Source organism: Streptomyces ortus (genome assembly GCF_026341275.1).
Taxonomy (GTDB): domain Bacteria; phylum Actinomycetota; class Actinomycetes; order Streptomycetales; family Streptomycetaceae; genus Streptomyces; species Streptomyces ortus.
The window spans coordinates 7,055,922-7,171,264 of sequence record NZ_JAIFZO010000002.1 but is presented as its reverse complement, the minus strand read 5'-3'; the positions used below and the strand labels follow the sequence as shown (position 1 = coordinate 7,171,264).

The 115,343-nt window shown below is 71.0% G+C and carries 83 protein-coding genes, 1 tRNA gene, 6 pseudogenes and 1 riboswitch (1 of these 91 only partly in view); of the genes and pseudogenes, 17 read left to right on the top strand and 73 right to left on the bottom strand.

All coding sequences use genetic code 11. From position 1 onward, the window contains the following. From K3769_RS34475 to K3769_RS34335, 30 genes and pseudogenes are all read right to left on the bottom strand, one after another. A protein-coding gene (locus K3769_RS34475; protein WP_267030154.1) for a type I polyketide synthase crosses the window boundary here: on the bottom strand, nt 1–3,094 show its start. Its footprint begins 11,042 nt before the window's first position; 3,094 of the gene's 14,136 nt are visible here — the first part of the coding sequence; the start codon lies at nt 3,092–3,094; its stop codon lies off the left edge, out of view. Nucleotides 3,095–3,241: 147 nt separating this feature from the next. Next, entirely contained in the window at nt 3,242–3,979 is a 738-nt protein-coding gene (locus K3769_RS34470; protein ID WP_267030153.1) for a thioesterase II family protein, read from the bottom strand. Further along, complete coding sequence (locus K3769_RS34465) at nt 3,976–5,226, bottom strand: cytochrome P450 (RefSeq protein ID WP_267030152.1); 1,251 nt, start codon at nt 5,224–5,226, stop codon at nt 3,976–3,978. Before K3769_RS34465 ends, K3769_RS34470 begins: the two co-directional genes overlap by 4 nt. Next, nucleotides 5,223–5,492 carry a phosphopantetheine-binding protein gene (locus tag K3769_RS34460; protein WP_267030151.1) on the bottom strand — a complete coding sequence of 90 codons (270 nt, stop codon included), beginning with the start codon at nt 5,490–5,492 and terminating at the stop codon, nt 5,223–5,225. The genes K3769_RS34465 and K3769_RS34460 overlap by 4 nt, the downstream gene beginning before the upstream one ends. 496 nt (nt 5,493–5,988) lie before the next feature. Beyond that, complete coding sequence (locus K3769_RS41225; protein ID WP_372515098.1) at nt 5,989–6,618, bottom strand: ATP-binding cassette domain-containing protein; 630 nt, start codon at nt 6,616–6,618, stop codon at nt 5,989–5,991. Nucleotides 6,619–6,796: 178 nt separating this feature from the next. After that, nucleotides 6,797–8,773, bottom strand: coding sequence for a B12-binding domain-containing radical SAM protein (locus tag K3769_RS34450; protein ID WP_267030150.1), 1,977 nt, complete (start codon nt 8,771–8,773; stop codon nt 6,797–6,799). Nucleotides 8,774–8,786: 13 nt separating this feature from the next. Continuing rightward, on the bottom strand, nt 8,787–9,845 hold the full coding sequence (locus tag K3769_RS34445) for a thioesterase II family protein (RefSeq protein ID WP_267030149.1): 1,059 nt from the start codon (nt 9,843–9,845) through the stop codon (nt 8,787–8,789). 68 nt (nt 9,846–9,913) lie between these two features. Continuing rightward, complete coding sequence (locus K3769_RS34440; protein WP_267031666.1) at nt 9,914–11,482, bottom strand: AMP-binding protein; 1,569 nt, start codon at nt 11,480–11,482, stop codon at nt 9,914–9,916. Between the two features lie 382 nt (nt 11,483–11,864). Next, nucleotides 11,865–12,713: a PhzF family phenazine biosynthesis protein gene (locus tag K3769_RS34435; RefSeq protein WP_267030148.1), complete on the bottom strand. Its 849-nt coding sequence runs from the start codon at nt 12,711–12,713 to the stop codon at nt 11,865–11,867. Continuing rightward, nucleotides 12,710–13,003 carry a DUF1330 domain-containing protein gene (locus K3769_RS34430; protein WP_267030147.1) on the bottom strand — a complete coding sequence of 98 codons (294 nt, stop codon included), beginning with the start codon at nt 13,001–13,003 and terminating at the stop codon, nt 12,710–12,712. Before K3769_RS34430 ends, K3769_RS34435 begins: the two co-directional genes overlap by 4 nt. Before the next feature lie 21 nt (nt 13,004–13,024). Then, the gene (locus K3769_RS34425; protein WP_267030146.1) at nt 13,025–14,014 is read right to left on the bottom strand and encodes an ornithine cyclodeaminase family protein; all 990 of its coding nucleotides are present in this window, start codon (nt 14,012–14,014) and stop codon (nt 13,025–13,027) included. After that, nucleotides 14,002–14,628 carry a prephenate dehydratase domain-containing protein gene (locus tag K3769_RS34420; protein ID WP_267030145.1) on the bottom strand — a complete coding sequence of 209 codons (627 nt, stop codon included), beginning with the start codon at nt 14,626–14,628 and terminating at the stop codon, nt 14,002–14,004. Before K3769_RS34420 ends, K3769_RS34425 begins: the two co-directional genes overlap by 13 nt. After that, nucleotides 14,615–15,730 (bottom strand): aminotransferase class IV, encoded by a 1,116-nt coding sequence (locus K3769_RS34415; RefSeq protein WP_267030144.1) that lies wholly within the window; start codon nt 15,728–15,730, stop codon nt 14,615–14,617. The genes K3769_RS34420 and K3769_RS34415 overlap by 14 nt, the downstream gene beginning before the upstream one ends. Further along, nucleotides 15,730–17,157 (bottom strand): phenylacetate--CoA ligase family protein, encoded by a 1,428-nt coding sequence (locus K3769_RS34410; RefSeq protein ID WP_267030143.1) that lies wholly within the window; start codon nt 17,155–17,157, stop codon nt 15,730–15,732. Before K3769_RS34410 ends, K3769_RS34415 begins: the two co-directional genes overlap by 1 nt. 11 nt (nt 17,158–17,168) lie before the next feature. Beyond that, nucleotides 17,169–17,465: a Dabb family protein gene (locus K3769_RS34405; RefSeq protein ID WP_267030142.1), complete on the bottom strand. Its 297-nt coding sequence runs from the start codon at nt 17,463–17,465 to the stop codon at nt 17,169–17,171. A gap of 219 nt (nt 17,466–17,684) precedes the next feature. Continuing rightward, nucleotides 17,685–18,407, bottom strand: a complete 723-nt coding sequence (locus K3769_RS34400) for a thioesterase II family protein (protein WP_267030141.1) — start codon at nt 18,405–18,407, stop codon at nt 17,685–17,687. A 168-nt stretch (nt 18,408–18,575) separates the two neighbouring features. Beyond that, a complete protein-coding gene (locus K3769_RS34395; protein WP_267030140.1) occupies nt 18,576–19,334 on the bottom strand; it encodes an AMP-binding protein in 759 nt (252 codons plus the stop codon). Nucleotides 19,335–19,473: 139 nt separating this feature from the next. Further along, nucleotides 19,474–20,571, bottom strand: a pseudogene (locus K3769_RS34390) (condensation domain-containing protein); the annotation flags it as partial. 62 nt (nt 20,572–20,633) lie between these two features. Further along, nucleotides 20,634–25,622, bottom strand: a complete 4,989-nt coding sequence (locus tag K3769_RS34385) for a non-ribosomal peptide synthetase (protein WP_435369376.1) — start codon at nt 25,620–25,622, stop codon at nt 20,634–20,636. Nucleotides 25,623–26,309: 687 nt separating this feature from the next. Then, nucleotides 26,310–29,587: pseudogene (locus K3769_RS34380) on the bottom strand (non-ribosomal peptide synthetase); the annotation flags it as partial. Further along, a complete protein-coding gene (locus K3769_RS34375; protein ID WP_267030138.1) occupies nt 29,584–37,368 on the bottom strand; it encodes a non-ribosomal peptide synthetase in 7,785 nt (2,594 codons plus the stop codon). The pseudogene K3769_RS34380 and the gene K3769_RS34375, both read right to left, overlap by 4 nt. Before the next feature lie 43 nt (nt 37,369–37,411). Next, nucleotides 37,412–38,599: an NAD(P)/FAD-dependent oxidoreductase gene (locus K3769_RS34370; RefSeq protein WP_267030137.1), complete on the bottom strand. Its 1,188-nt coding sequence runs from the start codon at nt 38,597–38,599 to the stop codon at nt 37,412–37,414. A gap of 94 nt (nt 38,600–38,693) precedes the next feature. Beyond that, on the bottom strand, nt 38,694–38,924 hold the full coding sequence (locus K3769_RS34365; protein ID WP_267030136.1) for a phosphopantetheine-binding protein: 231 nt from the start codon (nt 38,922–38,924) through the stop codon (nt 38,694–38,696). Nucleotides 38,925–38,958: 34 nt separating this feature from the next. Then, nucleotides 38,959–40,545 carry an amino acid adenylation domain-containing protein gene (locus K3769_RS34360; RefSeq protein ID WP_267030135.1) on the bottom strand — a complete coding sequence of 529 codons (1,587 nt, stop codon included), beginning with the start codon at nt 40,543–40,545 and terminating at the stop codon, nt 38,959–38,961. 330 nt (nt 40,546–40,875) lie between these two features. Then, nucleotides 40,876–41,091, bottom strand: coding sequence for an MbtH family protein (locus K3769_RS34355; RefSeq protein ID WP_267030134.1), 216 nt, complete (start codon nt 41,089–41,091; stop codon nt 40,876–40,878). 497 nt (nt 41,092–41,588) lie between these two features. Beyond that, nucleotides 41,589–41,771 (bottom strand): annotated as a pseudogene (locus K3769_RS41295) (hypothetical protein); the annotation flags it as partial. A 258-nt stretch (nt 41,772–42,029) separates the two neighbouring features. Next, entirely contained in the window at nt 42,030–42,386 is a 357-nt protein-coding gene (locus tag K3769_RS34350) for a MerR family transcriptional regulator (protein ID WP_267031665.1), read from the bottom strand. 940 nt (nt 42,387–43,326) lie between these two features. Beyond that, nucleotides 43,327–44,571: pseudogene (locus K3769_RS34345) on the bottom strand (ISAs1 family transposase); the annotation flags it as partial. A gap of 214 nt (nt 44,572–44,785) precedes the next feature. After that, nucleotides 44,786–48,607: a non-ribosomal peptide synthetase gene (locus K3769_RS34340; protein ID WP_267030133.1), complete on the bottom strand. Its 3,822-nt coding sequence runs from the start codon at nt 48,605–48,607 to the stop codon at nt 44,786–44,788. Nucleotides 48,608–49,085: 478 nt separating this feature from the next. After that, entirely contained in the window at nt 49,086–49,301 is a 216-nt protein-coding gene (locus tag K3769_RS34335) for an MbtH family protein (protein ID WP_267030132.1), read from the bottom strand. 569 nt (nt 49,302–49,870) lie between these two features. Between K3769_RS34335 and K3769_RS34330 the strand changes: the two genes are divergently transcribed. The 4 genes and pseudogenes from K3769_RS34330 to K3769_RS40985 form a co-directional block, all read left to right on the top strand. Next, nucleotides 49,871–50,632 carry a thioesterase II family protein gene (locus K3769_RS34330; RefSeq protein ID WP_308216419.1) on the top strand — a complete coding sequence of 254 codons (762 nt, stop codon included), beginning with the start codon at nt 49,871–49,873 and terminating at the stop codon, nt 50,630–50,632. After that, the gene (locus K3769_RS34325; protein WP_267030131.1) at nt 50,619–51,443 is read left to right on the top strand and encodes an SDR family NAD(P)-dependent oxidoreductase; all 825 of its coding nucleotides are present in this window, start codon (nt 50,619–50,621) and stop codon (nt 51,441–51,443) included. The genes K3769_RS34330 and K3769_RS34325 overlap by 14 nt, the downstream gene beginning before the upstream one ends. Before the next feature lie 31 nt (nt 51,444–51,474). Beyond that, the gene (locus tag K3769_RS34320) at nt 51,475–54,354 is read left to right on the top strand and encodes a non-ribosomal peptide synthetase (protein ID WP_267030130.1); all 2,880 of its coding nucleotides are present in this window, start codon (nt 51,475–51,477) and stop codon (nt 54,352–54,354) included. A 428-nt stretch (nt 54,355–54,782) separates the two neighbouring features. Next, nucleotides 54,783–55,102 (top strand): annotated as a pseudogene (locus K3769_RS40985) (tyrosine-type recombinase/integrase); the annotation flags it as partial. 127 nt (nt 55,103–55,229) lie between these two features. On the opposite strand, the gene K3769_RS34310 reads toward K3769_RS40985, so the two are convergent. After that, a tRNA-Pro gene (locus K3769_RS34310) sits at nt 55,230–55,303 on the bottom strand. Nucleotides 55,304–55,455: 152 nt separating this feature from the next. On the opposite strand from K3769_RS34310, the gene K3769_RS34305 reads away from it, so the two are divergent. Then, nucleotides 55,456–56,154, top strand: a complete 699-nt coding sequence (locus tag K3769_RS34305) for a thiamine pyrophosphate-binding protein (RefSeq protein WP_267030129.1) — start codon at nt 55,456–55,458, stop codon at nt 56,152–56,154. Between the two features lie 50 nt (nt 56,155–56,204). Next, nucleotides 56,205–57,116 carry a transketolase family protein gene (locus K3769_RS34300; RefSeq protein WP_267030128.1) on the top strand — a complete coding sequence of 304 codons (912 nt, stop codon included), beginning with the start codon at nt 56,205–56,207 and terminating at the stop codon, nt 57,114–57,116. A 15-nt stretch (nt 57,117–57,131) separates the two neighbouring features. Here the strand turns inward: K3769_RS34300 and K3769_RS34295 are convergent, their stop codons facing one another. Continuing rightward, complete coding sequence (locus K3769_RS34295; RefSeq protein WP_267030127.1) at nt 57,132–57,491, bottom strand: MmcQ/YjbR family DNA-binding protein; 360 nt, start codon at nt 57,489–57,491, stop codon at nt 57,132–57,134. A gap of 227 nt (nt 57,492–57,718) precedes the next feature. On the opposite strand from K3769_RS34295, the gene K3769_RS34290 reads away from it, so the two are divergent. After that, nucleotides 57,719–58,993 (top strand): RICIN domain-containing protein, encoded by a 1,275-nt coding sequence (locus K3769_RS34290; protein WP_267030126.1) that lies wholly within the window; start codon nt 57,719–57,721, stop codon nt 58,991–58,993. A 49-nt stretch (nt 58,994–59,042) separates the two neighbouring features. Here the strand turns inward: K3769_RS34290 and K3769_RS34285 are convergent, their stop codons facing one another. From K3769_RS34285 to tdh, 5 genes are all read right to left on the bottom strand, one after another. After that, nucleotides 59,043–59,540, bottom strand: a complete 498-nt coding sequence (locus K3769_RS34285; protein WP_267030125.1) for a GNAT family N-acetyltransferase — start codon at nt 59,538–59,540, stop codon at nt 59,043–59,045. A 44-nt stretch (nt 59,541–59,584) separates the two neighbouring features. Next, nucleotides 59,585–60,139: a helix-turn-helix domain-containing protein gene (locus tag K3769_RS34280; protein ID WP_267031663.1), complete on the bottom strand. Its 555-nt coding sequence runs from the start codon at nt 60,137–60,139 to the stop codon at nt 59,585–59,587. 88 nt (nt 60,140–60,227) lie between these two features. After that, nucleotides 60,228–61,154 carry a LysR family transcriptional regulator gene (locus tag K3769_RS34275; protein ID WP_267030124.1) on the bottom strand — a complete coding sequence of 309 codons (927 nt, stop codon included), beginning with the start codon at nt 61,152–61,154 and terminating at the stop codon, nt 60,228–60,230. Nucleotides 61,155–61,192: 38 nt separating this feature from the next. Next, the gene (locus tag K3769_RS34270; RefSeq protein WP_267030123.1) at nt 61,193–62,395 is read right to left on the bottom strand and encodes a glycine C-acetyltransferase; all 1,203 of its coding nucleotides are present in this window, start codon (nt 62,393–62,395) and stop codon (nt 61,193–61,195) included. 54 nt (nt 62,396–62,449) lie between these two features. After that, a complete protein-coding gene (tdh, locus tag K3769_RS34265; RefSeq protein WP_267031662.1) occupies nt 62,450–63,478 on the bottom strand; it encodes an L-threonine 3-dehydrogenase in 1,029 nt (342 codons plus the stop codon). Between the two features lie 293 nt (nt 63,479–63,771). Here tdh and K3769_RS34260 point away from each other — a divergent pair, with 293 nt between their 5' ends. Further along, entirely contained in the window at nt 63,772–65,715 is a 1,944-nt protein-coding gene (locus K3769_RS34260) for a DUF2264 domain-containing protein (protein ID WP_267030122.1), read from the top strand. 11 nt (nt 65,716–65,726) lie between these two features. Here K3769_RS34260 and K3769_RS34255 read toward each other — a convergent pair whose 3' ends face one another. The 6 genes from K3769_RS34255 to K3769_RS34230 all read right to left on the bottom strand — a co-directional run bounded on the left by K3769_RS34255 (nt 65,727) and on the right by K3769_RS34230 (nt 71,500). Next, on the bottom strand, nt 65,727–66,440 hold the full coding sequence (locus tag K3769_RS34255; RefSeq protein ID WP_267030121.1) for a GAF domain-containing protein: 714 nt from the start codon (nt 66,438–66,440) through the stop codon (nt 65,727–65,729). Beyond that, entirely contained in the window at nt 66,437–67,036 is a 600-nt protein-coding gene (locus K3769_RS34250) for a GTP-binding protein (protein WP_267030120.1), read from the bottom strand. The genes K3769_RS34255 and K3769_RS34250 overlap by 4 nt, the downstream gene beginning before the upstream one ends. Further along, a complete protein-coding gene (locus K3769_RS34245; RefSeq protein WP_267030119.1) occupies nt 67,014–67,385 on the bottom strand; it encodes a DUF742 domain-containing protein in 372 nt (123 codons plus the stop codon). The genes K3769_RS34250 and K3769_RS34245 overlap by 23 nt, the downstream gene beginning before the upstream one ends. Nucleotides 67,386–67,387: 2 nt before the next feature. After that, nucleotides 67,388–67,822, bottom strand: coding sequence for a roadblock/LC7 domain-containing protein (locus tag K3769_RS34240; RefSeq protein ID WP_267030118.1), 435 nt, complete (start codon nt 67,820–67,822; stop codon nt 67,388–67,390). After that, a complete protein-coding gene (locus tag K3769_RS34235; RefSeq protein ID WP_267030117.1) occupies nt 67,716–69,902 on the bottom strand; it encodes an ATP-binding protein in 2,187 nt (728 codons plus the stop codon). The genes K3769_RS34240 and K3769_RS34235 overlap by 107 nt, the downstream gene beginning before the upstream one ends. A 320-nt stretch (nt 69,903–70,222) precedes the next feature. Next, nucleotides 70,223–71,500: an MBL fold metallo-hydrolase gene (locus K3769_RS34230; protein ID WP_267030116.1), complete on the bottom strand. Its 1,278-nt coding sequence runs from the start codon at nt 71,498–71,500 to the stop codon at nt 70,223–70,225. A gap of 340 nt (nt 71,501–71,840) precedes the next feature. Between K3769_RS34230 and K3769_RS34225 the strand changes: the two genes are divergently transcribed. Next, on the top strand, nt 71,841–73,004 hold the full coding sequence (locus tag K3769_RS34225) for a Glu/Leu/Phe/Val dehydrogenase dimerization domain-containing protein (RefSeq protein WP_267031661.1): 1,164 nt from the start codon (nt 71,841–71,843) through the stop codon (nt 73,002–73,004). A gap of 327 nt (nt 73,005–73,331) precedes the next feature. Next, entirely contained in the window at nt 73,332–73,997 is a 666-nt protein-coding gene (locus K3769_RS34220; protein WP_267030115.1) for a TetR/AcrR family transcriptional regulator, read from the top strand. 122 nt (nt 73,998–74,119) lie between these two features. Here the strand turns inward: K3769_RS34220 and K3769_RS34215 are convergent, their stop codons facing one another. From K3769_RS34215 to K3769_RS34205, 3 genes are all read right to left on the bottom strand, one after another. Then, nucleotides 74,120–74,905 carry an SGNH/GDSL hydrolase family protein gene (locus K3769_RS34215; RefSeq protein WP_267031660.1) on the bottom strand — a complete coding sequence of 262 codons (786 nt, stop codon included), beginning with the start codon at nt 74,903–74,905 and terminating at the stop codon, nt 74,120–74,122. A gap of 165 nt (nt 74,906–75,070) precedes the next feature. After that, entirely contained in the window at nt 75,071–75,736 is a 666-nt protein-coding gene (locus tag K3769_RS34210; RefSeq protein WP_267030114.1) for an O-methyltransferase, read from the bottom strand. A gap of 91 nt (nt 75,737–75,827) precedes the next feature. Next, the gene (locus K3769_RS34205; protein WP_267030113.1) at nt 75,828–76,721 is read right to left on the bottom strand and encodes an SDR family oxidoreductase; all 894 of its coding nucleotides are present in this window, start codon (nt 76,719–76,721) and stop codon (nt 75,828–75,830) included. Between the two features lie 146 nt (nt 76,722–76,867). Between K3769_RS34205 and K3769_RS34200 the strand changes: the two genes are divergently transcribed. Then, nucleotides 76,868–77,446, top strand: a complete 579-nt coding sequence (locus K3769_RS34200) for a TetR/AcrR family transcriptional regulator (protein WP_267030112.1) — start codon at nt 76,868–76,870, stop codon at nt 77,444–77,446. A gap of 101 nt (nt 77,447–77,547) precedes the next feature. On the opposite strand, the gene K3769_RS34195 is transcribed toward K3769_RS34200, so the two are convergent. After that, complete coding sequence (locus K3769_RS34195; protein WP_267030111.1) at nt 77,548–78,477, bottom strand: M23 family metallopeptidase; 930 nt, start codon at nt 78,475–78,477, stop codon at nt 77,548–77,550. 2 nt (nt 78,478–78,479) lie between these two features. After that, nucleotides 78,480–78,644: riboswitch (cyclic di-AMP (ydaO/yuaA leader) on the bottom strand. 294 nt (nt 78,645–78,938) lie between these two features. Continuing rightward, a complete protein-coding gene (locus K3769_RS34190) occupies nt 78,939–81,038 on the bottom strand; it encodes an alpha-galactosidase (RefSeq protein WP_267031659.1) in 2,100 nt (699 codons plus the stop codon). Between the two features lie 167 nt (nt 81,039–81,205). Between K3769_RS34190 and K3769_RS34185 the strand changes: the two genes are divergently transcribed. Next, entirely contained in the window at nt 81,206–82,003 is a 798-nt protein-coding gene (locus K3769_RS34185) for a tyrosine-protein phosphatase (RefSeq protein ID WP_267030110.1), read from the top strand. Nucleotides 82,004–82,027: 24 nt separating this feature from the next. Here the strand turns inward: K3769_RS34185 and K3769_RS34180 are convergent, their stop codons facing one another. The 20 genes and pseudogenes from K3769_RS34180 to K3769_RS34090 form a co-directional block, all read right to left on the bottom strand. Continuing rightward, nucleotides 82,028–82,153, bottom strand: a complete 126-nt coding sequence (locus K3769_RS34180; RefSeq protein WP_267030109.1) for a DUF6126 family protein — start codon at nt 82,151–82,153, stop codon at nt 82,028–82,030. Continuing rightward, nucleotides 82,150–82,788, bottom strand: a complete 639-nt coding sequence (locus tag K3769_RS34175; RefSeq protein ID WP_267030108.1) for a helix-turn-helix domain-containing protein — start codon at nt 82,786–82,788, stop codon at nt 82,150–82,152. The genes K3769_RS34180 and K3769_RS34175 overlap by 4 nt, the downstream gene beginning before the upstream one ends. Nucleotides 82,789–82,954: 166 nt before the next feature. Next, nucleotides 82,955–84,352: an aspartate aminotransferase family protein gene (locus K3769_RS34170; RefSeq protein WP_267030107.1), complete on the bottom strand. Its 1,398-nt coding sequence runs from the start codon at nt 84,350–84,352 to the stop codon at nt 82,955–82,957. A 266-nt stretch (nt 84,353–84,618) separates the two neighbouring features. Further along, nucleotides 84,619–86,484, bottom strand: a pseudogene (gene dxs, locus K3769_RS34165) (1-deoxy-D-xylulose-5-phosphate synthase); the annotation flags it as partial. A 29-nt stretch (nt 86,485–86,513) separates the two neighbouring features. After that, nucleotides 86,514–87,695, bottom strand: coding sequence for a flavodoxin-dependent (E)-4-hydroxy-3-methylbut-2-enyl-diphosphate synthase (ispG, locus tag K3769_RS34160; protein WP_267030106.1), 1,182 nt, complete (start codon nt 87,693–87,695; stop codon nt 86,514–86,516). A gap of 4 nt (nt 87,696–87,699) precedes the next feature. Beyond that, nucleotides 87,700–88,722, bottom strand: coding sequence for an adenosyl-hopene transferase HpnH (hpnH, locus tag K3769_RS34155; RefSeq protein WP_267030105.1), 1,023 nt, complete (start codon nt 88,720–88,722; stop codon nt 87,700–87,702). Nucleotides 88,723–88,727: 5 nt separating this feature from the next. Beyond that, nucleotides 88,728–89,372 carry a phosphorylase family protein gene (locus tag K3769_RS34150; RefSeq protein WP_267030104.1) on the bottom strand — a complete coding sequence of 215 codons (645 nt, stop codon included), beginning with the start codon at nt 89,370–89,372 and terminating at the stop codon, nt 88,728–88,730. Beyond that, nucleotides 89,372–91,402, bottom strand: a complete 2,031-nt coding sequence (gene shc, locus K3769_RS34145; protein WP_267030103.1) for a squalene--hopene cyclase — start codon at nt 91,400–91,402, stop codon at nt 89,372–89,374. Before shc ends, K3769_RS34150 begins: the two co-directional genes overlap by 1 nt. 113 nt (nt 91,403–91,515) lie before the next feature. Continuing rightward, on the bottom strand, nt 91,516–92,583 hold the full coding sequence (locus K3769_RS34140; protein WP_267030102.1) for a polyprenyl synthetase family protein: 1,068 nt from the start codon (nt 92,581–92,583) through the stop codon (nt 91,516–91,518). Between the two features lie 83 nt (nt 92,584–92,666). Further along, on the bottom strand, nt 92,667–94,091 hold the full coding sequence (gene hpnE, locus K3769_RS34135) for a hydroxysqualene dehydroxylase HpnE (RefSeq protein ID WP_267030101.1): 1,425 nt from the start codon (nt 94,089–94,091) through the stop codon (nt 92,667–92,669). Beyond that, a complete protein-coding gene (locus tag K3769_RS41220) occupies nt 94,088–94,228 on the bottom strand; it encodes a DUF6380 family protein (protein WP_372515097.1) in 141 nt (46 codons plus the stop codon). Before K3769_RS41220 ends, hpnE begins: the two co-directional genes overlap by 4 nt. Beyond that, nucleotides 94,228–95,178 carry a presqualene diphosphate synthase HpnD gene (hpnD, locus tag K3769_RS34130; protein ID WP_267030100.1) on the bottom strand — a complete coding sequence of 317 codons (951 nt, stop codon included), beginning with the start codon at nt 95,176–95,178 and terminating at the stop codon, nt 94,228–94,230. Before hpnD ends, K3769_RS41220 begins: the two co-directional genes overlap by 1 nt. Continuing rightward, a complete protein-coding gene (gene hpnC, locus K3769_RS34125; protein WP_267030099.1) occupies nt 95,175–96,077 on the bottom strand; it encodes a squalene synthase HpnC in 903 nt (300 codons plus the stop codon). Before hpnC ends, hpnD begins: the two co-directional genes overlap by 4 nt. Before the next feature lie 386 nt (nt 96,078–96,463). Then, a complete protein-coding gene (locus tag K3769_RS34120; RefSeq protein WP_267030098.1) occupies nt 96,464–97,243 on the bottom strand; it encodes an ABC transporter ATP-binding protein in 780 nt (259 codons plus the stop codon). After that, nucleotides 97,236–98,165: an ABC transporter permease gene (locus K3769_RS34115; protein ID WP_267030097.1), complete on the bottom strand. Its 930-nt coding sequence runs from the start codon at nt 98,163–98,165 to the stop codon at nt 97,236–97,238. The genes K3769_RS34120 and K3769_RS34115 overlap by 8 nt, the downstream gene beginning before the upstream one ends. Before the next feature lie 96 nt (nt 98,166–98,261). Then, nucleotides 98,262–99,116, bottom strand: coding sequence for a glycosyltransferase family 2 protein (locus K3769_RS34110; RefSeq protein WP_267031658.1), 855 nt, complete (start codon nt 99,114–99,116; stop codon nt 98,262–98,264). Between the two features lie 35 nt (nt 99,117–99,151). Then, nucleotides 99,152–99,931, bottom strand: coding sequence for a CDP-alcohol phosphatidyltransferase family protein (locus K3769_RS34105; RefSeq protein WP_107019959.1), 780 nt, complete (start codon nt 99,929–99,931; stop codon nt 99,152–99,154). Then, entirely contained in the window at nt 99,909–100,970 is a 1,062-nt protein-coding gene (locus tag K3769_RS34100) for an iron-containing alcohol dehydrogenase family protein (protein ID WP_267030096.1), read from the bottom strand. Before K3769_RS34100 ends, K3769_RS34105 begins: the two co-directional genes overlap by 23 nt. Beyond that, the gene (locus K3769_RS34095; RefSeq protein ID WP_267030095.1) at nt 100,958–101,710 is read right to left on the bottom strand and encodes a phosphocholine cytidylyltransferase family protein; all 753 of its coding nucleotides are present in this window, start codon (nt 101,708–101,710) and stop codon (nt 100,958–100,960) included. Before K3769_RS34095 ends, K3769_RS34100 begins: the two co-directional genes overlap by 13 nt. Continuing rightward, nucleotides 101,707–103,509: a DUF5941 domain-containing protein gene (locus tag K3769_RS34090; protein ID WP_267031657.1), complete on the bottom strand. Its 1,803-nt coding sequence runs from the start codon at nt 103,507–103,509 to the stop codon at nt 101,707–101,709. The genes K3769_RS34095 and K3769_RS34090 overlap by 4 nt, the downstream gene beginning before the upstream one ends. A gap of 307 nt (nt 103,510–103,816) precedes the next feature. Between K3769_RS34090 and galE the strand changes: the two genes are divergently transcribed. Further along, nucleotides 103,817–104,803: a UDP-glucose 4-epimerase GalE gene (gene galE / locus K3769_RS34085; RefSeq protein WP_267030094.1), complete on the top strand. Its 987-nt coding sequence runs from the start codon at nt 103,817–103,819 to the stop codon at nt 104,801–104,803. Nucleotides 104,804–105,126: 323 nt separating this feature from the next. After that, nucleotides 105,127–105,720, top strand: a complete 594-nt coding sequence (idi, locus tag K3769_RS34080; RefSeq protein ID WP_267030093.1) for an isopentenyl-diphosphate Delta-isomerase — start codon at nt 105,127–105,129, stop codon at nt 105,718–105,720. A gap of 3 nt (nt 105,721–105,723) precedes the next feature. On the opposite strand, the gene K3769_RS34075 is transcribed toward idi, so the two are convergent. Then, complete coding sequence (locus K3769_RS34075; protein WP_267031656.1) at nt 105,724–106,233, bottom strand: ATP-binding protein; 510 nt, start codon at nt 106,231–106,233, stop codon at nt 105,724–105,726. A 230-nt stretch (nt 106,234–106,463) separates the two neighbouring features. On the opposite strand from K3769_RS34075, the gene K3769_RS34070 reads away from it, so the two are divergent. Beyond that, a complete protein-coding gene (locus tag K3769_RS34070; RefSeq protein WP_267030092.1) occupies nt 106,464–107,243 on the top strand; it encodes an enoyl-CoA hydratase/isomerase family protein in 780 nt (259 codons plus the stop codon). Here the strand turns inward: K3769_RS34070 and K3769_RS34065 are convergent. Next, nucleotides 107,240–107,875 carry a DJ-1/PfpI family protein gene (locus K3769_RS34065; RefSeq protein ID WP_267030091.1) on the bottom strand — a complete coding sequence of 212 codons (636 nt, stop codon included), beginning with the start codon at nt 107,873–107,875 and terminating at the stop codon, nt 107,240–107,242. The genes K3769_RS34070 and K3769_RS34065 overlap by 4 nt on opposite strands. A gap of 44 nt (nt 107,876–107,919) precedes the next feature. After that, nucleotides 107,920–108,891, bottom strand: a complete 972-nt coding sequence (locus K3769_RS34060; RefSeq protein ID WP_267030090.1) for a GlxA family transcriptional regulator — start codon at nt 108,889–108,891, stop codon at nt 107,920–107,922. Nucleotides 108,892–109,026: 135 nt separating this feature from the next. Between K3769_RS34060 and K3769_RS34055 the strand changes: the two genes are divergently transcribed. Then, on the top strand, nt 109,027–109,893 hold the full coding sequence (locus K3769_RS34055) for an SCO6745 family protein (RefSeq protein WP_267030089.1): 867 nt from the start codon (nt 109,027–109,029) through the stop codon (nt 109,891–109,893). Between the two features lie 123 nt (nt 109,894–110,016). Then, complete coding sequence (locus K3769_RS34050) at nt 110,017–112,413, top strand: Tex family protein (RefSeq protein WP_267030088.1); 2,397 nt, start codon at nt 110,017–110,019, stop codon at nt 112,411–112,413. Between the two features lie 97 nt (nt 112,414–112,510). Here the strand turns inward: K3769_RS34050 and K3769_RS34045 are convergent, their stop codons facing one another. Further along, nucleotides 112,511–114,151, bottom strand: a complete 1,641-nt coding sequence (locus tag K3769_RS34045) for an ABC-F family ATP-binding cassette domain-containing protein (protein ID WP_267030087.1) — start codon at nt 114,149–114,151, stop codon at nt 112,511–112,513. Nucleotides 114,152–114,242: 91 nt separating this feature from the next. Continuing rightward, entirely contained in the window at nt 114,243–115,265 is a 1,023-nt protein-coding gene (locus tag K3769_RS34040; RefSeq protein WP_267030086.1) for an oxidoreductase, read from the bottom strand. Nucleotides 115,266–115,343 lie beyond the last annotated feature (78 nt).

The window sequence follows — 115,343 nt, the reverse complement described above, 5'->3', positions numbered from 1 at the left end:
TGAACAGCAGCGTCGACGGGAGCTCCAGGCCGGTGAGGGCACTGAGGCGGTTACGCAGTTCGACGGAGGCGAAGGAGTCGAACCCGAAGTCCTTGAACGTGCGGTCGCCGTCCACCGTCTGCGGGGTGACCCGTCCGGTGATGAGGGCGACCTCGGCACGGATCCGGTCGGTGAGGATCTGTTCCTGCTGGGTCCGGGAGACCTTGGTGAGGCGGTCGAGCAAAGGCGACGACGCACCGGCCTCGGCGGGAGCAATGCCCTCGGGCTGGTCCGCGGTCGGCTCGGAGCCCGTGTCGGTGTCGGTGTCGGCGAGGCCGGCCGTCGGCAGGTCGATCCAGTGGCGCTGTCGTTGGAAGGGGTAGGTGGGCAGGTCGAGGCGGGTGGGCCGGGTGGCGGGGAAGAAGGCCGACCAGTCGACGGCGGCGTGGGTGTGGACGGTGGCCAGCGAAGTCAGCATGCGCTGCCACGTGTCGTCGTCGCGGCGCAGAGTGCCGGTGACGACGACCTCACCGGCGCCAGTACGGTCCCCGGCGGTCTCCTGGAGGGCGTGGGTGAGCACCGGGTGGGGGCTGACCTCGACGAACAGGGTGTGCCCATCGTCCAGCAGCGCGTCCGTGGCACTCTGGAAATGGACAGCGGTGGCCAGGTTGTCGTACCAGTACTCCGCACCCATCACCGTGGTGTCGGCCACCGGCCCGCCAAGATGACCCTCCACCGTGGAATAGAACGCGACAGTCGCCGACCGCGCCTCCACCGGAGCCAGCAATTCAAGCAACCGCTCACGCAACGGGTGCACATGAGACGTGTGCGAGGCGTAATCGATGGGAACGCGGCGAGCACGCACACCCTCGACCACGCAGTGCGCCAACAACTCCTCGACAGCGCCGATGTCACCGGCCACCACCGTCGCCGACGGCCCGTTGACCGTCGCCACCACCAACCGCCCCCGCCACCCCGCGATCAGCTCCGAAGCCTCAGCCACAGGAAGCGGCAAAGAAACCATGCCACTCCCACCCGCAATACCCACCAAAGCCCGCGAACGCAACGCCACCACACGCGCCGCATCCTCCAACGACAACACCCCCGCAATATGCGCCGCGGCGATCTCACCCTGAGAATGACCCACCACCGCATCCGGAATGACCCCCAGGTCCTCCCACAGCCGGGCCAGCGACACCATCACCGCCCACAACGCAGGCTGGACAACACCATCGCCCTCCAGAACAGGAGCACCCCCGGCCCGACGAAGGACATCAACCAGGTTCCAGCCGGTGAACGGCTCCAACGCCGCCGCACACGCCGCAAGATGCCCGGCAAAAACCGGACTCACAGCCATCAACTCCACACCCATACCGACCCACTGCGAACCCTGACCGGGAAACACGAACACCGTCCCACCCGGCCGGACCGCAGCAGCACCGGTAACCACCCGGGCAGAAGGCTCACCCGCCGACAGCGCACCCAACGCCGCCCGGAAGTCACCCGGCTCACGACCGATCAACACCGCCCGGTGATCAAACAGGGAGCGGTTCGTCGCCAGCGCGCGGCCGACCTCGGCCGGTGTCACCCCGGGAGCACGGTCGAGATACTCCAACAAACGCCGCGCCTGCTCCGCCAACGCCACCGAGGACTTCGCCGACACCGGCCACGGCAACGCCCCCTCCCCCACCACCACCGGTCCCGGAACACCCACATCCGGGACACCCACATCCCGCGTCCACTCGCGCAGGACGACATGGCAGTTGGTGCCGCCCATGCCGAAGGAGCTGGTGCCGGCGATCAAGGGACGGTCGGGTTGGGGCCAGGGCGTGAGGTCCTGCTGGACGCGCAGTCTGAGGTCGTCGAAGGGGATGTCGGGGTTGGGCGTCTCGAAGTTGAGGCTGGGGGGCAGCTCGCGGTGCCAGATGCTGAGGACCGTCTTCAGCAGGCCGACCACCCCGGCCGCGCCTTCCAGGTGGCCGACGTTGGTCTTCGCGGACCCCACGTGCAGGGGGGAGCCGGCGGAGCGGCCGGTGCCGAGGGCGGCACCGAGGGCGGCCGCCTCGATGGGGTCGCCCACGCGGGTGCCGGTGCCGTGCAGCTCGACGTACTGGACGTCCCCCGGGCGGGTGTCGGCGCGCGCGTGCGCGTGGCGGACGACCTCCTCCTGGGCTCGTGCGCTGGGTACGGTCAGGCCGGGCGTGGAGCCGTCGTTGTTGACGGCGCTGCCCTCGATGACGCAGTAGATCCGGTCGCCGTCCGTCACCGCCCGGGACAGTGTCTTCAGTGCCAGGTAGGCGCCGCCTTCGCCGCGGACGTAGCCGTTGGCCCGGGCGTCGAAGGTCCTGCACAGTCCGTCCGGTGACAGGCCGCCGAACTTGGTCGAGCCGATCGTGCTCTCCGGGGTGATCGCGAGGTTCACGCCGCCCGCGAGCGCCAGCGTGCACTCCCCGGCGCGCAGGCTCTCCGCGGCCAGGTGCACGGCCACCAGAGACGAGGACTGGGCCGTGTCGACGGCGAGGCTGGGGCCGTTGAGGTCGAGCGTGTAGGAGAGGCGGTTGGCGATGATGCTGCGGTGCAGCCCCGTCATGGAGTGGCGGTCGATGCGACGGGTTCCGTGCTTGTAGAGCCGGATGGCGTAGTCGTCCCAGATGGTTCCCACGAAGACGCCGGTCCGTGTTCCCGCGAGGTCTCCGGGGACGATGCCGGCGTCCTCCAGCGCCTCCCAGCCGAGTTCCAGCGTCAGCCGCTGCTGGGGATCCATCATCGCGGCCTCGTTGGGGGCGACCCCGAAGAAGTCGGCGTCGAATCCCGCGATGTCGTCCAGGTAGCCGCCGCGTGCGGTGGTGATCCTGCCGGGGGCCGTGGCGTCCTCGTCGAGGAGCCGGTGCGCGTCCCAGCGGTCGGCCGGCACATCGGTGATGCCGCTCCTGCCGTCGCGCAGCAGGGCCCAGAAGGCGCGGGGGTCCGGGGCTTCGGGCAAGCGGCATGACACACCCACGACGGCGATGGGCTCGCGAGCGGTCTCCTCCGCCTCGTGCTCCGCTTCGCGTGGCGTCGGCGCGTCGTCGTCGGCGCGTGGCGCGCGGGACCGGAAGTTGTCGACGTCCTTCACCAGGACCTCCCCCAACAGTTGCTGAGAAGAACAGACAGGGCTACGGGTACCGGCGGTCGATCCCCTGCGTGAAAACCGTGGTCACGGCGTCTCTCCGGGCTGTTTCCGGCGCTCCTCACCGAGCGTGGGACGCCGCTGGCGGTGCGCTCACCGCCAGCGGGCCAGCCGCTTCAGGAGCTCGTCCGGCGCGTTCATGAAGTCGTAGTGGCCGCCGTCGATCACCTGAATGTCGACCGCGTCCGCGTACCGACGCCATCCCGCGAGACCGTCGAGGCTCACGTCGGGGTCGTCCTTCCAGTGCAGTACGACGACGGGGCACCGCAGAGCCACCGGTTCCGTACGCCGGTAGGCACGTGCGGCGGAGTGATCGCGCAGCAGCACCGTCATGCCCAGATCGATCATGTCCGGCCGCGGCTCGATGCCCCGGCCGCGCAGGAACGTCTGCAGCTCGGCGCGCAGTTCGGGTTCCGTCATGCCGAGCATCCGGTCGCGTGCGGCGTCGTGCGGTGCGGGCTGGCCCGACACGAAGAGGCACTGCGGCCCCGGCAGGCCCAGCTCGGCGAGCCGGACCGCGGTCTCGAAGGCGGGCAGCACGCCGGCGCAGTGCCCGAAGAACGCGAACGGCCGGTCCAGCAGTGGCGCCAGGGGGGCGACGAGGTCGGCGGCGAGATTCTCGTACGTACCGTAGTGGGGGTCGGCGAGACGGTTCTCCCGGCCGGGGAACTGCACCGGGCAGACCTCGGCGTCCCCGATCACGGCCGGCCAGGCGCTGAAGGCGGAGGCCCCGCCGCCGGAGAAGGGGAAACAGAACAGGCGGGCGGGGTGGTCGGTGGACGGCGGGCGGACGAACCACGGCGAGGTGGCGGTGGTGGAGCCGGATGTCATGACGTCTTTCGTTTCCGGGCGACGATGGGCAGGTGGGTCATGCCAGCGATGAAGTACGAGCGCAGGTGCTGCGGTTCGCCGTCCAGTTCGATCGATCCGAACCGCTGGAGCAGTTCCTCGAAGAAGACCCGCAGGGTCAGCCGGGCCAGCGGTGCGCCGATGCAGAAATGGGGTCCGAAGCCGAAGGCGACCTGGCGTTTCGCGCCCTCCCGCGTGATGTCGAAGGTGTGCGGGTCGGGGAAGTGGGACTCGTCCCGGTTGGCCGACCCGATCCACGCGACGACCGCACCTCGGGCGGGGATCGTGCCGCCGGCGATCTCGACGTCGTCGACCGCGTACCGCATGAAGTTGCAGGCGGCCGAAGTCCAGCGCAGCCCTTCCTCGACCAGGTTCGGGACCAGCGACGGGTCGGCCTGCGCCTTCTCGAACTGCTCGGGCCGCTCGATGAGCGCGTGCACCGTGCCCGAGACGGTGTGCGGCGTCGTCACGTTGGCGCCGAGCAGGATGCTGTAGCCGTCGAGGGCGATCTCCTCGTCGGTCAGCGGGGTGCCGCCCGCGCGGACGCTCATGAGGTGGTGGAGCAGGCTGTCGTCCTCGGTGCCTGCCGCCCGTCGGCGCCGGACCCACTCCTTGACGTAGGTGACGAGTTCGTGGTGGGAGATGGCCAGGGTCGCGGCTTCGCTGCCGTGCTGGAAGTGCGGGTCCGAAGGAGCCGTCACCATCGCGGTCAGCTGGACGAGTTCCTCCCAGTCCTTCTCGGGGAGTCCGAGGAGCGGACCGGTGACCATCGCCGGCAGGAGCAGGGCCTTTTCGGCCAGGTCGAAGCGGTCCCCGTCGAGCGCCGGTTCGAGGAAGCGCGCCACCGTGCCCCGGATCGAGTCCTCCCAGGACCTCACCGCCCGCGCGGTGAGTTTGGTGCCGATCGGCCTGCGGACCTCGGTGTGCCGCGGCGGGTCGGTGGACGTCAGCAGTACTCCGGCCGCGACGTCGTCCGTGCCGAGATGGGTGGGCACCGTACCTCGCTCCGAGGTGAACTGCCGGTGGTCACCGAGCACCCTGCAGACGTCGTCGTAGCGCGTAACCGACCAGAACTCCCTTCCGTCGGGCAGCACTTGGTGGTGCAGAGGAGCCTTCGCCCGCATCACGTCCCAGACCGGGTGCGGGTTACCCGAGGTGTACAGGTCCAGGTCGAACAGGTCGACGCGGTCGAGGTCGACGTCACTCGCGGGCCCCGGCGTCAGCCTCACGTCCGCGTCCTTCCCCGCTCGACGAGATCGGCGACCCGGGCCGGGGTCTGGGCCAGGTAGAAGTCGCGTACGGACAACTCGACGTCGTAGTCCCGGGCGACCCGGTCGATGATCTTGATGCCGATCAGGGAATTCCCGCCCAGCTCGAAGAAGTCGTCGTCCGCCCCGATTTCGGCGGAGGGAAGGTATTCCCCCCACAGGGCCGAGATCTCCCGCACGAGTGACTCCGATGCACCCGTGGGCGCGGCTTCTGATTCTGACTGCATTGCGAGCCTTTCCTTATCTCCGCCGAACGGGAGTATCCGGCCAAGCAGTGAACTGCTTGGCCGGGCCGACGTCCCCGAGATCGGGCCGCAGTCGGGTCCCGGCCTGGTACGGGCCGGTGGGGCGACGGCTCCCGGACATGGGGAGGGCGCCTGCGTGGTCGTCGACGCCTGCAGCACGGGGCGCCGTCAGCCGAGGAGGCCGCCGCTTCGGCAGCTCGTCCGGAGTCCATCGCGACGCCAACGTAAATGGCCGGGGAAAGCCAGTGCAAGGGACAACAGGCAGCGCATCCCGCCGGGCACCCGCTGTCCCGCCGACGGGACAGTGGGACGGATATCCGAGCCCTGTGCGGGAATCGGGAAAAGGTCGGCCCAAGCCGCCCGGGCATCCTCTTCGTCGTTCGGGGATGCCCCCGCAGAAGCCGAATTCCGGTGACCGCTCGGCGCTTGTTGTGCCCGTGGATCCTCCGTACAGTCGGCGAGAGCGACCGTGAATTCGCTATTGGATGCGGATCGCGATGCCGGGTCCCTTCGAGGTATGCGCGGACGACAGCGGTCGGGTCGACGAGCCGGGCGCCCTCGCACTCAGGCCGGGCCAGGTGCTCCCGAAGGCGTCGCCGCGGACGCCGTTCGCTTCGAGCGCCTCGCCGTCGCGCCGGGCCCACACCTCCAGCGCAGCGCTCCGTTCGACACGCGACTCAGCCTCGGGTACGGCGCCGAGCTGGTCCGGGACCTCACCCGATCCGGTACCGGCGCACCCGCTGCGGGAACGGCTCGTCGCGGCGCTGGTGCGCGCCCTGGTCGCGGCCTGCGGCGACAGCGAGGCATCCTCGTCCACCAGCGCGCGAAGAAGGCCCTCGCCGACCGCTGGGCGTCGGTCCCTCGCCGGAACTGGCCGCGTTGGACCTCGCGCTGCTGCGGGGTGAGCGGGGACGCGCGAGCAGGGCCTCAGGACCAACCTCCGTGCCGAGCCCATCTGCCGGTTCTCCCGGCCGAGGAGCAGCTCGTTCAGCGTCGTCGTCCTGCCCGCCCCGTTCGGCCGGGCAGGGAGCAGGCCGATGCCGTCGAGCACGGTCTTGTCCCCACATGCCTTGCGCAGCCCGGGCACCGCGATCGCGGAACTTGCCATGCGCCCACGGTCGCGGGCGCCCCTGTCGCCCCGCTGTCGCGACCGCTGACACGGGCTCCCGCCCCGTCAGCCCTGGTGCGCCGGGACAGCGCGGGCCCATGCGGAAAGGTGCGCACCTCGAACGGTCCGGAGGGGGCCGTTCGAGGTGCGCACCTTTCACCGCGGTCCGCGCCGCGGCTCAGACCGTGGAGGCGAGGGCTTCCATCGAGGCGACCTTGATCGTGGGGAGGATCTCCCGGAAGCGCAGCACCATGCCCTGGCAGTAGTTCGCATTGTGCTCCAGGCTCCGCTGCGGCTGGTACGGCATTTTCTGCCGGCCGCGGTGGTCGATGTGCAGGGTGATCCGCCCCGACTCCTCATCGACGTCCGGCAGCAGCTCCCGTGCCACCAACAGGCGGGCGAGTTCCGGGGAGACCTCGACCAGGAAGCCCTTCGGGTCGGGCTGGCCGCGGAGGACGACCTCCTCGAACGCGTAGTCGGGCGTCCGCACCGGCTCGCGGTAGATGTAGGCCCGGGCCAGCAGGTCCATCTCGAACGCCTGACGCGCCATCGGGTCTGCCCACCAGTCCTGGGCCTTGACGAAGTCGGCCAGCAACCGGTCGAACTCCTCGCGATGCGAGCTGAGGATCAGGTGCGCCGTCTTGCCGGTGTTCAGCAGGTCGTAGTTGGCCAGGTCCTTCGTCGACTGGATGAAGAACTGGCACACCTCCGAGTCGGTCCTGCTGCGGAAGTACCGCGACACCTCGGCGAACAGCTCGCCGTAGGAGATGATCCCCTTCTCGTCGAGATAGCCCGAGACCATGAACAGGGCACGCATGTTGTACAGCGTGTACAGCGCGTGGTTCACCCAGTAGCCCTCGTTGCAGTCCTCCTCGGTCACCCACTTGGTGGCCAGGACCACTTCCGCCTCGGACACGTCGCTGGCCGCCTCCGCGGTCAGGATGCCGAGGGTCTCCCGCTGCGCGTACATGGGCGTGTTGTGCAGGAACAGCTGCGGGTAGACGATGATCGTGTCGGCGTACGACCGGCACAGCCTGGTCAGCCCGTCCTTGAACGACTCCAGGGTCTCGCCGGGCAGCGGCCAGATCATCTCCACGTAGGAGCTGATCTGCTTCTCCCGCAGCAGGCGCTGCAGCCCGATGTAGGTCTCCTCGCGGATGTTCTTCCGGTCCACCATCTCCAGCGCCGACTCGTTCATCGTCTGCAGCGAGATGGGCTGGCTGACCATCAGCCCACCGCGCACGAAGATCTCGGTGATCTCCGCCATGCGCTCGGGCCTGTTCTTGGCGGCGGCCATGTGGACGATCAGTGGGTAGCCGTTCTCCTCGCTGCACTCCACGATGTACTCGCTCAGCGTCACGTCGCGGGGTGACAGGCCCCAGTTCGCGTCGGCGATCATGAGCGCGGAGTACCCGTGCTCGCTGATCCACTTGATCTCGTCCTTGATCCGGTCCTCTTCGTACTTCTTGACCTTCGAGTTCGTGGCCGCGCCCCAGTAGCAGAAGGTGCAGCGGAACGGGCATCCGCGGTTGGTCTCCATGATGGCGAAGCTGAACTCGTGTCCCTCGAAGACGCCGTTGAGGAACGGCGAGGGGATGTCCATCAGGTCCTGGATACGGGGCGCCGCCTCGGTGGTGACGAGTTCGCCCGAGGACCAGAAACTGAGCCCTGGCACCTGGTGCATGTCGGGCGCCGGGGAGCTGAGCTGACGGATGAACTCCAGGGAGGTGAGCTCCCCCTCGCCGTTGCACAGGTAGACGTTATCCGCGCCGTCGCTGAGATACGTCGAAGCGTGGTTCATCACCTGCGGCCCACCCAGCAGGTAGTGCGCGTCGGGACGCAGTGCGCGCAGTTCCCTCAGCAGCCAGCGCACCAGCTTCATGTTCCAGATGTAGCAGCTGAACGTGTAGAGGTAGGCGTCCCGGTCGGCGAGCTGCCGGAGCAGGTCCTCGCGCTCGCCGGACACCGGCAGGGACACGATCTCGAAGGTGTGGCCGGCCGCGACGGCTTCGTCGCCCTGGGCGTAGGCCTGTATGTAGCCCGAGGCGAGCGGCAGAATGTTCTCGTAGGTGGGAAGTTCCACCAGCACGATCTTTCGGCGCTCCGCTGTGGCCGTCCCGGCATCCACGGTCCCGGAGAACTCTTGGGTGGACATGTTCACGGTCTCCTTAATCCTTCTGCCCGTCGTGAACACTCACGAGATGCTTGGCCACGGCGGCCGTGACGGTGGCCATGTTGTCGAGGTAGTAGAAGTGCCCGCCCGGCAGGAAGTGCGTGACGCACTCCGCCGCGCCCAGCTCGCTCCAGCGCTCCACCTCGGAGGTGGGCACGAGGTCGTCGCGGTCTCCGCCGAACGCCACGATCGGGATCTCCAGGGTGCGTCGCCGGTCGCCGTACGCGTAGTCCCTGAACACCACCACGTCGGACCGCAGCGTGCTCAGAGCCTGGCTGATGACGTCCGGATGCGCCGCGAGGTCGTCGGGGACGCCGTTGTACATGTCCAGCAGGCCCATGAGCCATTCGTCCGTGATCTCCACCCCGACCGGCGGGTTCGGCCGGTGCCGGTGGGGCGGAACGGCCCCCGAGGTGAAGAGGACTTCGGCCGGGTGTCCCGCCAGTTGCCGTCGCCAGCACAGCTCGTACCCGATGTAGGCGCCCATGCTGTGGCCGAAGACGTAGAGCGGCCCCTCGGAGTCGGTCAGGGCGTCGAGGATCTCGTCCACGAGGTGCGTCAGGTCCGCCGCGGCCGGCTCGGCGGCGCGCGATGCCCGGGCGGGGTACTGGGCCGCGACGATACGGAGGTCCCCGGAGAACCAGTTCGCCCACGTGGCGAAGTTCTGCGCCGACCCTCCCGCGTGGGGCAGCACGAGCAGCGTCGCCTGCCCGGACGCTCCCGTTCCCGGCCGCATCTCCCACAGGCACGCTCCCACCCGGCTCCCGCGGGCCGGCTGGGCGGGCGAACTCGCCTGCGGCCGGACGGACTTCGCCACCCGCTGGTCGATGCGTTCGGCCAGGTCGCCCAGGACCGGGGCATCGTTGAGGACTCTGACCGTGAACTTCATGTCCCATTCCCGGCACACCCGTAGGACGACCTTCGTGGCCAGCAGGGAGTCCCCGCCGACCTCGAAGAAGTCCTGGTCACGCTTGACCTTGTCCAGCCGCAGGACGTCGGCCCAGATCTCCGCGAGCCGCCGCTCGGTCGGCGTGTTGAAGTCGTTGTCTTCCATGCGCAACCCCTCTTCGGATCAGTTCCGTTGGTCGGGCTTCCAGCCCCCGGTCGTCGGCTCGTGCGACGTCATGACGGTGCCGGGGCGACGGCGGTGGCGATGGCGTCCCGGTCGGCCTTTCCGCTGGGGGTGTGCGGCAGTTCCGGCAGAACGGTGATCGAGACCGGTATGAACTGCTCGGGCAGCAGCTCGGTGAGCGCCTTGAGCGCCGTCGAGGGATCGAACTCGTCCTGGTCGACGTCCAGCGTCACCGCGGCGCGCAACTGCCGGGAGCCCTCGACCATCTCGACCACCACGGTGACCGCCTCGACGATCCCCGGCTGCTCCAGCAGACAGGCGTCCACCTCCAGCGGGTTCACCCGCACGCCGCGGATCTTCACCTCGCGGTCGATGCGGCTGAGAAGGTGCACGGTGTCGCCCTCGACACGCACGAGGTCCCCGGTGCGGAAGGCACGGCGATGCCCGTGCGGGGAGGGTTCGTCGAGGCTGATGTAGCGCTCGGCGTTCAGGGCGGGCTGGTTCAGGTACCCCGACGACAGCGGTGCGCCGGCGACCAGGAGTTCACCCACCGACGGTTCGCCCGGGTCGGTGGGTGCGATGAGGATCTCGCAGCCCGGCAGCGGACGTCCGATCGGCGGGAGCACCGGCCAGCCGTCGCTGGGGCCCGTGAGCGTGTGCACCGTCACCATGGCGGACTCGCTCTGTCCGTAGTGGTTGTTCAGCCTGCAGTCCTGCACGCGGCGGAAGAGTTCACGGACCGCCGGGGTGCACACGAGCTGTTCGCCCGCGGTGTTCACCTCCGCCAGGGCGAGATGCTCCAGCGTGTCGGTGGCCTCCGCGACCACGGCGAGCATGTGCAGGGCGACATAGGGGAGGAACAGGCGCTCGATGCGGTGGTCGGCGAGCCAGTCCAGGAGGGCGATGGGATCGCGCCGCAGGGACTCGGGCATGATGACCAGCGTCCCTCCGCCGCACAGCGTTCCGAGGACCTCCTGGAACCACACGTCGAAGTTGAGCGGCGCGAACTGGGCCGTGCGCAGGTCCGGGCGCACGGAGTGACGCCACTGCCAGGCAGCCATGGTGTCGACGCAGCGGTGGGGCAGGGCGACGCCCTTGGGCAGGCCGGTCGAGCCGGAGGTGTAGATGACGTACACCGGGAGGTCCGGCCGGCAGGGCGGTCGCGGCAGCGACGCGGCGGCCTCCTCGTCGCCCACGTCCGGCGCGTCCGGGATGCGCACCGCCCGGGCGCCGAGGTCCAGCACCGGTTCGGGGCCGCAGAACAGCAGCAATTGCGCCTCGCTGTCGGCGGCCATGTGCTCCAGGCGCCGTGCCGGGTACTCGACGTCGAGGGGCACATACGTCGCTCCCACGCTCACCGTCGCCAGCATCGCCGCGACGATGGCGGCACTGCGCGGTCCGGTCACCGTCACCCGGTCGCCCGGCTGGATGCCGTGACGGACGAGGAGCCCGGCGACGCGGCCGGCCCACGCCATGAGCTGACCATAGGTCAGTTCATGGCCCTCGTCCTGGACCGCGATCTCGTCCGCTCGCATACGCGCGATCTCGGCGACCGAATCCAGCAGGCACGGCGCATTCGCGCCGCCGCCCCAGAGCGAGTGAATTCCCCGGGTCTGCATCGGCACCTCTGATTCCTTTTCCATCACTGCCCCCAGGGCATATTCGAGTATGACGGCCTTGTCACCGCCGGACTCAATGATTTCGTCACGGTAGCCCGGTGACGACGACCAAGAAAGGTGCCGAAAATGCCGCTCAAAAGAAATTCCGCGGGCAGTCGGTATGTGCGGGCCACGTGCCGTCAGTGTGCCATCGCCGGGTGTCCGCTGTCCTGCTGACGGGACAACCATGGGCACGGTCCGGCACCGTCGCATCGAATCCGACCCGCGCACGGTCGTTTCGGGTGAATGGGCCGGAGAAAAGGTGGGTATTGCCTTCCGTCGCCGCGAGGGAAAGGGTTCGAATCCGGCGATCACTCCGAGGAGAAGGCGCGGCCGACCGGCCTCACGCCCTGACCGTGCCGCGCAGGCAGGTCACACTCGCGCCGCCGACCCATATGTCCTGTCCCTCCGCCTGCACGGTGAGTACACCCTGCCGTCCCAGGCGCGCCCCCTGGCCGACCCGGAATCCGCGCGGAGCCAGCCCCCGGCCGATGAGCCACTGGGCGATCCCCGCGGTGAGGCTGCCGGTCACGGGGTCCTCGCGCACGCCCTGGGGCAACGCGAAGGCCCGCACCTCGAACTGGACGGGCGACCCCTCGGGGTGGGCGCCGACCACGCCGAGAGTCAGGTCGCCCATGTGCTGCTCATCCGGCTCCAGGGCCAGCACCTCCGCGGCGGAGGCGAGTCGTACGGCGGCCCAGCCGGGACCGTTGTCGACCCACTGGTGGCCGACGATCCGTGCGCGATCCACACACAGCCCGCGGGCGATGCGCTCCACGTGCTCGTCGTCCAGGGGGCCGCTGCGCCGCAGGGCGGGGGCGAGGAAGCCCAGCCCGTCGTCGGCGAGCCGCACCTGTACGAGCCCGAGGCCGCACTCCTGCGTGATCCGACCCGGTTCCTTCGGAGTGCCTCCGGCCTCCAGCCAGGCGTGCGCCGAACCCAGGGTGGGATGACCCGCGAACGGGATCTCACCGCCCGGCGTGAAGATCCGTAACCCGTAGTCGGCGTCGTCCGAGGCCGGTGGGACGACGAAGGTCGTCTCCGACAGGTTCGTCCACCGTGCCAGCCGCGCCATGTCACCGTCGGTGATCCCGGCACCGTCCAGGACGACGGCCACCGGATTGCCGAGGTAGGGCACCTCGGTGAACACGTCCACCTGTGCGAAGGGACGCCAGGGGCGGGCCGGCGTCATTCGCCCTCCCCCTCGACCAGGACCAGGTCCATGTGCGTGCCGTCGCGCAGCGGGACGATGGCGCGGTACTCGGGCGAGGTGTACCACCGGCGGGCGTGCTCGGCCGTGGGGAACCCCATCACCGACAGGTGCTCGGGCTGCCAGTCGCCCTCCAGCGCCTCGGACTCACCACCCCGGATCACGAATCCTCCGCCGTAGAGCCGCAGCGTGTGCAGCACCTTCGCGCGGTACTCCGCCATGCGCCGCTCGTCGCCGACGACTCCGACGTTGCCGATCAACAGTGCCGTCATTCGGTGTCCCCTCCCGGGGTCTCAGCAGGTGAAGTCAGCCTCGGTGCCGATGCCGAGACGCCGGGCGGCCCGGACGACGGCGAACCCGGAGGCGACGTCCTGCGCGGCCATGCCCAGGGACTTGTAGAGGGTGCGCTCGGCGGGACCGCAGCGGCCCGGGTGCTTGCCCAGCAACACCTCGCCGATCTCGGTCAACGGCCGGTCGGCGGGCACCAGTCCTTCCTCGACGGGCGCCGCGATCTCGGAGGACTCGCGAAGGGCCCCCTCCCTGCTGTCCACGAAGACCGAGCAGGAAGCCACCGCACCCGCGTCGAGTTCGCGCTTGCCCGGCACGGAGGAACCGACGGCGTTCACGTGCACGCCCGCCGCCAGGTCCTCGGCATGTACGACGGGTTCGACGGTGTCGACCGTGGTGCACACCAGGTCGGCGTCCCGCAGCGCCTGCGCGGGCGTGGCGACCGGCTCGACGTCGACGCCGGCCTCCGCGCGCGCCCAGGCCACGAACGCATCGGCCCGCGCGCGTCCCCGGTTCCACAGCCGCACCCTGCGCAGCGGCCGGACGTCCCGAAGCGCGAGCAGATGGCTGCGGGCTTGCGCGCCCGCACCGATGAGGGCCAGGTCGCCGGCGTCCGGGGCCGCCAGGGCCCCGGTCGCCACCGCGGAGGCCGCGGCCGTGCGCAGCGCGGTGACGGCCGCACCGTCCATCAGGGCCAGGGGCTGTGCGGTCTCCGGGTCGAACACCACCACCATGCCCACATGCGTCGGCAGACCGCGGGCGGCGTTGCCGGGCGCGTGCAGCACCGCCTTCATGCCGTAGCCCGCGTCCGACTCGCCGCCGACATGGCACGGCATGGCCGCGAACAGGGAGGCGTCCCGGCCTGATCCGAGCACGGTGCGCACCGGCTGGACGACGTCGCCCGCGCTGTAGCGCCGCATCACCTCGGCCACCACCCGGTGCGCCTCGGCCACCGGCAGGGCCTGTCGTACCTGGTCTCCGTTCAGCAGGAGCACGGGCTCGTCTCCTTCCTGGCCGGGCGCGCCACAGGGCTGAAAACCGACCAGACCATGCGGATGGGCCGGGTCCCGGAGATGAACTCCAGGCCGTGCAGCTTCGCGGCCGGCACGGTGGTCAGCGCGAGATCGGCGGTGCCGTCCACCACGGCGCGGGCGGCAGCGCTGGTGGAGGCGTGGTGGATCGTCTTGTACGTCGCGTACCGGTCCGGCAGGAGCTGGGCGATGATCGGCTCGGGCGAGGGGTGGCTCGCGATGGTCGGGGCGTCCGGCACGGGTCCGCCCCCTCGGCACGCGGCGATGCCGTACAGCGGGGTGTCCATCACGAACACCCCGGTCAGCTCGATGGCCGGGTCCATGTAGAAGGAGTTGATGCCCTTGTAGGCGTTGGCGACGACGACGTGGGTCACCTCGCGGGAGTTCAGTGCCTCGCCCGCCTGCTCGTAGGTGTCGAACAGCCGGACGGCGACGGGGGGGCCGTCGGGCGGGGACATCTGGAAGGCGTACCGCTTCGCCGCCACCTCGCTGCTCGTGCCGGGCGGGCCGAGGGTGCTGACCGCCGAAGGCCGATCGGAGCCGGGGCGCAGGAGTGAGATGAAGTCAGGCAGCGTCATCCGTATTTTCCTTGGCTTGGCGTAGATGTGTGGTGGGGAGGGCGGAGCTCCGGGGTGTCGGCGGGACGTGGGTCCGCGTGCCGACGTGCTCGGCCGGTGTGACGGCCGTGAGCCACGCCGGACGATCCGCGTCCGCGGCTCGGCCCCGGGTGTCGGGTGGCCGGGTGACCGTGCGGTACAGCGCGGCGACGCGGGCCGTGACCGGTCCCACGCTGCCGCTTCCGACGTCCCGGCCGGACAGGGTGACCACGGCGGCCACCTCCTTGCCGGTCGAGGTGAGGAACACCTCGTCGGCGATGTGCAGGTCCGTGGGGCTGAGGGGGCGTTCCAGGACCGTCATCCCGGCCTCGCGGCACAAGGTGATCACGGTGTCCCGGGTGATGCCGGCCAGTAGGTCTCCCGTGTCCGGCGGGGTGGCGAGGATGCCGTCCCGCACCGCGAACACGTTCGCCGTGGTCGCTTCGGCGACGTTGCCCGCCCGGTCCAGGAGGATGGCGTCGTCGTATCCGGCCGCGCGGGCCTCGTCGCAGGCGAGGGCGCTGGTCACATAGCCGCCGGCGATCTTCGCCTGGGCGGGGAACGCGTCGCGGGACGGGCGCCGCCAGGTGCTGAGGAGGCAGCTCACCTCCTGCACGTCACCGGCGGTCGGATAGCCGAACGTGGTGATCGACAGCGCGTCGGACACCCCGGCCAACGACACCCCGGGAGGCGTGCCCGGCAGCAGGGAGAGCTTGTGCGCCAGCGGGCGCACGTAGACGTCCGAGTCGTACGCGTTCCGCCGCAGCAGTTCGACGGTGATGTCGATGAGTTCCGGGACCGACCGGGGGATGTCCGTGATCCGCAGCAGCCGGCAGGCGCGCAGCATGCGCGCGTAGTGCTCGTGCGCCCGGAACAGGCGCAGCCGTCCGCCCGAGCGGTAGGCGCGGATTCCTTCGAACACGGCGGTCCCGTAGTGCAGGCCCTGTGTGGACAGCGACAGCCGCGGGGCGCGCGCGGGAACGAACTCGCCGCGGTCCCAGGCCCACTCCCCGAGGCCGAGCCGCGGCGGTGACGCGGGGGGCACGGTGTCGGAGGGCGCGGTGGCAGGGGTCTGGTCGGCCATCATGCCCTCGCCGCGGCGATCCGCTCGGCCGAGCGGGTCTCGACCGAGGTCCCGGCGCCGGGGTCGCGGAGGTCCACCACACGCGCGGCCTTCCAACTGACCATGGCTCCGGTGCTGGTGATGGGGCCGGGGTCGCCGAAACCCACGCTCAGCGTGGTGCCCAGCTCCTCGCGGCAGTCCGTGACGGCCCCTTGGGTGTCCTCGTCCCGGAGCCGGTCCGCTTCGGCGTTCAGGGTCAAGGACAGCAGGTCCACGCCCGTGTCGTCACGGGTGACGGTGATCTGGTAGTCGAGGTAGCCGCGGAAGCGGCGCAGCAGCAGGTTCTCCAGGTCGTAGCCGATGACGACCTGCCCGTTGAGCCGCAGCCGGTCACGGACCCGTCCCACGGGTTCCAGGGCCGGCGCCGGGACGGCGGCGCCCGGGCCGGCCTCCGTCATCCGCACCAGGTCTCCGGTGCGGTAGCGGATCAGGGGCTTGGCACCGGTGTAGAGGTTGGTGACGACGAGTTCGCCGTGGCGCACCCCGTCGCGGTCGGGCGCCACGGGCTCGCCGGTGTGGGGGTCGATCACCTCGTAGTGGTTGATCAGTGGTGCGGTGCGCAGGGTTCCGTCGGCGGTGGCCGCGGCGAGGACGGAGGCTTCCTGGGACGCGTAGAGGCAGTTGTGCACCTCGGCCCCCCACAGCGTGCCGATGTTGTCGCGCAGGCTGGGCGAGAGCAGTTCACCGGTGAGCATGAGCAGGTCGAGGGAGAAGTCCCGTCGGAGGTCCAGCCCGGCCTCGACGGCTTTCTGCGCCAGGCGCAGGGCCATGCCCGGGGTGCAGAACAGGCCGGTCACCGGCAGCAGCCGCATGACCTCCAGAGCACGGTCGAACCCGATCACCGGCGAGTGCGGCCACATCTTGGCGACCGTGTGTCCGAGGTTGCGGCAGACGTCCCCGAAGGTGTCCCCGGTGGCGTGCAGCTCGGTGGGGCCGGACACCCCGATGACCTGGCGGTCCCCGTGTGCGGCGAAGATGCCCCGGTAGTAGGCGGTGAGGACGGTGTTGTTGTGGATGCTGTCCCCGTTGGTGCGGGGGCACGGGGTGGGCTGTCCGGTGGTGCCGGTGGTCTCGTAGACCGTCCAGGCCTCGGAGAGCGGCAGCGACAGCATGTCGAACTGGGCCTGCTGCAGATCCGCCTTGGTGGTGAAGGGCAGCTTCCGCAGGTCACGGATGTGCAGTCCGGACAGTGTCTCGTCGCCGAACCCCGCCAGCCTGTCGCGGTAGAACGGGGATCCGGCGCGGACGTGGGCGAGCACCTCGCGCAGTCTGGCGGTCTGATGGGCGTCGAGGTCGTCGGCCGTCCACTTTCCCGTGCCGTACTCGTCGAACAATCCGCGCAGCTCGTCCGTGAGCGCCGCAGATTCCGGGTCGTATTGCGTGAACACCCAATCCTCCTTCAGCTGTCCGCGAGGTCGACGACGACCCAGTCGGATATCGCTCGCCACTTCTGCACTGACTCCTGGTGGTACGCGTTCACCTGGTACTTCTCCAGCGCAGCGCGATCCGGCAGCACTCCGATCGCGGCGAAGTCGTAGGAGATGTCGCGGTCTACGGTGTTCCAGCCCACCCGCCAGTCGACGAGTTCCGGAACGTGGTCGCCGACCGCCCTGGCGAATTTCTCGGCCTCGGCCACGGACGGAGCGGAGCGCTCAATGCCGTCCTTGAGTTTGAAAAGAACGATGTGCGTGATCACGATTGCCTTTCGGGCAGAAAATCGGCCGACTGCTTCCAGGCGCATCGAGGAGCATGCCACCGTCGCCGACGCCGTTCAACCGACGCATTTCGATGGACGTGGCGTTTCCCGATATTTCGAGACGCCTTGCGCAGGCTTTATCGAATTCTCGGCCCGCGATCTTCTTTTGTGTCCCGCCGACGGGACACACGTGCGCACAAATGAGAGCCCGCTCACCCGCTAAGGGTGGTGAGTGGATCGGGACTCGATCACATCCAGCACCTCGGCGGCGCGGTCGACGAGATACATGTGATCGCCCGGAAATTCCTTATAGGTGAATTCGCCCGCCGTGGTCGCGTCCCGCCACTGCCGGGCCTCTTCCGCGGTGACCAGGCCGTCGGACTCGCCGCGCAGTGAACAGATCGGCACCGACACCGGCTCGTCGGTGCTCGGGACGTAGTTCTCGTGCATCTCGCAGTCGGCCTGGAGCACGGGGAGGATCAGTTCACGCATCTCCGGGTGGTCCAGGGCCTCGTGCCGGAACCCCGCGAACTCCTCGACCCGGCTCAGGAACTCCTCGTCCGGCAGACCCGTCGCCCGCCGCTCGCGCCGGGTCCACGGCCCCGGCGAGCCGCTGACGACCAGCAGCTCGACCTGCACGTCGCGCGTACTCAGCAGGTGCACCAGTTCGTACGCGAGCACCGCGCCCAGGCTGTGCCCGAACAGCACGGTGCGGGTCCCGGCGCCGAGTTCCGCGACGATGTCGTCGACCGAGTTCTTGGCGGCCTCGACGACATTGCGGTACGGCGTTTCAAGGAACCGCTTCTCCCTGCCGGGCAGGGCGACCGGGACCACCCGCCACCGGTCGCCGGCCGGCTCCCGCCACGGGTGGAAGAACGAGGGACCCGCTCCCGCGAACGGCACGCACAGCAACGCGGCCCCTTCGCGGCGGTCCGTGGACATGCCGGGTCCTGTCGTGCCGGGTCCTGTCATCCGGACCAACTCCCCTCGTCGGTAAGGCGGCAACGGTTCGTCGAACCGGTTCTGTGGCAGCGTCGTCCGCTCATGTCGCCGGCTCCGCCGGCTTGCGGTCGACGACACCCATGACGTCGGCCACGGCGGCCGGCATGTTCATCTCGTGGTGCGTGGCGCGCACGTGTTTCCGACCGGGCGGCCGATCGGCGCGCCCTCCCCCGCCTTGACGCGCGCCTCGGTGCACCACGTCACCGTCTCGGTCGGGCCGTACATGTCGAACACCTCGGCGGCCTGCTTCGCCGGGGTCTCGGCCAGGCGTACCGGCACGGCCTCCGCGCCGATGATGATCCGCAGATCCTTCGCGGTGTCCGGATCGTGCATCAGCAGCATCTGCCAGAAGGCCGGCGTGGCCTGCACCGCGGTGACTCCCTGGCGGCGTATCAGATCCAGCGCGGCGGACGGGTCGGCGACGGTGTCCTTGCCGGCCACCACCATGGCCGCTCCACTGGTGAACGGCAGGTACGGCTCGGTGTTGGCCATGTCGAAGGACACCGTCGTGCTGAACAGCATCCGGTCCGCGGACGACAGCGGGAACCGCCGCCGCGTCGTGGCCAGGTAGTTCGCCACGGCGCCGCGCGGGATCGCCACGCCCTGCGGCTGCCCCGTCGAGCCCGACGCGTAGATCACGTACTGGGTGTTCTCCGGCCGGACGACCACGTCCGGTGCCGTGTCCGGACAGGCTGCCCGGTCCACGCCCGCCAGTGCCTCGGTGTCGAGCACCAGCAGCGGATCGGCGTGCCGGAGGATGGAGTCGAGGCGGGAGCGCGGGTGGTCCGGATCGATCGGGACGTAGGCTCCGCCCGCCTTGATCACCGCCAGCAGCGCCACCACGAGGTTCACGGTCGGGGCAGGCACACGGCGACCCGCGACTCCGCCCGCACCCCGCGTCCGGCGAGCCAGTGCGCCAGTGCGCCAGGAGGCGCACCGCCTCCACCAGGAGCTGCCGCCGTTCCGCCGCGCTCAGCACGTCGACGTCCCCGACGCACATCCCCGGGTCGGCGACCAACTGCTCCAGGACGCACGCGAACCGCACGCCGACGGCCCGCACCGTCTCCCGGTCGAACACGTCGGTCGCGTAGGAGAGGTCGCCGCGCAGCGCTCCCGTGCCGTCCATGGCCATGTTGAAGGACAGGTCGACCTTGGACGTCGTCGGGACGGTCTGTTCGACATCCGGGGTGAGACCGGCGAGTTCGAGCTGCGGTGGCGCGTAGTCCTGCAGACCGAGCATCACCTGGAACAGCGGCTGGTAGGCGGCGGAGCGTTCGGGGTTGATCGCCTCGACCAGCATGCCGAACGGCAGGTCCTGGTGCTCGTAGGCCGCCGGCGACTTGTCCCGCACCTGGGCGAGCGGGTCGGTGAACGACGGCTCACCGGTGAGGTCCACCCGCAGCACCTGGGTGTTGACGAAGAAGCCGACCAGGTCGGCCAGTGCCTCGTCGGTACGGCCTGCGATGGAGCTGCCGATCGTCACGTCGTCCCCACCGCCGAGTTTGCGAAGCAGCACCGCCATCGCGGCGTGCAGGAGCATCGACAGGGTCGTGCTCCGCTCGTCGGCCAGCTTCTGCAGCCCCGTCGCCACGGTCGGCTCCACGGTGGAGCCGACCGTGGCGCCGCGACCGCCGGCCTGGGCGGGCCGGGGCCGGTGCAACGGCAGGTTCAGCGGCTGCGGGACGCCGGCCAGTTCCCCGCGCCGGTACGCGACCTGCCGCGCGGCGAGACTGTCCGGGTCGGTGACGTCGCCGAGCAGCCCGCGCTGCCACATCGTGCAGTCCTCGTACTGCACGGGCAGCGGTTCCCACGCCGGCGCCCGGCCGTCCCGGCGGGCGTTGTAGGCCTCGGCCGGATCCCGCAGCGGCGGCGCTCCCGAGCTGCCGTCGGTGGCGATGTGGTGGATGACCAGGGCCAGCACGTGTTCGTCGGGCGAGCAGCGGAACGGGCGTACCTGGAGCGGGGGTTCGGCCGCCAGGTCCAACCGGTGGGCGAAGGCCTCCTCGACCGCGCCGGACACCTGCTCCGGCGCCGCGGTGAGCGCGGCCCGGTCCAGGGATCCGGTCAGCCGGAAGGCCGCCGGCATGTTCCAGTTCTGCGACCCGCCCTCCAACTCGTGGAGGATCCACATACGCCGTTGTGCGAATGACAGCGGAATCACTGCCTTCACTCCTCTACGAACATCTTGCGCAGGCCGGGACGACGGGGAGCGGCCGATTCCTCCGACCACGCGGCGAGCGCGGCCACCGTCGGCAGGTCGAAGATCTTGCGGATGGGTATCTCGATGCCCATCTCGGCGCGGACGCGGCTGATCAGCCGGGTGGCGAGCAGGGAGTGCCCGCCGAGGTCGAAGAAACCGTCGTCGATCCCGACCTGGTCCACACCGAGCACCTCGGCGAACAGCTCGGCCAGACTCTTCTCGCGGGTGGTACGGGGGGCGCGGTAGGCGGCGCCGAGGTACTCCGGCTCGGGCAGCGCGTTGCGGTCCAGCTTGCCGTTCGGGTTGAGCGGCAGCCGGTCCAGGAGCACGAAGGCGGACGGCACCATGAAGTCCGGCAGCCGGCTCGCGACGAAGGCGTGAAGTTCCTTGGTCTCCGGGCCGCCGACGTCACCGCTCGCCCCGGGGTCGCCGGTGAGGGCGGGTACGACATAGGCGACCAGTTGTCTGCCGGAGCCGCTGCCCCGCCCGTCGCGGGCGATGACGGCGGCGTGCGCCACGCCGGGGTGCGCGGTGAGCGCGGCCTCGACCTCCGCGGGTTCGACGCGGAAGCCCCGCACCTTGACCTGCGCGTCGCCGCGGCCGACGTATTCGAGCCGGCCCTCGGGGCTCCACCGGCCCAGGTCTCCGGTGCGGTACATGCGCGAACCGGCGGGACCGTACGGGTCGGGGACGAAGCGCTCGGCGGTCAGGGAGGGGCGGCAGTGGTAGCCGCGGGCCACGTTCCCGGCGACGTACAGCTCGCCGACCGCGCCCGGCGGCACCGGGGTCAGACCGTGGCCGAGGAGGTAGGCCCGCATGTTGCCGATCGGGGCGCCGACGGGCGCGCTGCCCGTCAGGTCGCGGGTGTCGTCGTCGGCGGTGAACATGGTGGCGTAGAACGACTCGGTCTGCCCGTAGGCGTTGAGGACCCGGACCCCCGGGAAGGCCTCCTGTGTCCTGTCGACGAGCGACATCGGCAGGGCCTCGCCGGCGAAGACAACCGCCGTCAGCCTGGTGCGGGCCGCGATGTCGTCGAGGAGTTCGGCGAACGCGGACGGCACGGCGGCGATGATCCCGTCGCCCCGCGCACTGCCTTCGCCGAGGGCCAGGATGTCCTGGACGACTTCGAGGACACCGCCGTTGGCCAGGGGTGTGAAGATCTCGAAGGCCGAGGCGTCGAAGTTGATCGACGTGGTGGCGAGGATCCGCCCGCCCGGTTCCAGCCCGACGAGGGAGGGCAGCCGCAGCACGCCGTTCACCACTGCTTTCTGGCTGTAGGCGACGCCCTTGGGCTTGCCCGTGGAGCCGGAGGTGTACATCACGTACGCCAACTGCCCGGCATGCAAAGGTAGTTGGAGGCCGGTGGCGTCCCCGGACAGGTCGAGCGCGTCCATGAAGAAGTCCGGGGCGTCGTGCTCCGGAAGCACGCCGACCGTCGCCCGGTCGGTCAGCACGAGACGCGGCCGGGCCTCCTCGAAGATCGCCGCGAGGCGGTGGCTGGGGTACTTGGGGTCGACCGGCAGGTAGGCGCCGCCTGCCTTCAGGACCGCGAGCAGGGCGACCACCAGGTTCACCGACCGCGGCAGCGACACCGCGACCAGCGACTCCGGGCCCACGCCCCGTTCGACGAGTTGGTGCGCCAGGCGGTCGGCCCGGGCGTTCAGCTCGCGGTAGGTGAGCGAGCCGTCCTCGGCGACCACCGCCGTCTCGTCGGGCGTGCGCGCCACCTGCGCCTCGACGAGTCCTGCGAGCGTGAGGTCCGGAGTAGGAGCGGCCGTGTCGTTGAACCCGACGAGGAACCGGTCGCGTTCGGTCTGCCGCAGAACGTCGAGCTGCGCGATCTTCAGGTCCGGGGTGGCCGCCAGCTGTTCCAGGACCCGCACGAACCGGGCCGCGTACGTCTCCACCGTGTCCCTGGCGAAGACGCCGGTCGCGTACTGGAGGAGGAACGTCAGGTGCGTGTCGACGGCCGCCATGAGGGCCAGGGGGTAGTGGGTACCGTTGGAGGGCCGCAGACCGGTGATGGCGATGCCGTCCGCGGCGTCGGCGGCGGAGTTCAGTCCGTCCCGGTCGACCGGGTACGACTCGAAGACGATCAGCGTGTCGAAGAGGTTCTGCAGCCCCACGGACTGCTGGATCTCCGTGAGCCCGTGGTGGTGGTGCTCGACCAGGCGGGCCTGCCGGCTCTGCAGCCGGGTGAGGACCTCGGCGAGGGTGTCGCCGGGCTCGTACCGGACGCGTACCGGCAGGGTGTTGATGAACATTCCGACCATCGTCTCGACGTCCGGTACGGCGGGCGGACGGCCGGAGACGGTGGCGCCGAACACCAGGTCGCGGCGGCCGGTGAGCTGGCCGAGCAGCAGTGCCCAGGCGCCCTGCACCAGGGTGTTGACGGTGACGCCCAGGTCGGACGCCACCCGGTTCAGGCGGTTCTCCACGTCTCGGGGCAGCTCGAACGCGACCTGGTCGAGTCCGTCGCCGCCCGTGGCTCCGGGAGCGAGCAGGGTCGGTTCCTCGACCCCGTCGAGCTCGGCCGCCCATGCCCGTGCCGCCTCGTCCTGGTCCTGCCGGGCACGCCAGGCCAGGTACTCGCCGTAGCTCCGTGTCCTCGGCAGGCCGGTGGTGTCGCCGTGGGAGCCGTAGAGCAGCAGCAGGTCCCGCATCAGCAGGGGCGAGGACCAGCCGTCGGCCAGTGAGTGGTGGACGGTCATCACCAGTTCGGCCCGGCCGGGTTCGAGGGCGACGAGTGCCAGCCGCAGCAACGGCGGGGTGCGTACGTCGAAGTGGGCGGCCTGGTCCTCGGTGAGGAAGCGCTCGAACCTCTCGATGCGCTCCGCCTCGCCGTACCCCGTCAGGTCGAGGTGCTGCCAGGGCAGGGTCACCCCTCGTGCCGGAACCACCTGCGCGAGGTCGCCGTCGGCCCGGTCGACGAAGGCCGCGCGCAGGCTGGCATGGCGTTCGAGCAGCACCTGCCCGGCCCGGCGCGTCCGCTCCGGATCGACGTCGCCGGAGACATGGAACACGAGTTGCACGTGGTAGGCGTCGAACGAGGAGCCGGCCAGCATCGAGTGGAAGATGATCCCCGACTGCGCCGAGGTCACCGGCCACACCTCGGTGAGGGGGCCGTACACGGCCTCCCAGGCGTCGATCTCCTGCTGGCTCACGGGGACCAGCGGGGCGTCCGTCGGAGTCAGGCCCCCGGCGTCGGGGGTCGCGGCGTGCCGGGCCAGGGCGGTGAGCGCCCGCACCCACAGCTCGGCCAGCTCGGTGACCTCCTCGGCGGAGAGCAGGCCGGTCGGGAAGCCGAAGTAGGCGGTCAGTTCTTCACCGGCTCCGGTGTCGGTGGCCACCGCGTTGATCTCCAGTGCCGACAGCACCGGCATGTCCGCGTCCGGGGCGGCGATCAGGTCCTGCCGGGTGGTGTCCGGGGTCCAGCCCTGACCCCGCAGCTCCTCGGGGAGGTCGGCGCCGGACGTGCGACCGAGGTAGTTGAACCCGATCTGCGGTTCACGGCCGGCGGACAGCGCGGTGGAGGTCTCCGGGTTGAGGTGGCGCAGCAGACCGAAGCCGATGCCGTCACCCGGAACCGCCCGCAGTTGTTCCTTGACGGCCTTGACCGCCCGTCCGGCGGCCGGGCCGCCGGCGAACGCGTCGGCCAGGTCGACACCGGTCACGTCCAACCGCACCGGATACATCGCGGTGAACCAGCCCACCGTGCGTGACAGGTCGGCTCCGGGCACCGCCTCCTCTTCCCTGCCGTGCCCTTCCAGGCGGACCAGCGCCGAGGGCCCGTCCACGCCCCGCGTCCGGTGCCAGCGGGCCAGCGCCAGGGCCAGGGCCGCCAGCAGCACGTCGTCGGCACCGCCCCGGAAGAGCGCGGGCGCCTTGGTCAGCACGGTCTCGGTGACGTCCACCGGCACCTGCACGCGTACCGTCTCCACGGTCGCGGCGGTGTCCCGCGCCGGGTCCCGCTCCCGCGCTCCGAGGAGCGGCTCGTCCTCGCTCAGGATTCGCTGCCACACGGGCAGTTCCGCGACCCGCTCGGGACGCGCCGCCTCGTCGACGAGGGCGTGTGCCCAGCGGCGCATCGAGGTTCCGCCCGCTGCCGGTCGCGGGGTGCGGCCGGCGCGGACCTCCTTCCAGGCGGCGACCAGGTCCGGCACGAGGAGCCGCCACGACACCCCGTCGACGACCAGGTGGTGCAGCACGATCAGCAGCCGGTCGGCGTCCGTGTCGGAGGTGAACCACACGAACTGCGCCATGACGCCCGCGTCGGGGTCCAGCCGGTCGGCGGCCGCGTCCAGCTCGGCCTGGGCGTCGGCGTCGGTGTGGGTGACCTGGGTCAGCAGCGCGTCGGCGGCCACGCTGCCGGCCGGTTCCGCCCAGAGCCCCTGCTGCTTCCGGTCCAGCCGGGAACGCAGCGCATCGTTTCGGTCCAGCACGGCCTGTACCGTCGCCACCAGCCCGGCGCGGTCGATGTCCTCGGGCAGCGTCAGCATCATGGACATGCAGAGCCGGCCGAGGCCGCCGCCGAGCCCGAGCACGTGCTTCGCCGTCGGCGGCAGCGGAACCCAGCCCACACCGCCGCCCGGCAGCTCCGCCAGAACGACCCGCTCCTGGGCGCGGCCCGCGACCAGTTCCGCGAGCTGCGCGACCGTGGGGTGCTCGAAGATCTCCCGCGTGCTCACCTCGATGCCACGGGCCCGGGCCCGGGCGACGACCTGGATGGAGCGGATGCTGTCGCCGCCGCTGGCGAAGAAGTCGCTGTCGATGCCGACGTTGTCCACGCCGAGCACTTCGGCGAACAGCGAGCCGAGGGTCTCCTCGACCTGGTCGCGCGGGGCTCTGCCGGTCGACGTCTGCCCGTGGTCCGGCACGGGCAGCGCCCGCTGGTTCAGTTTCCCGCTGGGGGTCAGCGGGAGCTCGCCGAGCGGTACCAGCGCGGGGGGAACCATGTAGTCGGGCAGACGCCCGCGCAGGTACTCGGGCAGTTCGAGGAGGAGCGCGCCGAGCGACCTGGCCAGGGCGGGGTTGTTCGCCCGCTCCCGCCCGCCCGCGCCGCCGCCGGGGACGAACGAGCCCGAGACGTCCCGCCGCCCGCCGGGCCGCGCCGGGAGCAGCACCGCGTCGAAACACCGCACGTCCCTGCCCGACCAGGTGAGGACGACCTCGCGGCCGTGCTCGTCGGCCCACCGGAGCACCTCGTGCGGATCGACCGGTCCACCGGGCGGGGACGCCTGGTCGAGGAGGCCCGTCGCCACGGTCAGGGCGACCTCCTCGACCAGACGCGCGTTGGGTATCCCGGTCACCCGCACCGGTCCGCGCGCCCGGTCCGCGTGATGGCCGAGGTCGGCGAGGCCGTGTACATCCCTGCCCCATGGCAGCACCGGGGCGCCGGCCACGTCGAGCAGGTCGGCCGGCCGCTTGTGCAGGACCACCTCGTAGCGGTGCCGGGTCAGTTCGTTGTGCGCCTGCCCGGGCTTCAACCGGATGTCGACCGCGACCGAACCGTCCTGCGACCACTCGGTGAACCACTCCGGGGCGACGGTCAGTTCCCGCTCGGCCAGCAGCTCCCTGGTCACCAGCGTCCGCAGTTCCTCGGGCGAGGCGTGCGGATGGGCCGCCCGCTGCACGGCGGTCAGCATCAGGCGGCGTGTCGCCGCGTTGCGGATGTCACCGACGACGACCCGGCCGCCCGGCACGAGGAGGTCCATCACCTGGCGCAGCACCTGGTCGAGGTACTCGACGCTCGGGAAGTACTGCACCACCGAGTTGAGCACCACCGTGTCGAACCGGGCACGGGGCAGACCGGAGACGTCGTCGGCCGCCTGGGCGCTCACCCGGACCCGGTCGCCGTGTCCGGCCTGCGCGCTCTGGGCCCGGACGCGGTCCACCACTGTGGCCGAGATGTCGGTGCCCCAGTACTCCTCGACCTCTCCGACGATCTTCGCCAGCAGCAGGCCGGACCCCACACCGATCTCCAGCACCCGCCGCGGCGCGAACTGCAACACCTGCGCGACCGCCGCGTCCTGCCACGCGAGCATCTGCTCGCGTGGGATCGGCTCACCGGTGTAACTGGAGTTCCAGCCCTGGAAGTCCTCGCCCAGCGCCTCGTCGCCGGAACCGGCGTAGCTGTCGTCGTAGAGGTCACGCCACTCGTCCACCTGGGAGTCGGCGTCGGCCACCGCGGCAGCGTACGGCTGGGGCACCACGTACCCCACCAACTGCCGGTCGCCCAGCTGGTTCTCCCGCACCACGACCGCGGCCTGCGACACGCCGGGGTGGCTCGTGAGCGCGTGCTCGATCTCCCCCAGCTCGATGCGGAAGCCGCGGATCTTGACCTGGGAGTCGGTTCTCCCGAGGTATTCGAGCTGGCCGTCCCTGCTCCACCGCACCAGGTCCCGGAGCGGTACATCCGCGTTCCCGGCGTTCCGAAGGGGCAGGCCACGAACCGGCTCGCGGTCAGGCCCGGCCGCCCCAGGTAACCCCGGGCGAGCCCGGGGCCGGCGATGTAGAGCTCGCCGGCGACTCCGGGCGCGACCGGGCGCAGGGCGGTGTCCAGCACGTACGCCTGAGTGTTGGCGATCGGCCGTCCGATGGGCGGGACACGGCCGTCACCCACCATCGGCGCGCTCATCGCGGCGCACACGGTGATCTCGGTCGGCCCGTAGCCGTTGATCATCCGTCGTCCGGGCGACCACTGCGCCACCAGTTCCGGTGTGGAGGCCGAGCCGCCGACCACCAGGGTCTCCACCGTCGGCAGCGACCCCGTGGGCAGGGCCGCCAGCACCGCCGGCGGCAAGGTCGCGTGGGTCACCCGGTGGGCGGCGATCGTCTCGATCAACGGTTCGCCCGCGGCCAGTTCGTCCGGGCCGGCCAGCACCAGCGTCGCTCCGGCCAGCAGGGACATGCCCCACTCCCACAGCGAGGCGTCGAAGCTCGGCGAGGCGAACTGCAGCACCCGGCTGGCCGGCGTGACCTGGAGCCGCTCGGCCTCGGTGGCGACCAGGCCGGCCAGTCCCGAGTGAGTGACCGCCACTCCCTTCGGGGTCCCGGTCGAACCCGACGTGTAGATCACGTACGCCGTGCTGGCCAGGGCGCCCGGGGCGCGGCGGTCCGTGTCGGTCACCGGTCCCGCGTCGGCGGCGGCCAGTGCCGCGGCGACGCCCGGGTCGTCCAGCCGGAGCACGGGGACGGACAGCCGCGGCATCTGCTCCCCCGACGCGGCGTCCTCGATCACCAGGACGGCCCCGGAGTCGGCCACCATGAACGCCACACGCTCCGCCGGGTAGGCCGGGTCCACCGGCAGGTACGCCCCGCCTGCCTTCAGCACTCCCAGGATCGCCACGGTCCACTCGACCGAGCGGGACAGCGCCACCGCCACCACCGACTCGGGGCCCACACCGCGCTCGGCCAGTACCCGTGCCAGCCGGTTGGCCCGCTCCTCGATCTCCCGGTAGCTGAGTTCCAGGTCTCCGCGGACCACCGCCACGGCGTCCGGCGTGGCGGCGGCCCGTTCGGTGAAAAGCGCGTCGAAGGTCCGCGCCGGGACGTCCGCCGCCGTGTCGTTGGCCTCGCGCAGCAGCCAGTGGCGTTCCTCCTGCGAGAGCACGTCGATGCTGCCGATCGGCACGGCCGGGTTGCCCAGCACCTGCTCCAGCACGCGTACGAATCTGTCGACGACGCCCTCGGCCGTGGTGTGGTCGAAGAGGTCGGTCGCGTACTCCAGCAGCCCGTGCGTGCCGCCGGACGCGTTCGGGACGATGTTGAAGAGCAGGTCGAACTTGGCCGTGCCGGTGCCCACGGGCAGGGGGGTGACCCGGAGCCCCGGGATCTCGATCTCGCCCCACACGAACTGCCAGCCCAGCGCCGTCTGGAACAGGGGCATGTACGCGGTGGTGCGGTCCGGGTTGAGCAGCTCGACCAGCCGCTCGAACGGCACGTCCTGGTTGTCGTACGCGGCGAGGGCCTTGTCCCGCACCTGCTCCAGGACGTCGGTGAACGACGGGTTCCCCGACAGGTCCGCGCGCAGTACCCAGGTGTTGACGAAGAAGCCGATCAGGTCGTCGAGTTGCTCGTCGCCTCGCCCCTCGATCGGGCTGCCGATCGGCACGTCCTCGCCCGCGCCCAGCTTGTTCAGCAGCACCACCAGCACGGCCTGGGCCACCATCGGTGGCGTGGCGCCGTGGTCGGCCGCCAGCTTCTGCACGCCCGACAGCAGTTCGGGTGCCAGTACGAAGGGGACCTCGCCGCCGCGGTGGCTGGCCGTCGTCGGCCTCGGCCGGTCCAGCGGCAGTTGCAACGGTTGCGGAATCTCGGCCAACTCCTTTTTCCAGTAGGCCAATTGCTCCGCGATGGTGCTCTTTGGGTCGGCTTCGTCACCCAGCAGCTGCCGCTGCCACAGCGTGTAGTCCTTGTACTGCACGGACAGCGGCGTCCACTGCGGCGCACTCCCCCCGTGGCGGGCCGTGTACGCCGACACCAGGTCCCTGACGAACGGCGCTATCGACGCCCCGTCCGCGGCGATGTGGTGGAAGACGAACACCAGGACGTGCTCCTGCGGAGCGAGCCGCAGCACGGTCGTGCGCAGCGGAAGCTCCGTGTCCAGGTCGAACGGCTCGCAGGTGACCTCGTGCAGGGCGGTGTCCACGGCGTCCGCGGCCACGTCGACCACGTGGAAGGGGTGCACCGCCTCCTCGGGAGGCAGGATCCGCTGCTCCGGTGTGCCGTCCGTGTTCTCGACGATCAGGGTGCGCAGACTCTCGTGCCGGTTCGTGACGTCCGTCACCGCGGCGGCCAGGGCCGTCGTGTCCAGCGTCCCCTCCAGGCGCAGCACGAACGGGACGTTGTAGGTCGCGGACGGGCCTTCCAGCTTGTGCAGGATCCACATCCGGCTCTGGGCGAAGGACAACGGGATCATCGACGGTTCTCCTGTACGTTCATCGGACGCAGCTGGGGACGTTTCGACGTGGCGAGCTTCTCGATCTGCTCGGCCAGCTGGGCGACGGTCGGGTTGCGGAACACCGTTGTGACCTTCACGTCGGTGCCGAGTTCGCTGCGGATGCGGCCGATCAGCCGGGTGGCCAGCAGCGAATGTCCTCCGTGGTCGAAGAAGTCGATGTCGATGCCGACCTCCTCCACGCCGAGCAGCTCGGCGAACAGCCGGCAGAGGACTTCCTCTCGGTGGTTGCGCGGCCCTCGTCCGGACACCGCTTCCGCGTGGTCGGGGGCGGGGAGCGCGTTGCGGTCGAGCTTCCCGCTCGCCGTCGTGGGGAACGCGTCGAGCGACACGATCGCCGAGGGCACCATGTACTCCGGCAGCCGCCCCCGCACCAGCTCCGTCAGGGCGGTCGGATCCAGCTCCGAGGAGTCCGCCGTACGGTCGCCCGGCACCACGTAGGCGACCAGCCGCTGGTCGTCGGCGCGGTCCTCGCGCACCACGACGACGGCGTTGTCGACGTCCGGGTGCGCGGTCAGCGCCGACTCCACCTCGCTCAGCTCGATCCGGAAGCCGCGGACCTTGACCTGGAAGTCGGTACGGCCGAGGTACTCGACCTGGCCGTCCCGGCTCCAGCGCACCAGGTCTCCGGTGCGGTACATCCGCGCGCCGGCGGCACCGAAGGGGCAGGCCACGAAGCGGTGCGCGGTCAGCGCGCTCTGCCCTAGGTAGCCGCGGGCGAGGCCGGCCCCCGCGAGGTAGAGCTCACCGGCCACTCCCGGCGCGACCGGACGCAGCGCCGCGTCCAGCACGTACACCTGGGTGTTCCACACCGGGGTGCCGATCGGCACCCGGTCCGCCCCTGGCACGTGCTGCCACGCCGTGACCTCGACGGCCGCCTCGGTGGGCCCGTAGAGGTTGTGCACACCGCAGTCGGGCAGCAGGCCGACCACCTTGTTCGCCAGGGTCGCCGGGAACGCCTCACCCGCGACCTCCATCCAGCGCAGGCTGTCGCACTGCTTCGCCGCGGGCTCGGCGACGAACGCCTCCAGCAGGGAGGGCACGAAGTCCGCCCCCGTCACCCGCTCCCGCTGGATCAGCTCGGCCAGGTAGGCCGGGTCCCGCCGCCCGGCCGGGCGGGCGATCACCACGGCCGCGCCCACCTGCAACGGCGCGAACAGCTCCGGCACCGACACGTCGAAGCTCGTCGACGTGCTCAGCAGCACCCGGTCCTGGTGGTTGACGTCGAAGTGCGCCAGGCCCCACGCCAGCCGGTTCATGATCGACCGGTGTGACACCTGCACGCCCTTGGGGCCGCCGGTGGAACCGGAGGTGAAGATGACGTACGCGGCGTTGTCCGGTGACAGTCGCCGCTCGGGCGTCGTGGCCGGGTACGCGGACACGTCCGGCAGCGCCGCGTCGAGCACCAGCAGCGGCCTGGCGCCGTCCAGCACGTGCCGCACCCGGTCCTCGGGCAACTCGGTGTCGATGGGCACGTAGGCCGCGCCCGCCTTGACCACCGCGTAGATCGCGACCATCAGATCCACCGAGCGGGGCAGGCGCACGGCGACCAGCCGCTCGGGTCCCGCGCCCTGCTCGACCAGCCAGTGCGCCAGCCGGTTCGCGCGCCGGTCGAACTCCCGGTAGGTCAGCCTTTCCCGCTCTCCGATCAGCGCGACGAGGTCCGGCGTGCGCTCCACCTGGGCCTCGAACGCGCCCGGCAGGGTGTCCGGTGGCACCGGGTGGGCGGTGTCGTTGATCCGCCGCACCAGCCGGTCGCGCTCCTCCTCGGCCAGTACCTCGACCGAGCCGACCGGCACCGTCGGGTCGTCGAGTATGTGGTCCAGGACCCGGACGAGCCGGGCGGCGATCACCTCGGCCGCCTGCCGGTCGTACAGGTTGTTCTGGTAGTCCAGCGAGGTCCGCAGGTAGGGGTCGGAGGCGTTGAGCGTGAGCGGGTAGTGCGAGCCCGCGTAGGGCCGGATGCCGTCGATCGTGAATCCCGCGGCGGCGTTGGCGTCGACGATGCCGGCCCGGTCGATCGGGTAGTTCTCGAACACGACGATGGTGTCGAAGAGGGCGGGCAGGCCGACGTCGCGCTGGATGTCGGCGAGCCCGTAGTGGTGGTGGTCGAGCAGCGCGGTCTGCCGGTTCTGCAGGTCGGTGACGACCTGCGCGACGCTGTGGTCGGGACGGCAGTACGCCCTGGTGGGGAGCGTGTTGATGAACAGGCCGACCATCTCGTCGGAACCGGCCAGTTCGGCCGGACGGCCGTTGACTGCGGCTCCGAACACCACGTCCTGCTGCCCGGTCAGCTTCGACAGCAGGATGCCCCACGCGCCCTGGAGGAGGGTGTTCAGCGTGACACCGAGTTCCGCGGCCCGCCGGGCCAGGGCACGGCCCTTGTCGATCGACAGCGGTACCTCGACCCGTCCGAGGGCGGACGCCGTCTCCTGGACGGGGGCGTTGGGGGCCACCAGCGTGGGCCGGTCGAACCCGCTGAGCTCGTCGGCCCAGCGGGCGGCCGACGCCTGCCGGTCCCGGGTGGACAGCCAGGTCAGGTAGTCGCCGTAGCCGCGGACCGGGCCGAGCCCGTCGGTCCTGGAGTACAGCCGGATCAGATCCTTGATCACCACCGGTGACGACCAGCCGTCGAACAGGGTGTGGTGCGCCGTGATGACGAGCTTCGCCTGCCGCGGCCCGCAGGTGAGCAGGGCCAGGCGCAGCAGCGGCGGCCTGGTGGGATCGAGCCGGTCGGCCCGGTCGTCGGCGAGGGCCCGGTCCAGCGCCGCCTCCTGCTCGGCCGTCGTGCGACCGGTCAGGTCCAGGTGGAGCCAGGGCAGTACGACGTGGTCGGCCACGACCTGCACCGGATCTCCGTCGGCCGCGGTGAGGAACGCCGAGCGCAGGTTGGGGTACCGGTCCACGAGCGCCTGTCCGGCGGCCCGCATGCGGGCCGGGTCCACGTGCCCGGACAGGTGCAGCACGAACTGCATGTGGTAGACGTCGAAGGAGCCGTCGGCGAGGGCGGCCTCGAACTGGATCCCGGACTGGCCCGGCGCCTGCGGCCACACCTCGGTCAGCGGGCCGTAACGCCGCTCCCAGGCCTCGATCTCGTCCTGCCGCACCGAGACCAGCGAGGCGTCCGAGGGCGTGAGCCCGCCGGTCCCGGGCTGTGCGGCGTGCGCGGCCATGCCGTGCAGCACCTCCAGCCACAGCTCGGCCAGTTCACCGGTCCGCTCGCGGGACAGCAGGCCGGTGGGAAACATGAAGGCCGTCTGCAACCGGGTGCCGTCGGAGGTGTCCACGGCGACGGAGTTGACTTCGAGCGCGGACAGCGCGGGCAGATCCGGATCGGGCATCGCGAGCAGCTCGGCGGACCAGGACGCCGGTCCCCACCCGTCGGCGCGCAGGTGCTCGGGCACATCGGCGGCCGAGATCCGGCCGAGGTAGTTGAATCCGATCTGGGGATCCGGGTACTGGGCGAGCTGTGCGGCGGTCTCCGGATTGAGGTGGCGCAGCAGGCCGTACCCGACGCCCTTGTCCGGGACCTGGCGCAACTGCTCCTTGACCAGCTTGATCGCCCTGCCGGCCGCGGGACCGCCCGCCAGAACGTCGGCCGGCTCGACCTCTCGGACGTCGATCCGCACCGGGTACATGCTCGTGAACCACCCGACGGTGCGGGTGAGGTCGGCCCCGGGGACGATGTCCTCCTCGCGCCCGTGTCCCTCCAGGCGGACCAGGGTCGAGCGGTCCGCACCGCGCCACCGGTCGACCGCCAGGACGAGCGCGGCGAGCAGCACATCGGTCGCGGTCGCCCGGAACACTGCGGGGAGCCTGCCCAGGACGGCCTCGGTGACATCGGCGGGGACCTGTACCCGCACGGTGTCGACCGTGGACATCACGTCCACCGCCGGGTCGAACGGCCGGGTGCCGAGCGGGGGTTCGGGCGTCTCCAGCAGGTCGCGCCAGTACGGCAGTTCCGCTTCCCGCTCCGCGGAGAACGCCTCGTCCTCCAGAGCGGACGCCCAGCGGCGGGCCGAGGTGCCGACCTCGGGCAGCTCGGGCGTGCGGCCGGCCCGGACCTGCTGCCAGGCCTCGGCGAAGTCCGACATGAGGATGCGCCAGGAGACCCCGTCCACCACCAGGTGGTGCAGGACCACGAGCAGCCGGCCCGCACCCGTCCCGGGGGCGAACCAGACGAAGTCCGCCATGGTCCCGGCCTCCGGATCGAGCCGCCCGACCGCGTCGTCCAGCTCCGCCTTCGCCGCGTCGAGGGAGGAGGGCTCGTCCCACCGGCCGTCGCAGGCGACCCGGCGGATCAGGTCGGCCGCCCGCACGGATCCCGCGGGCCGAACGACGAGCAGGGGCTCGTCGCCGCGCACCAGCCGTGCCCGCAACAGGTCGTGCCGGTCCAGGACGGCGTCCAGTGTCGCGGTGAGACCGCCGCCGTCGATGCCGACGGGCAGCTCCAGCACCATCGACATGGCGAAGCGGTCGATGCCGCCGCCCTGTGCGAACACCTGCCGTGCCACCGGCTGCAACGGCATCGGGCCGACCCCGCCGCCGTCCAGCTCCGCGAGCGCGGGGCCCCGATCCTGTCGGGCGGACGCCACCTCGGCGAGGCCCGCCACCGTGCGGTACTCGAAGATCTCCCGTGTGGTGAGGTCCAGGCCCCGCGCCCGCGCCCGCGCCACCACCTGGATCGACCGCAGGCTGTCCCCGCCGACGGCGAAGAAGTCGTCGTCGACACCGACGCGTTCCACACCGAGCACATCGGCGTAGGCCGCGGCGACGATCGCCTCGGCCTCGGTGCGCGGTTCCCGGTAGGTCTCGCCCACGAACTCCGGTTCGGGCAGCGCCGAGCGGTCCAGCTTGCCGGTCGGCCCGAGCGGCATCCGGTCGAGGGCCACGAAGGCCGAGGGAACCATGTAGTCGGGCAGCCGGGCCGCGACGAACGTGCGCAGCTCGGCGGCCGAGGCACCCGCCAGCACGTCCACGTCGCCGATCCCGCCGGCGCCATCGTCACCCACGGCTCCCTCGCCGGCGTGCACCACGTACGCGACCAGCCGCCGCCCGCCCGAGGGCAGCTCGCGGCTGATCACGACCGCCTCGCTGATCCCGGGGTACGCGGTGACCGCGGCCTCCACCTCGGCTGTCTCGATGCGGAAGCCCCGCACCTTCACCTGGCCGTCGCCCCGGCCCAGGCACTCCAGCTGACCGTGCGCGTTCCAGCGGGCCAGGTCGCCCGTGCGGTACATCCGCTCGCCCGCCGGGCCGAAGGGGTTGGCCACGTAGCGCTCGGCGGTCAGGCCCGGGCGGCCGTGGTAGCCACGGCCGAGGCAGGTGCCGACCACGTACAGCTCACCGACCGCGCCCTGCGGTACGGGGGCGAGTCCCGGGCCGAGCACGTAGGCACGCATGTTGCCCAGCGGGGTGCCGATCGGCGCGACCTCGCCCTGCGACCACTCCTCGGACGCCGGGAGAGAGAAGGTGGTGGCGTAGAAACTCTCGCTCTGCCCGTAGGAGTTCACGACCTGCACGCCGGGCAGGGCCTCGCGCACCTGTCTCACCAGCCGGGCCGGGAGCACGTCGCCCGCGAACACGACCGTGCGCACGTCCGTGGTCCTGCGCAGGTGGCCCACCAGTTCCCCGAGCACCGAGGGGACCGCGCTGATCACGTGGCCGTTCCAGCCGTCCCGTTCGCCCAGCGCCAGCGCGCTGGAGACGACCTCGGCGCTGCCGCCGGTGGACAGGGTGGTCAGCAACTCGAAGACCGAGACGTCGAAGTTGACCGACGTGCCGGCCAGCATGCGCCATCCGGGCGGTGCGTCCAGCACGCGCGTCAGTTCGCGTACTCCGTTGACGAGGCTGCGGTGGGTGATCGCAGCGCCCTTCGGCGTGCCCGTGGAGCCGGAGGTGTACATGACGTACGCCAGGTTGTCCGGGCTCAGCCGCGCGACGCGGTCCGCGTCGCGCAGCGGCCTGCCGGGCGTGTCCCAGCGCGCGCGCTCGTCGAGGTCCACGGTCGTCATGTCGTTCGCCGGCAGGGCCCGTGACGTCGTGGTGTCGGTGACCACGAAGCGCGGACGGGCTTCGGACAGCACGCTCTCGGCGCGGCCGGCGAGGTACTGCGGATCCATGGGCAGATAGCCCGCACCGGACTTGAGGATGCCGAGCAGCCCGGCCACCAGGTCCTCCGCCCGCGGCAGCGCGAGGACCACCAGGTCCTCGGGGCCGGCCCCGAGGCGCACCAGCTCCCAGGCGACGGCGTCGGCCCGGGCGTCGAGCTCCCGGTAGGTCAGTGTCCGGTCGTCGTGCACGATCGCGGGAGCGTCGGGCGTCCTGGCGACCTGGAGTTCGAACAGCTCCGGCACGGTCAGCTCGTCCACCGGTGCGGCGGTGTCGTTGAACGCCACGAGCAGCCGGTCGCGTTCGGCGGCGTCGAGTACGTCGATGCCGCCGATCCGGCGTTCCGGGTCGGCCACGAGTCGGCTCAGCACACGCACGAAGCGGTGCGCGATGCCTGCGGCGGTGTCCTGGTCGAAGAGGTCGGTGCGGTACTCCAGGCGGCATCGCGCCCCGCCGGAGGCGTCCGGGACCAGGTCGAAGAACAGGTCGAACTTGGCGGTGGCGGTCTCCAGCCGCTCGGAGCGGGAGACCAGTCCGGGGAAGTCCAGTTCCGGAATCGACGGCTGCCACGCGAGCATCACCTGGAAGAGCGGGTTGTACGCGGTGGACCGGTCGGGGTTCAGCAGCTCCACCAGCCGCTCGAACGGCAGGTCCTGGTGGTCGTACGCCGACAGGGCCCGCTCCCGTACCCGCTGCAGCAGCTCGCCGAAGGTCGGGTTGCCGAAGAGTTCGACGCGCAGCACCCAGGTGTTGACGAAGAACCCCACGAGTTCACGCAGTTCCTCGTCGGTGCGGCCGGCGATCGGCGCGCCGACGGGTACGTCGTCCCCGCAGCCGAGGTGGTGCAGGAGGACCGCCAGAGCGGAGTGCATGACCATCGAGACCGTGGTGTCGGCCTGCGCGGCGAGCTTCTCCACCGACCGCAGCAGCTCGAGGTCGAGCGAGAACGGAATCATGTCGCCGCGGTGGCTCATCGACTTGGGGCGCGGGCGGTCCGTGGGCAGGGCCAGCGGCTGCGCCAGGTCGGCCAGGGTCCGCCGCCAGAAGTCCAGTTGCCGGGCCGCCAGGCTGTCCGGGTCGGACTCGTCGCCGAGCATGTCCCGCTGCCAGAGCGTGTAGTCCGCGTACTGCACCGGCAGCGGCTCCCACGCCGGGGCCCTGCCGTCGCGGCGGGCCGCGTAGGCGGTGGTCAGATCACGGCACAGCGGCCCGAACGACTCGCCGTCCACGGCGATGTGATGCATCACCAGCACCAGGGTGTGCTCACGCGGACCACATCGCACCAGCCGGGCCCTGATCGGGACGTCGGCGGCCAGGTCGAAGGTGGCGGTGGCCGCCTCGTCGACCGCCCTCGCCCGCTCCTGCTCCGTCGCGGCCTCGACGACGTCCAGACCGAACGACTCCGCGCCGGAAGGCAGCACGCGCTGGTGCGGAACACCGTCGTCGTCCTCGACGACGACCGTGCGCAGGGCCTCGTGCCGGCCGACGACGTCGTGGAGCGCCGCCTCCAGCGCGCCCGCGTCCAGCTCGCCGGTCAGACGCAGGGCGAGAGCGCCGTTGTAGGTCGGCGACGGGCCTTCGAACCGGTCCACGAACCACAGCCGACGCTGCGCGAACGACAACGGGATCATTCTGTCTCCAAATCGGCGGAACCTCGCGGGAGCAGGCCGCTACTCAGCTCTGGTCGAGCACGGTCAACAGTTCGGTGTTGTAGAAGTCGTCCAAGGAACACGCACCCGACAGCGTGGAGAAGTACCGGTCGATCAGCTCCTGGTGGCCGACCAGTTTCCGCAGCAGTTCGGCCCGCCCCTCGGGCTTGAGCTCGGCCACGTTGAGCGCCCCCTGGTAGTGGCTCAGGGCGTTGCCGTCGAGGTCGTCCTCGTACCGGCGCAGCGCGTCCTGGAGGGCGGCGTCGTCGTGCAGGCCCTCCCCGATGTGGCCGGTGAGCGACTGGGCCTGGACGAAGGCTTCGGTGATGCCGCGGGCGGTGATGGAGTCCTTGTGGTTCACCGCGTCCCCCACCAGCGCCCACCCGGGCCCGAAAGCCTTGCGGAAGTAGTTCTCCTGGTGCCCGGTGCCGTACAGCTGCTCCACCCGCTCGCCCGCCGTCATCCGTTCGTACAGCTCCGGTGCCGTCGTGCGGAAGGCGTCGAGGTAGGCGGGTTCCACCGCCTTGCGGACGGCGGAGAACTCCTCCTGCGGGAAGTAGGCCATGAGCAGCGTGAGGTCGTCGTTGGTGGGGATGACGCCGATCCAGCGCCCCTGCCGCTCGTACAGCTCGAAGTGCGCGGGCACCCCGGCCCAGTAGCTGTAGTAGGTGCAGGTCATCCGCGGGTGCTCGATGACGTGGGGTGCGCCGGCCTTGCGGGCGACCAGCGAGCGCATCCCGTCCGCGCCGACGACGAGTCGTGCCCGGTCCGTCGCCAGGGTGCCGCTCGCCGTGGTGTACCGCACACCGACGACCCGGTCACCCTCGAAGACCAGGTCGTTGACCGCGCAGGAGTCCCGGAACTCCACACCGGCCGCCACGGCAGCGTCGGCGAGGATCGGGTCGAGCACGTACCGCCTCGGCGCGTACGTGGTGCGCTGACCGTCGATCGGCAGGGAGAAGCCGTCGATGCGGACGCCCGGCGCCTCGTAGCTCTGGTGGCTGATCGGCCGGCAGCCCGCCTCGCGGAGCCGGTCGAGCAGCCCCCACCGCTGCAGAACCGCCACGCCCTCCAGGTGGATGTAGTGCGAGGACAAGGTGTCCTGCGGGAAACCTGCTTTCTCCAGGAGCAGCACACGATAACCCTGCCGTGCGAAAAGCATGGCCGTCGGTGAACCCGCGCAACGGGCACCTACGACAATGACGTCATACATGGCGTCTCTCTAACCAGGTGGTTTTCGGATTCCAACGCGGCCGGAGCCGGAAATGCCCAGGTGATGAATGATGAAGCGCACGAGCAGCACATCACTACGGAGTCGCGGCGTTCAGGGATTCGATGTACGCGGAGATCGACGCCACGGTTGGGTTGAGGAACATCTGGTCCACGGGAACCTCCAAGCCCAGTTCGTCGATGAACGCCGCCTGGATTCTGGCCATGATGACGGACTGGCCGCCCAGGGTGAAGAAATTGTCGTCGACCGCTATGTCGTCGTTTCGCAGTTCCCGGCACCAGATGGTGCGCACCCGGTCGACAATCATCGTATTCCTCTCGGTTGTCAGCGGGATTCGTCGACTACGCCGTCGCACCACTGGCCAGGAATTTCTGGTGGAATTGCTGGAGCAATGCCGCACGGTCCACTTTTCCGTGCGGACTCAGCGGAAGGGACGCGATGGTGAGGAACCTGGCCGGGACCATGGTGCGCGGCAAGGTCCGCAGCAGCCGGTCCCGCACCTCGTCCTCGGCGGGTTCGGCCGCTCCCGGTACCAGGAACGCGATCAGCTCGGCGTCGCCGGAGTCGGTGTGGTGGACGACCACGGCGGCCTCACGGACGTCGGCCAGCCTGCCCAGCGCGCGTTCGACGTCGGTGGGATCGATGCGCATGCCCCGCACCTTCACCTGGGCGTCCATCCGGCCGGCGACGACGAGTTCCCCGGCCTCGTTCACGCATCCGCGGTCACCCGTGCGGTACATCCTGCGCGGCGCGCCGTCGACCAGAACGGTCGTGAACCGCTCGGACTCGGGACCCGTGCCGTTGAGATAGCCCGCGCCGACGCCGGCACCGGAGATGTATATCTCGCCGTACTCCCCCGCCGCGACGCCGCGCGTCCGCTCGTCGAGAAGGTGGATGTCGGTGTTGTGGGCCGGCCTGCCCACGGGCGCGATGTCGTGCTCGCCGGGGCGGTAGCCGACGAGGTCGTAGGACGACGCGACGTCGGTGCACTCGGCGACACCGTACTGGTGCAGGAGCGTGCAGGTGTTTCCCTCACGCCGGGCCCAGTCCAGGATCCGTTCGACGCGCAGCGGCTCCCCGCCGAACAGGATGTGGTCCAGCCCGGCGAGCGCCTGGCCTCCCCGTGCGGTCTCCCAGTCCACCATCAGGTACAGCGTGCTGGAGGCGCAGTGCAGGATGCGTATCCCGTGCTGGGTCAGCATGCGGTAGGCCATCGCGGCGTCAAAGTTCCGGCTGGCCATGAGGTGTTGGGTGGCGCCGCAGAACAGCGGGGTCATCAGGCTGCGCTGGGACAGGTCGAAACCGAACGCGCTGACGACCAGGTTGTGCGACGCGCTGTGCAGTCCGTACTCGAGCGTCAGCCAGTTCATCAGGTTGAACCAGCCCTCGTGCCGTACCGCGGTCAGCTTGGGTGTCCCGGTCGACCCGGACGTGAAGACCGCGTAGCACACGTCGTCCCCGGCGACCGGGACGTCGGGGTCGGTCGTCGGGAGGCCGGCCAGGGCCTCGGAGAGCTGCTCCGTCCCGACGATCTCGGCGGTCGTCGACGCAACCAGCGGGGCGGTCGCCGGGGAGGCCACGATCAGCGCGAGGTCGGGTATCTGGCCCAGTAGCAACTGGAGCCTGGCCGCCGGATAGGCGGGGTCGAGAGGGACGTAGGCCGCGCCCGCCTTCAGTGTGCCGAGGATGGTGACGAGGATGTCGACGGAGTAGTCGAGGCAGACACCGACCTTCGTGCCACGGCCGTGTCCACGTGCGATGAGGAAGCGAGCGAAGCGGTTCGCCTCGGCGTTCAGTTCCGCGTAGGTCACCCGCCGCCCGCCGTGGAAGACGGCGACGGCGTCGGGAGTGGCCCGCGCGTGCTCCTCGAACCGCCGGTGGACGACGGGCGCCGCAGGCAGGGCCACCCGCTTTCCCTGAAGGATCATCAACTGTCTCCGATCTGAGAGGTGCCCGGCCTGGCGAGCCGCTGGCTCTGCTCGACCGGGCAGGCGCGGCCGAGCCGGGGCGGTGCTCGCGCGACCACCCCGGCTACGCGGCTGCGCGCACTCTTCGCGGACTTTTGGCGCGCTTTTCCCAGGGAGACGAGCGAGGGCGCAGAAGAGCGAAATCATTCACACGTGGCGAAGGAGGCATTCCGCAACGGGCGTTGGACCGTCCCGGCGTTCCGCGGGAGGGGCCGACCGGCTCGGCATGTCCGGTCGTCACCGCCGGTCACCGGCCGCGCCCCTCCGCTTTTCGGAGAACGCCGCCGCCGTTCAGTCCGCCGCCATGGCCTCCTGGAGGCTCCTCGGGCGCAGGTCGGTCCAGTTCTGCTCGACGTAGTCCAGGCACTCGGCCCTGCCGGCCTCGCCGAAGACCACTCGCCAGCCCTCGGGCACCTCGGCGAACACCGGCCACAGGGAGTGCTGCTCCTCGTCGTTGACCACGACGTAGAAGCGGCCGTCCTCGTCGTCGAAGGGGTTCGTGCTCACTGCCACCGTCCTTAACCGTCACGGCGTGACGCGGAGTTGGAAATGCTCGGATTCGAAATCGCCGGAGCGGGCGCGATGCGCTCATCGGTGTCGTCCTGTCGACAGGACACCGGATATCCGCGGTCACCCTGGAAAGCTGACGCCACCGTAGGGACTCGACCGCCGACGCCACAAGGTCGGCAGGATCACCGGCTCCCATTCGCCGGTCAGGGCCTGTGCCGCACCGGATTCCGTGCCACCATGACCGAACGGCGTACCAGTGGATTCACCCACTCGAATTCCGCTCCGGCGGCAGATCGTTCACATCTCGCGGATCCGCCGAATTCGAAGACGGTGACGCTGTCGCCCTGCGGGATCTGGGCTTGGCGAAGCAGTGCGGCGGTCTGTTCGGCCGGGGTCGGCAAGGTTTGGCGCGCCGGAGTGCGAGCTGATGGCATGACGGTCAGTCCGCAGCGGCTATCGGCAGTTCGTCAAATGCGGCAGTAGAGATCAAGACCGTGTCGATCAGTGCCTGGAGCCAGGAGGGCGGGTCCTTTCCGTCCGGGCTTGCCACCGGCGGCCGGCAGGGCAGTCGAGGCGTGTGAGCCGGGTGGGGTGAACCACTGCTCCCAGCAGGGCCGCAGTCCGCAGAGACGGACGATCTCGGCGAGGTCGGCCGGTGGATGCGGGCTGGTGGCGGCGCAGGCCGCCCGGACCCTTGCTGTCCGCTCGTGGGCGTTGTCCGGTCGGAGAGGTTGCGGCTGACCGGTCCAGCGGTGTGCCGGCACGGTGGTCAGCCGCGGCCTGCCCTGCCCATCGCTGCCCGGCGTGTGTCCGGGGCAGCGGGAGCGACGAACGCTATTTCGACGGCCTCCGGATACGCCCGGGGGCTTCCCGTGGCCGGCCATTGCCCGGTAGATGCCGGACAGGTCGGGGCCCCACCCCTCGCGACGGGCTGATCAGCCCTGCGCCACGTTCGCCGCGGTCACGTTCTCGATCACGCGGCCGGGTTCGGTCCTGGCCCGGGTCAGGTCCTGGACGCGTGCGGCGATGCGGTCGCGCTCGACGACGAGCTGGTCGAGCATGGCGGGGGTCGCGACGCCGGTGCTCACGCACGGCAGGAGTTCGACGACGGTACGGCTGGAGAGGCCGGCCGCGAAGAGATCCTGGATGAGCTGGACCCGCTCCAGGACTTCGCCGGGACAGTCACGCTGCCCACCAGGCGTCCGCGTCGATTCCAGGAGCCGCTGCTCCTCGTAGTGGCGCAGGGCCCGCACGCCGACCCCTGACCGCCTGGCGAGCTGTCCGATGCGCATGACGCAGCAGGTCACTCCCTTCCCGCTCATACCTCACATCGACGTCAGGTTCAGGCTGGCAATACCGGCTCCGGGGGCACTGCCCCCGATTGGTGGCCGTATTGACGCCTCGCACCATGGCAAGGGTGCCGAAGATGTTGTCGTTGATGAACTTGTTGACGCGAGTTTCCCTGGTTACCCAGCCGTAGACCTCGGCGGTCCTGGCCCCGCCGGTACAGAACTCGTCCAACGGCTTTGCGGGTTTACTGAACGGTGAGCGAATGCGGCGACCCTCGGTATTGCCGACCCCGTAGAACATGCCCTCACCGAACTTGGGAATGGTGTCGTCCTCGCCGTCGGGCATCTCCACCAGGGCGAGGTTCGCCGCGGAACTCGTCATCATTGGGAGATGGCACGGTCCCGCGCAGTGAGCCGTTGCCATCCCAGTTCTCTCGCAGTCCCTCGATCACGTAGCCCATGACGTCGTTGCGGGTGGTGACCGAGCCGCCGTTGGGGATGCAGTGCGCGGCGGTCAGCATCGTGGAGCGACGGGCACGCGGAACGCGACTCGAACTTGAGGTATCAGAGCGTCCTGCAGAATGCGTTCAGGGAAGTGTCGTGCTTCCGGACGGAGTAGTACGCGTGTCTGACCATGCGGGGCGACGCGTTGTTCGAGTTGTGCGATGCGCTGTTGCGCACAGACGGGCCGGTGTGGACACGGGTCGACCTGGCACTCGCTCCGGAACACCGCCGCGGGCACGGGTCCCTCTACGCCGGCCTCTGCCAGGGGAGATCGACATCGTCCGGCCGCGTCGGGCTCTGGCCGAGATGCGGTTGCCCCGGACCTCGCCAGGAGGATGTGCACACTGCCCGCGGACCACGGACCACGGCAAGACCTTCTACGCCGCGCCAGGCAGCCAGCTTCCGAAGGTGCTCGCACAGGTGCAGGACGGCTGTGGAAGGTGTGGGCGCGTCGGCCGCTGGCGGTGTTGGTCCAGCCGTTGCGGTGGAGGGTGGCCCGGGCCAGGTCGCGCAGGGCGCTCATGACGGCCGGGGTGTGGTGACGGCGGACCTGACTGGCGTCCTCGGCGAAGGTGACGTCCTTGGTCCAGTGGACGGTGTTCTCGATGATCCAGTGTCCACGGGCCCAGGCCGCGAGTTCGGCGGCGGACGCCTGGTGGGCGGGCAGGTCGGTGACGGCGTGGACCGTCTCGGTGGTCCACTTCTTCGTGCCGATGCGGCGGCGTTCTCGGTGGATGCGCACGACCTGGCGGGCGTGGGGGAAGAGCAGGCCGTCCATGGACGCCACTTTCACCTCCCGGATCTCCTCGCGGCCGTGTCCGCGAGCACGGGAGCGGTCCAGGACCGGTGCCTGCGCCCAGGGAAGCTTCTTCAACTGCCGTGCCAGGGTGGGCTGGTTGTTCTTCACGGACAGCAGGTAGTGCGCTTTCCGGTCCTCGACGAGGTGGCGGGCATGGTCCTTCCGTGCGTGCAGGGCGTCGACCGTGACCACGCCATTGTTCAGGTCCTGGTCGTCGATGGTGTCCAGCAGCGGGGCGAACTCGGGGATCTCGTTCGTTTTCGCGCCGATCTCACGCAGGGCCGCGGTCAGCGCGTCATCGTGACGGACGGCGGTCAGCACGAACACCCGGCTGCCAGCAGTGCGGACGGCTCCGCGCAGGCACTTGCCGTCCACCGCGAACGCCCGCCGACGCCGCCGCTGATCACGCCCGCGTGCGGCGGCCCGGTGGGCACGGCGCTGCTCGCGCTCCGCAATACCGTCCGGGCTCAGCGGCCCCACCATGGCCGGGGTCAGAGCGGTGAGCCGGGCGAATCCGGCCGAGGTGATGGCGCCGGGGCCGACCCGGGCGAAGACGTCCCGCAAGGTCCGCTCTCCCGGCGCCCGGAAGCTGCCGGCGAACGGATCGAAAGGACAGCCCAGCCGGGCCGGTATCGCCTGATCAAAGCGGCGGGCTCACTCGGCTGTCGCGACCGGGAAGTTGTGACCGGCCGCCGTCATCGCGCACACCCCGATCGCCGGCAGCGTGGGCAGTCGGTAGCGCACTCCACGTGGATCCCGGGGATCGGGCACCCTGGCCGGCGCCCGCAGCAGACCGGAAGGAGGCACCTTCCCGGCCGGGACGACGGACGAGGAGGGTGTCGCCCCGATGGACACGGACATGAGAGAGGACGGAGTGACGAGCACGGCAGCCTTGCTGATCTGGGAGCGTAGAGAACTCCATGATCCACAAGAGCCGTGCTCGTCTCACGTCCGGCCACCCGTGACCATCCGACCAAACCGGGATCTACGGAGCTCTCCACGGGCCCCTGGGGCTCGGGCCGGTGCAGTTCTGCAGCTACCGACCCCAATCATCCATGTGATGGTTCGTCGAACCCGTTCCGGGGGAACCGATGTCCGGTCACGCCGCCAGCTTGCGGTTGATGACCTCCATGATCTGGGCCACGGGTTCGGGCATGTGCATTTCGTGATGCACAGCACGCACATCGTGTATCTCAATGGGACCGAGGATGTACGGCCGCCACAGGTGCACGTACTGGTTCTCCTCAAGTGTCGCGTTGAAGAACAGCACATCACCGCGGTATACCGGCGATTCGAATCTCGACATGATGGCCGTGTTGTTGGCCAGGATCTTCGCCAGGGTGTCCACGAGGTGTTGCCGGTTTTCAGTGCCGAAGTATTGGCCGAGGTGATCCTTGATCTCCGTCTGGTAGTCCGAGAACGTCCTCCCGGCATGCATCGCTTTGTAGTACTCTTTGTAGTGACTCCCCGCCGGCTGGGAGTCCAGGATGGCCACGAAAGCGATCTCGCGCCCACGCCGGTCGATCGCCTCCGCGACGGCCTGCACGACTGTGCCGCCGTAGGACCAGCCGATCAGGTGGAAGGGTCCTTCCGGCTGGATCTTCACCATCTCGTCGACGTAATCCTCAACCATCTCCTCCACCGAGCCCGTCAGCTTGTCCACGCCGTTCCAGCCGCGGGACTGCAGGGCGTAGTTGGGCCGGTCCTGCGCGTGCAGCGCGAAGCTGAAGAACGGCCAGCCCAGTCCGCCTCCCCCGTGGAAGTACCACAGCGGGAGCTTGCCGGTACCGGGATCGCTGTTCAACGGCAGCACGACAGCGAACGGGTCGGAGACTTCCCCGGGAGTGCCGACGATCAGCAGTGCGGCCAACTCGCCCACCGTCGGGTACTTGATGATCGTCCTGAGAGGCATGTCGATGTCGAACTCGTCGCGGATGCGGGCGCTGAGCCGGGTGGCCAGCATCGAGTGCCCGCCCAGCTCGAAGAAGTCGTCGTCGATACCCACTCTCTCGAGGCCGAGCAGCTCGCTGAAGAGGGCGCACATCTTCTCTTCGTGGGAGTTGCGCGGCCCTCGGCTGTTCGCGGTGTTCGTGTCCTCGGACGGCAGTGCTCCGTGGTCGAGCCTTCCGTCCGGGGTGAGCGGGATCTCCGGAAGCGGAACCAGCGCGGAAGGCACCAAATGGTCCGCCAGGCGCCCACGCAGGTACTCGGACAGCTCGGCGAGCAGCGTCTGAACACCGGCATCAGCCTCTGCGACATCGGGCTCGGGCACCACATAGGCCACGATGCCTTTGCCGCTGACCTCGTTCTCACGCAGCACAGCCACCGCCTGCGCCACGCCGGGAAGCCCGGTCAGCACATGCTCGATCCCCCCCAGCTCGACCCGGAAGCCCCGGATCTGCACCTGGCGATCGGTTCGCTCAATGTACTCCAGCTGCCCGTTGCTGCCCCACCGCACCAGGTCCCCAGTGCGGTACATCCGCGCGCCGGCGGGGCCGAACGGGCACGCCACGAACCGCGCCGCGGTCAGCTCCGGCCGGCGCCGGTACCCGCGGGCCATCCCGGCACCGGCGAGGTACAGCTCGCCCGGCACCCCGCGGGGAACCGGGCGCAGCCGTGAGTCGAGCACGTACACCTGGGTGTTCCCGACCGGCAACCCGATCGGCACCCCCGCCCCCACCTTCACGCGTGCCGCGGTGCTCCACGCCGTCGTCTCGGTCGGGCCATACATGTGGAACACTTCGGCGGCCTGCTTCGCCAGGATCCTGGCAAGCCGTGCCGGCACCACCTCCCCGCCGACGATGATCCGCAGACCGTTCGCGACGTGCGGTTCGTGCATCAACAGCAGTTGCCAGAAGGCGGGCGTGGCTTGCACCGCGGTGACCCCGTGGCGATGCATCAACTCCGCCACGGTCGGCATGTCGGTGACGGTGTCCTTCCCCGCCACCACCATGGTCGCGCCGGCGATGAGCGGGAGGTACAGCTCGATGTGTGCCATGTCGAGCGCCACGGCTGTGCCGAACAGCATCCGGTCCGCGGACGACAGCGGGAACCGACGCTCCGTCGTGGCCAGGGAATTCGCAACCGCGCCGCGCGGGATCGCCACCCCCTTCGGCTCCCCCGTCGCCCCCGACATGTAGGTCACGTACTGGGTGTTCTCGGGGCGGACGGCCACCTCCGGTGCCGCATCCGGGTACCCCGAACAGTCCGCGCCGGCCAGCGCGTCGGCGTCGAGGACGAGCGTCGGATCCGCATGCTCAAGGATGTCGTCGATCCACGAACGCGGGTCGTCCGGATCGATCGGAACGGAAGCCCCACCGGCCTTCAGCACCGCCAGCAGCGCCACCACCAGATTCACCGTCCGCGGCAGGCACACGGCGACCCGCGACTCCGCCCGCACACCGCGGTCGACCAGCCAGTGCGCCAGCCTGCTCGACCGCGCGTCCAGCTCCCGGTAGGTGAGCGACTCCTCCTCGCCGATGACGGCGCGCGCCTCCGGTGCCGCCTGTACCTGCTTGAGCACCGCCGCGACCAGTCCGTCGTCCAGGGTCGGCTCGGCGGTGTCGTTCAGCTCCACCACCAGCCGCTGCCGCTCCCCCGCGCTCAGCACGTCGACGTCTCCGACGCACACGCCCGGATCGGCGACCACCTGCTCCAGTACACGCACGAACCGGGCGGCGACGGCCTCGACCGTCTCCCGGTCAAACAGGTCGACCGGGTACGAGAGGTCGCCCCGCAGCGCCCCCGAGTCGTCCACGACCAGGTTGAAGAACAGGTCGACCCTGGCGGTCGGCTGGGCGGCCTGCTCGACCTCCAGGGTGAGCCCGGGGAGTTCGAACTGCGGCCTCTCATAGTTCTGCAGGCCGAGCATTACCTGGAACAGCGGCTGGTACGCGGCGGAGCGTTCGGGGTTGATCGCCTCGACCAGCATGTCGAACGGGACGTCCTGGTGCTCGTAGGCCGCCAGCGACTTGTCCCTCACCTGGGCGAGCAGCTCGGTGAACGCCGGGTCGCCGGAGAGGTCCACCCGCAGCACCTGAGTGTTGACGAAGAACCCGACCAGATCCGCCAGCGCCTCGTCGGTCCGCCCGGCGATCGAGCTGCCGATCGTCACGTCCTCACCGCCGCCGATCCTGCACAGCAGCACCGACAGCGCGGCGTGCAGCACCATCGACATGGTCGACCCGCGCTCGTCGGCCAGCTTCTGCAGCCCGGTCCCCACCTCCGGCCCCACCTCAAGGTCGACCACGGCGCCGCACTCACTCGCTTCCGCGGACCGCGGGCGGTCCAGCGGCAGGTTCAGTGGCTGCGGCACCCCGGCCAGCTCCCTGTGCCAGTACTCGATCTGCGTCGCGGCGAGACTGTCCGGGTCCGCGACGTCGCCGAGCATCTCGCGGTGCCACATCGTGTAGTCCTTGTACTGCACCGGAAGCGGCACCCACTGCGGAGCCCCGCCGTCCAGGCGGGCGGTGTACGCCTCGGCCAGGTCCCGTACCAGCGGCGCGAACGAGGAGCCGTCCGAAGCGATGTGGTGCACGAGCAGGACCAGGACGTGTTCCCGGGGTGAGATGCGGAACAGGCGCACCCGCACCGGGATCTCGGCCGCCAGGTCGAAGCGGTACGCCATGGCCTCGTCGACCGCGCCGGACACGTCCTCGGGCGCCAACTCGACCACCGGCATCTCCAGCGACACCTCCGCTGTCGGAAGGATCCGCTGGTGGAGCCCACCGTCGTCGTTCATCACGTAGATGGTGCGCAGGATCTCATGACGGTCGACCACGTCGCGGATCGCCGCGGCGAGGGCGGCCTGGTCCAGGGATCCGGTCAGCCGGAAGGCCGCCGGCATGTTCCAGTTCTCCGACTCGCCGGCCATCCGGTGCAGAACCCACATACGGCGTTGCGCGTAGGACAGGGGAATCATTTCCTCTTAACTCCTCATACGAATCATCTTGCGCAGGCCGGGGGCGACGGGGAGCGGCCGATTCCTCCGTCCACGCGGCGAGCGCGGCCACTGTCGGCAGGTCGAAAAATTTTGCGGATCGGGAATCTCTGTCCCAAGCTCCGCGCAGGCGTGGCTGATCGGCCGGGTGGCGGGCAGGAAATGTCCGCCGAACTCGAAGAAAGGGTCATCCCCGACTTCTGCACCCTTGCTTGTTTTACCCATGAAGGAGAGAACCGCATCGCGCTGCGCGAACTCACCGCTGGTGCCCACCTGCCCCGCCTGGCAACTGCTCGCGGTTCACGCGGGAGGCGCCCCACTACCTTCATCTCCCAAAAAGAGTGTTCGCCTGGCGTAGACCGATGACTCGACTGAGCACTACGGCGGCGATCACTCTCGTTCCGCAGAGCGGACGGTACGGACCTCGTGGTCCATTCCTCTGGGGAATCCGACCGGCCGTTCAGTCCGCCGCCATGGCCTCCCGCAGGCTCCTCGGGCGCAAGTCGGTCCAATTCTGCTCGACGTACTCCAGGCACTCTGCCCTGGCCGCTTCACCGAATACCACCCGCCAGCCTGCGGGCATTTCGGCAAACACCGGCCACAGGGAGTGCTGTTCCTCGTCGTTGACCACGACGTAGAAACGGCCGTCCTCGTCATCAAAAGGGTTCTTGCTCATTGACACCGTCCTTAATCCGTCGCCGAGAAGTAACTCGGTATCGGGAATCGCCAGGGCCGGGCACGGGTTCACGGATCGTCGCTGTCCCGCCGACGGGACAGCCGGCATCCGCAGTCGCCCTGGAATGCTGACCCACCGTAGGACCCGACCACCAGCGCGACAAGGTCGGAAGCGTCGCTGAGCCCTCAGTGGTCGGCCCGGACCTGTGCCCCCACTAACGTTCTGTGCCACCATGGCCGAGCAGTGGCACGTAAATGGGCCTGCTCGAATCCGAGTTCAGTCAATATCTTCCCACCGGCGCGACCACAGAGAGCGCGCAGTGAAATGCAGCTCTACACGGGTGGCCCGCCAAGGCCTGGTCTCCCGAGGAGAGATGCTGGAAGAGTTCCGTCCCCTGCTGAACTCCGTAGCACAGCGGCGACCATTCTTGCGCCGTGCAGGAAAAGAATTAGCTGAAGGACTTTACGCCATCGCAACAGCCAGCATTTCGCACGGCTCGACATTCACCATCCGCCTGTCCCGGACGGCGTCTCCGAGCCGTCCGGGAGTTTCCGCTTGGAGGAAATGCAGTGACCAAGCCGACGACTTCGGAGCACGGCGGGGTGCCGTTGCTGTGCCTTCCGTTCGCCGGGGGCGGAGCAAATTTCTTCCGCCCATGGAACGGGATGGGTCTGAGCGGAGCGGTGGCCACGCCGCTCCAACTGCCCGGCCGCGAGCGCCAGCTGGACGAGAAGCCGTACCGGAACTTGCACGCCGCGGCGGACGGATTGCTCCCCGCCGCGCTGGAGGCGGCGGGCACGGGCCCCGTCGCGCTGTTCGGGCACTGCTTCCTCGGCGCGGCGCTCGCCTACGAACTCACCCGGCGCATCACCGAGTCGGGCAACGAGGTGGTGCACCTCTTCGTCAGCGCGGCGCGCGCGCCGTCCGCCGGCCCGGTCAGCGACGTGTCCGGGATGACCGACGACGAATTCCTCAAACACGTGGAGAAGACCACCGGGCGCCGGTACGCCGCCTTCGACGTACCGGAGATACGTGAGCTGCTGATACCGACACTGCGTTCGGATTTCGCGATGGACGAGGGCTACCGGCCGCGCGGCGGAGCCCCGCTCGACGTCCCCATGACCGCGGTATACGCCGCGGACGACTCGTTCGTCACCCGTGACGAAGTGACCAAGTGGCAGGACACGACCGCCGCGCACTTCTCCCTGGCCGACTTGCCCGGAGGGCACATGTATCTGGCTGATGACCCCGTGCCGTTGCTCGAACTGATCTCGAAGACCCTCGCTGCCGGCCGCGTCGAGTCCGGAGGGCTCCCCCATGAGACTGCATGACAAGACGGTCGTGATCACGGGCGCGGCCAGGGGAATCGGCCGGGCATGCGCGATGCGGGCTGCCGAGGAGGGCGCGGACGTCGTTCTCATGGACATCGCCGGTGACCTTCCGGAGATCCCCTACGCCCTGGGTTCCGCGGACCAGTTGGAGCAGACCGCACGGCTGTGCCGCAAGAACGGCGCGTCCGTGCTCGTCGCCACGGCGGACGTGCGCTCGCGGTCCGCCGTGACATCGGCCGTCACGGCCGCGGTGGACCGGTTCGGGCGGATCGACGCCCTGATCAACAACGCGGGGGTGGGGGCACCGTCGGGGAAAGCCGCGCACGACTTCACCGAGGAGGAGTGGCGGGTCGTGCTGGATGTGAACCTCTCGGGGCCATGGCACCTGATCACGGCTGTCGCGCCGGTCATGATCGCCCAGAGGTCGGGCAGCATCGTCAACGTCGCGTCGACGGCCGGCCTCGTCGGCTACCGCCACTTCGCCGGATACGTCGCCTCCAAGCACGGGTTGGTCGGCCTGACCAAGGCAGCCGCGCTGGACTACGCGCCGCTCAACATCCGGGTCAACGCGCTGTGCCCGGGTCCGGTGCGGGACGACCCGGCCGTGGACGGCCAGATGACCGCGGTCGTCGCCGACGCGCTCGGCATCAGCTACGAGGAGCAGGAAGCCGTCTATTTGGAGTCGGTGGCGACCGATTCGCTGGTCGACCCGGCCGACGTCGCCGGTGCCGCGATCTGGCTCGCCGGCGACGACTCCCTCAAGGTCACCGGAACGGTGATCCCCGTGGATGCCGGCTTCTCCGCCCGCTGACCCTTTTCCCGGCCTCACCAAAGGAGTGCGTGTGTCCGTCCCCAGCGAAGCGGCCTCGGAGGTCCCTGCGGCCGATCACCCGAGCGGTCGGCTCTTCGCCCGTGCCGAGTTCGGCGCCGACCCGGCCCGTGCCTGCCACAGCCTCATCAGACGACTGCCCGCCGGGACCGACGCGGTGGCGGTGCGCGCGAACCTGACCGCGCTGACGGAGCGTCACCCGGTCCTCCGCGGTATGCAGCTGTTCGACGAGGCGCTGGACATCGACGCGGGTGACAGGGTCGCGCACAGGCGCCGCACCCGGGAGGCCGGCCGCGCGGTCAACGGCGCCCCGGTCATCGCGCGGGCCGTCGTGCTCGGCTACGCCGACGGCGCGGCCGACCTGGTGCTGGTGGCACACCGCCGGGCCGTGGACCGACGTGCCCTGGACCAGCTGGCCACGGCGTTGGCCGACCCGGCACATCCCGTGACACTGCCCGAACCGGCGGCTGACGCAAGCCCTCAGCACGACGGCCCGCCCCATCTGCCGTGGGGCCTCGGCGACCCGACCGGGGCGGGCCGGACCGGCACCGTCGTACTGACCGCCACGGCGGTCGCGGGCGACGCGCCGGCGGCGGTGCCCGTGGCGGCCACCGCGGTCGCGCTGGCCCGTTACGGCGGGACGGAGCGCGCCGAGTTCGCGCTGATCACCGGGGGTCCGGCGGCCGGGGACGCACAGCGGTCGGTCGCGCTCCCGGTCGGGGACGCGACACGCGTCACCGACCTGCTCGACGCCGCGGCACACGCCGGCGCCACGGGCTGCGAACCGCCGTCCGGTATGCCGGCGGTCGGGGTCCTGCTGCCCGAGGGCCGCGCCGGTGACGTCTACCGACCCGCCCTCGCGCCGGTCTTTCCAGTAACACTGGCGTGGCAGTACGACGCGGACGGCACCCTGAGCGGTGTCCTGCACTACGCCGAGGATGTGCTGGACCCGGTGATCGCCGGGCAGTTCGCCGGACACATCGACCGACTCGTGGAGGCGCTGGCACATGCTCCGGCCGGGGCCCGGGTCGGTGACATCGAGCTGGTGGCCACCGGGGAGGCCGCCGCCATCGTCGCCGCCGGGCGCACCCCGGCCGGGGGCGACGCGATGGTCGCGCCCGTCCACGAGCTGTTCCGCAAGGTGGCTGCCGGCCGACCGGACGCCCCCGCGCTGTCCGATCCGGACCGTACGTTGAGCTATGCCGAGTTGGACGCCCGGTCCGACGCGGTGGCCGGTGCGCTGCGCGGCCACGGGGTGGCCCCGGGGAACCGGGTCGGTGTGTGCCTCGACCGGGACGCCGACCTGGTGATCGCGCTGCTCGGTGTACTCAAAGCCGGTGCCGCCTATGTCCCGATGGATGTCACATATCCGGCGGAACGGCTGGTCCACATGGTGACCGACTCCGGCGCCCGGCTGGTGCTCTCCTCCGCGGCGGACTTTCCCGTGGTCGACGGGGTGACCGTGTTGCACCCGAGCGAGGTGTCCTGTGCCGGCGGTGAGCCGATCCTGGACCCGGGGGGCAGCGCGGACGACATCGCCTACGTGATCTACACCTCCGGCTCCACCGGGCGGCCCAAGGGCGTCGCGGTACCCCACCGCAACGTCGGCGCGCTGCTCGCGGCGACCACCACCGATTTCGGACTCGGGCCGGCGGACACCTGGGCGCTGTTCCACTCCAGTGCGTTCGACTTCTCGGTGTGGGAGATCTGGGGCGCGCTGCTGACCGGCGGGCACCTGGTCGTGGTGCCGTACTTCGTCTCCCGGAGCCCGGAGGACTTCCACGACCTCCTGGTGCAGCACCGGGTCACCGTCCTGAACCAGACCCCGTCCGCGTTCGCCATGCTCAAGGAGGTCGACCTGCGGCGCTCCGCCGACCTCGCGGTGCGATTGGTGATCTTCGGTGGTGAGCCGCTGGACGTGCGGATGCTGCAGGACTGGTTCCGCGGTCACCCGCACACCCGGTGCCGGGTGGTCAACATGTTCGGCATCACCGAGACCACCGTGCACGTCACCAGCCAGACCGTCACACCGCAGGACGTCGGCGTCGGGTCCCGGTCGGTCGGCCGGGCGATGCCCGGCTGGTCGGTGTCCGTGCGGGATGCCACGGGCCGCGTCCAGCCGTTCGGTGTGCCCGGCGAGATCTATGTCGGCGGCGCGGGCGTGGCCAGCCACTACCTGAACCAGGAGGAGCTGACCGCCGCCCGGTTCGTGTCCGACCCGGTCACCGGGGAGCGTGTCTACCGCAGCGGTGACCTGGGCAGGCTGCGCCCGGACGGGCGCCTGGACCACCTCGGCCGGATCGACGGGCAGGTCAAGGTGCGCGGCTTCCGCATCGAACTCGGCGAGATCCGCTCGGTCCTGCTGGAGGACCGAAACGTCACCGCCGCTGTGGTTGCGCTGGGCGGCGACGCCGGTGACGCGGCCGACGTCCGTCTGGAGGCCTACCTGGTGCCGAAGCACGACGACGTGTCCGCGGAGGACATCCGGCGGCGGGCGGCGCGATACCTGCCGGACTACATGGTGCCGGCCACGTTCACACTGCTGTCCGAGCTGCCGCTCACCATCAACGGCAAGGTCGACGCGAGCAGGCTCAAGCCGGCCACCGAGGCCGCCCGGACCACCCCGGCCGCCGAGGCCAGGCAACCGACGGACGACCCGGTGCTGCGGGTGTGGCGCGAGATTCTCGGCCAGCACGTCGGCCCGGATGACGACTTTTTCGTCTTCGGCGGCAACTCGCTGCTCGCGGTACGGCTGTCCGGTGCGCTGCGCAGGGCCGGGCTGCCCCCGGTGTCACTGCGCGAACTCTACGTGCACCCGACCGCGGCCGAGGTGAGCGCGCTCATCACCGGCCGCGAGCTCATCGAGGAGCCGAACGGGCACGCTGCGATGTGAAGCGCCCCGGGTCGAACGGAGACATCGGACCGTCCCGAGCCGCGTAGCCTCGCGAACGTACTGGAGTGGTGATCCCTCTCGGTGGTGGCAGCGGTCCTTGGCGAGGAGGTACAGCACTGTCAGCGACGGCTGAAAAGCGGTCGGGGAGCCCGGGGTATCTCAACCCCGGGCTCCCACAGATCCGTACGTGACGTTGGGTAGGCCGCCAGCGAGGTGTCTGTTGAACAGACCCTTTTCCGGACGGCCCCCACAGAACCGGACTTGACTCCGGTGGGAACCTCAACCACCCGGTGGTGCAGGTGCTGGCGGTGTGCCACCTCGGCCGGCTGCCGGAAGACGTCCATGTCCAGCTGTTGCTGCGAGGCGAAGCACTTGAGAGCACGGACCTTGGTCTCCAGCAGCTCCGGGGTGCCCATGAAGAACTCGTTGGGCCCGACCCCGACGCCCGCCTGTTCAGCGGCCCGCGCGGCGGACGCATCTCCACCGCGGTCCTGCGCGACGCCACCCACTGGGACGACGTGGTCACCAAGCTCGGCTACGAGCACCTGCGCCGCCATGACCTCCGGCACACAGGACTGACCTGGTTCGCCGACGCGGGAGTGCAGGTCCATGTCCTGCGCCGGATCGCCGGCCACGGCTCGCTGACCACCACCAGCGCTATCCGCACCCGGACGGACACAAGATCACGGCCGCCGGCGCAGCACTCTCCGCGCACCTCAGCGTGCTCCGCGCACCACGCTCCCTGCCGGCCGAGCCCGATCGTCATGACCCACCGACCCCGGTCAAGGACGCCGGTCCCCAACTGGTCCCCAGGAAAGACCAAGGGCCAGCTTCGGATGTCTCCGAAACCGGCCCTCACCTGCGACTGTCTCCAGTCGGGACGACAGGATTTGAACCTGCGACCCCTTGACCCCCAGTCAAGTGCGCTACCAAGCTGCGCCACGTCCCGATGCCCGTCGTGACCTGGGGTTTCCCCTGGCTGAACGGACATCGAAACTCTACCGCACTCGGGTCGGTGGTCGCGCACTCCTTTTGTCCCACCGCCACCGTGCCCGGCCACCGCTTGACCTCAACCTTGCTTGAGGTCGCACGATCGTCCGTATGACGACGACAACGACGGAACACCGGTACGAGGCGCTGCCCGGCCTGATGGCGCTGATGAGCGGGGACGAGAAGCACGGCCCGGCGGCGACCTCCACCCTCGACGCACTCTGGGTGCTCTACGACCGGGTGCTGCGGGTCGGTCCCGACCGGACGGACGATCCCGGGCGGGACAGGTTCCTGCTCTCCAAGGGGCACGGGCCGATGGCCTACTACGCCGTCCTCGCGGCCAAGGGGTTCATCCCGCTCGACCGACTGCCGGGTTTCGGCTCGTACGACTCTCCGCTCGGGCACCATCCGGACCGCGTGCTCGTGCCCGGCGCCGAGATCGGCAGTGGTTCGCTCGGGCACGGGCTGCCGATCGCGGTCGGCACGGCGCTGGGACTGCGGGCCCAGGGACTCCACGACCCGCGTGTGTGGGTGCTCGTCGGGGACGCCGAACTGGACGAGGGCAGCAACCACGAGGCCATCGCCTACGCGGGCCCCGCCGGGCTCGACCGCCTGCACACCGTCGTGATCGACAACTCCTCCGCGAGCTACGCCCGGCCCGGCGGGATCGCGGCGCGCTTCGAGGCCGCGGGCTGGTCCGCCGCGACCGTCGACGGGCGGGACCACGAAGCGCTGTACGCCGCGTTCACGGCACCGCACCCGGGGCGCCCGCGCATGGTCGTCGCCCAGGTCGAACCGAAGGACGGCTGAGGCCGGTCTCCTCCCCCCACTCCCACCTTCTCCACTGAAAGGCTTCCCCCATGGACACCATGCGTGATCGGTTCGCCCCCGTCGTGTCACGGCTGCTCGACGAGGATCCGCGCGTCGCCGTCGTCCTCGCCGAGATCGGCATGGCCGATTTCGAGGCGGTCCGGCGCCGGCATCCGGACCGGGTGATCAACGTCGGCATCCGCGAGCAACTGCTGATCGGGGCGGGCGCGGGGCTGGCGCTGACCGGTCTGCGGCCCGTGGTGCACACCTTCGCCAGCTTCCTCGTGGAGCGGCCCTTCCAGCAGATCAAGCTGGACCTCGGCCACCAGGACGCGGGCGCGGTACTGGTCAGCGCCGCCGCGTCCTTCGACTGGCCGGCGGGCGGCTTCACCCACATGTCCCCCGGCGACGTCGCCCTCCTCGACACCCTGGACGGCTGGACCGTACATGTGCCGGGACATCCGGACGAGGCCGGGACGCTGCTGCGGCACGCCGTCGCGGCGGGCGACGACAAGGTGTACGTACGGCTGTCCACGCAGTCGAACGACCGGGCGCTGCCCGTCGACGGCGCCCGGTTCCACACCGTTCGGGAGGGGCGGGCCGGAGTGGTCGTCGCGGTCGGTCCGGTGCTGGACCCGGTGCTCGAAGCGGCCGAGGGGCTCGATGTCACCGTGCTGTACGCGACCACCGTGCGGCCCTTCGACACGACGGCCCTGCGCCGGGCCACGGCAGGAGCCGGCACCGACGTGGTCCTCGTCGAGCCGTATCTGGCCGGTACGTCGGTCGCCGCCGTGAACGACGCCCTCGTGGACCTCCCCCATCGCGTGCTCGGCCTCGGTGTCGGCCGCCGGGAGCTGCGCCGCTACGGCCTCGTCGAGGAACACGTGGCCGCGCACGGGCTGGACGCGAAGTCACTGCGGGCGCGGCTCGACGGGTTCCTGGGGGTACGGGCGCGGGTCTGACCGCGCGCGACCGTCTCAGCCGTCCGCCACGACCCCCAACTCCGGGTGGGAGTCCAGCAGCCGGGTCGGTGCCGCCTGCCGCCAGGAGTCCGCGAGGATGTCCCGCAACTCGTCCGCGTCCTCGACCGCCGCCAGGCGCACCCGCACCCACGCGGACCCGGCCTCGTGCGCGGCGACCCAGAACTTCTCGGGCTCGGCGAGGACCAGTTCGTCGCGCTCCGTCTTCGGGCAGCGCACGGCCATGGAGGTCTCCTCCTCGGGCAGGGTGACGAACATCTTCCCCGCCACCCTGAAGGTGGGCATGGACCAGGCGATCTTCTCCACCGTGTCGGGCAGAGAGAGACAGATTCGGCGTACGTCATCGGCATCCTGCATGGAACGCACCGTAACCAACGGCACCGACAAAACCGTCGGCCCGGTCCCGGAGGTGGCACAACCCGGGTCTGAGCTCCGGTAATTCACCGCCTGACCGACAGCTCCCGGCACCACACCAACTACTCTGGCCCCAGCCGTACGGCCCGCGCCCCCGCATCCGGGTCGTACCCCGCCCCACAACAGTTTCCTCTCTTCCCCGTTGGCCCAGAGGAAAGGTATGGAAGTACATGTCCGACCAGCAGCAGGCATCGGGAGATCCGTCCGCCCGCGCAGCGGCATCCGGCACTCCCGACGCCGAGGCCGTCGCGGCCCAGCTCACCGGTCCCGCCGCCGGAAAGCCCCAGACCGCCTCCACGCCTGAGGGCGGCGCGGCGGGTAAGGCCGCCGCGAGCGAACCGGAAGCCGGTACCGGCCCGGACGCGAACACCGGCACGGACCCGGACACCGACGTCGCCGCCGGCACCACCCCCGGCACCGACACCGGGAGAGCCGCCGGTGAGCCTGCGAAGGAACCCGCGGAAGAACCCGCTGAGGCCGGCAGGCCCGAGGTGGCAGCCGAAGCCGAAACCGGCGGGAACGCGAAGGCGCTCTCCGCCGCGGCGACCAGGGAGCAGCACGAGGCCGTCGCGACCGCCGCCACCGGCAAGAACACGGCCGTCGCCACCCGGAGCGCGGTCGGCAGGCCCCGTAAGCCGGTGCTCGCCGGTGCCGCGCTGGCGGGCGCCATCCTCGTCGCCGTACCGCTGCTGATCACGGTGACGGACAAGGACGAGGAGAAGAAGACCGTCGACAACGCCGCCGCCGACACCGTCCTGAACGACGCGGGCGGCCCGGCCGGCGTCTTCGAGACCCGGACTCCCTCCCCTTCCAAGTCGGATCCGGAGAAGAAGGAGAAGGAGAAGAAGGCAGCGGCCGTGGCCGCGCCGCCGGTCGCGGAGGAGGCCGCCGCGACCACCCCCAAGCCGAGCCCCTCGCCGAGCAAAAAGAAGAAGAAGGCCACCACGAAGAAGGCGGCGAGCACCCTGCCGGCGGTCATGACCAGGGTGCTCATCAAGAACCACACCAACGGCACCTGTGTGGACGTGCCCGGCTTCAGCAGTGGCAGGGCGGACGGGCCGGTGACGCACGCGACGTGCAACAGCAACACCGACGACAACCAGTTGTGGAACGTCGAGAAGCGTTACGACAAGGCCGGCCCCGGCGGGACGCCGCTCTTTCAGATCCGCAACGTCATGGACAGCATGTGCCTTGACCTGCCCGGTTACCAGGGCGTCGGAGGTGCCACCAAGGTCACGGAGTTTCCGTGCAACGGCACCACGAACGACAACCAGCTGTGGTGGCTGGACAAGCAGTCCGACGGCAGGTTCTGGATACGCAACGCCGCCAGCAACAACCAGTGCCTGGACTCCTACGCCAACAACGACTCCACGCGCAGCCTGATCATCTGGCCCTGCGCCCCGGAGGGTCAGAACAACCACGAGTGGACCTTCACCCGTTCCTGACCGACCCGCCGTGACCTGGGTTCCGTGGCGCCGGTTCGGTGACGGAGGTTCAGTTGGGGGGAGCTGAAAGGTACTTGTAGTAGATCGTGGTCGGGCGCAGCTCCCCCGTCGGCGTCCTCGCGTAGTCGGGGATCACGCCCGCCCGGATCCACCCGGCCGACCGGTAGAGCGACTCGGCCGGGCTGTCGGTCTCGGTGTCCAGGTTCAGCAGGGTCAGGCCCGCCTCGACGGCCGCGCGTTCGGCCGTGGCGAGCAGCGAGCGCCCGAGGCCGCGCCCCCGCCCCTCCCTGTGCACCATCAGCTTCGCCACCTCGGCGCGGTGACGGCTGTTGGGCTTGTCCGGGAGGACGAGGCTCACCGTGCCGGCGATCCTGCCGTCCAGGTACGCGGCCCATACGGCGAGGGAGCCGTCCGTGAGCGCACCGGCCCGCCCGCGCCACCAGTCGACGGCCGTGGGCCGGTCGAGCGGGGCGAGGAAGCCGACCGACGCGCCACCGTCGACCGTGTCGGTCAGCAGCTCGGCCAACTCGTTGACAGCGGACAGCATGTGACGTTCCGTCAGTCGTACGCACGTCACGGGGGCCGTGGCGGTCACGGCAGGACCACCGCCAGTGCGTAGCGCGCGTCCTGCGGGCCGGGGCACCGGAAGCGCGTGGGCCCCCATACCCGCAGCCGCAGGCAGTCGCCGGAGTCGAGCCGGTGTGCGGTGTCCCGGTCCGTGACCTCCAGCCGCCCGTCGAGGACCCAGATGTGCTGTTCGAGGCCGGGCACGGGCGGACGGTCGTAGGCGATGTCCGCGCCGGCGACGAGCCGTCCCTCGACCAGTTCGCCGCGCAGCCCCGCGTGCGGCGGGGACACCGAGCGGCGTACGAAGCCGGCGGCCCGGTCCTCCCATACGGCCTGGTCGGCGGCCCGTACCAGCGGGACCGGTTCGGCCTCGGCCTCGACCTCGCTGAGGAGCCGCGACATCGTGCGGCCGTGGACGGCGCACAGGCGGTTCAGCAGCGAGGCCGTAAGGCTGATCTCGGCGCGCTCGGCCCGTGACAGGGTCGAGCGGCTCACCCCGCTGCGCTCCGCCAACTCGCCCAGCGACCAGCCTCGTTCGGCCCGCAACTCGGCCAGCCTGGCGCCGAGCCGAACGTCCACGGGGTCCGGGAGCCGGACGTCCGTGAGGTTCGGGTGGGTGGGGGCGGCGCCGGGGGCCGCATCCTCATCTCGTCTCACATTCGGGATGCTATCCCAGATGCGGGACACCGGATGGTGCTTCCGCCACCTCCGCCAGCGCCTCCAGCACCGGCAGGATCAGCGGGTGGGTCTCGGCTCCCCGGCGTACCGCGGCGAAGACCCGGCGGGTGGGGGCGACGCCGTCGACGGGGCGCACGACCACTCCCGTGAGGTCCATGCCCTGCAGGGCCGAGCGCGGGACGAGCGCGACCCCGGCGTCCGCCGAGGCGAGCGCGACCACCGCACGGAAGTCGTCCGAGGAGTGTTCGAGCCGGGGCTGGAAACCGGCGTGCTCGCAGGCCAGGACCACCACGTCGTGGCACGGGTTGCCGGGGTACGGCCCGATCCACGGATCCTTGGCCAGCTCGGCGAGCGGTACCTCCGTACGGTCGGCGAGGTGGTGGGTCCGGGGCACGACCGCGTCGAACGGCTCGGCGTACAGGGGGATGTGCGCGAGACGCGGGTCGTCGGCGTCCGGGGCGCCCCGGTACTCGACGGCGACCGCGACGTCCACCTGGCGGTCGAGCACCATCGGCAGGCTGGCGTCGCCCTCGGCGTCCTGGACGCGCAGGAGGATGCCGGGCGCCGTGCGGGCGAGGCGGGCCAGGGCGGGCGCGACGACGAGGCCGATGCCGGTCGCGAAGGAGGCGACGCTGACCGTGCCGGCCGAACCCGAGCTGTACGCGGCGAGCTCCGCCTCGGCCAGCTCCAGCCGCGCGAGGACGGCGTTGGTGTGGCCGAGCAGGATCTCGCCGGCGGGCGTCAGCCGTACGCCCCGGGCGCCGCGCTCGACCAGCCGGTGTCCCGTCTCCTGCTCCAGGGCCGTCAGCTGCTGGGAGACCGCGGAGGGCGTGAGGTAGAGCGCGGCGGCAGCGGCCGTCACCGTCCGGTGGTCCGCCACCGCCCGGAGAATGTGGAGCCGCCGCGCTTCGATCATGCGGCCGATTCTCTCAGGGATCCGGCCGGCCCGGACCGTCAGCCGGTGACCGCCGCCAGCTCGGCGCGGGCCGCCACGAAGGCGTCCACCGCGCGGTTCACGTCCTCGGTGGAGTGCGCGGCGGACAGCTGGACGCGGATGCGCGCCTTGTCCTGCGGGACCACGGGGTACGAGAAGCCGATCACGTACACCCCGCGTTCCAGCAGCAGTTCCGCCATCCGCCCCGCGACGGTCGCGTCCCCGATCATCACCGGGGCGATGGCGTGGTCGCCGGGGAGGATGTCGAAGCCCTCCTCGGTCATCCGGGAGCGGAACAGCGCGGTGTTCGCGGCGAGCCGCTCGCGCAGGTCGTCGGCCGCCTCCAGCAGGTCGAGGACCTTCAGCGAGGCGGCGGCGATCACCGGGGCCAGGGTGTTCGAGAAGAGGTACGGGCGTGAGCGCTGGCGCAGCAGCGCGACGATCTCGGCGCGGGCGGCCACGTAACCGCCCGACGCGCCGCCGAGGGCCTTGCCGAGGGTGCCCGTGATGATGTCGACGCGGTCCATGACGCCGTGCAGTTCGGGGGTGCCCCGGCCGCCGGGGCCGACGAAGCCGACGGCGTGCGAGTCGTCGACCATGACCATCGCGTCGTAACGGTCGGCGAGGTCGCAGATCTCGCGCAGCGGGGCCACGTACCCGTCCATGGAGAAGACGCCGTCGGTGACGATCAGCCTGCGGCGGGCGCCCGCGGCCTCCTTCAGCTGCTGTTCCAGGTCGGCCAGGTCACGGTTGGCGTAGCGGAACCTGCGGGCCTTGGACAGCCGGATACCGTCGATGATCGACGCGTGGTTGAGGGCGTCGGAGATCACGGCGTCCTCGGCGCCGAGCAGGGTCTCGAACACACCGCCGTTGGCGTCGAAGCACGACGAGTAGAGGATCGTGTCCTCCTGGCCGAGGAACGCGGACAGCCGCCCCTCCAGCTCCTTGTGCACCTCCTGCGTACCGCAGATGAAGCGCACGGACGCCATGCCGTAGCCCCAGCGGTCGAGCGCCTCGTGGGCGGCGGCGACGACCTCCGGGTGGTCGGCGAGGCCGAGGTAGTTGTTGGCGCAGAAGTTGAGGACCTCACCCGCACGGCCGCCCGACGTGACGGTCACGGTCGCGGACTGCGGAGTGCCGATGACGCGCTCGGGCTTGTGCAGGCCCGCGGCGCGGATCTCGTCGAGGGTGGTGCGGAGGTCGTCGCGTACGGAATCGAACATCATCAGTCCTTTGGAGTCCGGAAGCCGGAAGACAGGGGAAGCGGTCCGGAGCCCTCAGTGGGTCCAGTCGAGGATGACCTTGCCGCCGCGACCGCTCGCCGCGTCCGCGAAGGCCGCCTCGAAGTCGCGGTGGCCGTAGCGGCCGGTGATGACCGGCGCGAGGTCGAGGCCGCCTTCGAGGAGGACCGACATCGCATACCAGGTCTCGAACATCTCACGGCCGTAGATGCCCTTGATCGTGATCATGGAGGTGACGATCCGGGACCAGTCGACGGCGAACTCCTCCGACGGCAGTCCGAGCATGGCGATCTTTCCGCCGTGCGTCATGTTGGCGAGCATGTCCCGCATCGCGACCGGGTTGCCGGACATCTCCAGGCCCACGTCGAAGCCCTCGCGCAGGCCGAGGGCGCGCTGGCCCTCGGCTATGCCCGTCCCCGCGACGTTCAGCGCGAGGGTGACGCCGATCTTGCGGGCCAGCTCCAGGCGGTCCTCGCTCACGTCGGTCACGACGACGTGCCGGGCGCCCGCGTGCTTGGCGACGGCCGCGGCCATCAGACCGATGGGGCCCGCTCCGGTGATCAGTACGTCCTCCCCGACCAGCGGGAACGACAGCGCGGTGTGCACGGCGTTGCCGAACGGGTCGAAGATCGCTGCGATGTCCAGGTCGACGGGGACGCGGTGCACCCAGACGTTGGACGCGGGCAGTGCCACGTACTCGGCGAACGCGCCGTCGCGGCCGACCCCTAGACCCACCGTCGCACGGCACAGGTGGCGCCGGCCGGCCTGGCAGTTGCGGCACTTCCCGCAGACCAGGTGGCCCTCGCCGCTGACCCGGTCGCCCACCGCGATCTCGCCGACGTCACGGCCCGTCTCCACGACCTCGCCGACGAACTCGTGGCCGACCACGAGCGGCGCCTCGATGGTCTGTTGCGCCCAGCCGTCCCAGTTGCGGATGTGCAGGTCGGTGCCGCAGATCCCGGTCCGCAGGACCTTGATCAGTACGTCGCCGGGGCCGACGACCGGCTCCGGTACGTCCATGAGCCGCAGCCCGGGCTCCGCCTTCTCCTTGACCAGCGCCTTCAACGGGGCTCCCGTGCGTGAGGTCCCGGATCCAGGCATGCCGAAGGACACCCGCACCGGGGAGAGGAGTGGATTCGATCAGCAATCTGCCGTACATCGGCACCCCGGGTCCATCGAGGATTTCTTAACCTCTGCCGCAGCTTTCCTTCACACCATTTCCGCCACCCCGTCGGCCTCCCGTTGATCCTTCGGTGGCCACCGGCCGTATCCCTCTCCGGAGGCGGAACCCCACGACCGCGCCCGCCCCCGTCCGCACCCGTGCCCGTGCCCGCGACCGAGGAGTCGGAAGTCCCGCCATGCCAGCACCTCATGTGTCCCTGCCGCCCGCCGACCACGTCCTGTCGCCGCACACGGGCTGGACGCGGGCGCACTGGGAGGCGCTCGCCGACCGGCTGCTGGAGGCCCTGGTCCCGTACGCCACGCCGGGACTCGCGCAGTACCGGCTGCCCGGCCGGGCCTCCTCGTCGGGCGTGGCGGCGGACGGTCTGGCGGGGTTCGCACGGTCGTTCCTGCTGGCCTCCTTCCGGATCGCCGGGGCACAGGGCGAGGTCGATCCCCGTCTTGTCGAACGCTACGCGCGGGGTCTGACAACGGGCACCGACCGCGACGGCCGCGAGGCCTGGCCCGAACTGACCGACTGCTCCCGGCAGATGTCCGAGGCCGCCACGATCGCCGTCGCACTGCACGAGAGCCGCCGCTGGATCTGGGACCGCCTGGACGGCGGGACGCGGGAGCGGATCGTGGACTGGCTGTGGGGGGTCGTGGGCCGCCGCACCCCGGACGACCACCGCCGCCTGCACCAGGTGGTGACCGAGCAGTTCCTCGCCTCGGTCGGCGCGCCGTACCGGCAGGACGACATCGACGCCGGTCTGGACCGGCTGGACGACTGGTACGCGGGCGACGGCTGGTACGGCGACGGCGAGGGCCGCGTCTTCGACCATCACAACGGCTGGGCCCTGCACCTGTATCCGCTGCTGTGGAGCCGGCTGGCCGGGGGCGGGGGCGGCGCTCGCGGCCAGGTCTTCCGGGACCGGCTCGCCCGGTACCTCACCGTGCACCCTCACCTCTTCGGCGGCGACGGCGCTCCCGTGCACCACGGCCGCTCCCTGGCGTACCGTTTCGCCGCCGTCTCCCCCGCGTGGCTGGGCGCCCTCACCGGCTGTACGCCGCTGGCCCCGGGCCTCACCAGGCGGCTGGCGTCCGGCACGGTACGGCACTTCGTCGAGCGCGGGGTGCCCGACGAACGGGGACTGCTGCCGCTCGGCTGGTACGAGACGTTCCTGCCGGTGGCACGGCCCCACTCGGGGCCGGCGTCGCCGTACGGGGCGAGCACGGGGTTCCTGGGCCTGCTGCTGCCGCCGGAGCACCCGGTGTGGACGGCACGCGAACTGCCCCTGCCGGTGGAGGAGTCGGACCAGTACACCGCGCTCCCGGCGCCGGGCTGGCTGCTGCACGGCACGAAGCGCGACGGCATCGTGCGCCTGATCAACCACGGCGGCGACGGCACCGCGCCGACGGGACCCGCCGGGCCGCCGGGTCCGTCTCTTCCCTCTGTGCCTGCCGGGCCCGTCGAGGTCGATCCGCCCGTGGACGATCCCCACTGCGCGAAGTTCGGCTACTCGACGGCGACTGCGCCCGAGTCCGCCGCGCACGCGGGGGAACGCAACGTCGACGGACATGTGGCACTCGTGGCCGCGGACGGGACCGCGTCGCGCCGGCGGCGGGTTCTCCCGCTGCACTGTTCCGGGCGGACGGCGGCCTCCCGCCAATGGGGCCTGCTCCCCGGCCGGAAGGAACGGTTCACGATCGACACCACCAGCGTGCTGCGCGGCCCCTGGGAGATCCGCGTGCACCGGGTGCACGCACCGTCCGGAGTGACGGTCCGGGAGGGCGGTTACGCCGTCGCGGGCCCGGCCCGGCCCGCCTCGGAACGCGGGTACGGCTGGGCGCTGGCCCGTACCGGCGACGGGCTGACCAGTGTGGTCGTCGCGCTGCACGGCTGGGACGAGGACACGGGCATCGCGCGCGAGGCCGAGGCCAACGCCTTCGGACCGCACTCGGCGACGCCGTTCCTCCGGTGCGCCGCGGGCCACCCGGGTGACGCAGGCGTGTACGTCACGCTGCTCGCGCTGACCCGCGACTCGGTGCACCCTCAGGCGTTACGGGAGTCGGTGTCCTGCGAGGTCGAGGGCCACGAGGTCCGGATCACCTTCCCGGAGGGTGACACGGTCTCCGTATGACCCGTTCCCGGTCATAGTCCGACCTCCCGCAACTCGATCTGCTCGACCAGCTCCGCCGCCATCGCCTTGATGGTGTCCAGGCCCGACCGCCCCCACGGCCTGGGCTCGACATCGGTGACGCACACCGTGCCGAGCGCGATGCCCGTGCGGTCGAGCAGAGGGGCGCCGAGGTAGGAGTGGATGCCGTACTCGTCGACCACCGGATTGCCCGCGAAACGCGGATAGTCCCGGACGTCCTCCAGCACCAGCGCCTTGCGGCGGACCACCACATGGGGGCAGAACCCGTACTCGCGGGCCATGTGGCGGCCGGGACCGAGGGACCGCGGGGCGGAGCGGCCGAGGTCGGCGTCACCGCGGGCCGCGTCACCGCCGGAGCCGGGGCCCGTACCGGCGCCGCTGCCGATGCCGGTGTCCAAGGCGTCGTGCCCGGTGCCAGGGATCCGGGCCTGCGGGGGCCGGGCGTGTGAGGGCTGGGTGCGCGCGGGCCTGGCATGCGGGGGCCGGGCATGCAGGCCCGCGAAGAACTGCCGTTCCTCACCGACGAAGTTGACCATCGCGTACGGCGCCCCGGCCAGCTCGGCCAGCCGCCGCGCGAACGCGTCGAGGGCCGGTTCGGCGCGCTCCCCCAGGCCCAGCACCCGCAGTCGGCACGTTCGGGCGGGTGCCTCCTTGTCCTCGGGCGTGAGCAGCAGCCGACCGGCCGGGCGCGACGGGTCGTACCTCATGTGTGTGCTCCGTGGCTGGGGGCGCGCGTGGGTGCGTGGGCGAGCAGGTGGCGGACGAGCGTGAGCAGGGTCTGCACCCCCGAACTGGAGATCCGCGCGTCGCAGCGCACGACCGGCACGCCCGGGTCGAGGTCGATGGCCGCGCGCACCTCTTCCGGGTCGTAGCGGAAGCCGCCGTCGAACTCGTTGACGGCGACGATGAAGCCGAGGCCGCGCTGTTCGAAGAAGTCGACGGCGGCGAAGCAGTCCTCCAGGCGGCGGGTGTCGGCGAGGACGACCGCGCCGAGGGCGCCTTCGGAGAGCTCGTCCCACATGAACCAGAACCGTTCCTGTCCGGGCGTGCCGAACAGGTACAGCACATGGTCCGCGTCGAGGGTGATGCGTCCGAAGTCCATCGCGACGGTCGTCTCGACCTTGTTCTCGATGCCGTCGAGACTGTCGGTCGCGGCGCTGACCGTGGTCAGCAGTTCCTCCGTGCTGAGCGGCGCGATCTCGCTCACCGCGCCGACGAAGGTGGTCTTGCCCACTCCGAAGCCTCCCGCCACCAGGATCTTCAACGCGGTGGGGAAAGGGTCAGAGCTGTCGTCGTAGTCCATCGAGCACTGCCTCCAGAAGAGACCGGTCAGTGGGGTTGTGGTGGAACGTGGGGGGCTTCATGGAGAGCGCCCCGCAGTCGACGAGGTCGGACAGCAGCACCTTGGTCACCGCTGCCGGCAGCTTCAGATGCGCGGCGGCCTCGGCCACCGAGACGGGGTCCTGGCAGAGTTCGAGCGCCTGGGCGTGTTCGGGGCCGAGGTAACCGAGGGGGGTGACGCCGGTGGACATCACCTGGGACAGGAGGTCGAGCGCGGTGCTCGGCCGGGTCCTGCCGTTGCTCACCTGGTAGGGCCGCACCAGGCGGCCCGCCGCGCCGTCGAGCCAGGGACCGTCGCCGGCCGCGGCCACGTTCAAGGCCTCATCGCCGGCGGTTCGACACTGTGCTGCCGAGGCGCGGTCATCAGGTACGGGCGGACGCTCTTGACCAGCATCGCCATCTCGTAGCCGAGTACGGCCGCGTCCGCGTCGCGCCCGGCCAGCACGGCCAGGCAGGTGCCGGAACCCGCGGTGGACACGAACAGCAGCGTGGAGTCCAGCTCGACGACGACCTGGCGCACGTCGCCGCCGTCGCCGAAGCGGACGCCCGCACTGCGGCCCAGGGAGTACAGCCCGGAGGCCAGGGCGGCCATGTGGTCGGCACTGTCCGGGTCGAGTCCGTGCACCGACTTGACGAGGCCGTCACAGGAGAGCAGCACCGCGCTTCTGGTGTGCGGTACGCGCTGTACGAGGCCGCTCATCAGCCAGTCGAGATCGGTTGCGTGGCCGGTCGGCGCATCGCTCGCCATGGGGGATCGACTTGTCGTACGAAGGTCTCGGGAGCGGAGGTGGGGTGGGGGTGGGGTGGGGGGCTGCGTGTCTCATCCGGCCGGTGCTCCCGTCGTGCCGGGCGGACTCCATGGGATCCAGCTCCGCGCACTGGGCCTCGGCAAGTCCGATGCCCCGCTGGAACGCCGCCATCAGACCGGGATCGTGTCCCACGGGGAACTCGGACTCCTGCCGGGGCGCGGGGCCGCCGCGCAGTTCGGGCACGAGGTGCTCCTGGGCCCGCCGCCTGGGCAGTTGGGGCCTGCTCATGCTGCCGCGCACCACGCCGTTGCGCGGGGTGGGCGGCGTGACCGTGTTCTCGGCGACGGCCTGCCTGTCGTCGGGCCGGATCCCGGGAACGGCCTCTGCGGGGTTGGCCCTGCTCCCGGCCCCCCGCACGGGAAGGGGTGCGGGACCACCCCCGCCACCACCGTCCACGACGGCGCCCCCACCGGGCACACCGTCCGACCACGATTGCGACTGCGGCTGCGCGTGGGCGGGCGTGGGCACGGGCACGGCGGTCCAGACATCGCCCGCCGGGGTTCCGTGGGCCGGGGTCCCGTGGAGCGGAGTCTCATGGGCCGGGCTCGCGTGGGCCGACACCTCATGGGCCGGGGTCCCGTGGATCGACACCTCATGGGCCGGAGCCGCCTGTGTCGGTGCCTCATGGCCGGGAGACCCATGGACAGGCGACCCATGCGCCCCATGCGCAGGGACACCATGCGCACGTGTGCCCTGCGGCAGGCCCCCCGTCACGGCGGGAGCAGTCTGCGGCACCGCGCCCCGTGCCGGGGAGGAGCCGTTCGCCCCGGCCGGCGCCGGCGCTCCCGGCAGCGCCCCGGTCTGCGCTCCCTCCTCGTCCCCCAGCAACGCCTGCGGCACCACCAGTACGGCCTGTACGCCGCCGTAGATGTTGGTCTGCAGCCGGACGGCGATCCCGTGCCGGCGGGCGAGCTGGGAGACCACGAACAGCCCGATCCGGCCGTCCTGGAGCAGACTCGCCACGTTCACCTGGTCCGGATCGGCGAGCAGCGCGTTCATCTTGTGCTGCTCGGCCAGCGGCATGCCGAGCCCGCGGTCCTCGACCTCGACGGCGAGCCCCGACGTGACCACGTCGGCCCGCAGCAGCACCTGGGTGTGCGGGGCCGAGAACACCGTGGCGTTCTCGACGAGTTCGGCGAGCAGATGGATCACGTCGGCCACGGCGTGCCCGCGTACGGTCCCGCCGATGGGCGGTACGAGCTTGACCCGTGAGTACTGCTCGACCTCCGCGGTCGCGGACCGCAGCACCTCGGTCATGCAGACCGGGTTGCTCCACTGCCGGCGCGAGACGGCACCGCCCAGCACCGCGAGGTTCTCGGCGTGGCGGCGGATGCGGGTGGCGAGGTGATCGACGTGGAAGAGGCCCTTCAGCAGGTCCGGATCCTCGATCTCGTTCTCCAGCTCGTCGAGGATCGAGATCTCGCGGTGGACGAGGGACTGGAGCCGCCGGGCCAGATTGACGAAGACCTCGACCTTCTGCTCGCTGCCCGCGTGGCTGGACAGCTGGGAAGCCTGGACGACCGCGCCGATCGCCCCGTCGTGCGCTGCCGCGAGGTCCTCGGCGAGCAGGTCGAAGTCGTCGGCGTCCGCGGCCGGCCGGCCGCGCGGCCGACGGGCGGGCGGCCCGTCACCGCGGCGCAGTGCCTCGACGAGGCCGAGCAGATCGGCCTGGCCCCGGGCGGTGGTGCGGCGCAGCGTCCCGATGCGGTCGTGCACGGACCGGGCGGCCCGGTCGGCGGCCACGGTGGCGATCACGATGCCCGCGACTGCCACCGCGAGGGCTCCGGAGAGCACGATCCACAGCACGGTGCCGGGTCGCGCGCCGGTCGTGCGGACGGTGAAGAGCACCGCGGCACTCGCGCTGAGGGCCACCGCGAGGGGCGGCAGGATCGCGAGGCGGAGCAGTTGGGGCCGTATGTGGGTCTCGGGCAGCGTGGGGGTGGTGCGGGCGACCGGTCGCCCGTGTCGCCCGCCCTCGCGGCGGTCTGCGCGTGCGGCCGGTGCGCGAAGGTGAGACATCGACGTCCTCGTACTGGTGTGTCGGGGCTGTGGGGGTCCCCCGGTCGAGAGAGCCGAAGAAAATCGGCCCTCCGTCGCTCAGCGGCCACTCACAGTAGTTGCCTCCGCATCATGTGCGGTGGGCAGTTGACGAAGTTCGGCGACCGACGTCCCGCTCTGGTATGAGCGTTCGTACGACAGACCGATAAACCCGTCGAGCATGGGCCCCCGTGTCTCGCTGAACTGATCAGACCTGGTCAGAAGCGGTCAACGAAAAACGGCGAGGGCCGAGGAGCAGTTCGCTCCTCGGCCCTCGCCGACCGCCTTCGGGCAGCCTCAGGTCATCCGGTGGGCACCGATTCCGGGTCGCCGGTGTCCGCCGCCTTGTCACGCGGAGTGTCGCGACCCGCGGTCGCGACATCGGCCTTCGCGACATCGGCCTCCGCGGCGACGGTCTCCTCGGTGGCAACCCCCTCGGCGACCGTCTTCTCGATCGTCGGCCAGCCGCCCTTCGGCACCAGGGCCACGCCCCGCCACCAGGGCTCGGACGGAGCGGTCTCCGCCGTGGGCTCGAAGGGCTCGCCCGGCCGGGGCAGCGCGACCCGGGCACCGACCGCGTGGGCGGCACTGACGGTGCCCTCGCCCGGCTCGGCCCACGGGTGCCCCGCGAGGTTGAACGTGGCCCAGTGGATCGGCATCATCACGCCGGTGGGCCGGTCGCCCTGGAGGTCGAGGTGGGCGCGCATGCCCTCCTCGGGCGTCATGTGGATGTCGGGCCAGAAGTCGCTGTACGCGCCGATCTGGATCATCGTGGCGTCGAAGGGGCCGTACTCGGTGCCGATGTCCTTGAAGCCCTTGAAGTAGCCGGTGTCGCCGCTGTGGTAGATCCGGTGCTCGTCGCCCGCCACCACCCAGGAGGCCCAGAGGGTGTGCTGCGTGTTGCGCAGGCCCCGGCCGCAGAAGTGCCGGGCGGGGGTGGCGGTGAGGGAGATCCCGCCGACCTTCGTCGTCTCGTGCCAGTCCAGCTCGCGCAGCCGGTCCGCCGGGACGCCCCAGTGCTCCAGATGGGCGCCGACGCCGAGGGGCACCGCGAACAGCGTGTCCGTGTCCGCCAGCGCCTTGATCGTGGGCAGATCGAGGTGGTCGTAGTGGTCGTGCGAGATGACGACCACGTCGACCGGGCCGAGGGCCGCCAGCGGCAGGGGCACCGGGTGCAGCCGCTTGGGCCCGGCGAAGGCGAACGGGGAGCACCTCTCGCCCCAGACGGGGTCGAAGAGCACCCGGTGTCCGTCGATCTCCGCGAGCACGCTGGAGTGGCCCATCCACGTCAGCCGCAGCCCCGAGGCGGCGGGCGCGGCGAGGTCGGCGAGGGTCGTGGAGTGCACCGGCACGACGCCCGCCGGAGCCCGCAGGACGCGCTCCTCCTTGCGGAAGTAGGACTTCGCGAACTCGCGCATGGCCCCGTCCGGGCGAGGGGCACCCTCGGGGTTGCGGAACACGCCGTCCGCGTAGTTCGGAGATCTGCGGATGCGCTGCATGCGCTCACCACTCGGATCCACGCCGAACGCGGCGGGGCGCAGAGCACGGAGCCCGGAACTCAGGGAACGGGAGCCGGTCACGGCACCTCCAGTGGGTCGGTCTGAACATCCATTATGGTCGCCGCCTCTGACAGCGCCGGGTCGGGCGCGTGACAGAGCGGTGTCCGTGCCGAGCACGGCGAGGTTCACCCCGTACCCCATCCCTCACACCGAAGATCCGTTCAGCACGTCGACAGACACGGTCGACAGAGACGATTGACAGTTTGCCCCGCACTTTCGATACTGACCGATCATTCAGTAGCGAGGGTGCGGGACCGGCACCGGGACGCTCTGTGCGCCCGGCTTCCAGCCGGTGCAACGTTCCGAAGCCGATGCCTGTTCCCGAGGAGACCCTGTGAACGACCCGGACCGCGCCCCCTTGATGTCGCTCACCTGGACCGACCACGTCACGGGCCGTCAGGGGCACTTGGTCGTGGACCGCCTGGTACGCGGTGTCTCCAGCGGCGGGCTGCGGATGCGGGCGGGGTGCACGCTGGCCGAGGTCGCGGGCCTGGCCCGGGGAATGACCATGAAGGAGGCCCTGCACTACAACCCGGAGGGCCGCTACATCCCGTTGGGCGGCGCCAAGGGAGGCATCGACTGCGATCCCCGGGACCCGGAGGCGTACGGCCTGCTCGTGCGCTATCTGCGCGCCATGCGCCCGTACATCGAGCAGCACTGGACCACCGGGGAGGACCTGGGCCTCACCCAGGATCTCGTCGACCGGGCCGCGACGGAGGCGGGCCTCGTGTCGTCGATCCAGGCGGTGTACCCGCTGCTCGACGACGAGGAGGCGGCCCGCCGGCGGCTGGCGGACGCGTTCGCGGTCGAGGTGGACGGCATCGGTCTGGACGAGCTGGTCGGCGGCTGCGGGGTGGCCGAGTCGGTGCTGGCGGCGCTGGACCGGGCCGGAGTGGCCTACGCGGGTACCCGGGTCGCCGTACAGGGCCTGGGCACGATGGGCGGGGCCACCGCCCGGTTCCTCACACGCGCGGGGCTGCGTGTCGTGGCGGTCGCCGACGTGAAGGGCACCATCGCCAACGCCGGGGGGCTGGACATCGACGCGCTGCTCGCCGCGCGGGACACCTACGGCACGGTCGATCGCTCGGTCCTGCGTCCCGCCGACCGTGAACTGCCCCTGGACGCCTGGTTGTCCGCGGGGGCCGAGGTGCTGGTACCGGCCGCGGTCTCGTACGCCGTCGACACGGTCAACCAGGAGCAGATCACGGCCCGTTGGATCGTAGAGGCGGCCAACATGCCCGTCCTGCCCGAGGCGGAGGAGCTGCTCGCCGCGCGCGGGGTCATCGTCCTGCCGGACGTCGTGGTCAACTCCGGTACCAACGCCTGGTGGTGGTGGACGCTGTTCGGTGACATCGGGGCCGACGCGGAGGAGGCGTTCGCGTACACGCGCCGCTCGATGCGCGCCCTGATCGACCGGACGCTCGCGCGCGCGGAGGCCGACGGTTCGACACCCCGGGCAGCCGCCCACGCCCTCGTCGAGGAACTCCTGCCGGAGATCACGGACAGGTTCGGCTGGTACCGCTGAAGCCTCCGCCCCGCCGGGCCCGCCCCTCGCCCACCCGGCCGAACCGACTTCCGCCCGACCGGACCCAACCCACGACGGACCCCGACCGAACGGACCTGCGGCACCCCGCCGCAACCGGACCCGCCACGACGCCGACTCGACCGGCCCCGCGAGAGCACCCGAGCGACCGGGCCGGGCGGGGCCGGGCCGGGCAGAACGGGGCCGCCGGCGGCTTCCGCACACCCGGACCGACCCGAGCCCCCCCACGCCCGCACCGGCCCAGGTTCCGCGCGGCCGGTAACCGCCCCTCCGGCCGCGGCGTACCCGGTCACGCAATAGGGTTGCCCGGTGGCGAGAGTGCGGTTGGGTGTGGCGGAGCGGCAGCAGGAGCTGCTGCGGGCCGCCATCGGGCAGATCGAGGAGCGGGGCGTGTCCGCGGTGCGGATCGCCGACGTGGCGAACGCGCTCGGTGTGAGCAACGCGCTGGTGCTCTATCACTTCTCCACGAAGGAGAAACTGGTCGCCGCCGCGTTCACGTACGCCGCCGGGGACGATCTCGCCCATCTGCGCAAGTTGCTCGGCCGCCGGACGACGGCCCTGCGGCGGCTGCGGGCCGCCGTGCGCTGGTACGCGCCGACCGGACAGGCCAAGGGCTGGCGGCTGTGGATCGAGGGCTGGGCGGTGTCGCTGCGCGAGCCCGTGCTGCGGGACGTCACCCGCGACCTGGACCGGCAGTGGAAGGCCGCGCTCATCGAGGTCATCGCCGAGGGCGTGGCGGCGGGTGAGTTCCGGTGCCCGGACCCGACCGCCAGCGCGCTGCGGCTGACCGCCCTGCTCGACGGGCTGGCCGTGCAGATGACGGCGTACCCGGGCGCGGTCTCCCGCGCCCGCACCCAGCAGTGGGTGGACGAGGCACTGGCCCGGGAACTGGGGCTCGACCACGCCGGGCCCCAGCCTGCCGGACCCCGGACTACCGGGCCCCGGCCTGCCGAGCCCCAGACTCCGGATGCCTGAGGCAACCATCTCGACGCCGCTCAGCCCTTCGGCCGTTCAACCTTTCACCCCACTCAGGCACCTGAGGCGCCTCAGGCCCTCAGGCCCCCCCCAGACCCCCAGGCCCTCAGGCCCTCAGACCCTCAGGCCACAGCTTCTATCCACGACTTGATGTCGTGGGGAGACAGGCTTCCCTTCGCCTCCACGCGGTCGCCCGAGGACTCCCCGCGCAGCCGTCGGCCGATCCACGGCACCAGGTACTCGCGTGCCCACTGGATGTTGTCCCGCCGCATCTCCATCGTCCCGCGCGGCGGCAGCACCGGCCAGGGCTGGTCCGGGTCGGCCGGCACCTCGAGGCCGAGCACCTGGCCGGCGCGCAGCGCCACCCGGGTGTGCCCCTCGGGCGAGAGATGGAGCCGGTCGCCGTCCCAGGCCCGCCGGTCCTGGATGGTCTTGAGGGACCACAGGTCGAGCACCGGACAGTTGTACCGGTCGGCAATGGCCCGCAGATGCAGGTTGTACGTGGCGATCTTGCCGCGCATGTGCTTGAGAACGGGTACGTCACGGGTGTCGAAGCCGGTGGTCACGAGGACCGTGCCGACGGCCGACGTGAGGTCCGCGACCGCACGCTCGTACCGCTCCGCGACCTCGTCGGGATCGGTGCCCGGCCGGATGATGTCGTTGCCGCCCGCACAGAAGGAGACCAGGTCCGGCGCGAGCTCCCTGGCCCGCCGCAACTGGTGCTCGACGATCTGGTCGAGCAGCTTCCCGCGTACCGCGAGGTTGGTGTAGGTGAAGTCGCCCTCGGGCCGCCGGTCCGCGAGCAGTACCGCGAACCGGTCGGCCCAGCCGACGAACGCCCCGTCCGGGCCCGGGTCGCCGACGCCCTCGGTGAAGCTGTCCCCCACCGCCACGTACGACCCGATCACTGATCTGTTGTCGTCTTTCGAATCGTCTGCCACGTCGGCCCATGATTCACCTTGGGGTGTGACCTACGCGACCGTAGGCAGGGGTTGACGCCCGGTGAGATAAGCCACTCGTCAAGTGTTGGTCAACCCCGGAATAAGGGGCGCGTTCAACGGCGTCGGATCCGGTCAGAGGCGGCAGCTGATTTCGAGGCCGTCCTCCACGGGGAAGGTGACGCTGTGGTACGCGTTGGCCGTGTCGCGCACATGGTCGAGGTAGGGGCCGAGGTCGGGGAGGTCCACGTCGTCGGCGACCACCAGGGTGCCGGGCGCGATGTGCGGCTCAAGGAGCCGCAGGACGGGCAGGCAGAGGTCCTTCCAGCCGTCCAGGAACAGGAAGCCGACCGGCTGCGTCAGTGCGGCGAGCGTCTGGAGGGCATCCCCCTCCAGCACGGTGATCACGTCGTCGAGACCGGTGGCGGCAAAGGTGTCGCGGGCCGACGCCGCCTTGGTCCGGCTCATCTCCGTGGTGACGACCCGGCCGGTGCCGTTGTCGCGGACGGCGGCGGCCAGGTGAAGCGTGGAGATGCCGTACGAGGTGCCGAACTCGACGACGGTGGCCGGTTTCGTGGCGCGGACGAGGTTGTAGAGGAGTCTGCCGCCGTCGGCGGAGACCGGCATGTAGACGTCCTGCGCCGCGTCGGCGAGTTCCTGCGCGGTCAGCGCCCCCCGGTCGTGGGGCAGGTCGCCCCTCACAAGCGACACGGTCTCCTCGTCGCGGGCGGCGGCTTCGAACATGCGGGTCAGAGCGGCGGAGACACGTGGTTCCGCCAGGGTGTACGGAGGGGTGGGCACGGCATTGGCTCCTTCGGACGGTGCTGTTACGAGAGGTCGGGCCGGGTAGGTGGGTGCTGGTCGGGTCGTGGCGTGTGGACGCCTGCGGCCGTCAGGCCGTGTACGCGCCCGCGTCGATGTCCGCGAGCAGGGACGGCCCGGTGGGCTCCCAGGACAGAAGCCGCCTGCTCGCGTCGCTGGACGCGGTCATGGTGGAGGCGAAGAAGGAGCCGACGAAGCCGAAGTGGGGTCCGGCGTCCCGCGGGGCGACGGAGGCGACCGGCAGGCCGAGGCTGCGGCCGATCGCCTCGGCGATCGCCTTGGTGGTGACGGCCTCCTCGGCGACGGCGTGCAGGCGCGTCCCCGCGGGCGCCTTCTCCATGCCCAGGCGGACGAGCTGGGCCGCGTCGTCGCGGTGCACCGCCGACCAGGCGGCGGAGCCGTCGCCGACGTAACCGGAGACTCCCTTGTCGCGGGCCGCCTGGGTGAGGAAGTTGACGAACCCCCAGTCGCCGTGGCCGTGGACGCTCGGTGCGAACCTCGTGATCACGGTCCGCACGTCCCGGGCCACGTAGTCCAGGGCGAGGTTCTCGCTGCCGCCCCGGTTGGAGTCCGGGCCGACGGCCGGCGAGACGTCGTCCTCGGTGGCGGGCCGCCCTTCGACGAGGCCGGAGAAGGGCGCGGCGACCACGAACGGGCGGCCGGTCCCGCTGAGGACGCCACCGAGGGCCCGGATCGCGGCACGTTCGGAACGGTCGGACTCGGCGGGGTTGCCCCAGTCGTGCTTGTTGGCCAGGTGAATGACCGCGTCCGCCTGGTCGGCGCCTCGCCGCAGCGAGCCGAGATCGTCCAGGTCGCCGCGGACGACGCCGACCCCCTTGGCCGCGAGGGCCCGCTCGGCCCGGTCGGACCGGGCCAGGCCGATGACCTGATGGCCCGCGGAGACGAGTTCGTCGACCACGGCGGAGCCGATCCAGCCGGTCGCTCCGGTGACGAATGCACGCATGGACGTGACCTCCTTCGCCCCCGAAAGGGCAGATGAAAGTGCGGGGCAGATGACAGTGCGGGACAGGGCCGGGTACTCATTTCCGAGTCACCGTGCACCGTAAAGGTAACACATACGAGACACTGTGCCTCGTATAGAGTTGCGGCATGGTGGATGGAAGTGGCCGCGGACGGCCCCGCAGTGAGAGCGCACGGGCCGCCGTGCTGCACGCCGTCGACGACCTTCTGGTGGAAGTGGGATACGCGGCCCTGACCATGAAGGGCATCGCCGAGCGGGCGGGCGTGGGCCGGCAGACCGTGTACCGCTGGTGGTCGAACAAGGCGGAGGTCCTCTACGAGGCCAGCGCCATCGACGCCCGGGAGGAACTGTCCGTGCCCCGCAGCGGCGATCCCCGCAAGGACCTCAAGGCCTATCTCGACGCCCTGGTGGGCTTCCTGGCCCACTCCCACGCGGGCGCGGCCTACCGCGCCCTGATGGGGGAAGCCCAGCACGACGCGGAGGTCGCCGCGCTGCTGGCCTCCCGGGACATCCTCGGAGAGAGCGCCGCGGAGGTCGTGGAGGCGGTGCGGCAGCCGAGCGACACTCCCCTCTCGCTCGAACAGGCGACCGCGCTCCTGATCGGCCCGCCCTTCTTCCACCTCCTGACCGGGCGCAGCGCGGACGACCTCGACACCGAACAGCTCACAGAGCAGTTCGTACGCGCCCTGAACCCTCCCGGGACCTGAACCCTCCCGGGCCCGGACATGCCGAAGGCCGGACCCCGGGGATCACAGGGTCCGGCCTTCGGAGATCTACGTGGGTCGACGCCCGTGGGCGTCGGCCTGCGTCAGACGGAGACGCCCTTGGCGCGCAGGTACGCCAGCGGGTCCACGTCCGAGCCGTAGTCCGGGGTGGTGCGGATCTCGAAGTGCAGGTGCGGGCCGGTGACGTTGCCCGTGGCACCCGAGAGGCCGACCTGCTGTCCGCCCGTCACGGTCTGGCCGGCCGAGACGGAGAGGGAGGACAGGTGGGCGTACTGGGCGTAGTGGCCGTCGGCGAGCCGGATGACGACCTGGTTGCCGTACGCGCCGCCCCATCCGGCGGAGACGACCGTGCCGGCGCCGACGGACTTGAGCGCGGTGCCGGTGGGCACCACGAAGTCGACACCGGTGTGGTACCCGCTGGACCACATGCTGCCGGACATCTCGTACGAGGTGCCGATGGACGCCCCCGAGACCGGCAGCGAGAAGCCGGTGGCCGTCGAGGTGTCCGCGGCCTTGGACGCCGTGGTCGACTTCTTGGCGGCGGCCGGCTTCTCGGCCTTGGCGGAGCCGGAGTCGGAGCTCTGGGTGGCCGGCGCCTTGCCGCCGAGGGCGAGCTTGAGGCCCGGGTGGATGAGCGACGGGTCGCCGCCGATGGACGAGCGGTTGTCCGCGTACAGCTTCTTCCAGCCGCCGCTGACGTCCTGCGTGTCGGCGATCTTCGACAGGGAGTCGCCGGAACGCACGGCGTACGTCCTGGTCGCGACCTTCTTCGCGTCCGCCTTCGCGGCGGCCTGCTTGCCGGCGGTGGGAGCGGCAGCGGCGGACTTGTTCGCGACGGTCGAGACGTTCGCGGCGCTCGCCACGGAGTCGGCGGCGGTCTGCGGGGTCGCGGCGTGCGCTCCGGCGGCACCGAGCAGCGGGATGGCGAGGGCCGCGCCCCCGGTTCCGGCCACGGCTATGGAGCGCGAGAAACGCGGGGACTTGGGACGGCGGTGCTTACCCTTCGCGGGCATGACGAATTCCTCTCCGGCGCCTGCGAGGTGAGCTGTCGGGTGCGAGCTGGAGATGCCCGGCCGCGCTTTCGCGCGACTTAACCCCAAGCCGTTCCGGAGACCGGAACAGGCGTCTTACCTGTGGGTCCCCCGCTCCTGCCACATACGGGTGAGTGCGGTTTCCGGGCGGCGGCAGGATTGGGCGTCCGTCCGGATTGGAGGTGAACGTAAGCGACATGAAGAGGCGTAAACAAGCTTGAGGGTTTGGTGTGCGTCCCGTTTTCTTGATCCTCGATCAACACACCGGTCACCCAGGGTGAATACCGGCTGTCCCCATTCGATAAAACGCTGGAAACAAAGCGGACTTACGTGAGCATGGCGACAGCGGAACGTCACGGATATGACGCTGCTCACCCAGGACCTCCTCAGGAGCCTTCACTCCGGGGCGAGTTGGAATGAAGGCTCCATTACCGACAGAACAGTCAGATGCGACGCAGCCGGACAACCGCCGCATCGAGGTCGCCGCGCAATCCCGTCCGCAGCCCGTGGTGCAACAGCACCGCACCTCGGTGGACTTCGCCCGTTTCGGGGCATTCGTACTCCGCCGACGGATCCAGGCCCCGCAGCCTCAGCGGTGCGACCGGCTCGCCGTAGTGCTGGGCCTGGAGCCAGGCGAGGACGACGACCTCGCCGTCCCGGACGTACTGGACGGCACTCAGTCCGCCCTCCGGCGCCCGCAGCCGATGAAGCTCACCGCGCTGCACGACGGGCCTGATCTCCTTGTAGAGCTCCACCCAGGTCCGCGCCTCGGCCAGCTCCTCCTCGGTCCAGCGGGTGAGGTCGCCGCCGACGCCGAGCACCCCGGCCATCGCACTCACGAACCGGAAGCGCAGCGAGCTGACACGTCCGTTGAGCTGCGTGTTCGGGCTGTCGGTGACCCAGGCGGCCATGGCTCGCGCGGGATGCACCTGGCTGAAGCCGTGCTGGATGGCGAGCCGGTCGAGCGGGTCGGTGTTGTCCGAGGTCCACACCTGGTCCGTACGCGCCATGATGCCGAGGTCGATCCGGCCGCCGCCGCCCGAGCAGGACTCGAAGGCGACGGTCGGGTGGGCCGCCCGCAGCCGGTCCAACAGCTTGTACAGGGCGTGCACATGGTCCACCCACAGCCGCTGCGGGTACGCCTCGCCGGGCCAGCCCGCATCGGTGAAGGCGCGGTTGAAGTCCCACTTCACGTAGTCGATCGGCGCGCTGGAGAGCAGCGCGTCGAGCTGTTCCCACAGGTACTCCTGGACGTCCTCGCGGGCGAGGTTCAGCACGAGCTGATTGCGTAGTTCCGTCCGCTTCCGTCCCGACTGGAACTGCACCCAGTCCGGGTGTGCGCGGTACAGCTCGCTGTCCGGGTTGACCATCTCGGGCTCGACCCAGATGCCGAACCGCATCCCGAGCCCGTGCACGTAGTCGCCGAGCGGCTTGAGGCCCCCCGGGAAGCGGTCCCGGTTGACCGTCCAGTCACCGAGCCCCGCCCGGTCGCTGGTGCGGGCCCCGAACCAGCCGTCGTCGACCACGAAGAGTTCGACACCGGCCTCGGCGGCCCGGCGGGCGAGCGCCCGCTGCTGCTCCTCGGAGATGTCGAACTCCGTGGCCTCCCAGGAGTTGAAGAGCACGGGCCGGTCCCGCTCCGCGTCCGGGATCACGTACGCGCGCTGGTACGCGTGCCAGGCGCGGCTCGCCCCGCCGAAGCCGCCGTCGCTCCACAGCCCCGCGAAGACCGGCGTGACGAAGGTCTCCCCCGGCTCCAGCCGCAGCAGGCCCGAGTCGTCGTACCCGGCCCCGCCGGTGATCTGCACGCGCGCGTCGGGCAGCTGGGCCACCGCGATCCGCCAGGACCCCGACCAGGCGAGGGCACAGCCGTAGACCTCGCCCAGCTCCTCGGTCGCCGTGCCGTCCGCGTCCAGGGCGACCCACGGCAGATGCTGGTGCCCGGTGTGCCCGCGCCGACTGCCGATGATCTTCTCGCCGTACGTCAGCTCGGAGCGCACCAGCCGGGACTCGGCCGCCCACCGTCCGTGCAGCTGGGACAGCCGCCAGCCGTCGCGGCGCGGCAGCGTCCAGGTCGCGGAGTCGGCGCGCAGGACCTCAAGGGCGGGTCCTTCGTTGGCGAGGGTCACCCATCGCTCGACGACGTCGGTGCCCGCCCGCATCCGGTAGTGCAGGGTGATGCCGAGCCCGGAGTCGGAGAACCGCAGCCGCAGCTCGTCGCCGGAGGCCTCGCCCACCCCGTCGGTCTCGTACCCCTCGAAGCGCCATTCGGTGCCGCGCCGGTCCGGTGTGCGCACGGACAGGGCGGGCCGTACGAAGCGGGGGCCGCCCTCGACCGGGTACTCCTCGTGGCCGTCGAGGGTGGCCTCGAACGCCCAGTACTCGGGACCCGGGCCCGCGGCGAGCGCCTCGGCGTCGGCGAGCGCGATCCTCGGGCCCCAGTGCAGATGCACCAGCTCGTCCTCGTCACCGAGCCGCAGGCCGTAGCTGCTCGTGGGCCCCGAAAGAAGCCACGTACGGCCGTCTGCGCCGATCTCTACCATCAAGCCCTCACATATTCGAACAGGCACGCTCAAGCCCCAACATCATCAGGGCCGACCTGCCCTTCGGGCAACGCCTGTGGACAACTCATTGGCCCACGAACCGATGTCGTATCGTCGGATACGCACCTCGCCGACGAGCCGCGTCGGCGGCCGAGGGAGGAGCCCCCGTGACGCAGCAGGTCCCGTCGACCGAGCCCGAGCTGGCCGGTGTACGCAACTTCCGCGACGTGGGCGGCCTGCCGACGGTGGACGGCCGGCGAGTGGCGTACGGACGGCTGTTCCGCAGCGGCCACCTCGCACACGCGACGCCGTCGGACGCCGCGTTCCTCGCCTCGCTGGGTCTGCACACGATCTTCGACTTCCGCAATGCCGCGGACCAGCGGCTGGAGGGCGCCGACGTCGAGCTGCCCGGGGTGCGCAATGTGAACCTGCCGCTGTCGGACCCCGCCGACGGCGCCGAGTTCTGGAAGATGGTCCGCGACGGGAACGTGGACGAGCTGCGTGCGCTGCTCGCGGACGGCCAGGCGGCGAACCGCATGATCATGTCCTACCGCACGATCGTCAAGGAGCGCACGGCCGAGCACCGGCAGGTACTGCACGCGCTGGCCGAGGACAGCGTTCCGGCCCTGATGCACTGCGCGGCGGGCAAGGACCGGGCGGGCCTCTCCGTCGCCGTGACACTTCTCGCCGTGGGCGTCGAGCGCGAGGCGATCGTGGCGGACTACCTGGAGTCGAACGCGGCGCACCGCCGCTACAAGGTCCACCGCAGCAGCACCGCCGCCTCCGCCTACACCCCCGAGGTGATGGAGCTGCTCAGCCCGCTCTTCGACGCACGCGCCGAGTATCTGGCGGCGGCGTTCGACACGATCGAGGAGACCTGGGGCGGGGTCGACGCGTATCTGGAACAGGGCCTCGGCGTGACGCCCGCGATACGGGAGCGGCTGCGTCAGCGGTTCCTCGACTGACCGGTCCCGCCGCCCCCGGACCGCCTACTGGTTCCGGGCGCCCAGCGTGAACAGCAGGTAGATGAAGGCGGCGAAGACGTGCCCGACCGCCACGTAGATGATGAGCCGTACCCACAGCGCGCGCGGGAACTTCTCCTCGATGTCCTTCATGAGGATTCTCCTGGGATGGTCGTCGGCCCGAGGCACAGCGCGGCCGTCGGACTCTGCAGCAGGGTGTGTACGAAGAGGAGCTCGGCCCCGTCCCGGCCCGCGGCGGCGATCCGGTGCGGGGTCAACGAGTCGAAGTGGGCGCTGTCGCCGGGTTCGAGGACATGTGCGGTGTCCCCGAGGCGCAGCCGCAGCCGTCCCTGGAGGACGTACAGCCACTCCTCTCCGGGGTGGACCCGCACGATGTCGCCCTGCGCTCCGTAGGGGACGTGCACCCGCAGGGACTGCATGCCGCGTCCGGCGGCGCCCGCCTGCCAGTAGGTCCAGCCGCCGGCCCGGGTCGGCTCCATGTCGGCCGAGCGCACGACGGCGTCCCGCTCGGTGACCGTCTCGCCGAGCAGGTCGGAGACGGTGGTGCCGTAGATGCGGGCCAGGGCGAGCAGCATGGGCAGGGAGGGCTGGCGCCGGCCGGTCTCCAGCCGGGAGAGGTGGGCGGGCGAGAGCCCCGCCGCGGCGGCCGCGGACTCCAGGGTGAGGGCCGCGCGGTGGCGGAGGGCGCGTAGCTGGGGGGCGACGGTGGGGGGCGGCTCCTCCGCCGACGGCGGGTCGGAGGGGTGCGTACCCTTGGCAGGGTTCATGTGTCCATTGAGCCGGAGACTTGCCTCGCAGGCAAATAAGTTGCCTTAGAGGCAAAATCCCGGGGGCGCGGGGAACGGCGCAGTCTTTCAGCCCCTTCAGAGGCGCGGGGAAGTACGCGAACGACCCCGCCGGCGCGCGGCGAAGGCGTACGGCAGGCCCGCGGGGCTACCGGTTCGCGACCGCCTGTTTCACCAGCGTCCTGCCGAAGTCCCACATCAGCCCGCCCCCGCTGTGCGCGTCGTCCATCACGGCGGTGAACGCGTCCACGAACCGGTCCACGTCCCGCTCCCCGATCACCAGCGGCGGAATCAGCTTGATCACCTCCAGGTGGTCGCCTGAGACCTGGGTCAGGATCCGGTGCCGCTGCAGCAGCGGTACGACCACCATCTGCGCGAACAGCCCCTTGCGCGCCGCCTGCAGCATCGTCCACCGGCTGCGCAGCTTCAGCGACGTGGGGCGGCCGAACTCGATGCCGATCATCAGCCCCCGGCCGCGTACGTCGCTCAGCAGCTCGTACCGGTCGACGAGCGCCGTGAGCCGGGACTTGAGCAGCTCCCCCATGGCGCGGGCGTTCGCCACGATCTGCTCGTTCTCCATGACCGACAGGACGGCGAGACCGGCCGCCATGGCCTGCGCGTTGGATCCGAAGCTCGCGGAGTGCACGAGGACCCGGTCCATGGACGAGTAGACCTTCTTGAAGATCCAGTCCTTGCCGAGGGTGGCGCTGACGGGCACGTAGCCGCCCGACAGCGCCTTGGCCACGCAGACCAGGTCCGGTTCGACCCCGTCCTCGTGCTGGTGGGCGTAGAAGTCGCCGGTCCGGCCGAGCCCGGTCTGCACCTCGTCCGCGATGAGCAGCGCCTTGTGCTTGTGCAGCAGCTCCTGGGCGTCGCGCAGATAGCCGGGCGGCGACTCGTGCACGCCCTTGCCCTGGATCGGCTCGACGATCAGCGCGGCGACGTCGCCCTTCTTGAGCTCGGCCGCCAGGGCGTCGAGGTCGCCGAGCGGGACCGCCGTGTCGGGCAGCAGCGGGGCGAAGCCGTCCCGGAAGCCGTCCTCGCCGTTGACGGACAGGGACCCGGTGGTCAGACCGTGGAAGGCGTGCGCGCAGTACAGGACGCGCGGCCTGCCGGTGGCGTAGCGGGCGAACTTCAGCGCGGTCTCGACGGCCTCCGTTCCGCTGTTGCCGAAGAACACCCGGTCCAGGTGCGGGCTGTGCGTCAGCAGTTGCTCCGCCAGCAGTCCGGGCAGCGGCTGGCAGTCGAAGCGGGTGAGGTCGGCGAGCTGCGCGTCGAGGACGTCGTGCAGTGCCTTGCGGACGACGGGGTGGTGGCGGCCGAGGCCCATCACCCCGAACCCGGCGAGCATGTCCAGGTAGTCGTTGTCGTCCGCGTCCCAGAAGTGGGCGCCCTCGGCCCGCTCGTAGACCTTGTCGAAGCCGATGGTGCGCAGCATGCGCGGCAGTTGGTGGTTCAGGTACTTGGCGTGCAGCTCGTAGCGCTCGGCTCCGCGCCCGGCGAGGAGAGTGCCGAGGTCGAACTCCTGGGACTTGCTGGTGGTCATTCCGGCTTCTCCTTGGACACGCGCGTCTTTGCGGCCGGCCTGTCGGCGGCACCCTGCTCCCCGGTCCCCCGCTCCCCGTCGGCCTCATCCTGCCGGTCGATCCGCCGGCCGGGAGCCTCCGCCGCGCCCACGGATGCGGCCTCCCCCGCCCTGGCGGTGCGCCGCCCGTCGCCCGGTGCCCGCCGCGCGCGTTTCGCCGCGGCCCGCCCGCCGGAGGTCCGCGCCGCTTCCGCGACAGCGCGCCGGCCGGACCGGCCGTCGGCGTTCCGTACCGCCATGCTCGCGCTGATGCGGCCCGCGATCTCGACGGGGGTCAGACCGATGTCGGCCAGCACCTCGGCCCGTTTGGCGTGCGCGAGGAACTGTTCGGGGATGCCGAACCGACGTACCGGTACGTCGACTTCGGCGTCGCCGAGGGCGAGCGCCACCGCCGCTCCCACTCCGGCGGCCCGGCTGTTGTCCTCGACGACCGCGACCAGCCGGTGCTCGGCGGCGAGGCCGGGCAGCGCGGGGTCGACGGGCTTGACCCAGCGCGGGTCCACCACCGTGCAGCCGATGCCCCGGGACTCGAGCAGCTCGGCCGCGTGCAGGCACACCGGTGCCATCACGCCGACGGCGACGAGCAGCACGTCGGACCGGTCGCCCCGGTGCAGCACGTCCACTCCGCCGACCCGGTCGACCGCCGGGACCTCGGGTCCCACCGACTCCTTGGGGAAGCGGATCAGCGTAGGGGCGTCGTCCACGGCGACGGCCTCGCGCAGCTGGGCCCGGAGCTGGGCGGCGTCGCGCGGCGCGGCGATCCTGAGTCCAGGCACGACCTGGAGGACGGACAGATCCCACATGCCGTTGTGGGAGGCGCCGTCGACGCCGGTGATCCCGGCGCGGTCCAGCACGAAGGTCACTCCGCAGCGGTGCAGCGCGACATCCATGAGGAGCTGGTCGAAGGCCCGGTTGAGGAAGGTCGCGTACACGGCGACGACCGGGTGCAGCCCGCCGGTCGCGAGGCCGGCCGCGGACACCGCGGCGTGCTGCTCGGCGATGCCGACGTCCCACACCCGGTCGGGGAACCTCTCGGCGAACTTGGTGAGGCCCACCGGGTGCAGCATGGCCGCCGTGATCGCCACGACGTCCTCGCGCTCCTCGCCGACGCGGACGATCTCGTCGCCGAACACCGAGGTCCAGGAGGGGCCGTTGGAGGGGGCCAGGGGCTCGCAGGTGAGCGGGTCCATGACGCCGACCGTGTGGAAACGGTCCTCCTCGTGTGCGAGCGCGGGCTCGTAACCGCGCCCCTTCTCCGTCAGGCAGTGGATGAGGACGGGTCCGTGGAAGCGTTTCGCGCGGCGCAGCGCCGACTCGACGGCGCCCGTGTCGTGCCCGTCGATCGGCCCGACGTACTTCAGCCCCAGGTCCTCGAACATGCCCTGCGGCGCGAACGCGTCCTTGAAGCCCTTCTTCGCGCCGTGCAGGGACTCGTAGAGCGTGCCGCCGACGAGGGGGGTGCGCAGCAGGACGTCCTTGCCCCAGGCCAGCACCTTCTCGTAGCTGTCGGTGGTGCGCAGGGTAGCCAGGTGGTTGGCGAGTCCGCCGATGGTCGGCGCGTACGAGCGTTCGTTGTCGTTGACGACGATGATCAGCGGGCGGTCCTTGGCGGCGGCGATGTTGTTCAGCGCCTCCCAGGCCATGCCTCCGGTGAGCGCGCCGTCGCCGATGACCGCGACGACGTGCCCCTTCTCGCCCTGTACCTGGCGGGCCTTGGCGAGCCCGTCGGCCCAGCCGAGCGCGGTGGACGCGTGGCTGTTCTCGATGATGTCGTGCTCGGACTCCTCGCGCGAGGGGTAGCCGGACAGGCCGCCCTTGCCGCGCAGCTTGGAGAAGTCCTGACGTCCGGTCAGGAGCTTGTGCACATAGCTCTGGTGGCCGGTGTCCCACAGGATGCGGTCGGTCGGTGACTCGAAGACCCGGTGGAGCGCGACGGACAGTTCCACCACCCCCAGGTTGGGTCCCAGGTGCCCGCCGGTCCTGGCGACCGCGTGCACCAGAAACTCCCTTATCTCCTCGGCCACTTGGCCTATCTCGGTCTCGGACAGCGCCTTCAGGTCGCGTGGTCCCCGGATGGTCTCCAGAATCGTCACGCTCGGCCCCCTCTCGGTCCGTGCTGCGGCTAATGCGCGGTGCCGGCGGGTTGCCCCGGTACCGTGACCTCCGGCTCGCCCGATGCGACGCCGTCCGCCTCCATCTGCTCGGCGATCTTCATCGCCTCGTCGATGAGGGTCTCCACGATCTTCGACTCGGGGACGGTCCTGATGACCTCGCCCCTGACGAAGATCTGTCCCTTGCCGTTGCCGGAGGCAACCCCCAGGTCCGCCTCCCGTGCTTCTCCCGGTCCGTTGACGACGCAGCCCATGACCGCGACGCGCAGGGGCACCTCCATGCCCTCCAGGCCGGCCGTGACCTCGTCGGCGAGCTTGTAGACGTCGACCTGGGCCCGCCCGCAGGACGGGCAGGACACGATCTCCAGGCGCCGCTGCCGAAGCCCCAGCGACTCAAGGATCTGGATGCCGACCTTGCACTCCTCGGCGGGCGGGGCGCTCAGTGACACCCGGATGGTGTCTCCGATGCCCTCGCCGAGCAGCGCCCCGAAGGCCACCGCGGACTTGACGGTGCCCTGGAAGGCGGGTCCCGCCTCCGTCACACCGAGGTGCAGCGGGTAGTCGCACCGCGCCGCCAGCAGCCGGTAGGCGTTGACCATCACGACCGGGTCGTTGTGCTTGACCGAGATCTTGAGGTCACGGAAGCCGTGCTCCTCGAAGAGGGACGCCTCCCACAGCGCCGACTCGACCAGCGCCTCCGGTGTCGCCTTCCCGTACTTCTGGAGGAGGCGCCGGTCCAGTGAGCCGGCGTTGACCCCGATCCGGATCGGCGTGCCGTGGTCGGTGGCGGCCCGCGCGATCTCCCTCACCTTGTCGTCGAACTGCTTGATGTTGCCGGGGTTGACCCGGACCGCCGCGCAGCCCGCCTCGATCGCGGCGAACACGTACTTCGGCTGGAAGTGGATGTCCGCGATCACCGGGATCTGCGACTTGCGCGCGATGGTGGCCAGCGCGTCCGCGTCGTCCTGCGTAGGGCAGGCGACGCGGACGATCTGGCAGCCGGACGCGGTGAGTTCGGCGATCTGCTGCAGGGTGGCGCCGACGTCCGACGTACGCGTGGTCGTCATCGACTGCACCGACACGGGCGCGCCGCCCCCGACCGCCACCGGTCCGACCTGGATCCGCCGTGAGACACGGCGTTCCGCGATCGGCCGGACCGGCACCTCGGGGAGGCCCAAGGAGATGGCGGTCATCACGTCACCCGCGGTTTCCCGAGACGGTCTCGCGGGCGGCCCGCAGCGACTCCTTGAGGGAGCCCATGGTGGCCATGACCGCCGTCGGCTCGTAGCCGCAGTGCGCCATGCAGTTGGCGCACCGCGGGTCCTTGCCGCGGCCGTAGGCGTCCCAGTCGGTCTTCTCGATGAGGTCCTTGTACGTCGTGACGTACCCGTCGCTCATCAGGTAGCAGGGCTTCTGCCAGCCGAAGAGCGAGTAGTTCGGGATCGCCCACGCCGTGCAGGGGAAGTCGACCTTGCCCTCCAGGAAGTCCAGGAAGAGCGGGGAGTGGTTGAGCCGCCAGCGCAGCCGGTTGCCGCCGGAGAATGCTTTCTTGAACAGTTCGCGGGTCTGTTCCACGCCCAGGAAGTGCTCCTGGTCGGGTGCCTTCTCGTAGGCGTAGGCGGGCGAGATCATCATCTCGTCCACCTTCAGGTCGTCGTTGAGGTAGTTCAGCACCTCGATGATCGTCTGCGGGGTGTCGGTGTTGAAGAAGGTCGAGTTGGTGGTCACCCGGAAGCCGCGCCGCTTGGCCTCCTTGATGGCCGCGACCGCCTCGTCGAACACGCCCTCCTTGGCGACGGACTCGTCGTGCCGCTCCCGCAGGCCGTCGATGTGCACGGCGAACGCGAAGTACGGCGAGGGCGTGAACTTGTCCATCTTCTTGCGCAGCAGCATGGCGTTGGTGCACAGGAAGATGTACTTCTTCCTGGCCACCAACTGCCGCACGATCTCGTCGATATGCGGGTGCATCAGGGGTTCGCCGCCGGCGATGGAGACCATCGGCGCGCCCGATTCGAGCACCGCCCCGACGGCCTGCGCCACCGGCATGCGCTGCTTGAGCACTCCGGCCGGGTGCTGGATCTTGCCGCAGCCCTCGCACGCGAGGTTGCAGGCGTACAGCGGTTCCAGTTCGACGATCAGCGGAAACTTGTCCCGCTTACGGAGTTTCTGTTCCATGAGATACGTCGCGACCTTGATGGTCTGGCGGAGCGGCATGGCCATCTGGCTCACCTCCTGGGGAGCAGCAAGGAACGGTGCCATTCATAGAAAACAGGAAGAGCGGCACGAAGAACACGGAAGGCTGATATTCCACCGCGTACCGTGCCGATCCGGACGAGTTCATGTTCCGGGGCGTCCACGACCACCCGTACGGCGGCAACCGGGCGCTCGCCCGCGCGGAGTGCGCCGCGGAGCGTCGCCGCCGACTCCATGTCGACCGCGATCGCCCCGGTCGCGTACAGATCCTGTCGTTCGCGACCGCGGACCACGTGATCGGAACCGGCGAGCGGTCCCGTGTGGACGGTGCGGCCGGGCAGGACGCGTCCGAGTTCTCCGGCGAGCAGGCCGGTGCCCACGCACGGTGTGCCGCCGTGCGGGTCCCGGGTCTCCTCGGCGACGATCAGGTCTCCCGGCCGCATACCGGGGGCCAGTCCGGCGCAGAAGCCCGTGGCCAGGACGGCCGCCTCGCGCAGCGCGGGACCGGCCAGCGCCTTGCCGACCGCCCGCTCGGCCGCCGCGGGCCCCATGCCCGTACGCAGCACGGTGACCGGTCCGTACGCGCCGCCCCGGTCGCCTCCCGTGCGCAGGGCGAACCCCTCGATGCCCAGCGCGCAGGCGATCAGCAGCGGGGCGGCGCCCGGCGTCGCGCTCATCAACTCGCCCTGCCGAAGGCGCTCTGGGCGCCGCTCTGCAGGTCGGCGAACGGTTCGCCGTTGACGTACCGGCCGAGTGCGGTGAGCGGGAACACCTGCCGGTAGAGGTGGTAGTTGATGGAGAAGTCCCAGGGGAACCCGGTGCCGGTGAAGTACGGCTCGTCCCAGGAGCCGTCCGCCAGCTGGGTCCGCGCGAGCCAGGCGATGCCCCGCTCGACGGCCTCGGACTCCCGCTCCCCGGCCGCGAGCAGCGCCAGCAGCGCCCACGCGGTCTGGGAGGCGGTGGACGCGCCGCGCCCGCTCCACTCGGCGACGTCGTGGTAGGAGCGCAGGTCCTCGCCCCAGCCGCCGTCCTCGTTCTGCACGGTCTCCAGCCAGGACACCGCCCGCCGGATCGCGGGATGCGAGCCGGGCAGTCCGGCGGCGACGAGTGCGGGCACCACCGACCCCGTCCCGTATACGTAGTTGACGCCCCAGCGGCCGAACCAGGAGCCGTTCGCCTCCTGTTCGGCGAGCAGCCATTCGACGCCCCGGCGGGTACGCGGGTCGTGGGCCAGGCCCTCGACCGCGAGCATCTCCACGACGTGCGCGGTGACATCGGCGGAGGGCGGGTCGATGACCTCGCCGAAGTCGCAGAACGGCAGCCTGTTGGGGAAGGGGCTGGTGTTGTCGACGTCGAAGGCGCCCCACGCGCCGTTCTTCGACTGCATGCCGAGGTTCCAGCGCACCCCGCGCCCGATGGCCTTCTCCACGCGCTCCGGGTCGTGGTGCCTGACCCGGCGCAGCGCGAGGACCACTTCGGCGGTGTCGTCGATGTCGGGGTAGTTGTCGTTGTGGAACTCGAACGCCCAGCCGCCGGGCGGCAGTTCGGGCCTCTTGACGGCCCAGTCGCCGGGCCGGACGATCTCCTCCCCGAGCATCCAGTCCGCCGCCCGCACCATCTGCGGGTGGTCGGCGGGCACGCCCGCGTCGGCGAGCGCGATGGTCGCCAGGCAGGTGTCCCACACCGGTGACTGACAGGCCTCGATCATCCGGGCCCCGTCCTCGCGCCACACGGCGAAGCGGTCCAGGGAGGCAAGTCCCTCCCGCATCACGGGGTGTTCGAGGTCGTAGCCGAGCAGGTACAGGGCGATGACCGAGTAGACGGCGGGCGGCTGGATGCCGCCCCAGCACCCGTCGTTCTCCTGGCGCTCGATGATCCAGCGGGCCGCGGTGTTCATCGCGGCCCGGCGGACCCTGCGCGGGGCGACCTTGCGGTAGGCGTGCAGGGCCCGGTCGAGCCGCTGGAACGCCCCGTCCCAACTCGCCACCGGCGCGAAGGGTCTGACCGGGTTGGGGTCATGGGGATCGGTGTGCAGCTCGTCCAGCGTGAAGGGCGCCGGACGGACCGGGCGCTTCGCGGAGACGACGGTGAGCGGCACGATGGTCTGCCGGGCCCAGCAGCCGAAATCGTAGATGTTGAGCGGCATCCACTTCGGGAACCAAATGAGTTCCGGAGGCAGTTCGGGGAGGTCGTCCCACTTCCACCAGCCGAACAGGGCCAGCCAGATGCGGGTGAAGACCCGGGCCGACGCGATGCCGCCCCGCTCCCGGATCCAGGCGGAAGCCCGCGCCATGTGCGGATCGTCCGGCACGTCACCGGCCAGCCGCAGGGCCACGTACGCCTCGACGGTGGTGGAGAGTTCGCCGGGTCCGCCGTAGAAGGAGGCCCAGGTGCCGTCCTCGCGCTGCTCGCCGCGGATGAACAGCGCGGCGGCCCGGGTGGTCTTCTCGTCCTGGATGCCCAGGAACTGACGGAGCAGCAGGTCTTCGGCGTCCATGGTGACGTTGGTCTCCAGGTCGCCCTTCCACCAGCCCTCGGCGTCCTGCGCGGTGAGCAGGAAGTCGGTGGCACGCTGTATCGCGCGCGTGGCGGTCTCTCGGATATCGGCTGTCCCGGCCGCCGCGGGAGTCGATTCTGTCCGGATGTCGCTGGCCGAGGCTGCGCGGGGCGGGAGGGCCCCGGTGCTTCCGTCGGTCGTCGCTGTCATGGCTTCCCCTTCGTGCAGTGGCATGTCTCTGCTGTGGGTCCGCCGTCGGCCGGTGCTCGTTCTTCCCGCAGCACCGGCCGGCGACTACGCGAGGGCTATTCGACCGATAGTGATCATCTCTTTCGTACGACGACGAAGTCGGCGAGCTCCACGAACTGAGCCCGCACCCGGTCCGGCATGTCGATCGTGTCGAGGGCCTCGACGGCCACGGTGTGCTGGCGGCGCGCCTCCTCGGCGGTCCACTCGCGCCCGCCCGCCTCCTCGATGAGCGCGGCGCGTACGGCGAACTCCTCCTCGGAGAAGTTCTCGAAGTCGCTGCTCCTGGCGTCCGCGGCGAGCAGTTCGCCCAGGCGCTCGGAGGCCGGGCCGCCGGCCGCGAGCGCGGCCACGACGGGCAGGGACTTCTTGCGCTGGCGCAGGTCGCTCCAGGTCTGCTTGCCGGTGGACACCGGGTCGCCCCAGATGCCGAGCAGGTCGTCGACGGCCTGGAAGGCGAGGCCGAGGTGGTAGCCGTACTTCTCCAGCGTGTCCGCCGTGCGGTCGTCGGCGCCGCCGAGGACCGCGCCGATGGAGCAGGCGCAGGCGAGCAGGGCGCCGGTCTTGTTGCCCTCCATCTCCAGGCACTCCTCGACGCTGACGCGGTCGCGGTGCTCGTAGGAGATGTCCTGGGCCTGGCCGTCGATCAGCGCGCGGGTGGCGGTGGTCAGCCGGCGCGTCGCGCGGCCCGCCTCGACCGTGCCGAGCTCCAGGAGCAGTTCGTTGGCCAGCGCGAACAGGGCGTCGCCGACGAGGATCGCCTGGGCGGGGCCGTGCACCTTCCAGACGGTGTCGCGGTGGCGGCGCTGCTCGTCGCCGTCCATCAGGTCGTCGTGCAGGAGGGAGAAGTTGTGCACCAGCTCGACGGCGACCGCGCCCGGCACGCCCACCTCGGGGACGGCACCGGCCGCCTCGGCGGACAGCACGGCGAGCGCGGGGCGTACGGCCTTGCCGCCGTCGCCCTCGGCGGGGCGGCCCTCGGCGTCGATCCAGCCGAAGTGGTAGGCGGCGACGGTGTCCATGGGGGGTGCGAGGCGGTCGATGGCCGCCCGCAGTACAGGTGAGGCCAGGGTCCGGCCGCGCTCCAGGAGCGCGGTCACGTCCACCGCGTCGGCAGCCTTCGATGCCGGGGGCACAGTGGGCACAGTCTCTCCTCTATTCGCGATGCGGGGGGTGCGGGGGCCGGTGCCGGAGCGGGCGACGGTGGCCCCGTCGCTCTGATCGAGCGTCACGCCGCCTCCTCGAAGAGCTCGAAGAGGTGGTCGCGTGGCCGGCCCAGTGCGGCCAGCGCCGCGTCCGCCGCGCTCACACCGCTGCGGACCGCACTCTCCATGGTCGCGGGCCACCCGGTGGCGGTCCACGCGCCGGCCAGGTACAGGCCGGGTGCCTTGGTGCGGGCGCCGGGCCGCAGCCGTCCGACGCCGGGGGCCGGGGCGAACGTCGCCGTGCGCTCCCTGGTCACGAAGAAGTCCCGGACCTCCGCGTCCCTGGTGTGCGGCAGCAGCCGCCGCAGTTCCGGCAGGTAGCGTGCGCGCAGTTCCGCGACCGGTGTGTCGATCTCGTCCTGCGCGGCCGACTGGGACAGCGCGAGGTACTGGCCCTCCCCCAGCCCGGACGCCCCGGTCCGGTCGAAGACCCACTGCACGGGGGAGCCGAGCGCGGCGAAGAACGGCCGGCTGAGGACCTTGCGGTCGTACACGACGTGGATATTGAGGATGGGCGCCGTACCGATCTCCAGCAGCCGCCCGGGGGCGTCGAGCGCGCCCTCGGGGAGCAGATCGTGGGCCTCGCGCTGCGGTACGGCGAGGACGACCGTGTCGGCGTCGAGCGTCTCGCCGGGAACCTGAACGCGCCAACGCCCGTTCTCGTGTGGGGAGATGGAGGTGACTCGTGTACGGACCTCGGTACGGACTCCCGCGGAGTCGAGCGCCTTGCGGGCCAGCCGGTCGTGCAGTTCACCCAGCGGGACGCGCGCCCAGCCGATGTCGGCGGCTCCCGGGTCGGACAGCAGACCGGTCTTGAACACCATCGCGGCGAGCCCGAGCGAGGCGTCGCCGGCCACCGCGTTGAGGGTGGCGACCCCCACCAGGTCCCACAGTGCCTCGATGGCCCGGTCGGACTGACCGTGCGCGGTCAGCCAGCCGCCGAAGCTCTGCGCGTCGAGCGCCGGGTCGGCGGGGTCGAGCCCCTTGAGCGCCAGAGCGGCACGGCCGACCCTGGCGCGCTCGGCGAGCGAGAGATGCGGGTAGGTCGCGAGGCCGCGCGCCAGATGCAGCGGGACGGGCAGCGCCGTTCGGCCGATTCTGCCGAGCCGCCGTCCGGCCGGCGCCCCGGCGTCGAGGACGGGCACGTCGAGGCGGTCCTGCAGCGGCGCGAGTTCCGCTCCTTCGACGCGGTCGAGGAACCAGCGGTACGCCGTGCAGCAGCGCAGATACACGTGCTGGCCGTTGTCCACGGTGAGTCCGCCGCGCTGGAAGGAGAAGGCGAGCCCGCCCAGCCGGGGCCTGCCTTCGAGCAGCGTCACGCGGACTCCCGCGTCGGCCAGCGCGAGCGCCGCGGTCGTCCCCGCGAGCCCCCCGCCGACCACTACGGCCGTCGTGGGGCGGCCCGGGGAGCCGGCGTCGGGCCCCTCGTCCTGCGTGGTGTCGTTCATCGTGCACCTTCCCCCACGGCCCCGCCGTGCCGGTGGAGCCGGGCACGGGCGGCCGATGCAGTCAGGGACGCCGTTCCGCGCCGAAGGGTTGCGCGCGGTTTCCAGGTATCTGCATCATTTTGGTGCGGAGTGTCCATCAAGCGCGCCTCCTGACGGTCCGGCGCGAGACATGCCGGGCGTCGAGACCGGAGAGGCCGCGCACGGCGACGTACGCCTTCTCGCGTCCGGGGAGCGAGACCCGGCCACGCAGGACGGCCTCCGGTTCGCGCTCGATGCGGTCCAGGAGGCGGCGGTAGATGCCGGCCATCGCGGCGACACAGGCGCCGCTGCGGCGGTCCAGCATGGGCAGCAGCCGGTAGCCCTCCGCGAAGAGCGCGCGGGCCCGGCGCACCTCGAAGTGGACGAGGCCCGCGAAGTCGGAGCCCTCCGGTGGGCGCGACCCGTCGAACCCGGCCGAGCAGCCGAACTTCGCGAGGTCGTCGGCGGGCAGATACGTCCGCCCGTCCCCGGCGTCCTCCCGAACGTCCCTGAGGATGTTGGTCAGTTGCAACGCGAGCCCGAGCGTGTCCGCGTACTCCGGCGCCCGCTCGGCGCCGCGCGCCCCCGGTTCCGTGCCGAAGACGCCGAGCGAGAGCCGGCCGATGGCCCCGGCGACGCAGCGGCAGTAGACCTTCAGGTCGTCCCAGGTCTCGTACGTCTCCCCGCGGACGTCCATGAGGACGCCGTCGATGAGTTCGTCGAGGCCCTCCAGCGGCACCGGGAAGTGGTCCGCGGTGTGCCGCAGGGCGACGGCGACCGGGTCGGTGTCGTCCTCGCCCACCGAGCGGTCGCGGATCCGGGCGAGCAGCGTCCGGGTCTCCTCCAGCCGCTTCGCCTTGACCTCGGGGGCCAGCGCCCCGTCACCGATGTCGTCGACGCGCCGCGAGAACGCGTAGAGCGCCGACATCGCCCGGCGCTTGGGCGTCGGGAGCAGCCGGATGCCGTACGCGAAATTCCGGGCCTGCTGCCCGGTGACCGCCTCGCAGTAGCCGTAAGCGGCGAGTACCGGTGCGGACATGTGTGGGTCCGACTCCACGGTCCGGATCACCCCTCTCCTCGCAGAGTCACTCCCACCTCGCGCAGCAACTGGATCTTGCCGGGCTTCGGCGGGCCGGGAAGTACGTCGTATTCGGCGGCGGCGATCGCCCGGATCGCCGCCCTTCCTCCTGCCACGAACCCCGCGAGCAGCAGCTTGAGTCTGCCGTGGACGCTACCCACGAGGGGGGTGCCTTCATTCAGGAGGTTCCGGGCGCGTTCTGCTTCGTATGCAACCAGTGCGCGCGCCGATGCGCCTGCCGTGGGCGTGGCGAGATCCGCCTCCTGGACGTGAAAGCGCTTCATGTCCTCGGCGGGAAGGTAGATGCGGTCGCGGCCGAGGTCCTCGGCGACGTCCTGGAGGTGCTCGACGATCTGCAGGGCCGTGCAGACCGCGTCGGAGAGGCGGATCCGCTCGGGGGTCGAGGTGCCGGTGACGGACAGGACGAGCCGGCCGACCGGGTTCGCGGACAGTTCGCAGTAGGCGAGGAGGTCGTCGTAGGTCTCGTACCGCTGGACGAGCTGGTCCTGGCGGTTCGCGGCGATCAGGGCGAGGAAGGGCTCGGGGGTCAGGCCGGTGCGGCGGACCGTGGGCTGCAGACGGCGCAGGAGCGGGTGGCCCGGGGTCGAGTCGAAGACCTTGCGCAGGTCCGCCTCGAAGGCGTCGAGCAGGGCGAGCCGGTCCTTCGCCTCTTCGGGGGACACGCCCAGGAGGCGGGCGTCGGCGCCGCCGGGGGCCAGGTCCCCGTCGCCGATGTCGTCGACGAGCCGGGCGAAGCCGTAGACGGCCATGAGGTCGGCGCGCCAGGCCCTGGGGAGGAAGAACGGTGCCACGGGGAAGTTCTCGTCCGCGGCCTTGTCTAGGGTGCCGCGCTCCGGGTCACCGGCACGTGCCGTTCTCGCCGGCGTCATCGCCCGCCGCCCGGGCCGCGGACGCCACACGCACGGACGGCACACGCGCAGCGGAGCTGGAGAGTTTCCGTAGCCATTGCCGTCACATCTCCCGTTCTACACTGCTGACCCAATGGTGACTATTTCGGACACGCCGCCCGGCCGTCCGCGCGCCAGACCCTATGCCTGGTGTCGCGCAGTATCGCCCCACTTGCCGCGAATCAGCACCGGTACAGCTTACGTTGTACAACCCGCCATGCTCCGCCGGGGTGTCCTGCGCATCACAAGAACACACCGATTGACGTCAAGATTCCTACGGGCGGCCGGAGTTGGCGTTTCCTTTGCAGACGCAGGGCCCCGCCGAACCGTTCCGGCGGGGCCCTGCGTGCTTCTTCTACGACTCGGGCTCACTTGCCCGTGAACTTCTCGTACTCCTTGAGGACCTCGTCGGTCGGTCCGTCCAGGCGCAGCTCGCCGCGCTCCAGCCACAGGACGCGGTCGCACGTGTCACGGATGGACTTGTTGTTGTGGCTGACGAGGAAGACCGTGCCGGCCTCCTTGCGGAGCTCCCGGATCCGGGCCTCGGAGCGCTTCTGGAACTTGCGGTCGCCGGTCGCGAGGGCCTCGTCGATCATGAGGACGTCGTGGTCCTTGGCGGCGGCGATGGAGAAGCGCAGCCGGGCGGCCATGCCGGAGGAGTAGGTGCGCATGGGCAGGGTGATGAAGTCGCCCTTCTCGTTGATGCCCGAGAAGTCGACGATGTCCTGGTAGCGCTCCCTGATCTGCTCGCGCGTCATGCCCATGGCCAGCCCGCCGAGGATGACGTTCCGCTCGCCCGTGAGGTCGTTCATCAGGGCCGCGTTGACGCCGAGGAGCGAGGGCTGGCCGTCGGTGTAGACGTGGCCCTTCTCCGCGGGGAGCAGTCCGGCGATGGCCCGCAGCAGGGTGGACTTGCCGGAGCCGTTGGATCCGATCAGGCCGATGGCCTCACCGCGGTAGGACTTGAAGGAGACACCGCGGACGGCGTGCACCTTGCGGACGCCTCGCTCCTCGCCGCGCCGGAGTATGCGGCTGAGGGCGGAGGTGGCGCTGCCCTTGCCGGTCTTGGCGCCGTTGACCCGGTAGACGATGTGCAGCTCGTCCGCGATGACGGTCGGGATGTGGGTCCTGTCGGTCTGCTCAGCCACGGCCGTAACGCTCCTCAGCCTTCCAGAAGTACACGAAACCGCCGACGGCGACGAGGACGGCCCAGCCGCCCGCGACCGCCCACACGTGCGGCGGCAGGTTCTCGGAGCCGTAGCCGTCGACGAGCGCGAAGCGCATCAGGTCCATGTAGATGGCGGCGGGGTTCCACTGGAGGATGTCGGCGATCCACTCGGGGTGCTCTTCGAGCATCACGGGGATCGAGAACATGACACCGGACGCGTACATCCACGTACGCATCACGAACGGCATGAGCTGGGCCAGGTCCGGGGTCTTGGCGCCCATCCTGGCCATGATCATCGCGAGACCGGTGTTGAAGAGGAACTGCAGCACCAGGATCGGGACGATCAGCAGCCAGGACAGCTGGGGATAGCTGCCGAAACCGACCGCCACGACGAAGAGCACGATCATCGAGAAGAGCAGCTGCTGGAGCTGCTGCAGCGAGAACGAGATCGGCAGCGCGGCGCGCGGGAAGTGCAGCGCCCGGACCAGTCCGAGGTTGCCGGAGATCGCGCGCACGCCCGCCATCACCGAGCTCTGGGTGAAGGTGAAGACGAAGACGCCCGTCACCAGGAACGGGATGTACACCTCCCGCTCCATGCCGCGGTCGGCCTTCAGGATCAGGCCGAAGATCAGGAAGTACACGGCCGCGTTCAGCAGCGGTGTGGCCACCTGCCACAGCTGGCCGAGCTTGGCCTGGCTGTACTGGGCGGTGAGCTTCGCCTGCGAGAAGGCGAGGATGAAGTGACGCCGCCCCCAGAGCTGACGGACGTATTCGACGAGTCCGGGCCGGGCGCCGCTGACGGCCAGCCCGTACTTGGCGGCGAGGTCCGCCGCGCTGAGCCCTTCATCGGGGGACGGGGGGGCGCTCACCGCAACGCCGCCGTCATGCGTTGTCTCACTCACAGGGAAACTTTCGTCCTCAAGGTGCGCGGCCTGGTAGGGCGTAGGCCAAAGACAGGGACCGGGGTACGGCCCGAATGCTCTCAGATATCGAGCGTGTCAGATGACGGGTGGTCGGCCCAGTCGGGTCAGGCGCCATACCGTACGCCACTTCATGGGGCGCCGGGGGCCGCACGGACTGGTCCAGCCCTCCTTGAAACCGCCGAACCAGGCCTTCAGGGCCGGGCGCGAGGGCCGACGGGCGAGCGTGAGGAGCATCCACACGCCGAGATAGACGGGGACCAGCGGCGCGGGCAGGTTGCGACGGGCGAGCCAGACGCGGTTGCGGGCGACCATCCGGTGGTAGACCGCGTGCCGGGAGGGCGCGGTCGTGGGGTGGTTGAGCACCATGTCCGAGCGGTAGTCGATCATCCAGCCCGCGTCGAGGGCCCGCCAGGCGAGGTCGGTCTCCTCATGGGCGTAGAAGAACTCCTCGGGCAGTCCGCCGACCTCGGCGAGCACCTTCGTACGGACGGCGTTGGCGCCGCCGAGGAAGGTGGTGACGCGGGAGTCGCGCATCGGGTCGGAGGCGCGCAGCCGGGGCACGTGGCGGCGCTGGGTGATGCCGGTCTCGGGGTCCGCGATGCGGAAGCTGATGATGCCCAGCTCCGGGTCGGCCGCGAACGCCTGCCGGCACAGCTCGGCGGTGTCGTGGCGGGCCAGGAGGCCGTCGTCGTCCAGGAAGAGCAGGACGTCCACATCGGTGCCGCCGGGACCGAACGCCTCGATGCCGACGTTGCGGCCACCGGGGATGCCGAGGTTCTCGGGCAGCTCGACCGTGCGGACGCCGGGTATGGACCCCGTGACGTCCGGGACGGGCGAGCCGTTGCCGACCACGACCACCTCGACCGGGTCGCCGTCCTGCTTGGCGACCGAGTCGAGGAGGGCGCGCAGCTCGTCGGGGCGGTTGCCCATGGTGATGATCACCGCGCCGACCTTCGTGGCCGTGCTCACTTCAGCCTGCTCGAAGCGAGGATGGACACCAGGTGCAGCACGGTCTGCAGCATCGCGATGCCGGCCAGGACCGCGACGCCGAGCCGCGAGAAGAACAGGTCGTCCCGGACCGTGTCCAGGACCGCGAGGACCAGGATCAGCAGGGAGGCCTCTATGCCGAGGACGAGCCGGTGGAACTTGAGCGCGCCCGCGGCCCGGCGGGCCAGCGCCATGCCGGAGGAGCGCGGCTCGGACGCCGACTCCTGGACCGGCGCCTTGCCCGTCTGGTGGCGGGCGACCCCGACGAGGTCGGTCTCGGACTTGATCAGGACGGCGCCCAGGGCGGCGAGCGTGCCGAGGAAGGCCCACAGCCAGTCGATCCGCCCGGTGCCCCACAGATCGGCGGCGCGCAGGCCGAAGCCGACCAGGACCGCCGCGTCGCACAGGTAGGCGGCGACGCGGTCGACGTACACCCCGGTCATCGAGTACTGCTTGCGCCAGCGGGCGATCTCGCCGTCGACGCAGTCGAACAGCAGATACAGCTGGACCATCAGTACGCCGAGCAGGGCGCCCGGGATGCCCGGCACCAGCAGGGCCGGGGCGGCGAGCACGCCGAAGACGGTCATCACGTAGGTCAGCTGGTTGGGCGTGACCTTGGTGTTCACCAGGTGCCGGTCGATGCGCAGCGAGATCTCGCGCATGTAGAGCCGGCCTCCCCAGTGCTCGCCGCTGCGCCGGTCCTTGACACCCGGGGGGTGCACGACCGGGCGCAGCTCAGCTACCGATGGCTTTTGCATAGTCGGCGTATGCGTCCCTGATCTGGTCGGTGGAGAGGTCGAGGTGTTCGAGGATCGTGTAGCGGCCCGGCCTGGTCGACGGCGCGAACTCCACGACCTGGACGAACTCGTCCGGGGTGAAGCCGATCTCCTCCGGGAGCACGGGCAGCCCGTGGCGCCGCAGGACCTCGGCCATGTACGCCGACTCCTCGCGGGCTCCGCGCAGGTGCATCGCGAAGGCCGCGCCCAGACCGCACTGCTCGCCGTGGCTGGCGGCGCGCTTGGGGAAGAGCAGGTCGAAGCCGTGGTTGATCTCGTGGCAGGCGCCGGAGGCCGGACGGGAGTCGCCCGCGACCGACATGGAGATGCCGGTGAGGACCAGGCCCTCGGCCAGCACCTGGAGGAAGGCGTCGTCGCCGACGCCGCCCGGGTGCCGCAGCACGGCCTCGCCGGCCTGGCGGGCCATCGCGGCGGCGAGGCCGTCGATCTGCTCGCCCTTCTCGCGGTTGGCCAGCTCCCAGTCCGCGACCGCGGAGATGTTGGACAGGGCGTCGCCGATGCCGGAGCGCACGAAGCGGACGGGGGCCTCACGGATCACGTCGAGGTCGATGACCACGGCGATCGGGTTCGGCACACCGTACGAGCCGCGGCCCGCGTCGTTGTCGAGGGTCGCGACCGGGGAGCACAGACCGTCGTGCGAGAGGTTCGTCGCGACGGCGACCAGCGGGAGGCCGATCCGGGCCGCGGCGAACTTCGCGCAGTCGATGATCTTGCCGCCGCCGAGGCCCACGACCGCGTCGTAGTGCCCCTTCTTCATGGCGTCGCCGAGCTTGATCGCCTCGTCCAGGGTGCCGCCGCCGACCTCGAACCAGTCGGCGCCCGGCATCGCCGGGGTCAGCCGCTCGCGCAGCTTGGCGCCCGAGCCGCCGCTGATGGCGACGGCCAGCTTGCCGGAGTGCGAGATGCGCTGGTCGGCGAGGACCGCCGACAGGTCGTCCAGGGCACCCGGACGGATGTCGACGACGACCGGCGAGGGGATGAGCCTCGTCAGTACTGGCACGCGATCTCACGTCCCTTGGCGAGGTCCTCGTGGTTGTCGATCTCGACCCACTTGACGTCGCCGATGGGGGCCACGTCGATACGGAAGCCGCGGTTCGCGAGCTCCTGGTAGCCGTGCTCGTAGAACTGCTGCGGGTCCGTCTCGAAGACCGTCTTGAGGGCGTCGGCCAGCTCGTCGGCGGCGTCGCCCTCGATGAGGGTCACACCGATGTACTCACCGGTCGCCTCGGCGGGGTCCATCAGCTTGGTGATCTTCGTCATGGAGCCCTCGGGGCCGACGACGACCTTCATCTCCTCGTCGGCGAGGGACTTCACCGTGTCGAGGGCGAGGATGATCTTCTTGCCGTCGCCGCGGGCGGCGAGCAGGGTCTTCTCGACGGAGACCGGGTGCACGGTGTCGCCGTTGGCGAGGATCACCGAGTGCTTGATCGCGTCACGGCCGCACCACAGGGAGTAGGCGTTGTTCCACTCCTCGGCCTTGTCGTTGTCGATCAGCGTGATCTTGACGCCGTACTTCTGCTCCAGCGCCTCGCGGCGCTCATAGACGGCTTCCTTGCGGTAACCGACGATGACCGCGACCTCGGTCAGGCCGATCTCGGCGAAGTTGCCGAGGGTGAGGTCGAGCACGGTGATGCTGTCCTCGTCGCCTTCGGGTCCCACCGGCACCAGAGCCTTGGGCAGGGTGTCGGTGTAGGGGCGCAGACGCCGTCCGGCGCCGGCAGCCAGCACGAGGCCGATCATGCGGGTTCTCCTTCATCGTGTACGGCGGGTGCGCCGCGCCTGTGGGCGGTCACCCAGTAGCGGATGCTCTCGAAGAGCACCACCAGTGCCACGGCCACGGCGAGTGCCGTGAGCGCGACCTTGAAATCTTCGGCGGCGAGCAGCGCGGCCAGGACGGTGACCAGCAGCGTCCTGCCTTCGTGCCCGCCGATCGCCCGCACCAGCCAGTGCGGCGGCGCGCCGGCGTTGCCGCGGATGCGGTACACCGTGTCGTAGTGATGGTAGGCGACGGCCGCCACCAGCCCGAAAGCTGCCGGAAGGGCGCCGTTCACGTCGGCTTTCGCCGCGAGGATCAGTACGGTGCCGTACTCGGCGGCGCGCAGCAGCGGTGGGAGCAGCCAGTCGAGGGCGCCCTTGAGGGGGCGGGCGACGACGTCCGCCGACACCAGGACGTACACGGCGGCGCACACGACGACCGACCAGCCCGGTCCGTCGATCCAGGCCGCGAGCAGCACCAGTGCGGCGCCGGCCACGGCGAGGAGGCGCGCCAGGACGGGAGGGGCGCTGGGCATGACGCGCGCGAGCACCTCCGCCAGGGGGCCGCTGTCCGCGAGGTCCGCCAGCGCCTGCGCCGCGCGGTCCGTGCGCCGCGCCTTGCGGGTCAGGGAGCGCAGCACCCGGCCCGCGGTGGTGTAGCACGCGGCGAAGGCGCAGCCGATCAGCAGCACGTAGAAGGTGATCCGGGGCGTGGTGAGCGCGGTGAGTACCGCGATCATCGCCCAGCGCTCGCCGATGGGCAGGACGATCATCCGGCGCAGCCAGACCGTCCAGCCGACGCTGTCGAGCTTGCCCGAAAGAGCCGCGGTGGGGCTGCTGTCGGCGCCCACGGCCGTGCTGTCGGCGTTCGCCTCGTTGAAGGAGAAGTCGACGACGTGCCGGCAGGTCTGCAGGACCATCGCGGCGAGGGCCAGGGCCCAGACGTCGTCACCGCCGCGGGCCGCGCCGAGGGCGAGGCCCGCGTAGTAGGCGTACTCCTTGGCGCGGTCGAAGGTCGCGTCGAGCCAGGCGCCGAGCGTGGAGTACTGCAGGGAGTACCGGGCGAGCTGGCCGTCCGTGCAGTCGAGCACGAAGGAGAAGAGGAGGAGCAGGCCGGCGGCGACGAAGCCGGGCCGGGTGCCCGTCGCCGCGCAGCCGGCCGCGATCAGCGCGGTGATCAGCGAGGCGGTGGTGACCTGGTTCGGGGTCATTCCGCGGCGGGCGCACCAGCGGGCGAGATAACGGGAGTACGGGCTGACGCAGTAGGTGGTGAAGAAGCCGTCGCGGGACTTCACGGCCGTACGCAGCCGGATCGCCTCGTCGTCCACGGCGGCGACGGACTGCCGGGCCTCGTTGCGGGCCTGCGGGTCCCGGGGGACCTCGGCGACGAGTTCGCCCAGTTCGGGGCGGTGCAGATCGGTGTCGAGGGCCTCCGCGACCCGGTCGGCGACGATGCCGACCACCACGGAGCCGTTCGACGCCTCCGAGGAGGCGGTGCGCAGCGCGCGGGCCAGCGCCGGACGCGCCCCGGACTTGGCGGTGACGGCGCCGGGGATCGCGGCGGCCTCGAAGCGCGGGTCGGTCAGACCGAGCCGCAGCGCGTGGACGTGGCCCACGAAGCGGGAGTCGACGACGGCCACCCGCTGGTCCGCGGGGACGGCGGCGAGGAGCGTCTCGGCGTCGGCCGCGTCGAGGGCGGCCCGCACGTCGAAGCCGAGGGACCGCAGATCGTTTTCGAGCGACGACCCGGGGACCGGCTGACCGGTGAGGATGGCGGTCGACAGACGAACTCACTCCTCTGGGTTCCGGCGTGCACGACGCCGGGCAGGTGCGTGGTGGGGGTGCGCCCTGGGACGGCCGGGCGGCATGTCGGCAGAGGCTATCGGATGACGGGAAGCGGCCGTTCACCGCCCGTTCACGGTCCGATCAACACGTTCTGATCGGTACGTCCTCGGCGATCATCATCGTGGATTTTGGCCCCGGCCCACAAACCACGGCCTATTCCGGCCCAATTCAGGGCACGGCTCCCGGACCCCGTGTCCGGAGCACGGATGCGTGGCGACCGTGCGGACCGGCATAGGGTGGGCGTCCATGACATGGCTGATCACAGGCGGGGCTGGATACATCGGGGCGCACGTGGCGCGCGCCATGGCCGAGGCCGGGGAGCGCGTGCTCGCGCTCGACGACCTCTCGGCCGGGGTTCCCGCGCGGCTGCCCGAGGGGATCGTGCTCGTACAGGGGTCGTCCCTGGACGGGGAGTTGCTCAAGCGGGTCCTCGCCGAGCACGCGGTGACGGGTGTGGTGCACCTGGCCGCGCGCAAGCAGGTCGGTGAGTCCGTGGCCCAGCCCACGCGCTACTACCAGGAGAACGTCGGCGGGCTCGCCACCCTCCTGGACGCGGTCGCCGGGGCGGGTGTGCGGCGGTTCGTCTTCTCCTCCTCGGCGGCCGTGTACGGCAACCCGGATGTGGACCTCATCACGGAGGACACGCCGTGTGCCCCCATGAGCCCCTACGGCGAGACGAAGCTCGCGGGTGAGTGGCTGGTGCGGGCGGCCGGCCGCGCCCACGGCATCGACACCGTGTGCCTGCGCTACTTCAACGTGGCGGGCGCCGCCGCCCCCGAGCTGGCGGACACCGGTGTCTTCAACGTGGTCCCGATGGTCTTCGACCGGCTGACCCGCGACGAGGCTCCCCGGATCTTCGGCGACGACTATCCGACGCCGGACGGCACCTGCGTACGCGACTACATCCATGTCGCCGATCTCGCCGACGCACATCTCGCGGCGGCCCGGCGGCTGGCCTCCCCGGACGCCTCGGACCGGGCGGGCGGTGCGGGTGATCTGACGGTGAACATCGGTCGCGGCGAGGGGGTCTCGGTGCGTGAACTGATGACGCTCATCGGCGAGGTCACCGGCGACACCCGTCCCGTGCTCGTGGAGCCGCGCCGCCCGGGTGACGCGCCGCGCGCGGTCGCCTCGGCCGAGCTGGCCGCCGCGGAACTGGGCTGGAGCGCGCGGCGCGGGGTGCGCGAGATGGTCGAGTCGGCCTGGCGGGGCTGGCAGCTGCACCACGCGTGACGATCCGGCGTACGTCCGGTGGTGGAGGCGCCGCGCACGGGTGCGGGTCGACCGGCGGGTGCGGAGCGCGGGTGTGGCGCTACGGCGTTCGAACCGGCCGCCACCTGCGGGTGAAAGGACGGATACTCCCGGTCTGGACGGTTCTGCACCGGTAGTGGCGGGAACGATGAGGTGTCCGGCCCCTTTCGGCGTCCGGCCGGTCCCGGGTGCGATGTCCGGTTCGGCCGCGCGGCGGAACCGGACGAGCGGGACCCCGCGTGGTGCCGGGAGTGCCGGTTCGGTACGGCAGACTTGGGGCTTGAAGACCGATGCGAAGGACGGGTATGCCGATCACTCCTGCCACCGCGACGCACAGTTCGTCGAACGGCAACGCTGAAGCCATCTTGCTCGAACTGGTCGACGAGGACGGCACCACGATCGGCACGGCGGAGAAGCTCACGGCCCATCAGCCACCCGGGCAGCTGCACCGGGCGTTCTCCGTCTTCCTCTTCGACGAGCGGGGGCGGCTGCTGCTGCAGCAGCGGGCGCTGGGCAAGTACCACTCCCCCGGTGTCTGGTCCAACACGTGCTGCGGTCACCCGTACCCCGGCGAGGCGCCCTTCGCGGCTGCCGCACGGCGGACCTTCGAGGAGCTGGGGGTCTCCCCGTCGCTCCTCGCCGAGGCGGGCACGGTCCGCTACAACCACCCGGACCCGGAGTCGGGGCTGGTGGAGCAGGAGTTCAACCATCTGTTCGTCGGGATGGTGCAGTCGGCTCTGCGGCCCGACCCCGAGGAGGTCGGGTCGACGGTCTTCGTGAGTGCGGGCGAGCTGGCCGGGCGTCATGCGAAGGACCCGTTCTCGGCGTGGTTCATGACCGTGCTGGACGCGGCCCGGCCGGCGATCAGGGAACTGACGGGCGACTCCGCGGGCTGGTGAACCTCAGACCGCCCGGGCGACGGTGAGGGGCAGTGCCGACCAGATCACCTTGCCCCCCGTCGCCGTGTGCTCGACGTCGCACACCCCGCCCGCCTCGCGGGTGATCTCGCGCACGAGGAGGAGGCCGCGGCCACCGGTCTGGCCGTGGTCGGCCTCCAGGGCGGTGGGCCGGTAGGGGTGGTTGTCCTCGACGGAGACCCGCACCCACTCGGCTCCGACGGCGATCTCGACGCCGAGCATCGGGGAGAGCACGGCCGCGTGCCGCACGGCGTTGGTCACCAGCTCGGAGACGATCAGGAGCAGTCCTTCGACGATGTCGTCCGAGACCGGTACGCCCTGGCGGGCGAGCAGGTCGCGGACCGCGTGCCGTGCCTGCGGTACGGACGAGTCGACGGCGGGAGCGGTGAACCGCCAGACTCCCTCGTACGGCAGTGGGCCCGGCGGTCTCTCCTCGGGGGGCGCCTCCCCGCCGCCTTCAGGACGTGGGCCGGGCCCCCGCCCCTGGTCGTCCATCGTCCGGTCGCCGCCCTTGCGCTCGATTGTCACCACACGTCGAGTGTTGATAACGCGCTGGTCCGTACCGGATAACTGAACAGAAGTCAGCGAGTATCGGCGTTTTCTGATCGCCGATGCGCTTCCTCGTCACGCGCGTGACAGATCCTGTCCGCCGGGTGCCGGATCCGGAACTCTTCGGGTTGTACGGGTTTGGCTCGGCCCGAGACCGACGACGTAGCATCCGGGCCATGGAGCCGCAGCTGTCACACAGCGTCGCCGACGGGGTCGCCACCGTCGTCATCCGCCACCCCGCCAAGCGCAACGCCATGACGGCGGACATGTGGCGGGCGCTGCCGCCCCTGCTCGACGAGCTGGCCGACGACCCGGCCGTACGCGTGCTCGTGCTCACCGGCGAGGGCGGGACGTTCTGCGCCGGGGCCGACATCTCCTCGCTGCGGGGCGCGGCCGGGGAGGCGCAGGGCCTCGCCGTGCGCGCGGAGGACGCGCTGGCCGCCTTCCCCAAGCCGACGATCGCCGCCGTACGCGGCTACTGCGTGGGCGGCGGGTGCCAGCTCGCCGCGGCGTGCGATCTGCGGTTCACGGACGAGCGGGCCTCGTTCGGGATCACTCCGGCGAAGCTGGGAATCGTCTACCCGGCCTCCTCCACGCGGCGCTTGGTGTCCCTGGTGGGGCCCGCGACCGCCAAGTACCTGCTCTTCTCCGGCGAGTTGATCGACGCGGGACGGGCGCTGCGCACCGGCCTGGTGGACGAGACGCTGCCCGCCGGTGAACTGGACGGGCGGGTCGCGGAGTTCGCCCGGATCCTGGTGTCCCGCTCCCAGCTGACGCAGGCGGCGGCGAAGGAGTTCGCCGACGGCCGCACCGACCGGGACGGCTACTGGGCGCGGCAGGCCCGCGAGGGGGACGACACCGCGGAGGGGGTCGCCGCCTTCCTGGAGCGCAGGTCTCCTGAGTTCACCTGGACCACGTCCGCTCCTGGCGGGGTCGGCCGCGGGGCCACCCCCTAGCTGACGAGGAAGCGGCTGCGGGCGCGGAGCTGTTCGACGAGGTGGGCGGGTGCCTTCTGCGGGGAGCCCGCGTCGTAGGGCGGCCGGGGGTCGTACTCCACCGCGAGCTGCACCGCTTGCGCGTGCTCGTCGCCCGCGATCCTGCCGAGCAGCGTGAGGCCCATGTCGATGCCGGACGAGACGCCGGCGGCCGTCACGTACTTGCCGTCGGTCACGACCCGCTCCCCCGTCGGCTCGGCGCCGAACCTCTCCAGATGGTCGAGGGCCAGCCAGTGCGAGGTCGCGCGACGGCCCCGGAGCAGTCCGGCCGCGGCCAGCAGGAGTGAGCCCGTGCACACGGACGTCGTCCAGGTGCTGGTGGCGTCGGCCGTGCGCAGCCAGTCGAGGAGCGCCTCGTTCTCCATCTGCGGGGTCTGTCCGGGGCCCCCGGCGACCACCACGATGTCCGGGTGCGGGACCTCGGCGAGGGCTTTGTCGGCCGTGATGGCGAGGTTGCCCGTGTCGGTGCGGACGGGGCCGCGCCGCTCGGCGACGAAGACCGTCTCCGCGTCGGGGAGGCGGCCGAGGGTCTCGTAGGGGCCGACGGCGTCCAGGGCCGTGAAGCGGTCGAAGATGACGATGGCGATCTGCATGGGTGCCCTTCGTGGGTGCGGGTGTTTCGGGGCTGAGGCGCCCCTCACCGGACGGTGCTCATGGGGTGGAAGCGGCGGCGGTACTCCGCCGGGGCCGTGCCCAGGGTCTTGACGAAGGCTCGGCGCATGGCCTCCGGGGTGCCGTAGCCGCTGGTCCGGGCAATCTCCTCGACGCCGTCGGTGGTGTCCTCCAGGAGACGGCGGGCGTGTTCGAGGCGGACCGAGTCGACGTACCGGCCGGGAGTCGTGCCCGTCTCGGCCTGGAAGGCGCGGGCGAAGTGGCGGGGCGACAGCCGGGCGCGGGCCGCGAGCCTCTCCACGGACAGGTCGTCGCCGGGGTGCTCGGTGATCCACTGCTGGACATCCCGCAGGGGCGCCCGCCGGGCCGTCTGGGCGGACAGCTGGGCGCTGAACTGGGCCTGGTTCCCCGGACGCCTCAGGAAGACCACGAGGTGGCGGGCCACCGCGAGCGCCGCGTCCCGGCCGACGTCCTCCTCGACGAGCGCGAGGGCCAGGTCGATCCCGGCGGTCACCCCGGCCGAGGTGGCGACCCTGCCGTCGCGTACGTAGATCGGGTCGGGGTCCACCTCGACGGCCGGGTGGTCGCGGGCCAGGCGCTCGCAGTAGGCCCAGTGGGTCGTCACCCGGTGGCCGTCCAGCAGGCCCGCCTCGGCCAGCAGGATCGCCCCCGTGCAGACGGAGACCAGCCGGTCGGCGCGCGGGCCGTGCTCGCGCAGCCAGCCGAGCACCCGCGGATCGGGGCCGCGCGAGCCGCGTCCGCCCGGGACGAGCAGGGTGTGCGGCGCCGGGGCGTCGGCGAGCGCGTGGTCGGGGACCAGGGTCAGCCCGCTGGAGGTGCGGACCGGCCGGCCGTCGAGGGAGGCGGTGTGGATGCGGTACGTCTCCCCCGGTGCCCCGGCCTGGAGGTCCGCGCCCGCGAAGACCTCCACGGGGCCCGTGACGTCGAGGCTCTGGACACCGTCGAAGAGGACGAGGAGGACGGTTCGGTGCGCCATGTGCCTGATTCTTCGCGGGCGGGCGGATGGCCGCAATGACGAATACCCCACTCTTTCTGCCATGCGGGTGTGTGCGGGGCCGGATGGGCGCCCCGACCGTTCCCCGCGTACCAACCAGTCGGTAACGTGCGGGGCATGACGACAGCCCTGCCGGAGCGTGCCGGTCGCCGATGCCACAACGTCCTCAACCCGCTGCACTCGTGCCAGTACTTCTCCCCAGAACTCGGCACGGAGCTGGCCGCGGTCGGGGTGACGGACCCCAGGGCCGCCTACTTCGCGGTGCGTGCCGCGCCCCTGGGGGCGGTGGGGGCGGGCACGGTCACGGCGACGTTCTACAACTTCCGCCATGAACTGGTGGCGCGGCATGTGCCCGAGGTGTGGCGGACCGCCTCTCCGGAGGTGGTGCTCGCGGCCCGTCTGCGGGTGGCCGACGGCACGCTGCGACGGCTGCTCGGGGACGAGGTGATCGCCTCGAAGGAAGTCGCCGAGGCCGCGGCGCTCGCCCTGCGTGCCGCGGAGGCGTGCACCCGGACCGCACGCCCCCTGTACGCCGCCCACGCCGACCTGCCGGTGCCCGACGAACCGCACCTCGCGCTCTGGCACGCGGCCACGCTGCTGCGCGAGCACCGGGGCGACGGACACCTCGCGGTGCTGCTCGGCGCGGAACTCGACCCCGTGGAGGCGCTGGTGAGCCACACCGCCACCGGCAAGGGCATGGCACCGAAATGGGTCCTGTCCTCCCGCGGCTGGCACCGCGAGGACTGGACCGCGGCCCAGGGGCGGCTCCGGGAGCGGGGACTGCTCACCGCCGAGGGCGAGTTGACCGAAGCCGGTGTCGCCCTGCGCAAGGAGATCGAGGCGAGCACGGACCGCCTCGACAGGGCTCCGTACGAACATCTGGGCGCCACCGGTGTCGAGCGCCTCACGGAGCTGGGTTCGGGGCTGACGTCGAAGGCGCTGGCCGCCGGCGCCTTTCCCGCGAGCGCGTTCGGCAAGGGCTGACCCCCTCCGGCCGGACACCCCCCCCACTCGCCGGGCTCCTCCGGTGCGCCCTTGATCCCCCGTTGTCGGTGCCACCTGCCACAATTGCCGCGCAACCCCAGTCAAGAAGGCGGTACGGGAATCGTGACCACAGAGCTGCCATCCCTCGTAGGGTCCATCGAAGGCAGGATCGCCGCGGAACTCGGCGTGCGGGAGCGGCAGGTCAAGGCGGCCGTCGACTTGCTCGACGGCGGCTCGACGGTGCCCTTCATCGCCCGGTACCGCAAAGAAGCGACCGAGATGCTCGACGACGAGCAGCTGCGCACGCTCGAAGAGCGGCTGCGCTACCTCCGGGAGCTGGAGGAGCGGCGTTCGGCGATCCTCGACTCGGTGCGCGAGCAGGGCAAGCTCACCGACGAGCTGGCGGCGCGGATCCAGGGCGCGGAGACCAAGGCGCGGCTGGAGGACATCTACCTGCCGTTCAAGCCGAAGCGGCGCACGAAGGCGCAGATCGCCCGGGAGGCGGGCCTCGAGCCGCTCGCCGAGGGCCTTCTCAAGGACCCGTCCGTCGATCCGGTCGCCGCGGCCACGGCCTTCGTCGACGCCGACAAGGGTGTCGCGGACCCGCAGACCGCCCTGGACGGCGCCCGCTCGATCCTCACCGAGCGTTTCTCGGAGGACGCCGACCTGATCGGCGAGCTGCGCGAGCGCATGTGGGTGCGCGGCCGGCTGGTCGCCAAGGTCAAGGAGGGCAAGGAGGAGGCGGGCGCCAAGTTCGCCGACTACTTCGACTTCGGCGAGCCCTTCAAGGCGCTGCCCTCGCACCGCGTTCTGGCCATGCTCCGCGGCGAGAAGGAGGACGTCCTGGACCTCGTCCTGGAGCCCGAGGAGCCGTCCGAGCAGCCCGGCCCGTCCTCGTACGAGGGGATCGTCGCGCAGCGCTTCGGGATCGCCGACCGGGGCCGGCCGGGCGACAAGTGGCTGACGGACACGGTCCGCTGGGCCTGGCGCACCCGGCTCCTCGTCCACCTCGGCATCGACCTGCGGCTGCGGCTGCGCACGGCCGCCGAGGACGAGGCGGTCAATGTCTTCGCGACGAACCTGCGCGACCTGCTGCTGGCCGCCCCGGCGGGCACACGCTCGACGCTAGGGCTCGACCCGGGGTTCCGTACGGGGGTGAAGGTGGCCGTGGTCGACGCGACCGGCAAGGCCGTCGCCACCGACGTCATCCACCCGCACGTCCCGGCGAACCGGTGGGACGAGGCCATCGCCAAGCTCGCCCGCCTCGCCAAGGAGCACGCGGTCGAGCTGATCGCCATCGGCAACGGCACGGCGTCCCGCGAGACGGACAAGCTCGCCGGTGAACTCATCGCGAAGCACCCGGAGCTGAACCTCACCAAGGTGATGGTGTCCGAGGCGGGCGCGTCCGTGTACTCGGCGTCGGCGTTCGCCTCGCAGGAGCTGCCCGGCATGGACGTGTCGCTGCGCGGCGCCGTCTCCATCGCGCGCCGTCTGCAGGACCCGCTCGCCGAGCTGGTGAAGATCGACCCGAAGTCGATCGGTGTCGGCCAGTACCAGCACGACCTGTCCGAGGTGAAGCTCTCGCGCTCCCTCGACGCAGTCGTCGAGGACTGTGTGAACGGCGTCGGTGTGGACGTCAACACGGCGTCCACACCGCTGCTCACCCGGGTCTCCGGCATCACCTCCGGACTCGCCGAGAACATCGTGGCGCACCGCGACGCGAACGGCCCGTTCACCTCACGCACCGCGCTGAAGAAGGTGGCCAGGCTCGGCCCCAAGGCGTACGAGCAGTGTGCGGGCTTCCTGCGGATCCGCGGCGGCGAGGACCCGCTGGACGCGTCGAGCGTGCACCCCGAGGCGTACCCCGTGGTCCGCCGGATGGTGAAGACGGCGGGGAGCGGGGTCGGCTCGCTGATCGGCAACACAGGGGCGCTGCGCTCGCTGAAGCCGGCGGACTTCGTGGACGAGAAGTTCGGTCTGCCGACGGTGACGGACATCCTGCGGGAGCTGGAGAAGCCGGGGCGCGACCCGCGGCCCGCCTTCAAGACGGCGACCTTCAAGGACGGCGTCGAGAAGATCGCCGACCTGGAGCCGGGGATGGTCCTGGAGGGGGTCGTCACGAACGTGGCGGCGTTCGGGGCGTTCGTGGACGTGGGCGTGCACCAGGACGGCCTCGTCCATGTCTCCGCGATGTCGAAGACGTTCGTCAAGGACCCGCGGGACGTGGTGAAGTCCGGGGACATCGTGAAGGTGAAGGTGCGCGAGGTCGATGTTCCGCGTAAGCGGATCTCTTTGACCCTGCGGTTGGACGACGATGCCTCGGCGGCGGCGCAGGAGGGGGGCTCCGGGCGCCCTCAGCGCGGGGGCGGGCGGCCACCTCAGCAGCGGGGGCGTTCCGGCGGTGGGGGTGGCGGGGGTTCACGTCAGGCTTCCGCGCCCGCGCCCGGGAACAGCGCGATGGCGGATGCCTTGCGGCGGGCGGGGCTCGCTGACCCGAAGGGTCGTAAGGGGCGGGGCTGATTTTTGGGCTTCCGGGCCCGCGCCGTTGTCGGGTGCGGGTCCGGTGGGGCTGGTCGCGCCGTTCCCCGCGCCCCTGGAGGGCTGCGCCCTCAGGGGGTTAGCGCTCCGTCACCTTGCCTGCTGCCACCTCCAGGCGGCGGGTCGTGTGGACCGCGTTCAGCATGCGGCGGTCGTGGGTCACCAGGAGCAGGGTGCCCTCGTAGGCGTCGAGGGCCGACTCCAGTTGCTCGATCGCCGGGAGGTCGAGGTGGTTGGTCGGCTCGTCGAGGACCAGGAGGTTCACTCCCCGGCCCTGGAGCAGGGCCAGGGCCGAGCGGGTGCGTTCGCCCGGCGAGAGACTGGCGGCCGGACGCAGGACGTGGTCCGCCTTGAGGCCGAACTTGGCGAGCAGCGTGCGGACCTCGGCCGGTTCGGTGTCGGGAACGGCCGCGCAGAACGCGTCGAGCAGCGCCTCCGTGCCGTGGAAGAGCTTGCGGGCCTGGTCGACCTCGCCGACGACCACGCCCGAGCCGAGCGTGGCGTGGCCCGAGTCCAGCGGGATCCGGCCGAGCAGCGCGCCGAGCAGCGTGGACTTGCCCGCGCCGTTCGCACCGGTGACGGCCACCCGGTCCGCCCAGTCGATCTGGAGTGTGGCCGGGCCGAAGGTGAAGTCACCCCGGCGGACCTCCGCGTCGCGCAGGGTGGCGACCACGGATCCCGACCGCGGGGCCGCCGCGATCTCCATCCGCAGCTCCCACTCCTTGCGCGGCTCCTCCACCACGTCGAGCCGTTCGATCATGCGCTGGGTCTGCCGGGCCTTCGCGGCCTGCTTCTCGCTGGCCTCGCTGCGGAACTTGCGGCCGATCTTGTCGTTGTCGTTGTTCGCCTTGCGCCGGGCGTTCTTGACGCCCTTGTCCATCCAGGAGCGCTGCATCTGGGCGCGGCCCTCCAGGGCGGACCGCTTGTCGGCGTACTCCTCGTAGCCCTCGCGGGCGTGCCGGCGGGCCACGTCCCGCTCTTCCAGATAGGCCTCGTAGCCGCCGCCGTACAGGGTGATCTGCTGCTGGGCCAGGTCGAGTTCGAGAACCTTGGTGACCGTGCGGGTGAGGAACTCGCGGTCGTGGCTGACGACGACCGTGCCCGCGCGCAGCCCGGAGACGAAGCGTTCCAGGCGCTCCAGACCGTCCAGGTCGAGGTCGTTGGTCGGCTCGTCGAGCAGGAACACGTCGTAGCGGGACAGGAGGAGCGAGGCGAGTCCGGCGCGGGCCGCCTGGCCGCCGGAGAGCGAGGTCATCGGCTGGTCCAGGCCGACGGCGAGGCCGAGCGAGTCGGCGACCTCCTCGGACCGCTCGTCGAGGTCGGCGCCGCCCAGCGCGAGCCACCGCTCCAGGCTGTCCGCGTACGCGTCGTCCGCGCCCGGCGCCCCGTCGACGAGTGCCTGCGTGGCCTCGTCCATGACCCGCTGGGCCTCGGCCACGCCGGTGCGGCGCGCCAGGAACTCCCGTACGGACTCGCCGGGCCGGCGTTCCGGTTCCTGCGGCAGATGGCCGACGGCCGCGGTGGGCGGGGAGAGCCGCAGTTCGCCGTCCTCGGGCTTGTCGAGGCCGGCGAGCAGCCGGAGCAGGGTGGACTTGCCCGCGCCGTTGGCACCGACGAGACCGATCACGTCGCCGGGCGCGACGACGAGGTCGAGTTCGGCGAAGAGGGTGCGGTCGCCGTGGCCGGCGGCGAGGTTCTTGGCGACGAGAGTGGCAGTCATCAGGAGGCCGATCCTAATCGCCGGGCCCGCGCGCCCGCGCCAGGGTTTCCCGCACGCCCCCGTCACCCGCGCGGGCGCCCGCCCCGGGCTGTCAGCGGGCCATCACCTCCACCAGTACGCTCCCGGACGTCCGCGCCACGATGAAGGACTCCCCCTTCGTCGCCCTCGTGTCCAGCGGAAGCCGGTGGCGGCCCGCTTCCAGGACGCCGTCGAACACCTCGTGCATATGGGTGCGGTAGAGGCGGTCCAGCCGGTACGCGGTCAGCTGGACCCGGCAGGGTGAGGTGACCTCGACGCCCGCCTCGCCGTCGGCGGCGACCAGCCGCGTCAGCCGGCGCTGTTCCCGGGGGCTGCGGTCCAGGGCGTTCTCTATCTGGGCGACCAGGAGCGGGACGATCGGGGCCAGCCCCTCGACGTACGCGACGTCGACGCCGGCCCGTTCGAAGGAGTGCCGGACGTCGGCGCGCTCCCGCTCGCCGACGGCACGGCCGAAGGCGACGGCGCCGTAGGTGCGCAGTTCGTCGGCCGGCACGCCGGCGGCGTCCCGGGAGATGTCCGCGCCGATGCCGATGATGCGCAGGGCGGCGGCGAGCTTGGCGAGGACGGTCGCCCGGGCGCCGATCAGCAGGACCCGGCGGCGCTCGCCCCCGGCGGCCCCGGCGAGCAGGGAGCCCAGGGCGGCACGGTAGGCGTCGCCCTGGAAGAGGAAGGGGCCGATGCCGTGGTAGCCGTTCCGCTCCAGGTCCGGGTGGTCGTCGGTCTGCCAGGCGAAGTCGCGCCACACGAAGTCGTCGCCGTGCCGGTCGATCACGGCGGTCACGGCACCGCAGGCGAGGTCCTCGCACTCGGGGCAGCCGTAGATGACGTACCGGCCGCCGTCGAGCGGAGGTTCGGCTTCCAGCAGCAGGCTCTGCACCTGGGCCATGAAGATGGCGGGTGGTACGTCGGAGGCGAGGGGGGACACGGCGTCGAGGTCGGACAGCTGGTACAGCAGCGGGCGTCCGTCGATGATGAAGTCGACGAAGTCCCGGTGCGCTCGGTAGTCACCGTTGGCCAGAACTCCACCGGCACGCATCGCCGGTGCCAGGCCGAAGGTCGCGTACTCGGCAGACATGCTGTGAGTATTCCCGGACCGGGCCAACTCTGAGCACGGCATGACATATTCCGCTGATGTCCCGCGCGCCGGAAGGCC

Excerpts from the sequence above, each read along its gene's own strand:
- K3769_RS34470 (WP_267030153.1), bottom strand. The coding sequence starts at position 3,979 with ATGACATCCGGCTCCACCACCGCCACCTCGCCGTGGTTCGTCCGCCCG.
- K3769_RS34460 (WP_267030151.1), bottom strand. The coding sequence starts at position 5,492 with ATGCAGTCAGAATCAGAAGCCGCGCCCACGGGTGCATCGGAGTCACTC.
- K3769_RS41225 (WP_372515098.1), bottom strand. The coding sequence starts at position 6,618 with ATGGCAAGTTCCGCGATCGCGGTGCCCGGGCTGCGCAAGGCATGTGGG.
- K3769_RS34450 (WP_267030150.1), bottom strand. The coding sequence starts at position 8,773 with ATGTCCACCCAAGAGTTCTCCGGGACCGTGGATGCCGGGACGGCCACA.
- K3769_RS34445 (WP_267030149.1), bottom strand. The coding sequence starts at position 9,845 with ATGGAAGACAACGACTTCAACACGCCGACCGAGCGGCGGCTCGCGGAG.
- K3769_RS34440 (WP_267031666.1), bottom strand. The coding sequence starts at position 11,482 with ATGCAGACCCGGGGAATTCACTCGCTCTGGGGCGGCGGCGCGAATGCG.
- K3769_RS34435 (WP_267030148.1), bottom strand. The coding sequence starts at position 12,713 with ATGACGCCGGCCCGCCCCTGGCGTCCCTTCGCACAGGTGGACGTGTTC.
- K3769_RS34430 (WP_267030147.1), bottom strand. The coding sequence starts at position 13,003 with ATGACGGCACTGTTGATCGGCAACGTCGGAGTCGTCGGCGACGAGCGG.
- K3769_RS34420 (WP_267030145.1), bottom strand. The coding sequence starts at position 14,628 with ATGACGCTGCCTGACTTCATCTCACTCCTGCGCCCCGGCTCCGATCGG.
- K3769_RS34415 (WP_267030144.1), bottom strand. The coding sequence starts at position 15,730 with ATGGCCGACCAGACCCCTGCCACCGCGCCCTCCGACACCGTGCCCCCC.
- K3769_RS34400 (WP_267030141.1), bottom strand. The coding sequence starts at position 18,407 with ATGTCCACGGACCGCCGCGAAGGGGCCGCGTTGCTGTGCGTGCCGTTC.
- K3769_RS34385 (WP_435369376.1), bottom strand. The coding sequence starts at position 25,622 with ATGGTTCCCCCCGCGCTGGTACCGCTCGGCGAGCTCCCGCTGACCCCC.
- K3769_RS34375 (WP_267030138.1), bottom strand. The coding sequence starts at position 37,368 with ATGATCCCGTTGTCGTTCGCGCAGCGTCGGCTGTGGTTCGTGGACCGG.
- K3769_RS34370 (WP_267030137.1), bottom strand. The coding sequence starts at position 38,599 with ATGTATGACGTCATTGTCGTAGGTGCCCGTTGCGCGGGTTCACCGACG.
- K3769_RS34365 (WP_267030136.1), bottom strand. The coding sequence starts at position 38,924 with ATGATTGTCGACCGGGTGCGCACCATCTGGTGCCGGGAACTGCGAAAC.
- K3769_RS34360 (WP_267030135.1), bottom strand. The coding sequence starts at position 40,545 with ATGATCCTTCAGGGAAAGCGGGTGGCCCTGCCTGCGGCGCCCGTCGTC.
- K3769_RS34350 (WP_267031665.1), bottom strand. The coding sequence starts at position 42,386 with ATGCGCATCGGACAGCTCGCCAGGCGGTCAGGGGTCGGCGTGCGGGCC.
- K3769_RS34340 (WP_267030133.1), bottom strand. The coding sequence starts at position 48,607 with ATGATTCCCCTGTCCTACGCGCAACGCCGTATGTGGGTTCTGCACCGG.
- K3769_RS34335 (WP_267030132.1), bottom strand. The coding sequence starts at position 49,301 with ATGAGCAAGAACCCTTTTGATGACGAGGACGGCCGTTTCTACGTCGTG.
- K3769_RS34325 (WP_267030131.1), top strand. The coding sequence starts at position 50,619 with ATGAGACTGCATGACAAGACGGTCGTGATCACGGGCGCGGCCAGGGGA.
- K3769_RS34305 (WP_267030129.1), top strand. The coding sequence starts at position 55,456 with ATGACGACGACAACGACGGAACACCGGTACGAGGCGCTGCCCGGCCTG.
- K3769_RS34300 (WP_267030128.1), top strand. The coding sequence starts at position 56,205 with ATGGACACCATGCGTGATCGGTTCGCCCCCGTCGTGTCACGGCTGCTC.
- K3769_RS34295 (WP_267030127.1), bottom strand. The coding sequence starts at position 57,491 with ATGCAGGATGCCGATGACGTACGCCGAATCTGTCTCTCTCTGCCCGAC.
- K3769_RS34290 (WP_267030126.1), top strand. The coding sequence starts at position 57,719 with ATGTCCGACCAGCAGCAGGCATCGGGAGATCCGTCCGCCCGCGCAGCG.
- K3769_RS34285 (WP_267030125.1), bottom strand. The coding sequence starts at position 59,540 with ATGCTGTCCGCTGTCAACGAGTTGGCCGAGCTGCTGACCGACACGGTC.
- K3769_RS34275 (WP_267030124.1), bottom strand. The coding sequence starts at position 61,154 with ATGATCGAAGCGCGGCGGCTCCACATTCTCCGGGCGGTGGCGGACCAC.
- K3769_RS34270 (WP_267030123.1), bottom strand. The coding sequence starts at position 62,395 with ATGTTCGATTCCGTACGCGACGACCTCCGCACCACCCTCGACGAGATC.
- K3769_RS34260 (WP_267030122.1), top strand. The coding sequence starts at position 63,772 with ATGCCAGCACCTCATGTGTCCCTGCCGCCCGCCGACCACGTCCTGTCG.
- K3769_RS34255 (WP_267030121.1), bottom strand. The coding sequence starts at position 66,440 with ATGAGGTACGACCCGTCGCGCCCGGCCGGTCGGCTGCTGCTCACGCCC.
- K3769_RS34250 (WP_267030120.1), bottom strand. The coding sequence starts at position 67,036 with ATGGACTACGACGACAGCTCTGACCCTTTCCCCACCGCGTTGAAGATC.
- K3769_RS34240 (WP_267030118.1), bottom strand. The coding sequence starts at position 67,822 with ATGGCGAGCGATGCGCCGACCGGCCACGCAACCGATCTCGACTGGCTG.
- K3769_RS34235 (WP_267030117.1), bottom strand. The coding sequence starts at position 69,902 with ATGTCTCACCTTCGCGCACCGGCCGCACGCGCAGACCGCCGCGAGGGC.
- K3769_RS34225 (WP_267031661.1), top strand. The coding sequence starts at position 71,841 with ATGTCGCTCACCTGGACCGACCACGTCACGGGCCGTCAGGGGCACTTG.
- K3769_RS34205 (WP_267030113.1), bottom strand. The coding sequence starts at position 76,721 with ATGCGTGCATTCGTCACCGGAGCGACCGGCTGGATCGGCTCCGCCGTG.
- K3769_RS34200 (WP_267030112.1), top strand. The coding sequence starts at position 76,868 with ATGGTGGATGGAAGTGGCCGCGGACGGCCCCGCAGTGAGAGCGCACGG.
- K3769_RS34195 (WP_267030111.1), bottom strand. The coding sequence starts at position 78,477 with ATGCCCGCGAAGGGTAAGCACCGCCGTCCCAAGTCCCCGCGTTTCTCG.
- K3769_RS34190 (WP_267031659.1), bottom strand. The coding sequence starts at position 81,038 with ATGGTAGAGATCGGCGCAGACGGCCGTACGTGGCTTCTTTCGGGGCCC.
- K3769_RS34180 (WP_267030109.1), bottom strand. The coding sequence starts at position 82,153 with ATGAAGGACATCGAGGAGAAGTTCCCGCGCGCGCTGTGGGTACGGCTC.
- K3769_RS34175 (WP_267030108.1), bottom strand. The coding sequence starts at position 82,788 with ATGAACCCTGCCAAGGGTACGCACCCCTCCGACCCGCCGTCGGCGGAG.
- K3769_RS34170 (WP_267030107.1), bottom strand. The coding sequence starts at position 84,352 with ATGACCACCAGCAAGTCCCAGGAGTTCGACCTCGGCACTCTCCTCGCC.
- ispG (WP_267030106.1), bottom strand. The coding sequence starts at position 87,695 with ATGACCGCCATCTCCTTGGGCCTCCCCGAGGTGCCGGTCCGGCCGATC.
- hpnH (WP_267030105.1), bottom strand. The coding sequence starts at position 88,722 with ATGGCCATGCCGCTCCGCCAGACCATCAAGGTCGCGACGTATCTCATG.
- K3769_RS34150 (WP_267030104.1), bottom strand. The coding sequence starts at position 89,372 with ATGAGCGCGACGCCGGGCGCCGCCCCGCTGCTGATCGCCTGCGCGCTG.
- shc (WP_267030103.1), bottom strand. The coding sequence starts at position 91,402 with ATGACAGCGACGACCGACGGAAGCACCGGGGCCCTCCCGCCCCGCGCA.
- hpnE (WP_267030101.1), bottom strand. The coding sequence starts at position 94,091 with ATGAACGACACCACGCAGGACGAGGGGCCCGACGCCGGCTCCCCGGGC.
- K3769_RS41220 (WP_372515097.1), bottom strand. The coding sequence starts at position 94,228 with ATGGACACTCCGCACCAAAATGATGCAGATACCTGGAAACCGCGCGCA.
- hpnC (WP_267030099.1), bottom strand. The coding sequence starts at position 96,077 with ATGACGCCGGCGAGAACGGCACGTGCCGGTGACCCGGAGCGCGGCACC.
- K3769_RS34110 (WP_267031658.1), bottom strand. The coding sequence starts at position 99,116 with ATGGGCAACCGCCCCGACGAGCTGCGCGCCCTCCTCGACTCGGTCGCC.
- K3769_RS34105 (WP_107019959.1), bottom strand. The coding sequence starts at position 99,931 with ATGCAAAAGCCATCGGTAGCTGAGCTGCGCCCGGTCGTGCACCCCCCG.
- K3769_RS34095 (WP_267030095.1), bottom strand. The coding sequence starts at position 101,710 with ATGATCGGCCTCGTGCTGGCTGCCGGCGCCGGACGGCGTCTGCGCCCC.
- galE (WP_267030094.1), top strand. The coding sequence starts at position 103,817 with ATGACATGGCTGATCACAGGCGGGGCTGGATACATCGGGGCGCACGTG.
- idi (WP_267030093.1), top strand. The coding sequence starts at position 105,127 with ATGCCGATCACTCCTGCCACCGCGACGCACAGTTCGTCGAACGGCAAC.
- K3769_RS34075 (WP_267031656.1), bottom strand. The coding sequence starts at position 106,233 with ATGGACGACCAGGGGCGGGGGCCCGGCCCACGTCCTGAAGGCGGCGGG.
- K3769_RS34070 (WP_267030092.1), top strand. The coding sequence starts at position 106,464 with ATGGAGCCGCAGCTGTCACACAGCGTCGCCGACGGGGTCGCCACCGTC.
- K3769_RS34065 (WP_267030091.1), bottom strand. The coding sequence starts at position 107,875 with ATGCAGATCGCCATCGTCATCTTCGACCGCTTCACGGCCCTGGACGCC.
- K3769_RS34060 (WP_267030090.1), bottom strand. The coding sequence starts at position 108,891 with ATGGCGCACCGAACCGTCCTCCTCGTCCTCTTCGACGGTGTCCAGAGC.
- K3769_RS34055 (WP_267030089.1), top strand. The coding sequence starts at position 109,027 with ATGACGACAGCCCTGCCGGAGCGTGCCGGTCGCCGATGCCACAACGTC.
- K3769_RS34045 (WP_267030087.1), bottom strand. The coding sequence starts at position 114,151 with ATGACTGCCACTCTCGTCGCCAAGAACCTCGCCGCCGGCCACGGCGAC.
- K3769_RS34040 (WP_267030086.1), bottom strand. The coding sequence starts at position 115,265 with ATGTCTGCCGAGTACGCGACCTTCGGCCTGGCACCGGCGATGCGTGCC.